The organism is Nocardiopsis sp. NPDC057823 (assembly GCF_042797335.1).
GTDB classification, from domain to species: Bacteria; Actinomycetota; Actinomycetes; order Streptosporangiales; family Streptosporangiaceae; genus Nocardiopsis; species Nocardiopsis changdeensis.
In genome coordinates this window covers 322,709-412,853 of the sequence record NZ_JBHVLR010000005.1, presented here as the reverse complement: position 1 = coordinate 412,853, position 90,145 = coordinate 322,709, and the positions used below count along the sequence as shown (strand labels likewise).

71 protein-coding genes, 1 tRNA gene and 2 pseudogenes are annotated in these 90,145 nt (G+C 72.4%); 23 read left to right on the top strand and 51 right to left on the bottom strand.

The features are described from left to right. Positions 1 to 74 precede the first annotated feature (74 nt). Positions 75 to 1,385 (bottom strand): Ig-like domain-containing protein, encoded by a 1,311-nt coding sequence (locus tag ACFVNO_RS12430; RefSeq protein WP_378891990.1) that lies wholly within the window; start codon positions 1,383 to 1,385, stop codon positions 75 to 77. 267 nt (positions 1,386 to 1,652) lie between these two features. On the opposite strand from ACFVNO_RS12430, the gene ACFVNO_RS12425 reads away from it, so the two are divergent. Both ACFVNO_RS12425 and ACFVNO_RS12420 read left to right on the top strand, forming a co-directional pair. After that, complete coding sequence (locus ACFVNO_RS12425) at positions 1,653 to 1,976, top strand: multidrug efflux SMR transporter (RefSeq protein ID WP_220563768.1); 324 nt, start codon at positions 1,653 to 1,655, stop codon at positions 1,974 to 1,976. Continuing rightward, a complete protein-coding gene (locus tag ACFVNO_RS12420) occupies positions 1,973 to 2,560 on the top strand; it encodes a TetR/AcrR family transcriptional regulator (protein ID WP_378891986.1) in 588 nt (195 codons plus the stop codon). Before ACFVNO_RS12425 ends, ACFVNO_RS12420 begins: the two co-directional genes overlap by 4 nt. Here ACFVNO_RS12420 and ACFVNO_RS12415 read toward each other — a convergent pair. Continuing rightward, positions 2,508 to 3,329: a helix-turn-helix transcriptional regulator gene (locus tag ACFVNO_RS12415; RefSeq protein WP_355267019.1), complete on the bottom strand. Its 822-nt coding sequence runs from the start codon at positions 3,327 to 3,329 to the stop codon at positions 2,508 to 2,510. The genes ACFVNO_RS12420 and ACFVNO_RS12415 overlap by 53 nt on opposite strands. Positions 3,330 to 3,443: 114 nt before the next feature. Here ACFVNO_RS12415 and ACFVNO_RS12410 point away from each other — a divergent pair, with 114 nt between their 5' ends. Beyond that, a complete protein-coding gene (locus tag ACFVNO_RS12410; RefSeq protein WP_355267016.1) occupies positions 3,444 to 3,995 on the top strand; it encodes a TIGR03086 family metal-binding protein in 552 nt (183 codons plus the stop codon). A gap of 295 nt (positions 3,996 to 4,290) precedes the next feature. Here ACFVNO_RS12410 and ACFVNO_RS12405 read toward each other — a convergent pair whose 3' ends face one another. The 6 genes from ACFVNO_RS12405 to ACFVNO_RS12380 all read right to left on the bottom strand — a co-directional run bounded on the left by ACFVNO_RS12405 (position 4,291) and on the right by ACFVNO_RS12380 (position 14,361). Then, positions 4,291 to 6,291: an AarF/UbiB family protein gene (locus tag ACFVNO_RS12405; protein WP_355263532.1), complete on the bottom strand. Its 2,001-nt coding sequence runs from the start codon at positions 6,289 to 6,291 to the stop codon at positions 4,291 to 4,293. Between the two features lie 217 nt (positions 6,292 to 6,508). Next, positions 6,509 to 8,104, bottom strand: a complete 1,596-nt coding sequence (dacB, locus tag ACFVNO_RS12400) for a D-alanyl-D-alanine carboxypeptidase/D-alanyl-D-alanine-endopeptidase (RefSeq protein ID WP_378891981.1) — start codon at positions 8,102 to 8,104, stop codon at positions 6,509 to 6,511. Between the two features lie 276 nt (positions 8,105 to 8,380). Further along, positions 8,381 to 10,558 (bottom strand): dipeptide ABC transporter ATP-binding protein, encoded by a 2,178-nt coding sequence (locus tag ACFVNO_RS12395; RefSeq protein ID WP_378891978.1) that lies wholly within the window; start codon positions 10,556 to 10,558, stop codon positions 8,381 to 8,383. Next, positions 10,555 to 11,463, bottom strand: coding sequence for an ABC transporter permease (locus tag ACFVNO_RS12390; protein ID WP_355263529.1), 909 nt, complete (start codon positions 11,461 to 11,463; stop codon positions 10,555 to 10,557). The genes ACFVNO_RS12395 and ACFVNO_RS12390 overlap by 4 nt, the downstream gene beginning before the upstream one ends. A 19-nt stretch (positions 11,464 to 11,482) precedes the next feature. Continuing rightward, positions 11,483 to 12,493 carry an ABC transporter permease gene (locus ACFVNO_RS12385; protein ID WP_220563772.1) on the bottom strand — a complete coding sequence of 337 codons (1,011 nt, stop codon included), beginning with the start codon at positions 12,491 to 12,493 and terminating at the stop codon, positions 11,483 to 11,485. Positions 12,494 to 12,669: 176 nt separating this feature from the next. Next, positions 12,670 to 14,361: an ABC transporter family substrate-binding protein gene (locus ACFVNO_RS12380; RefSeq protein WP_355263495.1), complete on the bottom strand. Its 1,692-nt coding sequence runs from the start codon at positions 14,359 to 14,361 to the stop codon at positions 12,670 to 12,672. Positions 14,362 to 15,065: 704 nt separating this feature from the next. Here ACFVNO_RS12380 and ACFVNO_RS12375 point away from each other — a divergent pair. Both ACFVNO_RS12375 and ACFVNO_RS12370 read left to right on the top strand, forming a co-directional pair. Next, on the top strand, positions 15,066 to 15,542 hold the full coding sequence (locus ACFVNO_RS12375; protein WP_355263492.1) for a hypothetical protein: 477 nt from the start codon (positions 15,066 to 15,068) through the stop codon (positions 15,540 to 15,542). Between the two features lie 226 nt (positions 15,543 to 15,768). Beyond that, positions 15,769 to 16,383 carry a rhomboid family intramembrane serine protease gene (locus tag ACFVNO_RS12370; RefSeq protein WP_220563775.1) on the top strand — a complete coding sequence of 205 codons (615 nt, stop codon included), beginning with the start codon at positions 15,769 to 15,771 and terminating at the stop codon, positions 16,381 to 16,383. A gap of 73 nt (positions 16,384 to 16,456) precedes the next feature. Here the strand turns inward: ACFVNO_RS12370 and ACFVNO_RS12365 are convergent, their stop codons facing one another. The 4 genes from ACFVNO_RS12365 to dcd all read right to left on the bottom strand — a co-directional run bounded on the left by ACFVNO_RS12365 (position 16,457) and on the right by dcd (position 20,717). Beyond that, positions 16,457 to 17,395, bottom strand: a complete 939-nt coding sequence (locus ACFVNO_RS12365; RefSeq protein ID WP_220563776.1) for a glycine betaine ABC transporter substrate-binding protein — start codon at positions 17,393 to 17,395, stop codon at positions 16,457 to 16,459. A 74-nt stretch (positions 17,396 to 17,469) separates the two neighbouring features. Next, a complete protein-coding gene (locus tag ACFVNO_RS12360) occupies positions 17,470 to 18,702 on the bottom strand; it encodes an ABC transporter permease subunit (RefSeq protein WP_355263483.1) in 1,233 nt (410 codons plus the stop codon). Further along, positions 18,699 to 19,694 carry a betaine/proline/choline family ABC transporter ATP-binding protein gene (locus ACFVNO_RS12355; RefSeq protein WP_355263526.1) on the bottom strand — a complete coding sequence of 332 codons (996 nt, stop codon included), beginning with the start codon at positions 19,692 to 19,694 and terminating at the stop codon, positions 18,699 to 18,701. Before ACFVNO_RS12355 ends, ACFVNO_RS12360 begins: the two co-directional genes overlap by 4 nt. Before the next feature lie 441 nt (positions 19,695 to 20,135). Then, positions 20,136 to 20,717 (bottom strand): dCTP deaminase, encoded by a 582-nt coding sequence (gene dcd, locus ACFVNO_RS12350; protein ID WP_220563778.1) that lies wholly within the window; start codon positions 20,715 to 20,717, stop codon positions 20,136 to 20,138. 150 nt (positions 20,718 to 20,867) lie between these two features. Here dcd and ACFVNO_RS12345 point away from each other — a divergent pair. Then, positions 20,868 to 20,941, top strand: a tRNA-Gly gene (locus ACFVNO_RS12345). Between the two features lie 269 nt (positions 20,942 to 21,210). On the opposite strand, the gene ACFVNO_RS12340 is transcribed toward ACFVNO_RS12345, so the two are convergent. From ACFVNO_RS12340 to ACFVNO_RS12330, 3 genes are all read right to left on the bottom strand, one after another. Further along, on the bottom strand, positions 21,211 to 22,494 hold the full coding sequence (locus tag ACFVNO_RS12340) for a PQQ-binding-like beta-propeller repeat protein (RefSeq protein ID WP_378892034.1): 1,284 nt from the start codon (positions 22,492 to 22,494) through the stop codon (positions 21,211 to 21,213). A gap of 73 nt (positions 22,495 to 22,567) precedes the next feature. Continuing rightward, positions 22,568 to 24,955, bottom strand: a complete 2,388-nt coding sequence (locus ACFVNO_RS12335; RefSeq protein ID WP_378891971.1) for a hypothetical protein — start codon at positions 24,953 to 24,955, stop codon at positions 22,568 to 22,570. Between the two features lie 34 nt (positions 24,956 to 24,989). Then, positions 24,990 to 25,313, bottom strand: a complete 324-nt coding sequence (locus ACFVNO_RS12330; RefSeq protein ID WP_378891968.1) for a hypothetical protein — start codon at positions 25,311 to 25,313, stop codon at positions 24,990 to 24,992. A gap of 663 nt (positions 25,314 to 25,976) precedes the next feature. Between ACFVNO_RS12330 and ACFVNO_RS12325 the strand changes: the two genes are divergently transcribed. Then, entirely contained in the window at positions 25,977 to 26,318 is a 342-nt protein-coding gene (locus ACFVNO_RS12325) for a hypothetical protein (RefSeq protein WP_378891965.1), read from the top strand. A 1,223-nt stretch (positions 26,319 to 27,541) separates the two neighbouring features. Here the strand turns inward: ACFVNO_RS12325 and ACFVNO_RS12320 are convergent. Next, complete coding sequence (locus ACFVNO_RS12320) at positions 27,542 to 29,296, bottom strand: tetratricopeptide repeat protein (RefSeq protein ID WP_378891962.1); 1,755 nt, start codon at positions 29,294 to 29,296, stop codon at positions 27,542 to 27,544. A 153-nt stretch (positions 29,297 to 29,449) separates the two neighbouring features. Beyond that, positions 29,450 to 30,112 (bottom strand): hypothetical protein, encoded by a 663-nt coding sequence (locus ACFVNO_RS12315; protein WP_378891959.1) that lies wholly within the window; start codon positions 30,110 to 30,112, stop codon positions 29,450 to 29,452. Positions 30,113 to 30,230: 118 nt separating this feature from the next. Between ACFVNO_RS12315 and ACFVNO_RS12310 the strand changes: the two genes are divergently transcribed. From ACFVNO_RS12310 to ACFVNO_RS12275, 8 genes are all read left to right on the top strand, one after another. Continuing rightward, a complete protein-coding gene (locus ACFVNO_RS12310; RefSeq protein WP_355263470.1) occupies positions 30,231 to 30,971 on the top strand; it encodes an SDR family oxidoreductase in 741 nt (246 codons plus the stop codon). A 73-nt stretch (positions 30,972 to 31,044) separates the two neighbouring features. Beyond that, entirely contained in the window at positions 31,045 to 31,602 is a 558-nt protein-coding gene (locus tag ACFVNO_RS12305) for a hypothetical protein (protein ID WP_378891956.1), read from the top strand. 98 nt (positions 31,603 to 31,700) lie between these two features. Further along, positions 31,701 to 32,030, top strand: coding sequence for a hypothetical protein (locus ACFVNO_RS12300; RefSeq protein WP_355263464.1), 330 nt, complete (start codon positions 31,701 to 31,703; stop codon positions 32,028 to 32,030). 363 nt (positions 32,031 to 32,393) lie between these two features. Continuing rightward, on the top strand, positions 32,394 to 32,996 hold the full coding sequence (locus ACFVNO_RS12295; RefSeq protein WP_355263461.1) for a hypothetical protein: 603 nt from the start codon (positions 32,394 to 32,396) through the stop codon (positions 32,994 to 32,996). Next, on the top strand, positions 32,993 to 33,445 hold the full coding sequence (locus tag ACFVNO_RS12290; protein WP_378891952.1) for a hypothetical protein: 453 nt from the start codon (positions 32,993 to 32,995) through the stop codon (positions 33,443 to 33,445). The genes ACFVNO_RS12295 and ACFVNO_RS12290 overlap by 4 nt, the downstream gene beginning before the upstream one ends. A 165-nt stretch (positions 33,446 to 33,610) precedes the next feature. Continuing rightward, a complete protein-coding gene (locus ACFVNO_RS12285) occupies positions 33,611 to 34,411 on the top strand; it encodes a hypothetical protein (protein ID WP_355263455.1) in 801 nt (266 codons plus the stop codon). 102 nt (positions 34,412 to 34,513) lie between these two features. Further along, positions 34,514 to 35,383 carry a hypothetical protein gene (locus ACFVNO_RS12280; RefSeq protein ID WP_378891949.1) on the top strand — a complete coding sequence of 290 codons (870 nt, stop codon included), beginning with the start codon at positions 34,514 to 34,516 and terminating at the stop codon, positions 35,381 to 35,383. Positions 35,384 to 35,676: 293 nt separating this feature from the next. Next, on the top strand, positions 35,677 to 38,262 hold the full coding sequence (locus ACFVNO_RS12275) for a glycoside hydrolase family 9 protein (protein WP_378891946.1): 2,586 nt from the start codon (positions 35,677 to 35,679) through the stop codon (positions 38,260 to 38,262). 91 nt (positions 38,263 to 38,353) lie between these two features. On the opposite strand, the gene ACFVNO_RS12270 is transcribed toward ACFVNO_RS12275, so the two are convergent. Both ACFVNO_RS12270 and ACFVNO_RS12265 read right to left on the bottom strand, forming a co-directional pair. Then, entirely contained in the window at positions 38,354 to 40,885 is a 2,532-nt protein-coding gene (locus tag ACFVNO_RS12270) for a hypothetical protein (RefSeq protein WP_378891943.1), read from the bottom strand. A 102-nt stretch (positions 40,886 to 40,987) separates the two neighbouring features. Then, entirely contained in the window at positions 40,988 to 42,115 is a 1,128-nt protein-coding gene (locus ACFVNO_RS12265; protein WP_378891940.1) for a PQQ-dependent sugar dehydrogenase, read from the bottom strand. Positions 42,116 to 42,289: 174 nt separating this feature from the next. On the opposite strand from ACFVNO_RS12265, the gene ACFVNO_RS12260 reads away from it, so the two are divergent. Further along, complete coding sequence (locus tag ACFVNO_RS12260) at positions 42,290 to 42,730, top strand: hypothetical protein (RefSeq protein WP_355263440.1); 441 nt, start codon at positions 42,290 to 42,292, stop codon at positions 42,728 to 42,730. Between the two features lie 41 nt (positions 42,731 to 42,771). On the opposite strand, the gene ACFVNO_RS12255 is transcribed toward ACFVNO_RS12260, so the two are convergent. Beyond that, complete coding sequence (locus ACFVNO_RS12255) at positions 42,772 to 43,308, bottom strand: DUF1360 domain-containing protein (protein ID WP_378891937.1); 537 nt, start codon at positions 43,306 to 43,308, stop codon at positions 42,772 to 42,774. Beyond that, complete coding sequence (locus tag ACFVNO_RS12250) at positions 43,298 to 45,178, bottom strand: glycoside hydrolase family 15 protein (protein WP_378891934.1); 1,881 nt, start codon at positions 45,176 to 45,178, stop codon at positions 43,298 to 43,300. Before ACFVNO_RS12250 ends, ACFVNO_RS12255 begins: the two co-directional genes overlap by 11 nt. A gap of 160 nt (positions 45,179 to 45,338) precedes the next feature. Here ACFVNO_RS12250 and ACFVNO_RS12245 point away from each other — a divergent pair, with 160 nt between their 5' ends. Then, positions 45,339 to 46,376, top strand: coding sequence for an SDR family oxidoreductase (locus ACFVNO_RS12245; protein ID WP_378891931.1), 1,038 nt, complete (start codon positions 45,339 to 45,341; stop codon positions 46,374 to 46,376). A 46-nt stretch (positions 46,377 to 46,422) separates the two neighbouring features. Beyond that, positions 46,423 to 46,791: a DUF3140 domain-containing protein gene (locus ACFVNO_RS12240; RefSeq protein WP_378891928.1), complete on the top strand. Its 369-nt coding sequence runs from the start codon at positions 46,423 to 46,425 to the stop codon at positions 46,789 to 46,791. A 44-nt stretch (positions 46,792 to 46,835) separates the two neighbouring features. Here the strand turns inward: ACFVNO_RS12240 and ACFVNO_RS12235 are convergent, their stop codons facing one another. The 11 genes from ACFVNO_RS12235 to ACFVNO_RS12185 form a co-directional block, all read right to left on the bottom strand. Further along, on the bottom strand, positions 46,836 to 47,819 hold the full coding sequence (locus ACFVNO_RS12235) for a hypothetical protein (RefSeq protein WP_355263425.1): 984 nt from the start codon (positions 47,817 to 47,819) through the stop codon (positions 46,836 to 46,838). 2 nt (positions 47,820 to 47,821) lie between these two features. Further along, entirely contained in the window at positions 47,822 to 49,354 is a 1,533-nt protein-coding gene (locus ACFVNO_RS12230; RefSeq protein ID WP_355263422.1) for a protein phosphatase 2C domain-containing protein, read from the bottom strand. A 26-nt stretch (positions 49,355 to 49,380) separates the two neighbouring features. Continuing rightward, positions 49,381 to 50,055 carry a VWA domain-containing protein gene (locus ACFVNO_RS12225; RefSeq protein WP_355263419.1) on the bottom strand — a complete coding sequence of 225 codons (675 nt, stop codon included), beginning with the start codon at positions 50,053 to 50,055 and terminating at the stop codon, positions 49,381 to 49,383. 35 nt (positions 50,056 to 50,090) lie between these two features. Continuing rightward, positions 50,091 to 50,588, bottom strand: coding sequence for a hypothetical protein (locus ACFVNO_RS12220; RefSeq protein WP_355263416.1), 498 nt, complete (start codon positions 50,586 to 50,588; stop codon positions 50,091 to 50,093). Then, entirely contained in the window at positions 50,585 to 51,901 is a 1,317-nt protein-coding gene (locus ACFVNO_RS12215) for a hypothetical protein (RefSeq protein ID WP_355263413.1), read from the bottom strand. The genes ACFVNO_RS12220 and ACFVNO_RS12215 overlap by 4 nt, the downstream gene beginning before the upstream one ends. 346 nt (positions 51,902 to 52,247) lie before the next feature. Continuing rightward, positions 52,248 to 53,984, bottom strand: coding sequence for an ABC-three component system protein (locus ACFVNO_RS12210; protein WP_378891922.1), 1,737 nt, complete (start codon positions 53,982 to 53,984; stop codon positions 52,248 to 52,250). Next, positions 53,974 to 54,234 (bottom strand): ABC-three component system middle component 6, encoded by a 261-nt coding sequence (locus ACFVNO_RS12205; protein WP_355263407.1) that lies wholly within the window; start codon positions 54,232 to 54,234, stop codon positions 53,974 to 53,976. The genes ACFVNO_RS12210 and ACFVNO_RS12205 overlap by 11 nt, the downstream gene beginning before the upstream one ends. Continuing rightward, positions 54,231 to 54,764, bottom strand: a complete 534-nt coding sequence (locus ACFVNO_RS12200; protein WP_378891919.1) for an ABC-three component system protein — start codon at positions 54,762 to 54,764, stop codon at positions 54,231 to 54,233. Before ACFVNO_RS12200 ends, ACFVNO_RS12205 begins: the two co-directional genes overlap by 4 nt. Beyond that, positions 54,698 to 55,168, bottom strand: coding sequence for a hypothetical protein (locus ACFVNO_RS12195; protein ID WP_378891916.1), 471 nt, complete (start codon positions 55,166 to 55,168; stop codon positions 54,698 to 54,700). The genes ACFVNO_RS12200 and ACFVNO_RS12195 overlap by 67 nt, the downstream gene beginning before the upstream one ends. Positions 55,169 to 55,458: 290 nt before the next feature. Beyond that, entirely contained in the window at positions 55,459 to 56,436 is a 978-nt protein-coding gene (locus tag ACFVNO_RS12190) for a hypothetical protein (RefSeq protein ID WP_378891913.1), read from the bottom strand. Positions 56,437 to 56,515: 79 nt separating this feature from the next. After that, positions 56,516 to 57,823 (bottom strand): hypothetical protein, encoded by a 1,308-nt coding sequence (locus tag ACFVNO_RS12185; RefSeq protein ID WP_378891910.1) that lies wholly within the window; start codon positions 57,821 to 57,823, stop codon positions 56,516 to 56,518. 101 nt (positions 57,824 to 57,924) lie between these two features. Between ACFVNO_RS12185 and ACFVNO_RS12180 the strand changes: the two genes are divergently transcribed. Beyond that, positions 57,925 to 58,425: a hypothetical protein gene (locus ACFVNO_RS12180; protein WP_355263395.1), complete on the top strand. Its 501-nt coding sequence runs from the start codon at positions 57,925 to 57,927 to the stop codon at positions 58,423 to 58,425. A 194-nt stretch (positions 58,426 to 58,619) separates the two neighbouring features. Here the strand turns inward: ACFVNO_RS12180 and ACFVNO_RS12175 are convergent, their stop codons facing one another. The 5 genes from ACFVNO_RS12175 to ACFVNO_RS12155 form a co-directional block, all read right to left on the bottom strand. Then, complete coding sequence (locus ACFVNO_RS12175) at positions 58,620 to 59,693, bottom strand: VWA domain-containing protein (RefSeq protein WP_378892031.1); 1,074 nt, start codon at positions 59,691 to 59,693, stop codon at positions 58,620 to 58,622. A 98-nt stretch (positions 59,694 to 59,791) separates the two neighbouring features. Then, complete coding sequence (locus tag ACFVNO_RS12170; protein WP_378891907.1) at positions 59,792 to 62,104, bottom strand: DUF5682 family protein; 2,313 nt, start codon at positions 62,102 to 62,104, stop codon at positions 59,792 to 59,794. Then, positions 62,104 to 63,222 carry an AAA family ATPase gene (locus ACFVNO_RS12165; RefSeq protein WP_220563801.1) on the bottom strand — a complete coding sequence of 373 codons (1,119 nt, stop codon included), beginning with the start codon at positions 63,220 to 63,222 and terminating at the stop codon, positions 62,104 to 62,106. The genes ACFVNO_RS12170 and ACFVNO_RS12165 overlap by 1 nt, the downstream gene beginning before the upstream one ends. After that, entirely contained in the window at positions 63,219 to 64,748 is a 1,530-nt protein-coding gene (locus tag ACFVNO_RS12160) for a DUF5691 domain-containing protein (protein ID WP_355263386.1), read from the bottom strand. Before ACFVNO_RS12160 ends, ACFVNO_RS12165 begins: the two co-directional genes overlap by 4 nt. Further along, positions 64,745 to 65,995: an SWIM zinc finger family protein gene (locus tag ACFVNO_RS12155; RefSeq protein WP_378892028.1), complete on the bottom strand. Its 1,251-nt coding sequence runs from the start codon at positions 65,993 to 65,995 to the stop codon at positions 64,745 to 64,747. The genes ACFVNO_RS12160 and ACFVNO_RS12155 overlap by 4 nt, the downstream gene beginning before the upstream one ends. A gap of 466 nt (positions 65,996 to 66,461) precedes the next feature. Here ACFVNO_RS12155 and ACFVNO_RS12150 point away from each other — a divergent pair, with 466 nt between their 5' ends. Together ACFVNO_RS12150 and ACFVNO_RS12145 are read left to right on the top strand one after the other, a co-directional pair. Beyond that, positions 66,462 to 67,829 carry a cytochrome P450 gene (locus ACFVNO_RS12150; RefSeq protein ID WP_378891903.1) on the top strand — a complete coding sequence of 456 codons (1,368 nt, stop codon included), beginning with the start codon at positions 66,462 to 66,464 and terminating at the stop codon, positions 67,827 to 67,829. Positions 67,830 to 68,200: 371 nt separating this feature from the next. Continuing rightward, on the top strand, positions 68,201 to 69,034 hold the full coding sequence (locus tag ACFVNO_RS12145; protein ID WP_355263520.1) for a dienelactone hydrolase family protein: 834 nt from the start codon (positions 68,201 to 68,203) through the stop codon (positions 69,032 to 69,034). Positions 69,035 to 69,258: 224 nt separating this feature from the next. Here ACFVNO_RS12145 and ACFVNO_RS12140 read toward each other — a convergent pair whose 3' ends face one another. The 6 genes from ACFVNO_RS12140 to ACFVNO_RS12115 all read right to left on the bottom strand — a co-directional run bounded on the left by ACFVNO_RS12140 (position 69,259) and on the right by ACFVNO_RS12115 (position 76,934). Next, the gene (locus ACFVNO_RS12140) at positions 69,259 to 70,578 is read right to left on the bottom strand and encodes an ABC transporter substrate-binding protein (protein WP_355263517.1); all 1,320 of its coding nucleotides are present in this window, start codon (positions 70,576 to 70,578) and stop codon (positions 69,259 to 69,261) included. Between the two features lie 59 nt (positions 70,579 to 70,637). Further along, positions 70,638 to 71,714 (bottom strand): branched-chain amino acid ABC transporter permease, encoded by a 1,077-nt coding sequence (locus ACFVNO_RS12135; RefSeq protein WP_355263380.1) that lies wholly within the window; start codon positions 71,712 to 71,714, stop codon positions 70,638 to 70,640. Between the two features lie 2 nt (positions 71,715 to 71,716). After that, positions 71,717 to 72,568 (bottom strand): branched-chain amino acid ABC transporter permease, encoded by an 852-nt coding sequence (locus ACFVNO_RS12130; RefSeq protein WP_355263377.1) that lies wholly within the window; start codon positions 72,566 to 72,568, stop codon positions 71,717 to 71,719. 25 nt (positions 72,569 to 72,593) lie between these two features. Beyond that, positions 72,594 to 73,310 carry an ABC transporter ATP-binding protein gene (locus ACFVNO_RS12125; RefSeq protein ID WP_378891898.1) on the bottom strand — a complete coding sequence of 239 codons (717 nt, stop codon included), beginning with the start codon at positions 73,308 to 73,310 and terminating at the stop codon, positions 72,594 to 72,596. Continuing rightward, entirely contained in the window at positions 73,307 to 74,101 is a 795-nt protein-coding gene (locus ACFVNO_RS12120; RefSeq protein WP_355263373.1) for an ABC transporter ATP-binding protein, read from the bottom strand. The genes ACFVNO_RS12125 and ACFVNO_RS12120 overlap by 4 nt, the downstream gene beginning before the upstream one ends. Before the next feature lie 100 nt (positions 74,102 to 74,201). Continuing rightward, entirely contained in the window at positions 74,202 to 76,934 is a 2,733-nt protein-coding gene (locus tag ACFVNO_RS12115; protein WP_355263370.1) for a LuxR C-terminal-related transcriptional regulator, read from the bottom strand. A gap of 396 nt (positions 76,935 to 77,330) precedes the next feature. Between ACFVNO_RS12115 and ACFVNO_RS12110 the strand changes: the two genes are divergently transcribed. Then, positions 77,331 to 78,467: a glutamate--cysteine ligase gene (locus tag ACFVNO_RS12110; protein ID WP_355263367.1), complete on the top strand. Its 1,137-nt coding sequence runs from the start codon at positions 77,331 to 77,333 to the stop codon at positions 78,465 to 78,467. Here the strand turns inward: ACFVNO_RS12110 and ACFVNO_RS12105 are convergent. The 7 genes and pseudogenes from ACFVNO_RS12105 to putP all read right to left on the bottom strand — a co-directional run bounded on the left by ACFVNO_RS12105 (position 78,462) and on the right by putP (position 86,449). Next, the gene (locus ACFVNO_RS12105; protein ID WP_355263514.1) at positions 78,462 to 79,385 is read right to left on the bottom strand and encodes a carbohydrate kinase; all 924 of its coding nucleotides are present in this window, start codon (positions 79,383 to 79,385) and stop codon (positions 78,462 to 78,464) included. The two genes, ACFVNO_RS12110 and ACFVNO_RS12105, sit on opposite strands and share 6 nt — an antisense overlap. 45 nt (positions 79,386 to 79,430) lie before the next feature. Next, positions 79,431 to 80,642, bottom strand: a pseudogene (locus ACFVNO_RS12100) (AGE family epimerase/isomerase); the annotation flags it as partial. A 105-nt stretch (positions 80,643 to 80,747) separates the two neighbouring features. Beyond that, positions 80,748 to 81,608 carry an alpha/beta hydrolase gene (locus ACFVNO_RS12095; protein ID WP_355263364.1) on the bottom strand — a complete coding sequence of 287 codons (861 nt, stop codon included), beginning with the start codon at positions 81,606 to 81,608 and terminating at the stop codon, positions 80,748 to 80,750. Between the two features lie 97 nt (positions 81,609 to 81,705). Further along, positions 81,706 to 83,031 carry an acyltransferase gene (locus ACFVNO_RS12090; RefSeq protein ID WP_220563812.1) on the bottom strand — a complete coding sequence of 442 codons (1,326 nt, stop codon included), beginning with the start codon at positions 83,029 to 83,031 and terminating at the stop codon, positions 81,706 to 81,708. Between the two features lie 289 nt (positions 83,032 to 83,320). Beyond that, positions 83,321 to 84,151, bottom strand: coding sequence for an ammonia-dependent NAD(+) synthetase (gene nadE, locus ACFVNO_RS12085; protein ID WP_220563813.1), 831 nt, complete (start codon positions 84,149 to 84,151; stop codon positions 83,321 to 83,323). Positions 84,152 to 84,190: 39 nt separating this feature from the next. Further along, complete coding sequence (locus ACFVNO_RS12080) at positions 84,191 to 84,829, bottom strand: putative glycolipid-binding domain-containing protein (RefSeq protein ID WP_378891892.1); 639 nt, start codon at positions 84,827 to 84,829, stop codon at positions 84,191 to 84,193. A 97-nt stretch (positions 84,830 to 84,926) separates the two neighbouring features. Continuing rightward, a pseudogene (gene putP, locus ACFVNO_RS12075) lies at positions 84,927 to 86,449 on the bottom strand (sodium/proline symporter PutP). A gap of 453 nt (positions 86,450 to 86,902) precedes the next feature. Between putP and fxsT the strand changes: the two are divergent. Further along, a complete protein-coding gene (fxsT, locus tag ACFVNO_RS12070; RefSeq protein WP_355263354.1) occupies positions 86,903 to 89,434 on the top strand; it encodes an FxSxx-COOH system tetratricopeptide repeat protein in 2,532 nt (843 codons plus the stop codon). A 22-nt stretch (positions 89,435 to 89,456) separates the two neighbouring features. Here fxsT and ACFVNO_RS12065 read toward each other — a convergent pair whose 3' ends face one another. Continuing rightward, the gene (locus tag ACFVNO_RS12065) at positions 89,457 to 89,660 is read right to left on the bottom strand and encodes a DUF397 domain-containing protein (RefSeq protein ID WP_220563817.1); all 204 of its coding nucleotides are present in this window, start codon (positions 89,658 to 89,660) and stop codon (positions 89,457 to 89,459) included. Between the last annotated feature and the right edge of the window lie 485 nt (positions 89,661 to 90,145).

Genomic DNA, 90,145 nt, shown 5'->3' with positions numbered 1-90,145 from the left:
ACACCGACGGGGGCGCCGGGGACCGTGCGGTCCCCGGCGCCCCCGGGCGTTCGAAGCGGTGGAGTCCGCGGGGCCTACTGCTCGCCGTGGACGGAACCCGGCGGGATGGAGCCGTCGGTGACGTACGGCTCGCCGGTGACGCTCTCGGACTGCCACTCCTCCCAGCTCAGCTGCCAGAAGCCCCAGCCGTTGTTCCACTCCTTGATGCGCTCGGTCCCGGTGGTCTCCACGACGTCGCCCATGAGGGTGTTGTCGAAGAACCACCTGGCGTCGTCCATCCGCATGTTCGTGCACCCGTTGGAGGTGTTCGCGCTGCCGATGTTGCCGTTGTAGGACGCCTCGTGGAAGAACTCGCCGCTGGTGGAGGTCCGCACCGCGTACTGGACGTCGACCTTGTAGGAGCCCGGGCTGCCCTCGGGGATGCCCACGGTGCTGGAGTCCATGGTCAGGTGCTCGTAGCGCTCCATGAGCACGTGGATGCCGCTGCTGGTGGTGTCGAAGTTGCGGCTGGCCTTGCCGTTGCTCACCGGGATGGTGCGCTCGTGCTCGCCGTCGACCGTCACGACGGCCTCGTGGTCGGGCACGTTCATGGTGACGATCAGCTCGCGGCCGATCTCGAAGTCGATCTTGGTGTTGCGGACGCCGTAGACGCCCTCGGAGGCCTCGACCCCGGCCAGGTGCGCCTCGACGGAGACCTGCTGGTACGGGTCCCAGTGCTCCTCGGGGCGGAAGGCGACCCGCTTGTCGTCGAGCCAGCGCCACGACCCGGCGACACCCTGCTCGGAGGTGATCCTGATGGAGTTCTCGACCTGGGCCTTGTTGGTGACCGGCAGGTCGAAGGCCAGGACGATCGGCATGCCGACGCCCACGGTCTGGCCGTTCGCCGGGTAGGTGCCGTAGGGGTCCAGCTCCAGGCGCTGACCGGGGACGGCCGCCTCGGTGGTGAACTCCTGGACCAGCTCGGTGCTCTCGCCGGCCTCGTTCTCGGCGGTGGCCGTGACCGTGACCGTGGCGCCCGGGCGCAGGTTCCAGTCGCTGATCCACTCGGTGCCGTCACCGTTGAGGGTGCCGGTCATCTCGTACAGGGAGGGGTCTTCCTCCTCCCCGCCCTCGGCGGCGGCCTCGTCCGGCACCACCTGGTCGACCTTGACCTCGGAGATCGTGCCGTTCTCGGCGGTCACCGTGATGGGGGTGTTGGGCGCGACCGTCTCGGCACCGTCCTCGGGGGCGATGGCGAGGGTCGCGGGCTCCGCGTCGGCGGCCGGGTCGGTGCTGTTGCTCTGCGTCTCGGCGCCACCGGAAGTACAGGCGGTCGCCGCGAGCGCGAGCACCGCCAGACCGATGCCGAATCGGCTGAACGCCGACGGGTGGGTCCTGCCCGTCACGTCTGGACCTCCATGTTTCACCTCGAACGCCATGTGTCTACGCCACCTAAGACGCGCATGTGCGGAAAAGGTTCTGAAATCCCACACATCGGTACGGGACGGTTATCCGACAGGGGGATGAGGGGCCGGAACCGACGACGATACACCCTGGGGGTACCGGACCGAAGCCGTCCGATACGAGATTAGGGCCACCCGTAAACCACCCTGTACACGCGGGGGTCCGCCGCCTAGAATCCTGAGCACTTGCTCAGGTTTTCAGGAGGCCCGATGCCGTGGCTGTGGTTGGCCGGAGCGATCGTCTCGGAGGTGATCGCGACCACGTCCCTCAAGCTCTCCGAGGGCTTCACCCGCCTTGTCCCCTCGATCGTGGTGGTGGTCGGCTACGTCGGGGCCTTCTACATGCTGAGCCGGGCGCTCAGCCGGGGCATGGACCTGGGCGTCGCCTACGGGGTCTGGGCCGCGGTGGGGATCGCCCTGGTGGCGGTCATCGGGGTCGTGCTCTTCTCCGAGTCGCTCACCTGGGTCCAGATCGGCGGCATCGCGCTCATCATCGGCGGGGTGATGGCCCTGGAGATGGGCGGCCGCCATTGAGCGGGGGCGCGGGCGCGGCCCCGCCCACCGACGGGCGCCGGCTCAAGGGCGAGCGGCGCAGGCGGCTGCTCGTCGACGCCGTGCTGAGGGTCGTCGGGCGCGAGGGCGTGGCCGCGGTCAGCCAGCGGCGGGTGGCGGCGGAGGCGGGCGTGCCGCCCAGCGCCGTCATGTACCACTACGCCTCGGTCGACGACCTGCTGCTGGCGGCCCTCACCCGGGTCAACGACTCCTACGTCGCCGCGCTGGAGGAGCTGGCGCGGGATCCGCGGACGGCCCCGCGCGGGCTGGCCGAGCTCGTCGCCGCACCGGACCGCGAGCACCTGCGGGCCGAGTGCGAGCTGTTCCTGATGGCGGCGCGCCGCCCCGTGCTGCGCCCGGAGGCCGAGCGCTGGAGCCGGGCCGTGGACGCGTTCCTCGCCCCCTACCTGGACGACCCGGTCGACCGGGCGGCCGCGGCCGCCGCCGTCGACGGGCTGTTCCTGCGCGGCTGCCTGGAGGACCCGCCGCCCGGGGTCGAGGAGGTGCACCGGATCATCGCGCGGCTCGTGTCGCCTCGGAGTAGCGGCCCGGCGGGACCCCGATGACCGAGGTGAACTCCCGGGTCAGGTGGGACTGGTCGCTGAACCCCAGATCCGCGGCCAGCCGCCCCCAGTCGGGCCGCTCCCCCAGCCGGGCGCGCTCGGCCGCCTCGTAGAAGCGGTACCGGCGGATCACCGTCTTGGGCGACAGGCCCAGGTGGTCGGAGAACCGGCGCTGCAGCCGCCGCACGCCCAGGCCCTCGCGCTCGGCCAGCTCCGCGACCGAGGTGACCGACGGGTCGGCGGCCACCCGCTCGGCGATGTCGCGGGTGTCCTCGGCCGGGTGCCGCCCGGCGGGTGCCAGGCCGGCCAGGAACTCCTCCACCAGGGCCGTCAGCGGGACCGCCGAGGCGGGGTCGGCGGGATCGAGGCGGCGGGCCTCCCGCTCCAGCTCCGCGGCCCCGGGCAGGATCTCCCCCGCCGGAAGGGAGAGGTCGACCAGGTCGCTCAGGGGCCGGTCGGTGAAGGGGCGAAAGCCCGCGGGGCGGAACATCACACCCAGCGCCCAGCCGCGGCCGTCGAGGTACCGCCGGCCGATCCGTGTGGTGGGCCCGTGCACGACCGCGGTGCCCGCGGTGAACACGAGGTTCACCACCGGGTGGGCCAGCACCCGCTGGGTGTACGGCTCCCGCAGCTCCCACGACGCGGTCCAGTGGCGGTCCACGAAGCGGGCCAGCCCGGGCGCGGGGGCCGCGCGGTCCAGCCGGAACCGGGTGAGCCCGCGGTCCGGGTCGATGATGCCGCGCGCGTCCTCTGCCACGGGTCGCACGTCCATGCCACCAGTGTGCCCGGGGGCGCGGACACTCCCCGGGCGCGGTGTCGCGTTCCTTCAAGACCGGGGTGGGGCCGGTGCGCCATGCTCGGAGGCGAACACGAGAAGGAGCACGCCGTGAACGAGATCGCCGCACGCTACAGCCGCCTGTCCGACGCCTTCGCCGACCTGGTGGCACAGGTCCCCGAGGAGCGCTGGGCGTCGCCCTCCCCCTGCGAGGGCTGGACGGCCCGGGACGTGGTGGGGCACGTCGTGGACACCCAGGGCATGTTCCTGGGCCTGGTCGGCCGTGAGTTGGGGGACATCCCCAAGGCCGCCGACGACCCGGCCGCCGCCTGGGACGCCGCCCGTGCCGTCGTCCTGGCCGACCTGACCGACCCCGAGCGGGCGGGGGCCGAGTTCGACGGGTTCTTCGGCCGCACGACGTTCGCCCAGGCCGTGGACCGGTTCATCGGCTTCGACCTGATCGTGCACCGCTGGGACCTGGCCCGCGCCACCGGCCTGGACGAGGCCATCGACCCCGACGACGTGCGCTGGGCCCGCCGGGCGACCGAGTTCTTCGGCGACTCCCTGCGCTCCGAGGGCGTCTGCGGCACCGAGCTCACCCCGCCGGCCGACGCCGACGAGCAGACCCGCCTCCTCGCCCACCTCGGCCGCCGCTCCTGGTAGCCCTGACCGTGTCCCCGGTCGGCCGTGTCCGGCGCCCGGGGGCACCGGCCGGCCGTAGGACGGCCCCGCCGCGGACGGCACCGGCCGGCCGTAGGACGGCCCCGCCGCGGGCGGCACCGGCCACCGCCTCCGGCACGGACACTCCCCGGGCCCGACGACGGCGCCCCGCCGAGTGGCACCTACCCCGGACGGGCATCCCGCGGAGTCATCGGCCACCGCCTCCGGCTCGGGTGCTCTCCACGCCCGGTCGGCGCCCCGCCGGGGCCGGACGCACCGTCCGGCCCCGGCGGGGCGGTCATGGCCGGTGGCGGGCGGCGTCGCGGGCGACGCCGACCAGGAGGCGCAGCACGATGAGGGCGGCGACGGCCAGGAGCAGCCAGGCCGCGCCGTTGAGCAGCTGGGCACGGACGGTCATGTCCGCCCACTCCACGTGGGGGCCGTCGGTGACGTTGAACAGCCCCACCGACATCATGCCCGTGGCCACGGCCAGGACGGTGAGGATCGCCTGGCGGGCGAGTCCGCTCAGCAGCCGCCGGTCCTCGGGGTGGGCGAAGGGCCGCACCTGGATCGTGAACCGGCCCTTGTGCAGCTGGTCGGTGATCCGGTCCAGCCTGCGCGGCAGCCGCCGCAGCGTGGGCAGCAGCGCGACGATCTCGTCCACCGCCAGATCGCGCAGCGCCTCTCCGCGCAGCTGCTCCGACATGCGCTCCCCGGCGAAGCGCTTGGCCTCGGCGACGGTGTCGAACCCCGGCGACAGGTGCACCAGGGTGCCCTCCAGGGTGGCCAGGGCGCGGAACACCGCGGCCAGCTCCGCCGGGAGGGTGAGGCCGAACCGCGTGACGATGAGCAGCAGCTCGGTGAACATCCGCATGCTCGCCGTCATCCCGCCCTGCAGGTGGCGGGCCATGAACTGCCCCAGCGCCCGGCGCAGCCGCTCCCCGTCCACCCCGTCCGGGTCGGTGACCACGTCCAGCAGGGTGTCGGTGAGCAGTACGGCGTCGCGCCGGTCCAGCGCCACCAGCATGAGCCGCAGCGCCTCCCGGGTCTGGCCGTCCAGCCGCCCCACCGACCCGTAGTCGAGCAGCCCCACCCCGCCGTCGTCGAGCAGCAGGATGTTGCCGGGGTGCGGGTCGGCGTGGAAGATGCCGCTGATCATCACCTGCTCCAGCAGGCAGTCCAGCAGGGCGCGGGCGATCCCCTCCCCGTCCACGTCGGCGGGGTCGACGGCGCCCACGGAGACGCCGTGCAGCCGCTCCATCACCAGGATCCGCGTGCCGGTGTAGTCGTCGTACACCCGCGGGATGCGGACCCGCGAGTCCGGCGCGGCCTCGGCGACGGCGGCGATGTTGGTCGCCTCCACCTCGAAGTCCAGCTCTTCCAGCAGCGCCTCGGCGAACCCCTCCGCCAGGTCCACCACCCCGATGGCCGGCCCCCAGTCGGTGTACTCGTCGAAGCGGGCGGCCAGCCGCCGGATGATGTCGAGGTCGCGCTGGACCACCGGGGCGATCCCCGGCCGCTGCACCTTGACCACCACCTCCTCGCCGTCGACGAGCCGTGCGGTGTGCGCCTGGGCGATGGACGCCGCGGCCAGCGGCTCGGCGGAGAACTCGGCGAACACCTCGTCCACGGGGCGGCCCAGCCCGCGCTCGACCACCTCCCGGATCCGCTCCGCCGGGATGGGGGCGACCTCGCTGTGCAGCCGCCCCAGTTCCTCGACGAACACCGGTGGCAGCAGGTCGCGCCGGGTGGCCAGCACCTGCCCGAGCTTGACGAACACCACCCCGGCTTCCTCCATGGAGCGGGCCAGCGACCGGGCCAGCCGCCGCTGGGTGGAGGTGTCCTCGCCGTCCTCGCGGCGGCCGGTGACGTAGCCCCACAGCCCGCGCCGGGCCAGGATCCACGTGATCTGCCGGTACCGGCGCACCCGCCCGAACCAGTGGGCCACCGCGAGGACCGTTTGCAGCGGGCGCGGCCGGGTGCCGCGCGGGATGGCGAGCTCCAGCCCGACGAAGGCGAGCATCGCCACGACGGCGGACATGGCCATGGTGACCATGACGTACTCCGGGCCGGGCGAGATGATGGGCGCCTCCGCCGACAGCCGCTCCAGGGAGCCGTAGTACAGCAGCGCCCCCACGGCCGACCCCAGGATCAGGCCGACCAGCCCGGCCAGCAGCAGCCGGGGCAGGCTGAAGGGCACCCCCATCATCCTGCTGGCCAGCAGGCCCACTCCGAGGAGCAGCAGGACGAAGAAGATCAGGGAGAAGATCTGGAGGATCCCCTCCCCCACGTAGACCATGGCGAGGTTCACGGACGGGGGCTCGCTTTCCGGCGGCGGTCGGTGGGAGGGCTGCGGCGCGAAGGCCCGTCACGGCTCCTTCGGCCCTTTCCCGATCTCAGGGTGCCAGGTCCGGGGCGCGGGCGACACCGGCGGTCCCGGACCTGTGGACAACGCCGGGCACGCGACGGGCCGGGGCTCCCCACGAACCCCGGCCCGTCCCGCTATCGGTGGCGGATCAGCAGGTCAGCTCCCAGGAGCACTCCAGCTCACCGGTCTCCGCGCCCGGCGCGTCCTCCGGGACCCGGGCGCCCTGCGTCCGCAGCGCCGGCCCGTGGCCCAGGTGCTCGGCCAGCCGGACCGCGATCGCGTCCTGCACGGCGACGGGCGCCGGCCCGGTGTGCCCGTTGTTGAGGATGGAGAAGACCAGGCCGTCGCCGCCGTCGGCGCCGGGCACGTACCCGGACAGGCCGCTGACCCCGCTCATGGTGCCGGTCTTGGCGCTCACCACGCCCTGGGCCGCGGTGCCCGCCATGCGGTTGCGCAGCGTGCCCCCGACGAAGGGGTCGGCGATCCCGGCGACCGGCAGCGACGCCTCCCACACGGGGTACCAGTCGGCCCCGCGCGCGGCGGTCAGCAGCTCCGTGACCGCGGTCGCGGTCAGCCGGTCGGTACGCGAGAGCCCGGAGCCGTCGTGGAACACGACGCCCTCGGTGTCCACGCCCAGACCGGCCACGGCCTCGGCGACACCGGCCCGGCCGGCCTCCCACGTGCCCTCGCCCGCGGTCTCGCGGCCGATGGCCTTGATCAGCATCTCGGCGTGGCCGTTGTTGCTGAACTTCATGAACGGCACCAGGATCTCGGACAGCTCAGCGGAGGTGTGGTCGGCGACCACGCGCGTGTCCAGGTCGGCGGGGACCTCGCCCTGCCCGACCCCGCCGCGCACCCTGACGCCGTGCTCCTCCAGCGCCTGCTCGAACAGGTGCCCGGCCAGCCCGGCGGGCTCGTCCACCGTGCGCAGCACGGCGACCGGGGAGCCGCCCTGCGGGATCGACCCGGTCACCACGATGGTGTTGGTGCCCACCGGCCGGTCCACGACCAGGGTGTTGCCGCTGCCGGGCGCGCCGGTGACGGCCCGGTTGTCCAGCTCCATGTAGCCCTCGGCGGCGCCCAGGTCCACCGCGGGCGCCTCGCCCTGGGCGGCGGCGGTGACGGTGACCTCGGTGACGCCGGTGTCGAACCGGTCCCCGTGGGCGACGGTGAGCGCGGAGATCTGCGCCGAGTAGGCGTAGGGCTCGTCCTCGGGCCACCAGTCGTCCACCAGGCGCTCGTCGTCGAACCAGGTGTCGTCGGCGACCACGTCCCCCTTGACGACCCTGACCCCGGAGGCGGCCACGTCGGCGGCCAGCGCGTCGATGTCGGCGGCCGACAGGGTGGGGTCGCCGCCGCCGACCAGGTACACGTCCTCGACCGTGCGCGGCCGGCCGTACCCGGCGGGGACGACGACCTCGGTGTCGAAGGTGCGGTCCGGCCCCAGGACCTCCAGGGCGGCGGCGGCCGTGAACAGCTTCATGTTGGAGGCGGGCACGTAGGGCGTGTCCGCGTCGCGGGAGTACAGCTCCTCGCCCGTCGCCGGGTCGAGGACGACCACTCCGGCGTCGGTGACGGAGGGGTCCGCCAGGATCTCGTCGAGGTCGGCTCGCAGGTCGGTCACGGTCTCCGCGACCGGCTCGGCGTGTGCGGGGGCGGCGAGGAGGCCGAGCGGCAGCAGGGCGGCCGCCGCGGCTGCGGCCCACCGGGGGCGGGGGCCGGCCAGGGGGGTCGGGGCTCTCATGGATCTCCAAAGGCTCGGACGGAAGACCACGAACCTAGCCGAATCTCACCGCGGGTCGCCACGCGCACACGCCGGGAGCACAATCCCCTTTTCCGTACCGCCGCAGGCCGGAGCGGACAACGCTCTCGATTACCCACCAGAGCGGTCCACATGTGGACAGAAGAGGAATACCTGCCCGAACGCGGCACGGCGGTGCCGGGGGTCGCCCCCGGCACCGCCGCGGACCCCGCCTCCGCCGTTCCCGGCCCGAACAGCCCCGGGAACGGTGGCGCGGGATCAGATCAGCTCCACCACCTGTGAGTAGTGGCAGGCGTCCCGGTGCCCGGTGCCCCGGTCCAGCAGGCCGGGCGGCTCCTCGACGCACAGGTTGCGCTGCTCGTCGGTCAGCTCGTTGGCGAACTTCGGGCAGCGCGTCCGGAACCGGCACCCCGAGGGCGGGTCGGCCGGGCTGGGCACGTCGCCCGTGACCACGATCCGCTCGCGGGTCCGCTCCTTGACCGGGTCCGGCAGCGGGATCGCCGAGATGAGCGCCTGGGTGTACGGGTGCGCCGGCGCGTCGAACAGCTGCTCCGTCGTCCCCGTCTCCACGATCTTGCCGAGGTACATCACGGCCACCCGGTCGGAGATGTGCCGGACCACCGACAGGTCGTGCGACACGAACAGGTACGACAGGCCCAGCTCGTCCTGGAGGTCCTCCAGCAGGTTGATCACCCCGGCCTGGATCGACACGTCCAGCGCCGACACGGGCTCGTCCAGGATGAGCACCTTCGGGTTGAGCGACAGCGCGCGGGCGATGCCGATGCGCTGCCGCTGGCCGCCGGAGAACTCGTGCGGGTAGCGGGAGCCGTGCTCGGGGTTGAGCCCGACCAGTTCCAGCAGCTCCCTGACCCGCTGCTTGGCGCCCTTGCCCCGGCCGTGGATCTGCATGGGCTCGGCGATGATGTCCGAGACCGTCATGCGCGGGTCCAGGGACGCGAACGGGTCCTGGAACACCAGCTGCAGGTCTCGCCGCAGCGGCCTCATCTGGGCTTCGCTGAGCGAGTGCAGGGGCTGCCCCATGTAGGTGACCTCGCCCGACGTCTGCCGGATGAGCTGGAGCAGCAGGCGCGCCGTGGTGGACTTGCCGCAGCCTGACTCGCCGACGAGCGCGAGGGTCTCGTGCTCGCGCAGTTCGAGGGAGATCCCCGAGACCGCCTGGACCTCGCCGATCCTGCGCCGCAGGATGCCCTTGGAGCGGATCGGGAAGTTCTTGACCAGGTCGACCGCGGACAGCAGCACCTCGGACGACACCGCCTCCGGCCGCTCCTCCGGTCCGGCGGTCCCGGCGGCTTCGGCGCCCTCGGCCTCGACGAGTTCCGCGGGGGCCTCCGCGTCCAGGGCGGTGGCCCGGAACAGGTCCTCGGGCCGGGCGTCCACCAGCTGTTCGCTGAAGTGGCAGGCGGCGGCGTGGCGGCGGAACGGGTCGGGGTCGTCCCCGTCCACGGCCGCCTCCAGGGCCGGCTCCTGCGCGTGGCAGATGTCCTGGGCCATCGGGCAGCGCGGGGCGAACCCGCAGCCCTGCGGCAGGTCGAGCAGCGAGGGCGGCGTCCCCAGGATGGGCGTGAGCTTCTCGCTGCGCGCCTCGTCCATCCGCGGCAGCGACCCCAGCAGCCCCAGCGCGTAGGGCATCCGGGGCCGGTAGAAGACGTCCTCGACGGTCCCGGTCTCCACCAGGCGGCCCGCGTACATCACGGCCACCCGGTCCACGTGCCCGGCGACCACGCCGAGGTCGTGGGTGATGAGCACCAGGGCCGCGCCGGTCTCCCTGCGCGCCGCCTCCAGGGCCTCCAGCACCTGTGCCTGGACCGTCACGTCCAGGGCGGTGGTGGGCTCGTCGGCGATGATCACGTCCGGGTCGTTGGCCATCGCGATGGCGATGACGACGCGCTGGCGCATACCGCCGGAGAGCTCGTGGGGGTACTGGTCGACGCGCCGCTCCGGGTGGGGGATGCCCACCTTGTCGAGCAGCTCGACCGCACGCTCCCTGGCCTGCTGCTTGGTGACCTTGCGATGGGTGAGCACCGCCTCGGCGATCTGGTACCCGATGGTGTACACCGGGTTCAGCGAGGTCAGCGGGTCCTGGAAGATCATGGCGATCTTCTCTCCGCGCACCTTGCTGATCTGGGCGTCGTTGAGGCCGATGACCTCCTGTCCGAGCACCCGGGCCGAGCCGGACACCTCGGCGGTCTTGGGCAGCAGGCCCATGATCGCCATGGAGGTCACCGACTTGCCCGAGCCGGACTCGCCGACGATGCCCAGGGCCTCGCCCCGGCGCACCCGGTAGGACACCCCGCGCACGGCCCGCAGGGGGCCGTCCTCGGAGGAGAAGGTGACGTTGAGGTCCTGGACGTCCAGGACGATGTCCGTGTCGACGGTCGCGGTGGCGCCGTCGTTGATGTTGTCCGTCGTGGTCATCGCCGCACCATCGTCTGTCGTGGGTCGAGGGCGTCCCGCAGCCCGTCACCGATGAAGTTGATCGTCAGGCAGATGAGGACGATCAGCACGCCGGGCGGGTAGAACAGCCAGGGCCGGGTGAAGGCGGCGGTGCGCGCGCCCTCCACCATCTTCCCGAGCGAGATGTCGGGCGGCTGGATGCCGAACCCGATGAAGGACAGGCCCGCCTCCGTCAGCACCGCGACCGCGATGAGCAGCGTGGCGGCGACGATGATCGGCCCCGCGGCGTTGGGCAGCAGGTGGCGGAAGATGATCCGGGAGGCCCGGGCCCCGGCCGCGCGCGCCGCCTCGATGAACTCCTGCTCGCGCAGGGAGAGCACCACGCCGCGGACCACGCGGGCGACGGTCGCCCACGAGAACAGGCACATGATGAGCGCCACCGCGTACCAGGTGGTGCCGCCGCGGACCGCGCCGTTGATGGAGGCGACCGCGACGATGAGCGGGATGATGAGGAAGATGTCGGCGATCCTCATCATGATCGCGTCGGTGCGTCCGCGGTAGTACCCCGCGACGGCGCCCCAGGTCGCGCCCACGACGGTGGAGACGACCGCGACGGTCAGGGCGACCTTGAGGGACTGCTGGGCCCCGCGCATGGTCTGCGCGAACACGTCGGTGCCCTGCTTGGTGGTGCCGAAGGGGTGCTCCAGGCTCGGCCCCGCGTTGCTGGGGATGTCCGGGTTCACGGTGTAGCCCCACGGCCAGACCAGGGGCCCGAGGAAGGCGAAGGCGACGATCAGCCCCAGGAGCACCAGGCTGATCATGGCGGCGCGGTGCCGCCGGAACCTCCGCCAGACGAGCTGGATCTGGGTGCGGTCCCCGCCCTTGGCCGGCGCCTTCGCCGGCGTGCCCGGACCGCCGTCGTTCATCGCGACGCTGCTCTGCATTTCACTCATAGCGGATCCTCGGGTCGAGAACGCCGTACAGGATGTCGGCGACGAGGTTGGCGACCACCACGAGCGTGCCGCTCAACATGAGCCAGGACATGACCGCGAACGCGTCCTGTGCCTTGACCGCCTCGATGAAGAAGTAGCCGAGTCCGCGCCACTGGAAGATCGTCTCGGTGATGACGACACCTTCGATGATGCCGACGATGCCGATGGTGGCCACGGTGACCAGGGGGATGAGCGCGGTGCGCAGGGCGTGGCGGCGCACCACCACACGGTTGGGCACACCCTTGGCCCGGGCCAGCCGGACGTAGTCGCTGTTGAGCACCTCCAGCATCGACGTGCGCTGGTAGCGGCTCCACGACGCGAAGCTGGTGAGCATCAGGGTGATGGTGGGGAGTACGAGGTGGCCCGCGGAGTCGAGGAAGTACTCCCAGTTGGTCATGTTGCTCACCCGGGCCGAGTTGGCCCCGATGGTGAAGAAGAAGCTGCTGCCGGTGGTCTGGTTGAACCACAGGCCGCCCTCCTTGATCAGCGCGCCCAGCCAGAAGGTCGGCATGGCCAGGGCGAGGAAGCCGATGAAGGTGAGGGTGTAGTCGAGCTTGGAGTACTGGCGCATGGCGCTGACCACGCCGGAGAGGATGGCCAGGCCCAGGGCCGCGATCACGGCGGCGGTCACGAGGCGCAGGGTGACGGCGATGCTCGCCGACAGCTCGGTGCCGATGTCGAACGCCACACCACGGACGGAGGGGCCGAACTGCCCCTGGAGCAGGCCGATGTCCCCGTTGCCGCCGATCCCCGTCATCCAGAGCCAGTACCGCTCCGGGATCGACCGGTCCAGGTAGTAGCGGGCCTCCGCGTCGGCGATGACCTGTTCCGAGGGGGGAGGTTGCTGCATGCGCAGATCCGCGAGCGGGTCGCCGCTCAGGTCCACCATGAGGAAGACCAGGACCGACGCCGCCAGGAGCACTGGGATCGCCACGGCGAGGCGACGCGCGGTGTATACGAGCATGGGAAGGTCCTTCGATGAACGCTCCCGGCCCGGGAAGGGGGCCCTTCCGGCCGGTTGCGCCGACCGGAAGGGCCCCTGCCCCGCCCCTGCGGCTCCGGGCGCGGGCCCGGGCCGCCGCGGGGGCGGGGTGCTCCTCCCGGAGCACTAGGCGGAGCGGAGTGATCCGTCAGAAAGCGTTACTCGACCGCGGTCCACTCGTGCTGGTTCCACATGGCCCGACGCGACTGGCTGTGGTTGTCGGTCACGTTCCCGAGGAACTGGGTGTCGTAGAAGAAGTAGGCCGGGGTGTCCACCAGCGGGAGCACGTAGGCCTCTTCGGCGACGATGGCGGCGGCCTCGTTGGCGAACCCGGCGGACTCCTCCGGGGTGGCGGAGTCCATCGCGTTCTCGACCAGCTCGTCGACCTCTTCGTTCTCGTACTTGCCGTAGTTGCTGCCGCTCTCGCTGAACCAGTACTGGTGCGGGGAGCTGTAGAACTCCGGCGTGGTGCTCCAGCCGTAGAGCATGAGGTCGAAGTCGCCCTCGGCGAGGGTGCCGCCCAGGTCGTCGGTGGTCTCGATCTCGGCGGTGACGCCGATCTCGGCGAGGTCGGCCTGGATCAGCTCGGCGATGACCTCACGGGCCACGTGGCCGGCGGTGTAGCGCAGACGCAGCGGGCGCACGGCCTCGCCGTCCTGCTCCAGCGTCTCGCCGTTCAGCTCGTAGCCGGCCTCCTCCAGGATCTCCAGCGCGGCCTCGGCGTCGCCGGCGCCCTGGCCGGTCGGGGTGATGACGTCCTCGTGGAACTCGCTGGAAGTGGAGAAGACGTGGTTGGTGCGCGGCTCGATGTCCGGGAACTTCTCGCCGTAGGTACGGGTGGCGATGTTCGCGACGTCGACCGCGGTGAAGATCGCCTGGCGCAGGGCCAGGTCGTCCAGGGGCTCGCTGGCGAGGTTGAGGTCGAGGTGCTCCCAGCTGCCGCCGGACGCGATCTCGAACTCGACGTTCTCAGCGCTCTCGAGCTGGGTGATGACGTCGTCGGACCAGGTGGCCGGGGAGCCGCCCTGGACCTCGCCGTTGGTCAGCGCCGGGACCCAGCTGCCCTCCTCGGTGTTGACCTCGAGGATGATCTCGTCGATCTCGGGGGTCTCGCCGTAGTACTCCTCGTTGACCACCTTGACGACGCGGCCGTCGAGCTCGGGGGTGCCCTCGAAGATGTACGGGCCGCCCGAGACGGTGACCGGGTTGGCGTTGAAGAAGTCCGACGACTCCCGCATGCCCTCGGGGGTGTCGAGGTCGAAGCCCTCGGCCTCGGCGATGTGCGCCGGGTAGAACCCGTCGCTGCCGAAGGTGAACCAACCGGGGTGCTGCGTCCCCTCCTTCATGGTCACCGTGACGGTCTTGCCGTCCTCGGAGCCCTCGACGCTCTCGATGAGGGAGGAGAGGGTGGAGCCGCGGGAGTTGCAGCCGTCGGCGCACAGCTCGTCGTCGCCGCTGTTCATCTTCCAGGTCCAGATGAAGTCGTCGGCGGTGATCGGCTCGCCGTCGCTCCAGACCGCGTCCGGGTTGATCTGGTACTCCCAGGAGAGCTGGTCGCCCTCGATCAGCTCGGGGGTGTTGACGATGAGGTCGGTGTTCCACTCCCACTCGCCCTCGGGGGTCCAGAGACCGGTGGGCGGGAGGATCCCGTGGACCATCTGGATCAGGTAGACCGAGCCGCCCTCGGGGGCGTTGTGGTTCCAGCCGCCCGCGGGCTGGTTGACGATCCAGGTGACCGAGTTCTCACCCGCGGCGCCGCCCTCCTCCTGAGGTGGGGAACAGGCGCTCACCGCGAGCACGGCCGAAACGCCGATGGCCGTGGCCCCCAGCATTTTCCTACGAATCTGCATCAGTCACACCCTTGATCACTAATACGAACCTTCAGTGGGGGATCGAGTGGTTCGCACAGTCCCCACCGAACTTAGGCGATTAGTCGTTCAGAAGACCATCGAGTGAAATGTCTGTATAGCCCCAATGCCGGATTCGTGATCCATCCGCAACCGGTTCGCGCCCATCGACCCCGGACGTCGACATCACACGACAACGCGCCCGTAACACAACGGCGGATCCCGCGTTCCCGCAGGCCAGGGGGACACCCAGAGCAGGTACTCAGTACCGGTGATTCGGTCGCACCAGAAATAGGAAGTGGCAAAACCATTGTAGTCAACAATGTTTACTTAAAAGTAAACGATGTTTGACTACCCAAAGCTCCTATTCGATTACCGAATTAAAAACGGACATACGAGCACAGACGATTCATCAAGGCGAAAAGATCCGCCCGACCATCGGCGTCGACGGAGGCCGAGCGGATCATATAAACATGGGATGACATGATGTTGGAAAGATCCGTTCGCGCGTCGGCGGCCGTGCCCCGCCGCCGCCCCGCCGTCCCGGGCGGCGCCCCCGCCCGTCCGGCCGCAGGTCGCGTGCGTCTCCCTGGAAAGCCCGTCGTTCCGGTGTCCGAAACCACCATGGGCACCCCCGCGGAGCCGATAAAGTCGACAGCGGCGGCGATCACCGCCCACCCCAGACCGCAGCGAGGAAGGCCCCTGCCGTGTCCGAAACAGTGCGCCTCGTCTGTCCCTCGGGCCGCAAGCACGCGGAGCTGTGGGGCGGCTACCTGCTGGCGGCCCTGGGCGTCGTGGCCATCGCGGTCGACCCCTCCCACTGGGCCAACATCACGCTCGGCGTCCTGCTGCTCCTCATCGGCGGCGGGCTCGCGGCCCACGGCCACCTCTTCGTCAAGGCCCCCGTACTGGAGGTCTCGGACGGGGAGTTCCGCTACCGGCGCGGCAAGTACGAGGTCAGCGTGCCCTTCGGGGACATCGGCTCCTACCACCTGCTGCCCGGCGGCGTGCGCTCCCTGGGCCTGTGCGACACCGCGGGCCGCCCCAAGCGGTTCCCCTCTCTGCAGAGCCGCCGCACCTCCCGCGCCTACCTGCCCCTGACCGGGATCACCAGTCCGGCCAAGGTCGAGGCGTTCATGGCGGTGGCGGGCATCCCGCCGCGCAAGCGCTCGCTGACCTCCTGACGACTCCGCCGCCGCTCCCCCGCCGGACCCGGCCGGGCCTGCGGGCAGGGTGCCGGCCCTTGCGGTCCGGGTCCCGGTCGACGTCCCGGCCGGACGAGTAACGGTCTGTCCGAAACCCGTGCACACAACGGTACGCAGTCGGACGTCTCAGGCCACATCAGTCCAATTCGCACCACACCCACCACGGACATACCGTTGCAAGCCCGGGTCATCTACCCTCGGTTCCGTGACGCAGTCCAGAATCACCGCCATCCTGACCGTAGCGGGGATGCTCGCGGCCATGTGGGTCTTCGAGATCCTCGACTTCTTCATGTTCGGAACCCTCGACTACCAGTTCGGCCTGCGCTCCTGGGACACCGGGGCTCCCTGGACCGTCCTCACGGCTCCGTTCATGCACGGCAACATCCAGCACCTCGTCGGCAACTCGCTGCCCTTCCTCGTGCTGGGCTCGCTCGTCGCCTTCAGCGGGCTGTCCCGGTTCCTGCTGACCACCCTGATCGTCACGGTCGTCAGCGGCGTGGGGATCTGGCTCTTCAGCGCCCCCACCACCATCACCGTCGGCGCCAGCGGACTGGTCTTCGGCTACTTCGGCTACACCGTCCTGCGCGGCATCATCGAGCGCAAGACCGTCGACATCGTCATCATGATCTGCGTCGTCCTCTTCTACGGCACGATGATCTGGGGCGTGCTCCCGCAGTACCCCGGGGTCTCGTGGCAGGCGCATCTGTTCGGCTTCCTCGGCGGCCTGATCGCCGCGTACGTCCTCCCCAAGCGGGAGAAGCGGCGCCAGATCGACCAGTGGCGCCAGCCCGGGGCCCAGGGCGGCTACTACGCCCCCTGACCCGGTCCCGCATGCCGAAGGGCCCCTCCCGCACGGGAGGGGCCCTTCCCTGTCACCGGGTGCGGCGCAGGCCCTAGAACTCCAGGCCCTCGGCCGCGTCGCCCAGGGTGCGCTCCAGGAACTCAGGGTTGTCCGCCAGCCAGGCGCGGGCGCCGGCCTGCGGGTCGTCCTTGTGCTCCTCCAGGGTCAGCACCTCCAGGGAGGCCAGCTCCTCGTCGGTCATCTCCCAGCCCTGCAGCCACTCGGCGAGCTCCGGGTAGTCCTCGGTGAAGCCGCTGCGGCCCACCGCGTGGATCTCCTCGGCGTCGCCCATCAGGCCCTCGGGGTCCTCGAGGTCCTTCAGGTCGTGCTTGGCGTAGGCCGGGTGCGGACGCCAGAGGGTGACGGCGATCGGCTCCTCCTCGGCGATCGCCGAGTCCAGCTCCGCCAGCATCGCGGCGGTGGAGGACTCGACCAGCTCGAAGTCGGCGTCCAGGCCGTAGCCCGGCATCGCCTCCTCCTTGGTGACCCGGGTCAGGCCGGCGCCCGACTCGATGCCGACGATGCGGCCCCCGAGCTCGTCGGCGTGGTCGGCCAGGTCCTCGATGCTGTTCACGTCCTCCATGTAGGCGGGGACGGTGATGGTCAGCTTGGCGTTGTCGTACCAGGTGCCGAGGTCCTCGAGGTCGTCGCCGTAGTCGTTCCAGTAGTCGGCGTGGGTGACCGGCAGCCAGGTGTCCAGGAACAGGTCCACGTCGCCGTTGGCGGCGCCCTGGTACATCGGGGCGACGTCCACGTCGGTGACCGTGACGTCGTAGCCCTTCTCCTCCAGGATGACCTGCCACATGGCGGTGGTGGCGATCGCCTCCTCCCAGGCGATCAGGGCGATGTTGACCTCCTGGGCGTCGCCGCCGCCCTCGCCCTCGCCGGGCCCGGTCAGGTCCTGTCCCCCGCTGTTGCCGCAGGCGGTGAGGAGCAGGGCCGCGCTCATGCCGGCGGCGGACAGCGCGGCGGTGCGCTTTCGGGTGTACATCGTGGGGTTCCTTCCCTAGGGGATCGGAGGAACCGGCGGGCCGTGTGCGACCGGCCCACCGGGTCGGGGTGCGCTCAGGCCGAGGAGACGGCGGCGCGCCCCTGCGGGCTCTTGCGGGTGACCGCCGCGGTGAGGCGGTCCAGGAAGATGGCGAGGACGACGACGGCGATACCGGCCTCGAAGCCGAGCGCGCCGTCGTTGCGGCTGATGCCCTGGTAGACCTGGCTGCCCAGGCCGCCGGCGCCGACCATGCCCGCGATGACGACCATGGACAGGCCCAGCATGATGACCTGGTTGACGCCGGCCATGATGGTCGGCAGGGCCAGGGGCAGCTGGATGCCGGTGAGGATCTTGCGGCCCGGGGCGCCGAACGCCTCGCCCGCCTCCACCAGCTCCCTGTCGATCTGGCGGATGCCCAGCTCCGTGAGGCGCACGCCCGGGGGCATCGCGAACACGATGGTCGCGACCACGCCGGGGACCGCGCCGATGGAGAAGAAGAAGATCGCCGGGATCAGGTACACGAACGCGGGCAGCGTCTGCATCAGGTCCAGGACCGGCTTGACGATCTTGCTGACCAGGTCGTTGTAGGCGGCCAGGACGCCGATCGGGATGGCGATGGCCACCGCGATGGCGCTGGCCACCAGGACCAGGCCCAGGGTGTCCATCGCGTTGTCCCACTGGCCGACCGAGGCCACCAGGGACAGCGCGACCAGCGCGAACACGCCCATCCTCCAGCCCGCCACCGAGTAGGCGAGCAGGCTCAGCAGGAGGATCATCAGCAGGGACTTGGGCTCGGTGACGAGCATGGGCAGCAGCAGCCAGCCCAGGAGGACCACGGCCAGCCAGCCGCCGGCCACGATCGCGGTCCGCTTGCGCGAGGCCGCGTTCAGCGCCCCCATCACCGTGACCGCCGCCAGGAACAGCAGCGAGACGATGAAGTAGGAGTCGACGTACTGGTCGAACAGGTTCATCGCCCACAGGAACAGGAAGGGCGGCAGGCTGTTGACGACCGTGTCCACCAGGCCGGTCCACGCCTGGAGGATGTAGAGCACCGAGACGGCGCCGACGGTCACCGCCAGCGGGCCGCGGTGCGAGCGCAGCAGCGGGACCGCGATGATCACCGCGGCGATGAACGTGATCTGGGCGGCCGCCGGGTCGGAGAAGAAGCCCGACAGGACGGACACGGCCCAGCGGATGAACTCGCCGATGGCGTCGAAGGCCGGGCCGAAGTGGGCCTTGAGCCAGTTGTTGAACGCCTCGAACCCCTCACCGATGGGCAGGGCGGGCGGGAAGTCGACGGGGGTCACGACCGCTCCCTCCCCGACGCGAGGGCGGCGAGCACGGACGTGCGTGAGGCGGTGCCCAGCACGCTGCCGTCCTCGTCGACCACGCGGACGAGTTCGGATTCGGCCATGTCGGTGTACAGGTCGGCGATCGGGGTGTCGGCCGCGACCGTCGGCGCGCCCGCGCCCGCGGTGGCCCCGGTGTCCAGGGCCGAGGCGGCGGTCAGCACGCGGGTGCGGTCGACGTCCTCGGTGAACCGCTCGACGTAGTCGTTGGCGGGCTCGTTGAGGATCTCCTGCGCGGTGCCGATCTGGGCGACCCGGCCGTCCCGGAGCACGCAGATGCGGTCGCCCAGGCGCATGGCCTCGTTGAGGTCGTGGGTGATGAAGATGATGGTCTTGCCCAGGGATTCCTGGAGTTCCAGGAGCTGGGTCTGCATGTCCCGCCGGATCAGCGGGTCGAGGGCGCTGAACGCCTCGTCCATCAGGATGATGTCGGTGTCCGCCGCCAGGGCGCGGGCCAGGCCCACGCGCTGCTGCATGCCGCCCGAGAGCTGGTGCGGGAACTTGTCCTCCCAGCCGGCCAGGCCGACCAGTTCCAGGGTCTCGGCGGCGCGGGCGGCCCGCTCGGCGCGGGGCTCGCCGCGCAGCTCCAGGCCGTAGGCGGCGTTCTCCAGCACCGTCCGGTGCGGCAGCAGGGCGAAGTGCTGGAAGACCATGCTGATCTTCTGGCCGCGCAGCTTCAGGAGCTCCTTCTTGCCCAGGGCCGTGATGTCGACGCCGTCGACCTCCACCGATCCCGAGGTGGGCTCCAGCAGGCCGTTGAGCATGCGGATGAGTGTGGACTTGCCCGAACCGGACAGGCCCATGACGACGAAGATCTCGCCCGGCTCGACGTCGAAGGAGACGTCGATGACCGCGGCGGTCACGTCGAGGTCGGCGATGGTGTCGCGGTGACTGCCGTCGGCGAGCCGCTCGACGGCGGCTCCGGCCTGTCTACCGAACACCTTGTACAAGTGGTCTGCGCGTACTGCTGGCACGGTCTCCTCTACGGGGCTGTCCCGCCGCGGAGCAGACCGGCTTCCCCGATCGCCGCCCGCGGACTCGACAGGCAGCCGGTCCGCGCAGGGCCCCCCGGTGCGCGCCCCTTGCGGGGTTCGGACCAGCACCTGGTTCACGTCGGGGGGCAACGTTACCGAGATGCGTAGCCACAGATCAGACGGTTGGTAACCAGCAGATAACATGTTTAAACGACATAAAAACGGTCCGCCGACCATGCCGGGGGTTTGCATCGTCGCAGGACAGCGATATGTGATCTATACCACGCACGTTCTTAAAGTGATGCCGGTCACATATACGTGACAGGAGCGCCATACGACGGTATGTGCCAGCTCCGCAACCTACCGTCACGACGCCGGACGCGCCAGACCCCGGCCCGCAAGAGCCGGGGTACCGGGTCAGGACTCGATGCGCGTACGGGTGAACTTCAGGTGCGAACGCGACGGCGTCGGGCCCCGCTGCCCCTGGTAGCGCGAGCCGTACTCCGCGGAGCCGTAGGGGCGCTCGGCCGGCGAGGTCAGCCGGAACATGCACAGCTGGCCGATCTTCATACCGGGGTACAGCTTGATCGGCAGCGTCGCGACGTTGGACAGCTCCAGGGTCACGTGCCCGGAGAAGCCCGGGTCGATGAACCCGGCTGTGGAGTGGGTCAGCAGCCCCAGCCGCCCGAGCGAGCTCTTGCCCTCCAGCCGGCTGGCGATGTCGTCGGGCAGCGTCACCACCTCGTAGGTGGACGCCAGCACGAACTCCCCGGGGTGGAGGATGAAGGCCTCGTCGGGGTCGGTCTCCACCAACCGGGTCAGGTCCGGCTGCTCGACGGAGGGGTCGATGTGCGGGTACCTGTGGTTCTCGAAGACCCGGAAGAACCGGTCCAGGCGCACGTCGATGCTGGACGGCTGGACCAGGCCGGGGTCGAAGGGGTCGATCCGGACCCGCCCGGAATCGATTTCGGACCTGATATCGCGATCGGAGAGCAACACGCTCCGAACCTACCGCCTGGCGGAAGCACCAGGGGGAACACCGGCCGAACAGGGGCGCCCGACACGGGATCCCGGCGCCGACTTGCCGTCGGACCCCGGGAATGGGCTAGGATGGCAACGGTTGACCGGCCGTTGAGGCGGCGGGCACACGCGGATGTAGTTCAATGGCAGAACTTCAGCTTCCCAAGCTGATAGCGCGGGTTCGATTCCCGTCATCCGCTCCAGAACAAGAACGGCCAGGTGGCTCGGTGAGAACCGAACACCTGGCCGTTCCGCTTTCCCCCGCGGGTCGAGGGGCCCGGTCGTTCTCTCGGTGAACCACGGAGGGCGAACAAGACGCAGGCTTCGACAACCCCAGTGAAGCCTCTCAAAGACACTTGAACCCCGGAGAGATGCCCCTCCAAGGTGACACCGCACGGTAAGGCTCTGGAACCAGCGTGAGAGCCGTGCACGGCCCCGCCCGAGGCGCCGTCTCCTACGGGCGGGGGTTGTCTCAATGCAGACCTATGACGGCACCCTGACCTGAATGGCTGATGTAGGAGACGGCCACGGCACCCGGGGCGAGAACGGCGTCATCGACCTCCAGGTTGGTCTCCCGGACCGAGGCGAACGTGATCGGGACGGTCCCGTCGAAACCTTGGAACACCGCGGCCTCCGCCTCGTTCTCACCACGTGGTACCAGATCTGCCAAGAAGAGCACTCCATCCTCAAGCGCTACGGGCGTGCCGTCCCCCTTCAGGGCATTGGCGAACGACTCGGCGATACCGACGTCATCAGCGCCCAGACGCCGCTGTTCTTCCCCGTTCAGCCCTTCGATCCGATAGGCGTGGGTGCGATCGGTCCACACTCCGCGCGAGGAACCGTCCTCCTCGATCCAGACGACGTCACCTTCGTCCACTGTCACCACTTCGCCCGTGGCCTGGTCGATGACGTGGCCGACTTGGTCATAAGGATGGTGGGCGGTGACCACACCGCTGGGATGAACGGTCAACGTCCGCTCGTGAGCGTCGGCAGGGAACATTCCCGCCGTTGCCTCGGTCCGCCAGAGTTCTTCTCCTGTGGCCGGATCGAACCCCGAGTACCCCGAAACGAACTCCTGCCCCTCGGTCATCTCTACTGAGGGCTCACCCTCTGGCTGCTCGTAACAGGTGAAGGCGACCACCAAGGCCCCATCCGTCACGACGGCCCGGTCCACGGAGCCGATTCCGCTGCAGGCTGCCACGTCCGGAACCGACCATGCCGTCTCATCCGTCCCGAGCCGATGAGCAACCAACTCCTGCTCGCCTTCGACAGTGATCCAGTATTCGTCGGTGACGTTGGCCAGCCATCCTCGGACGACGTGGTCGGAGGACTCCTCGTCTTCCAACCGGTAGTCGTGCACGGGTTCCCCCGTGGAGGCGTCGATCACCAGCATCCGCGGCCGGGCCTCATCATCTTCGGCGTCCATGAGTTGGAGTGTGAAGTACCGGTTCTCTCCCGACACCGCACCGAATGCCCGAGTGCCAGGGAAGCGGTGCTCCCACATCACCCCCCCGTTCTCCCCGGACAGCGCGACGACACCGTCGTCCACGACAGCGGCCACACCGCCGGGGACCGGGAACAAACCGCCTAGGGCTCCGACCCCTTCAGGAGCTTCCCAGGCCCACGCGGCCTCGCTGACGGATGGTGGACGTTCCAGGTCCTGGACCGCTTCGCGGGGCCCGGACCCGTCGGACGCCCCGGTCGAATCGGATGCCCCGCCTGGAGAGCAGGCCGCCAGTGCGACGGCACCCAGCATGACCGTGGCGATGACCCTTCTTCGCCTCATGAGGAGGTTCCTTCCAGAGATCCCGCCGGGGCTGAGCACAGATTCAGCGAATCGAGACATCTTCCCATTTCGAGCTGTTCGTACCGAACGTGTTCAGGAAGTTGTACACGGCATTCGCCGTGCTTCCTTCTCCATCCACCCAATCGAGTTCGTCGATGCGATCGAACTCGGTGGCTAGGACACCGGAGGATCTCCGGATATCCCAGTCCTGGTGCTCAACAGGCACATATAGGACCCCGTTCCCGTCTTCAACCGCTATACCGACCTCTGAAAGCCTGTCCATGATCTCAGGGTCGCCTTGGGCCAGCGCGGAAAGCGCAAAGCCCTGCATCCTCTCATTCGTAGCCCATGCCCCGGGGGTGGCGACATTCTGGCCCGCTTCATGCTGAGGTATCGCCAGTGCCTCCTTGGCGGCGAACTTCGCCATCTCAACGACGAAACCGGGGACCTGAAGGTCCGACGCAGCCCCACCGAGGAGGTCGACCGTCGCCCCGTTCACCGCATTCCGATAATCCGCAGCCTCACCGTGCTGGTCCCCACGAGTGATGCTCTCGTTGGCCAGGGCCTCCTCCACCAGTCCTTGAAGGCTGCCGGCCAGCGAGACGGGAACTTGGTCACGAGGTCCGTCGTTCGAAGCAAACTCCTCCATGGCATGCCCTGTGTTGAGGAGGACCGCCTCGTATATACGCGCAGCGGCATCGGGATCGCCGACGATGAGTTGAGTGAAGGCCAGGCGGCTTTCCGGTGAGAGTTCCACTGTTCCCAACTCCGGACTCCACCGGGTTTCGAACGCCTCCTCCTCCCCGACACCATCGGTTTCGGAGAACTCCTCCATGTAGGCGAGAAAAATGTCCCCGAATCCGTTGGCAAGCTCACCATTGAGGTGCCCCACGGAAACATCGAGCCATTCCCGTCCCTCATCATCCTTCACGGTCCGGTCCGTACCGAAGAGTTCGTCACGGAAATCCTCATCCTCCAACATCTCCATCAGGCTCACAAAGGCGTTGCCACGGATCTCCGGAGTTATCTCTCCAACCACTTCGTCCTTGTTCCTTGCGATCCAATCAGTGATCCCGCTGACCGCAGCCCCGTCGTCCTCCCATTCGTAGGAATAGAAGGTGGTGAGTACGTCCTCCGGCTTCAGATGGTCATGGTTGGAGTGGTGACGGTACTCGTTTCCATCGAAGTCTTCACCGGTGAGGATGATGTAGTTGGCCTCTTCATTCCGGGATGCGACCTCGATGATGTCCTGGTAAGCGGTTCCGGTGGGCTCACCGCCGTAGAACTCCGTGTAGTGGAGATTCGTGGCACTGGTCCCCAGAAGAGTCGTCGAGAACTCCGTTCCTCCCTGGACACCCGGACCGGAGTTCGAGAGGAATTCAGCCAGCGCGGAGAAGTCGCTCCCCCAAGACTGGTAGACATCCATGTACTCATCAATGGCCTCCTCCGAGTCAAGGCTGAGGATGGAGGGGAACTCAGGGCCATCGGCTGCTTCTTGGACGTCCTTCGGAAGCCTTCCGACCCCACCACCGATGCTCTCATCGGACAGCACCAGTAGGGAGTTGGCGAGATTCCGGCTGATGTCGTCCCGAAGCGAGTCGCTGATGTGCTCGCTGGAGTTCACCTGCCCCATGAAAGCCAGGAAACCCGGGTCATCCCCTCCGACGTTACTCAAATCTCCGAAAAGAGTCTCCAGGAACTCGATTTCACCGTCCATGATCCTGTCGCCGTTCTGCTGGGCGGTCAGGGCCCGAGAAACGACGTTGCCGATGAGGGCAAGGTACTCGGGATGGTCCTCCAGAGCCTCTATGCTCCCGTCGTAGCCGTGCAGAACAGCGTTTTGGATGTGGGTGGCGATCGTCTCCGCCTGGTCCTCATCGACATGGAAGTAGTCCAGATCACCAGTGGTGTAGTAGCCGATGAGTCCGTACTCGCCGAGATGGCCACCGTCAGCGAGCAGGCGGATGTTCTCCGGCGTAGGGCCTCCCTTGAGGATCTCCTGGGAATCGTCGCACCGGTCTTCCAGGTCCCGCCATGCCTGCGCTGCTTCCGCATTGTGAGAGTCGATGATCTGGTTGACAAGAGTCAGGTTGTCGGGTTCGGAGGCGTTGGCCAGGGCCGTGGAGAGCTTCCCCTTGATCTCCTCGATCTTGTCTTCGTACCATTTCACGTCTTCATTAATTTTGTCGAGTACCCCGTAGGCATGCGTGCACGCCATCATCGAACTACTCCACGCAAAACTATTGTCCTCGGCCGCCTTCCGCAGCCCCTCACCGATCAGATCGGAGAACTCGAACCCCACTGGTTGGGTGATGGTGTTATAGCTTTCCGATCTACCGCTGATCATGGCATGCAGTTCTTCAAAATCTGATCTAGCCGCCGCGACCCGACTGCGATCTATATCACATTCTGTATAGCTCAGCGCTGACACGGGATGCTCCAAAGGGATGAGGTTTCTAAAAGTGTCAGTAGATCTGCGGGCCATCGATGGAGATGGAGAAGTCTTCCGCAGCCTGCAAATCCGTCACAGCCGCCTCGTAAGATCCCGCCTGAATATTCTCAGCCAGGGTCTTCGCGTGCTCCTTGACGTCCACCATGTGCTGCATGTGATCATCACCGAACGAACCCCACCCCGTGATACCGGGGGCAGGACTCACAGCGTTCTTGGCGGCCGTGATCGCTTCGTCGAAGTCCGTGGGAAGGTCTCTCAACCGTGCGGCGGCCTCGGCCGACGCCGATCCGCCTGCATAAGCATCGTCCGTGTTCACACCGGCAACGTCACCGGACACGATCCCACCTGCTTTCCTGTGTTGAGGTGCGAGAACAACGCAACGAGCCAGGAGTAACCGCACCAATACGCTTGATTGTCGAAACAAAGATATCCAGTCCCCTGGAAGCACATCACCGTGGTAACGGCCACTTCCGGCCAGCCCCTGGATCCGCCGAGCGCCCGAGGAAGTGAGCGGGGCGGCCCCAGGACGCCGATGGTTTTCGGCAATCGGTGGCTCATCGTGCCCCAGTACCCACGATGATGTTGACCGGTGCAGCCGTGAGGGTGCACCAGGGTGGCGAAGGTGGTGCACCCGGAGGGTGGACGGGGGCTGGTGCAACGCGGGGGAACCAGGGGCAACCGGGTGACGGGCAGCGGCACGGCCTGCGGATTCTCGTATCTGTGCAGGTCGGCGAGCTGACACTGGGTGGTTCGATTCCCGTCATCCGCTCCGTTCGAAAGACGGCCCCTGGACAGCGAAGATCCTTCGCACCCCAGGGGCCGTCTTCGCGTTGGGGGTGCGCCGGAGACACACGGCCCGACGTCCGGTCCGGCTGACGCGCCCCGCTCCCGTCACTCACCCTCGAACGCGCGCCCCCTTCGGTGCACGGCATGGAAGATCTCCGGAGACCTTCAGCGGATTCGCTTTGATCCGGCCGCCACCCGAGCGACGGCCTGCACCATGGCGACCATCGACCAGCGCGAACTCGCAGGTGGCAGGACCCGTTACCGAGACGAATGGCCGCTCGGCGGCACCCACGCCGACGCCCACACCTTCGAACTCCACGTCGAGGCGACCCGGCTCCACTGGGCCGAGGGCTGGATCCCCGGCTGCGGCTGGGTGAAGACCACCCCGGAACCCGACACCGAACCCGCCCTGCTCGCGGCCTACGCCCGCTGGCACATCGACTCCCTCTCCGGGATCGAGGAGCGCACCCGGACCGACTACCACCGCGACCTGGAACTGCACCTGATCCCCTCTTCGGCACCGCGAACCTCCGCGAGAAGAGCGAACTGCCCCTGAGCACGTCCGCCGAATGGGCCGACCACCTCCAGGCCGAGGTCCCCGATCCGCGAACACCCATCAACCCGCACAACGGCGAGGGCTTCAAGAGCTCATCTCACTTGGTGAGTCCGGTAGCAGATCAGCGTGCAGGCGATCTCGACGAAGGCCGGGAAGCGGTCGGCCCGACGCTCATAACGGCAGTGCAGGCGGCGACGTCCGGCCGGACAGGCATGGTTCGCTCGACCGAGATCACACCTTCAGCTCGGGCTAGTTTATCTCGAAACCTTCGGGAACGGCATTCTTGAGAATGTAAGAGAAGATTTCAGAATCCTCTTGACTGAACCCGAGCTCCAAGTACATGGCAACGAGCTCTTCATAGGTGTAATTTTCCGGGTCCTTCACGGGAACGATCACAGCACCCCCACTCCCCAGATCGGCGTACGACCCTCCGGATGATTCGCCGCCATCGGTGTGGCCGATTCAGGCCATTTCCTGTTGTGCGCGGACGAGTATTGTCCCGAGAAGCAAAGGCGCCGAGCGAAACTTTCTGAAAGTCCTGTTCAGGCGCTTGTTCAGGGGGGCCTCTCCGTCCTTGAGCCATCCGCTCCGCTCTACTTGGGCGAGCCCCGGGAGCCCCTGGGCCCGGCATGCGGGGAACACGCCACTCGGCCCGGGACGGGCGACCCGAATGGTCACCTCCCCATCCCCGGAACCCCGTTCCACCAGGTCGGACTTCACCCGTTCACCTCTTCTGCGCACCTCGCATCGATAAGCGATTTCCATCGTGTCTTCGGGCGCATTATGCCGAACGGTGGGGACAGAGGGTGAGCCGGGATATGCGCACGGCAGTCCTCTCGTGACGCCATGGAGCCCGGCCACCTGTCCGGATCCCTGTGCCCTCCTGTCCGGTCGTGGCCCGGCCGACCGCCCGGAACCGGGGTCGTGCGCTCCCGGACGAGACGTGAGGACTTCGCCGCCCTGGCGCACCCGTGAGGGCGCACGGGGTGCGGTGCGACAGGGGAACCGGGGGCTACCGGGCAGCGGCGCGGCCTGGGGGTTCTCGGGTCGTCGCAGGTCGGCGGGCTGGCGGGGGGAGTGGTTCGATTCCCGTCATCCGCTCCATGGCGAGAACGGCCAGGCGGCTCGGTTCTCCCGAACACCTGGACGTTCCGCTTCTCTCGGACGTGCGCCGGGGTCCGTGCCGTGTACGTGCCGCAAGCCCGTCGGGGAGCCGCAGGTGCTCACCAGTCCAGTTCGGCGTTCAGTTCCCGGGTCTCGCGGATACGGCGCTCGAGTACGGACAGGCGCTGTCGTGCCTCCTCGATCTCCGGGGCCTGGGGTCCCAGCACCCAGAGCATGGTCTGCGCCACCGATCGCTGCTCCGCCTCCGCCTCCTCCAGCCGGTCGGCCCACAGCAACGCGAACGCCAGCTGGTGCCGGCTCCGCAGGGTCGCCGGATGGTGTTTTCCGCGCAGGCGCCGGTATCCCGCCGCGACTTCGCGGTACTCCGCCAGGGAGGCGTCCGGTTCGCCCATGGTCATCAGGGTCCGCGCCAGGCGGTGCCGGGTCTCCAGGGTGTCCGGATGGTCGGGGCCCCGCTCCGCCGCCCTCAGCCGGACCGACCTGCGCATGCCGGCCACCGCCGCCCCGTCCCGCCCGAATCGGAGCGCCTCCCACCCCAGCACCATGGCGTCCTCCGCCGAGACCCCCTCCAGGACCTCGTCGAACAGGGCGTCCGGAATCCGCTCGCCCGGCAGGGCCCGCTTCAGGGCCTCGTCCACCAGGTGGTCGAAGACCTCGACATGGTCCGCGCCGACCGGTGTGAGCAGCCGCGTCGTTCCCGCCCGCGGCGTCGTGGCCCATTCCCAGGCCCGGTCCGGTGTCTCCGGACGCCTGTCCCCGCTTCCCGCCTCTTCCGACAGCCGGACGTGGAGCCGTTCCACCAGCGCCCGCGGAATCGGCCCCACCGCTCCGCAGCGGCGGACCGTCACCGCGGCGGCCACCAGGAGCGCCCCCTGGGAGGCCGGGGAGAGGGCGTGTGCGGCGGTTTCCGCCTCCCCCGCCTCGGACGGATCCCCGGCGCCCTTCACTTCGGCGAGCAGCTCCGGAGCGCGGGCCAGGAGCGGCGCGAACCCGTGCACGCTGCGCCGGTCCAGCGCGTGCGCGATCCGCTCGTCCGAACGGAACCGCTCCGCCCGCTTCCGTTCGCCGTCCGTCAGCACCCGGTCCACACGGATCTCGACCGCGCGACGCAGGAGCAGCCGCCACCGCTCGGCATCGTCGCCGTCGAGCAGCCTCTTCTTCTCGGTGTCCCGCAGGGTCGCCACCACGACGCGGTGCGTGCCCCGCCCCTGCCCGCCGAGGAGGTTGCCGACGTTCTGCGCGGTCAGCTGCGGGTCGGAGGCCCACCGGTGCAGGTCGTCCAGCCACAGCACGCACCGGGGGTGGGCGGCCGCCGCCTGGAGTGCGGGGGCCACGCGCGCACCCGGGCGCGGGGCGATCAGGACGTGGTCGGTCAGGTGCCGGACCGCCTCGTGGGCGCTGCGGGTCTTGCCCACGGCCGAATCCCCCGTCAAGAGGACGAATTTCTGAGCCTGAACGGCGGCGCGGAGCCGCATGTCCGCGGCGCGCGGCACGTAGGGGGGCAGGGATGCCCCGTCCCGGGCGTCGGCCGCCGCGGGGGCCACGCCCCAGGTCAGCGGATCCGTCCGTCTCCCCACCGTCGGCAGGCGCCCGCCGGGCCCGGTGTCACAGGAGACATGGATCTCCTCCCGGGCGGGGAGCCGCCGGCGCCAGGCGTGCGACCGCCAGAGCAGCACCGTGCCCCGGGCCGCCAGGACCGCTCCCGCCGGAAGGGCGAACGCGGCCCACCAGTCGGGTGGCGCTAACCAGGCCGCCTCGACCGTACGCAGGAACACCGCCGCCCCCGACAGCAGCAGGAGCACCGCCGCCACCAGCCATGGGCCCGGTGCCGCCACCGGTTCTGCTCTCCCCACCCCGACGACCTCTCTCGTCTCGCGAGTACCACGTACCCACCCCTCTAGGACGGTCCGGGGCTTTCACCGGTGCGGTGAAGGCGGTGTGCCCGGGGGACGCGCAGAGCGCGGTGCCACTCGGGAGGAAGCGGTGCGGCGGCGACGTACGTGCGGTCAGGGCGTGTGGCGGAACGGGGGCAGGTCGCGGAAGGCCGGGTCGACCCGCAGGGACTGCGCGAGCACGCCGAGCAGGCGGCGGGCGCGGGAGAGCGGGTGGTCCGGGAAGCGGTCGTCCCACACCGGGTCCTCGGCCTGGTTGCGCGGGGTGCCGCCGGTGACGCCCTCGGCGTAGGGGTGCCGGGCCCAGGCGGCCATCGCCCCCTGCACGTCCCCCTGGTGGCGGTCGAGGAACGCGGGGAAGAGGGACGCCTCCCGGATGCCGGTCACCGGCCCCTCGAAGCACTGCACCCGGACCACCGTGCTGCACCGGTCCCGCGGGATCGTGTACGAGCCGATGTAGGCCATCCCCGTCTCCCGGCGGGGGTCCCTGCCCTTGACCACCTGGCGGATGGCGGGCATGCCGTCCAGGGTGACGGTGTCCAGTTCGACCAGGCCCATCCCCGCCCCCGCGACGTGGGCGCTGGTCCGGGCGCGCAGGTCGTCGAGATCCTCCAGGGAGGCGGGCAGGTCGGGGACCAGGCCGAAGAAGTCGAGGATGACCGCGTCGCCCGTGGCGTCGACCCAGGCGTTCTCCTGGACCTGGCGGTGGCCGGCGGTGTCGAAGGTGAGGGGGGTCCCGGCCAGGCCCGCGGGGCCCCGGGGGGTGTCGGAGTTCATGGCGGCACCCTAGTCGCCCCCTCCGTCGATCGTGCGTACCCGCTGGTGGGACCATGGATCCCGGTGGGGCGCCGGCTCCGGGCGAGGGGCCCGTCGCCCGCCCCGGGGAAGGGGACCCATGACGACGCGACCTCTCACCGTGGTCACCGGCGGCGGCCGGGGCATCGGTGCCGCGACCTGTGTGCGGCTGGCCGGCGACGGGCACGACATCGTGTTCGGCTACGCCTCGGACACCGGTGCCGCGGAGCGGACCGCCGAGCAGGTGCGCGCGGCCGGGGCCCGGTGCACGGCGGTGCGCATGGACACCTCCGTCGAGGCCGACGTCGACCGGCTGTTCGACACCGCGGAGGCGCTGGGGCCGGTGACCGGCCTGGTCAACAACGCCGCGGTGACCGGGCCGCTGGGCCGGTTCGCCGACGCCGACACCTCGGTCCTCAAGCGGGTGGTCGACGTCAACGTGCTCGGCTACCTGCTGTGCTGCCGCCGGGCGGCGCGGGACATGGGGAGTCGGGGGTCGGGGGCGATCGTCAACGTCTCCTCGGCCGCGGCCACCCTGGGCAGCCCGGACGAGTACGTCCACTACGCGGCGACCAAGGCGGCGGTGGACGCCATGACGGTCGGCCTCTCCAAAGAGTTGGGACCGTCCGGAATCCGGGTCAACGCGGTCGCCCCCGGGGTGATCGAGACCGACATGCACGCCGCCATGGGCGACCCCGGCCGCCCCGCCCGGGCGGCGGCGACGATCCCGCTGCGACGTGCGGGACGTCCCGGGGAGATCGCCGACGCGATCGCCTGGCTGCTGTCCTCCGAGGCCTCCTACGCGAGCGGAACGGTGCTGCGGGTGGCCGGCGGCAGGTGAGGCCGCCTCCGGTCGCGCGGGTTTCGCCGGGGGACCCCGGGGCAAGGGTTCTCTGCACAGGAGGTTGCCCCCCGTGGAGACGACACCCCTAGTCATCCTCGTCCTGGTGGTGATCGTGGCGGCCCTGGGCGCCGGGATCGCCCTCCGTTCCGCGATCCTCCCGGCGCGCCGCACGGCCCGGCTCAGACGGCGCTTCGGCGCGGAGTACGACCACGCCCTGCACCTGCACGGGAACACCGCGGACGCCGAACGCGACCTCTCCGAGCGGCTGTCGCGCCGTTCCTCCCTGAGACCGCGCGCCATCCCCGACGAGCTGCGCGACGACCACGCGCGCTCCTGGGTGGCGGTGCAGCAGGGGTTCGTCGACGACCCCGAGCGCTCGGTGCGGGACGCGCGGGCGGTCATCGCGGCGATCGCCCTCGACCTGGGGCACCCGCCCGGGGAGGAGTTCGAGCGCCTGCTGGGGACCCTGTCGGTGGACCATCCGGCGGAGGTCGCCGAGGTGCACCGGGTCCAGGGGGACGGCACCGAGGGTACCGAGCACCTGCGCGAGCTGCTGGTGGCCCACCGGCGGCTCGTGGAGGCCCTGCTGGGCGGGACCGGTGTACGCGGATCGGAGGCGCAGCGGTGAACCATTCCGAAGCGGAGGGCCGGGTGCGCTGGACCCTGCGCGCACACGAGGGGCGCGCGCGGACGGCGCGCGCCGCGGCACGACGGAAGGCGGACACGGTGGCTGAGGAGACCGGCAAGGCGGCACCGGCGCGCGGCGGCGGGCCCACCGCGGAGGACGGCTGGCGGCCCCGGCCGCGCGGGGTGGACCCGGGGTCGGCCCGGGACCGGATGGGCGGCGCGGTCACCGGGTTCGTGGACGACCCCCGCGGCGCGGTGGCCGAGGCGGACGCGCTGGCCTCGGAGGTGGCCGACGCCCTGGTCGCCGAGATCGAGTCCCGGCGGGCGGCGCTGCGCGCGGCGTGGGACGAGGGCGCCGACACCGAGACCCTCCGGCTAGCGCTGCGCTCCTACCGCTCCTTCGTCCAGAGCCTGATCACGGGCAGATAACATCTGCTCGCGAAAAAGCCCGCCCGAGCTGCGAAAAAGCGGCCTTGTCACGTTTTACGAACACCTCGACCGAGCCTCGGATAAACGGCCTCGGCGGGCACGGTGAATACCGCTTCGATCACACCTCCACCGGAGCGGATGCCCCTGCGGAGCACCCCCTCCCCCGGGTCGACGGCCCGTCACAGCCGGTCCGCGCCGCCGGTCCGGGAACGCCGAAAGCACGTGTCGGCGCTCCCGGGCCCGCGATATTTTTTTCCGGGCTTTCACTTGGGATAACGCATCTCCGTCCGCCCCGGAAACGCCTTCCCGCCGTTTCCCCGAAAAGGACACGGGCAGGGGATGAGGCATAGGAGGTGAACCCTCGTGGACACGACGACGTACATCATCATCGGCGCGGCGGTCCTGCTCGTCCTCGCCGTCGCCTTGGTCCTCTCCCTCGGGAGTGGCAGGGTTCCGATGGGCCACCGCACGCGGCTGCGCAAGCGGTTCGGCGGCGAGTACGACCACGTGCTCATGACCAGCGGCGACACGAGGTCCGCGGAGCGCGAGCTGTCCCGGCGGCTGGACCGGCGCAGGGAGGTCCGGGTCCGGCGTCCCACGGACGCGGAGAAGGACCGGTACCGGGAGGCGTGGCTCGCGGTCCAGCAGCGGTTCGTGGACGACCCGGCCGGCGCCCTGCGGGGCTCCCGGCGGCTCCTGACGGAGGTCTCCGTCGCGCTCGGCTACCCGGAGGAGCCCTCCGGGATCGACGACGACTCCTTCGAGTACCGCCTCGCCGACCTGTCGGCCGACCACGGAGACGAGGTCGCCGCCGTGCACCGGACCGTTCGCACCGACACGGACACGACCGACACCGAGCACCTGCGCGAGGTCCTGGTGGCCCACCGCGGCCTCCTGGAGTCCCTGCTGGGCGGGGCGGCCGTCCGGCCGGCCGCGCACGCTGTGACCCCGGAGGTGGCGCGATGAAGCGGACCGAGGAGAACACACCGGGCCGGCGCGCCCGCGCCGCGGGGGCGGCCGGGCCCGCGGGGGCCGGGGCGGAGGTCCACGACCGCCCCGAGGGGACCGGGGTGGAGGCCGTCGCCGTACCGGCGGCCAGGTCTCGGACGGCCCCTCCCGACCCCGGACACCGGGGGCACGGGGGCGGGGGGCCGTCCGGCCCGTCCAGGGGCGACGAGATCCGCGAGCGCATGGCCGCTGCGGTCAACGGCTTCGTGGACGACCCCGGCAAGGCCGTGGGCGAGGCCGACCTGGTGGCCGAGGAGGTGGTCCGGACGCTCATCGAGGGCGTCGAGGCCCGCCGGTCGGAGCTGCGGTCCGCCTGGGAGGACGGTGCCGACACCGAGAACCTCCGTGTGGCGCTGCGCGGCTACCGGGCGTTCGTGGAGGAGATCCTCGACGGCCGCCCCCGCTGACGGCCTCCGGAACCGTCCGTACCGCCCCGGGACCTTCGCTCCCGGGGCGGTACGCGCCGTGGGCGGGCTGTAGCATCGTGGCCGGATCTTCCCCTGTCCGCGCCCCCGCCGTGCCGGAGAAGGCCGTGGGACGGGGCTTTTCGGCACGAACGGGAGCGGATGTTCATGGATGTTGAAGAAACCCAGGTCATGAGCCGGACCGGTGAGTTCACCACCACCCTGAGCTGGCAGGAGTCCGTGCGCAGCCGGGTCGCCGCGGCCATGGACCGCTTCGCCGGGCCGATCGCCGACCTGGCGGACCGCGACGCCAACGAGGGGGACACGCGGCTCCTGGTCGCCGACTTCTTCAGCGTCGGCCTCAATTTCAGCAAGTACCACGACCTCACCACCGACTACCGGACGGGCGGGGAGTCCAACGACTACGCCATCGTGCTGGACGGGAAGCTGTTCGCTCCCGTGGAGGTGCGGGGGATCGGCCAAGACCTGGACCTGCGCAATATCCAGATGGCCCGCCGCCTGGCCTCCCAGGAGGGCGCGGAGTGGGTCTTCCTGACCAACGGCCGGGCCTGGCGGGTCTACCACCTGCGGCCGGAGGGCTCGGGGGTCCGCCCGGTCGTGGTGGTCGACGCGGACCTGGCCGACCCGGCCTCCTACCACCGCAACCTGGACCAGCTCTTCCACATCACCCGAGAGGCGGTCGTCCACGGGCGGCTGGACGCCCTGCGCCGTTGGCGTGAGGCGGTGGAGGCCGCGCCGCTCTCCGGTCTGGTGACCGAGGACTCCGTGGTCGCGGCGGTGCTGCGGGAGCTGAGCGAGCGCACCGGTCACCCCGGGCACGCCGGGGACGCCGAGGAGGTGCGCCGCATCCTCACCGAGCAGGTGGTGGCGCGCGGCCTGGCCCCCGCCGAGACCGATGGGGCGCCCGAGGCCGATGGGGCGGCCGGGGAGGCCGGGGAAGAGGAGTGACCGCGGCGTCCGGATCCGGACGGTCACCCGTCGGAACCGCGTGCGCACGAAGGGCGTCGTAGGGGCCGGTACACGCCCCGACCCCCAGAGGTGCTCCTTCGCATGCGGTTCCGAATCCTCGTCGTCCCCGCGGTCCTGGCCGCCGCCCTCACCGGCTGCTCGAACGTCGAACTGACGGCGACGCAGCGCATGAACGACCTGCTCCCGTTCCAGGAGGAACTGCCCGACGGCTACGTCCGCGAGTGGATCGACATGGACGGTTTCGACGGAAGGCTGTCCAGCGCCGAGCACATCTCCTCGGTGTTCCCCTCGTCCTGCGGGGACGCGCTGGCCGAACCGCCGGACGTCTTCCCCGAGGGGACCGGCGAGGGCGCCGCGCTGAGCCTGCGGCCGCCGTCCGACGCCTCCCCGCTGCCGGAGGAGCCCTCCGCCTCCCCCGGGGAGGACGACCCCGGGTCGGAGCCGCGGGAGCCGGCCGTCACCGGGGCCTTCAGCTACGTGGTGGCCTCCGGCGACTTCCCGCCGGTCGACCGGGACGGACGCCTGGAGCGGGTCCTCGGGGAGTGCGGGGACGGGTTCTCCCTGACGTTCGACGACGTCTCCGGCCTGAACGGCGTCGCCGAGCGCTTCCGCTCGGCCTCGCTGCCCGAGAACGGAGGCGGGCTGGTCCTGCGGATCGGCGACGGCTGGGCCACCCACCGGACCTCGCACATGGCGTGGGGGCAGGTCGGCGACGTCTTCTTCATGCTGGGGCGGGTGGACTGGCGGGTCCCGCCCGACCAGGGCCCGGTCGACCTGTACTCCCCCTCGGTGCGCGACTGCAGGCTGGAGGCGAGCTACGACAACGCCGAGTCCATGGCGTGCGCCGAGAGGAGGATGCGGGAGGAGGCCCGCGCCCTGGCCCGGGAGCAGGACGAGGCGTTCGAGGAGATGCTGGGGATCGTGATGGACCACCTGGAGGAGAACGTCTGAGCCGCCGGCCGGCCGGGTGCCCGCGGAGCCGGTCGGCCCGGCTCCGCGGGCACCCGCACGCCCTCGCCGGTCCGGAGAGCGCCGCCCCTGGCACCCCGGGCGCGGCGGTCCGGCGGGGCGCCCCCGCCTCCCGGGCCGGGCACCGCGCGGTTCCCGGCCCGGACGGAGATCCCTCCGACAACCCCCATTGACACGTGTGACGGGCAACACAACAATGGTCGTACCTTTTGTCTGGGAGCGCTCCCAGACCGTTCGCGGCCGGCTGCTCGGCCCGCCCGGAAGGACGACCCCCCTTGAGTCCACGAAGAACCCCCGCGGTCCTGGGCACCGCCGCCCTCCTGACCCTCCCCCTGACCTCCGCCCCGGCCCTGGCCGACGACGAACCCGTGGAACAGATCGTCAACGGCGACTTCTCCGACGGGACCTCCGGCTGGTGGGGCACGCCCCAGATCGAACTGACCGTCACCGAGGACGAGGTCCTGTGCGTCGAGGTGCCCGGCGGCACCTCCGACCCGTGGGAGGTCATCGTCGGCCAGAACGACGTACCGCTCGTCGCGGGCGAGTCCTACACCTTCTCCTTCACCGCCTCCGGCACCGCCGAACGCCCCGTCCGGGCCCTGGTCCAGGAGGCGGTCGACCCCTGGCGCACCGAACTCGACGAGCGCCCCGTCCTCACGCCGGAGATGGGCGGGTACGAGTACGTGTTCACGGCGGGGGCCGACCACGACGCCGCCCAGATCGCCTTCCAGGTCGGCGGAGCCGCCGACCCCTGGACCCTGTGCCTGGACGACGTCTCCCTGCTCGGCGGGGCCGAGCCCCCCGTGTACGTGCCCGACACCGGCCCCCGCGTGCGCGTCAACCAGGTCGGCTACCTGCCGCAGGGGCCCAAGAACGCCACCGTGGTCACCGACGCCGCCGACCCGCTGCCCTGGAGCCTGGCCGACGCCGACGGCACCGTCGTCGCCACGGGTGACACCGTCCCCCGCGGCCTGGACGACACCTCCGGGCAGAACGTGCACACCATCGGCTTCGGACACGTCACCACCCCCGGCGAGGGCTACACCCTGACCGCCGACGGGGAGACGAGCCACCCCTTCGGGATCGGCGCCGACCCCTACCGGTCCCTGGCGACGGACGCGCTGGAGTTCTACTACACCCAGCGCAGCGGGATCGAGATCCTCGACGAGATCGCCCCCGGCTACGCGCGGGAGGCCGGGCACGCCGGTGTCGCGCCCAACCGCGGCGACACCGAGGTCACCTGCCACCCGAGCACCCCCTGCGACTATTCGCTCGACGTCTCCGGCGGCTGGTACGACGCCGGGGACCACGGCAAGTACGTGGTCAACGGCGGCATCTCCGTGCATCAGCTGATGAGCGTCTACGAACGCGCGCACACGGCGCCCACCGGGGACCCCGAACGGGTCGGCGACTCCACCCTGGCCGTGCCCGAACGCGACAACGGGGTCCCCGACGTCCTCGACGAGGCGCGCTGGGAGATGGAGTTCCTGCTGTCCATGCAGGTGCCCGCGGGCGAGGAGCTCGCCGGGATGGCGCACCACAAGGTCCACGACGAGCGCTGGACCGGGCTGCCCCTGATGCCCGCCGCCGATCCCCAGCCCCGCTACCTGCACGCGCCCTCGACCGCGGCCACCCTCAACCTGGCCGCGACCGCCGCCCAGTGCTCGCGGGTGTTCGCCCCCTACGACGCCGAGTTCGCCGCCACCTGCCTGACGGCGGCCGAGGCCGCCTGGGACGCCGCCCGGGCCCACCCCGACCGCTACGCCGAGGTGGGCGGCGAGGGCGGCGGGCCCTACAACGACGACGAGGTCGCCGACGAGTTCTACTGGGCCGCCGCCGAGCTGTACCTGGCCACCGGCGCCGCGGAGTACGAGGAGGCGGTGACGTCGTCGGAGCTGCACACCGCCGACGTGTTCACGGCCGACGGCTTCGACTGGAGGTGGACCGCCCCCCTGGGCCGCCTCCAGCTGGCCACCGTGCCCAACGGCCTGCCCGACCGGGAGGCGGTGCGCGCCTCCGTGGTCGAGGGGGCCGAACAGTACGCGGACGCCGCGGCCGGCCACCCCTACGGCCTGGCGTACGCCCCGGCGAGCGGGGTGTTCGCCTGGGGCTCCAACGGCCTGGTCCTCAACAACCTGGTGGTGGTCGCCACCGCGTACGACATCGACGGCGACACCCGGTTCCGGGACGCCGTCCTGGAGGGCGTGGACTACATCCTGGGCCGCAACGCCCTCAACAGCTCCTACGTGACCGGGTACGGAACGGCGTACACGGAGAACCAGCACAGCCGCTGGTACGCGCACCAGCTGGACCCGTCCCTGCCCAACCCGCCGCCGGGCACCCTCTCCGGCGGACCCAACTCCGACACCGCGACCTGGGACCCGATCGCGCAGGCGAACCTGGACGGGTGCGCGCCGCAGTTCTGCCACATCGACGACATCGACTCGTGGGCGACCAACGAGCTGACGATCAACTGGAACTCGACCCTGGCCTGGGTGTCGGCGTTCGCGGCCGACCAGGGCGACGCCGCGCCGCCCGCGGAGTCCACCTGCGAGGTGGACTACCGGGTGCACGGCACCTGGGAGGGCGGGGCCACCACCCAGGTGGTCGTGCGCAACACCGGCGGTGAGGCGCTGGCCGACTGGACCCTGGCCTGGTTCTTCCCCGGTTCCCAGACGGTGCGCGAGCACTGGAGCACCGACCTGACGCAGTCCGGGCGCGCGGTGACCGCGCACGCCCTGGACTGGAACGCCGAGATCGGCGCGGGCGACGAGGTGACCTTCGGTTTCACCGGGTCGCGCGGACCCGGACCGAACGCCTCACCCGAGCGTTTCACGCTCAACGGGAGCGTCTGCCGCTGATCCTCCCCGGCGGTGCGCACTCCCGAGCGCACCGCCGGCCGGGAAGGGGCGGGGACCCGCAGGAGAGCGCGGGCCCCGCCCCGATCCCGGGCTACCCTTCGGTCCGCGGCCGCCTGCGCACCAGGAACAGGGAGATCACCCCGGCCGCGATGAGCAGTGCGGCTGCGGCGACGGCGCCGAGCACGGGCGTCCCGGTGACCGGCAGCCCGCCCCTGTCCGGGGGCCCGTCCGGGGCCTGGGGCCGCGGACCGGGTCCGCCCGGCTCGGGCGACGGGCTCGGCTCCTCACCGGGCGACGGGCTCGGACTCGGTGTCGGGCTCGGCGACGGACTCGGTGAAGGACTCGGGCCCGGGCCCGGTCCGGGCACGAAGGTGTTGAGCACCCGGCACGTGACGTGCTCCCCCGGGCCGACCTCCACCGTGCCACCCGTGGCGAGCTCCTCGTCCGAGCCCTCCGCCCGGCAGCTCCACGGGCCCGCGGTGTACCCCTCGGGGCCCGCCTCGCCCAGCTCGTAGTCGCCGGGGACGACCGCCGCCCCGGTCACCGCGGGGCCTCCCCCGGGACCGCTGACCGTCCCGCCGTCCCCGGCCGCCGTCAGCGTCCAGTCGCCGGGCCCGGCCGTGCCGCCGCCGGTGTTGTCCACCTCCTTGACCAGAGTCAGCCGGGTGTCGCAGGTGAACGCGTTGTACACGGTGTAGCGGTTGTGCTCCGCGGACAGGGCGAACCCGAAGTCCTCCCGGTACCCGTCCTCACGGGTGCCCTCCGCCCCGGGTCCGAGGCCGTCGAAGGGGCTCTCCTCCCCCGCGGGCCGGGCCTCGGCCAGCACCAGGGAGCACTGCTCCGGCGCCGTCATGACCTCCTGTCCCGCCACCGTTCCGCCGGCCGGGTACCCGCCCCGGGCCTCGCCCCAGGGCTGCGGGGTGAGGACCTCGCCGTCGGCCAGGCTCAGGGCGGACCCGAACCCGTCGGGCTGCTCCCCCTCCGGGTAGACGAGCCCGTCGATCCACCAGGACTTGTCAACGGTGAGGTCGGCCGGCGGGTCCGGCGCCTTCTGGTTGTAGACGGTGCAGTTCACCGGGGCCGCGGCGGGCACGGACACCGCGAAGGCGGGGTCGTCGCCCGGCCGGGACTCGACGTCGAGGGGCTCGCCCCCGCCCTCCCCGGTCAGCTCCACGCAGCGCGCGGTCTCGCCGTCCTGGGGCACCAGCCGGTACCCGTCCCGCTGCCGCTCGGTGATCTCGACGACCGCCGACTCCGCGCCGTGCGGGTAGGCCAGGGCGAAGTTGACCGTCCCGGTCCCGTCGTCCCCGGTGGTCGCCGAGGCCGGGTCGACGGCGGCCCCCTCCGTCCCGGTCCCGGCGTCGAAGGTCCAGCCCGGGCCGGCCGGCACCGCGCCGCTGAGATCGCCCTCCCCGTTCCCCTCGGGGACGATCATCTTGGTCACCGACAGGCTGCCGGAGCACATCTGCCCGACCATCTCGCGGATGGCCTCGCCGACGGCCCCGAAGTCGCCGGTGTGCAGGTAGTCGGCCTCCAGCATGCTCGACCCGTCGAACTCCACGGGCCCGGTGACCGCCCTCAGGTTCAGTTCGGTCTCCGTGTCGATACCGTCGCCGACCCCGGCGACGACCAGCCTGGAGCCCTTCTCCTTGAGCAGGTTCGCGGAGAAGACCGCCTCCTCCGTCTCCCGGAAGCGGGTGAAGTCCCCCGGCCCCTGCTCGTTCCGGTAGAAGGTGGGGGCGCCGTCGGTGATCATCAGCACGAGGTCGTAGTGCGCCCCGGCGCCCGCCACCGTGTCGAGGGCGACGTCCCAGTTCGTCCCGCCCTCGGCCGCCCAGTCCCGGTACAGGGCCTTGAAGGCGTCGGCCTGCTCGGGGGTGGTGACGGGCACCGGGCCGGGGTGGTTCTCCCCCCGCTCCGCCGGGGAGGAGCTGGAGAAGGAGAAGAGGGCCATCTGGGACGGGGTCCCCACGAGGGAGTCCGTGATGGTGTCGGCGGCCTGTTTCAGCTCGGGGAGCTCGTCCTCCACCGAGCCGGACGTGTCCAGCAGCAGCGCGACGTCCAGCCCGCACCGCTGCGGGAGGGGGACGTTGTCGCGCGAGACCTGCCAGTACCCGCCGGAGGCGGCCCGGTCCGCGCGGCCGCCCTGGGCCATGAACTCCGCGCCGGAGGTGTAGGTCCCGCCGGGTTCGAGGGGCGGTGTCCTGAACACGTAGGGGTCCGCCTGCGAGGCTTCGCCGGTGCCCTCCCCGGTGCGCAGCGCGGGGTTGGAGAACCACCCGTCGGGAACCCGGACCTCCTTGATCCAGAACCGGGTGGTGCCGTCGGTGCCGGGGACGGTGAAGGTGCAGGCGCCGCCGGTGGAGGTGCACTCGGCCACCGGCTCCGCGTCGTCGGCGTTCTCGAACAGCCCGAGGACCACGCCGTCCAGCGCGCCGGGCGTGTCCCCGGCGCGGACCCCGCCGACCTTCACCACGACCTCGGAGCCGGTCGGGCCGGGCTGGGCCCAGGCGCCTCCGGACGTGACCGCGACCATCGAGAAGGCGCCGATCAGCGCGATGGCCGCGGACAGCGGCCCGCGTCCCGGTCCGGACCGTCGCGCACCCCTGGGGAACACGGACATAGCTCACCCTCCGCAGTTAATTACTACTTAGAGTAATCAAGCGGGGGATGGACGACGGGATGATCCTCCTCGCGTGTCACCCGTGTCCCGGATACCGGGGGCTCACCCCAAAGGCACCAGGAACAGCCGATCGTCCTCTTCGGCCGGGTCGCCCCGGCCGTCCCGGTTGCTGGTGGACAGCCACAGGGCGTCGCCCTCGGAGGTGACCACGACCGTGCGCAGCCGCCCGTACTCCCCGGTGAAGTGCGCCGTCGGCTCCCCGACACCGCCGTCCCCGGTGAGCGGGACCTCCCACAGCCGGGCGCCGCGCAGCGAGGCCACCCACAGGGAGCCGCCCGCCACCGCGGCCCCGCTCGGCGAGGCCTCGTCGGTGGTCCAGGTGACCAACGGGTCGACGAACCCGTCGCCGCCGCCCTCGCCCTCCACCTCGGGCCAGCCGTAGTTGCCGCCCGGCTCGATGAGGTTGACCTCGTCCCACTCGTTCTGTCCGAACTCCGTGGCGTACAGCCGCCCCTCCTCGTCCCAGGCCAGGCCCTGCACGTTGCGGTGGCCGTAGCTGTAGGCCGCGTTGCCGAAGGGGTTGTCCCCGGCGGGCTCGCCCTCGGTGGTGATCCGCAGGATCTTGCCGCCCAGGGAGTCCCTGTCCTGGGACAGCGACGGGTCCCCGGCGTCGCCGGTGCCGGCGTACAGGAAGCCGTCGGGGCCGAACGCGATCCGGCCGCCGTTGTGGTTGCCCGCCGCGGGGATGCCGTCGAGCAGGGTCTCCTGACCGGTCAGGCCCTCCTGCGGGTCGTACTCCAGGCGTGCGATCCGGTTGTCGGAGGAGGAGGTGAAGTAGACGTACACGTAGGGCTCGTTGGGGAAGGCAGGGTCGACGGCCAGCCCCAGCAGCCCGCCCTCGCCGCCGGGGGACACGCCCTCCACCGAGCCCACCGTCGCGGCGGTGCCGTCCTCGGCCACCCGGACCACCTCGCCGGAGTCCCGCTCGGCGACCAGGACCGAGCCGTCCGGCAGCACGGCCGCCCCCCAGGGGACCTCCAGACCGGTGGCGTGGACCCGGGGCTCCCCCACGGCCGCCCCGGCCGTGCCCGGGGCGCCCCCGGTCCCCGGGCCCGCGCCGCCCGCCGTGTCACCGGACGTGCCGCCGGCCCCGCAGGCGGCCGTCAGGGCCGCCGCCGCGGCGGCGGCCGCGGCCCGCCCCGCCGCTCCTGTGCGCACTGTGGATCTCATGCCCGCCCCTTACCCGCCGACGCGCCCCCGACCCGCCCGGGCCCATGTGTGAACCCGGGGATTCGGGTCAGGGGAATGCACACGACCCGAGGGAGGGGCACGATGGGCAGGAGAGAGGGCTCCCCTCCGCGACACCCGTGGCTCAGGGGCGCGGTGCGCGGAGCGGTGGGATCCATGGCCATGACCGGGATGCGGCAGGCGACCGTGGGGCTGGGGTTCGTCGAGCGCACACCGCCCGACGAGATCCTGCGGCAGGGCGTTCCGCCGCTGCTGGAGGCCTTCCCCGAGAACAGGAGGACCGCGGTCATCGAGCTGGCCCACTGGACGTACGGGGCGACCGCGGGCACCGTGTTCGCGCTCCTCCCGAGGGGGCTGCGCGCATCGCGCCTCACCGGCCCCGTCTACGGCGTCCTCGCCTGGGGGCTCTTCGAGGTGCTCCTGGCCCCGGCGCTCGGCCTGGGGCACGCGCGGAGGGAACGCCCCGGGGAGCGGTGGGCACTGCTCGCCGACCACGTGTTCTTCGGCTTCGTCGTGGGGGCTCCCCCCGAGACCAGCGTGGCCGGCGGCCGGGAACCGGAGGAGGACGACCCCGAGGACGGTGGCGGGCGCGCCTGAGGCGTCGGCCGCCCCGGGCGCCGGATCGGCACCGGCCGGGGCTACCCCTCCTGGGCCTTCTGCAGCCGGACGTAGGCCAGCTGGAGCCAGTCGGAGACCGCCACGGCGCTGAACACCGCGCCCGCGCTCCGGGTGAGCCCCGGCGCCAGGACCAGCCCGAAGGCGTACCCCGTGGCGATCCACTGCGCGGTGCAGAACGGGCAGGTGATCAGCTCGCCGGCGGCCTTGCGCCCGCCCTCTCCCCGCACCTCCTCGGAGAGCTCCGCCGGCGCCGAGGCCCCGCGGAAGCGGGTGAAGAACGCCCGCAGCGGGCTGGTGACCGGGTCCTTGGCCAGCAGCCGGGAGACCTTGTGGGTGGTCAGCCCCATGAGCGCGAGGTCCCACGGCCCCACCCGGGCGTCGCCCCGGCGCCCCGCCAGCTTCACCGCCACCAGGCCCGCGCCCACGGAGGCCGCGTAGACCGCCATCGCCGCCGCGTAGCCGCCCAGGGGCTGGTCGCTGCCGTCCCGGTAGATCTCCGCCTCCCGGCGCACCGCCTCCTTGGCCCCCTGCACCGGGTCGGTGGCGTCACTGTTCATGGTCGGCACTCCTCTCCCCTTCGCCCTCCCCCGTGCCCGGCCCCCTGCGGTCGGCCCAGGCGTGCAGGGCGTCCGTGTTGTCCGCGTACTCCAGGTTCATGGCGGCCTCGATCAGGGCGAGGTGGGTGAAGCTCTGGGGGAAGTTGCCCAGCATGGAGCCGTCGGACGCCATCTCCTCGGCCTGGAGGCCGAGGGGGCCCGCCCGGCCGCACAGCTCCTCGAACCGCCGGCGCGCCTCCTCCTCCCGCCCGGCGAGCGCCAGGGCCGACACCATGTCGTAGGAGCACAGGAGGAAGGCCCCCTCCGGGGACTCCAGCCCGTCGTCGGTCTCGGCCGGGTCGTAGCGGTGGACGAGGAACCCCGCCTCCCCCAGCTCCTCGTCGACGCGCGCCAGCGTGCCCAGGACGCGGGGGTCGTCCCCCTCCAGGAAGCCCAGCAGCGGCAGCCGCAGCAGGGAGCCGTCCACACGGGAGGACCCGTAGTAGCGGATGAACGATCCGGTCTCCGGGTCGTACCCGCGCCGGAGGACCTCGGCCCGGATCGCGTCGCGCTCGGCGGCCCAGCGCTCCTCGGGGACCTCGTCCTCACGGCCGGTGAGCCGGGCCAGCCTGATCGCGCGGTCCAGGCAGACCCAGGCGTAGACCTTGGAGTTGGTCCAGTGCCGCCGCTCTCCGCGGACCTCCCAGATCCCCTCGTCCGGCTCCCGCCACACGTCGGCCGCCACGGTCGCCACGGACACCAGGCGGGCGAAGTCCTCCTCGCTCAGGCGCCCGGTGACCTGGTGGTAGTACAGGGCGGCGTCGAGGATGTGGCCGTAGACGTCGAGCTGGTGCTGGCCGTGGGCGTCGTTGCCCACCCGCACCGGGCGCGATCCCAGGTGGCCGGAGAGGTGGGTGAGCTCCTCCTCCTTCGGCGGCGGTGTACCCCGGACGGTCTGGACGGGCTGGATCCAGCCCCGGGGCTCACCGCACGCGCTCAGCAGGAAGCGCAGGTACTGCTCCGCCTCCTCGATGTGGCCCAGCCTCATGAAGGTCAGGACCACCAGGGGGGCGTCGCGGTGCCAGACGTAGCGGTAGTCCCAGTTGCGCTCCCCGCCCGGCCACTCGGGCAGGGAGGTGGTGGGCGCCGAGATCAGCGCCCCCGTCTCCTCGTGGAGCAGCCCCCGCAGCACGAGCAGGCTCCGGTCGACGTGCTCGGCCCCGACCCCCCGGTAGTCGCTGCGCCCGGCCCACGCCCGCCAGGCGGCGAGGGTCTCCTCCAGCAGGGCCCGACCCTCCTCCTCGCCCACCGCCCGTTCCCCGTGCAGGTAGTCCAGGCACATCAGGGCGTGCTCCCCGGCGGAGAGCTCGGCACGCCATTCGACGTCGCCGTCCTCGCCCACGCGCAGGGCGGGGCCGCCGGAGAGCAGCAGCCCCGACGACGTCTCCGCCAGGTGCTCCCCCCGCTGCTCCCACGCCGGGCTCCCGCGGCCGAAGTCCGGCCGGACGGACAGGCGCGAGCGCACCGCGGCGGCGCCCGAGCGACACTCCACCATGCGCAGCAGCAGCCCCTCCCGGAACAGGTCCGCCCCCTTCCCGTTCCGCCGCAGGGCGAGCAGGTCGAGGACGGCCACCTCCGTGTCCTCACCCCGCCAGACGCTCTCCAGTACGAGGCTGTCGTCCAGGTAGGAGCGCTCCGCCGGGCGCGCGTCCGCCACCTCCATGGTCCAGCGGCCGCCGCGCTCCGGGTCGAGGAGGCCGGCCAGGAACGCCGGCCCGTCGAAGGCCGGAGCGCACATCCACACCACCGCCCCGTCCGCTCCGACGAGGGCCGCGGTGTGGCAGTCGGAGAGGAAGGCGTGGTCACCGATGTCCGTGGTCATCCGGTTCATGGGCGTCTCCGCGACGGTCGATTGCGCCGTTCCGATCCGACTGCCCCGGAAGCCCGGAATGAAACCGCAGGTGGGGCCGGACGGGCGGGGACATGAAACGCGCGGCGCCGGGTAGTGGCCACCGGCGCGAACGACCGGGTGACTCGGAGGAGGGACCGGGGTGGAGAAGAGGACCGGGGTGGACAGGACACCGGGGGACCGAGGGGTGGCGGTGGTCAGCGGGGCCTCCGCGGGCGTGGGCCGGGCCACCGCCCGGGAGTTCGCCCTGCGGGGGTACTCCGTGGCCCTGCTGGCGCGGGGACGGGTCGGGCTGGAGGCCGCCCGGCGGGAGGCCGAGGCCCTGGGGGCGCCCGCCCTCGCCGTGGAGGTGGACGTGAGTGACCCCGCGGCCGTGGACGGCGCGGCGGCTCGGGCCGAGGAGGAGCTGGGGCCGGTCGACGTGTGGGTCAACTCGGCGTTCGCCTCGGTCATCGCCCCGTTCACCCGGACCGGGCCCGAGGAGTACGCGCGGGCCACGGACGTCTGCTACCACGGCTACGTGAACGGCACCCGGGCCGCCCTGGCCCGGATGCTCCCCCGGGACCGGGGGGTGATCGTGCAGGTGGGGTCGGCGCTGGCCTACCGCGGCATCCCCTACCAGGCGGCCTACTGCGGCGCCAAGCACGCGGTGCGCGGGTTCACCGACTCCGTGCGCGCCGAACTGCTCCGCGACGGTTCGCGGGTGCGGTTCACCGAGGTGCACCTGCCCGCGGTCAACACCCCCCAGTTCTCCTGGGTGCGTTCCCGCATGGGCGCCCGGACCCGCCCGGTGCCCCCGGTCTACCAGCCGGAGGTGGCGGCCCGGGCCATCGTATGGGCGGCCGAGCACCCCCGCAGGAGGCGGTACCTGGTGGCGCCCTCGACGGTGGCCACCGTGCTGGGGCAGCGGTTCGCGCCCCGGCTGCTGGACCTCTACCTGGCCCGCACCGGCTACGAGGGCCAGGTGCGCGACGCCGCCCCGCCGGAGCGGGACAACCTGTTCGCCCCCCTGGACGCCGAGCACGACCACGGGGCCCACGGGGAGTTCGACGACGAGGCCCGCGAGGTCAGCCTGCTCCAGGAGGCGAGCCAGCGCCGCGGCGCCCTGGCGGTCGCGGGCCTGGCGGGTTTCGCCGCGGGGGCGGGTGTCTACGGCCTCGTCCGGGCCGCCAGGTCCTGACCGGGGCCGACGGCACGGCCACAGGAGCCGAACACGAGGAGGGGACATGGCCGAGCACGACGAACGCGCCGACGCCGTCTGGGACGCGTTCCACGCGGCGGTGAACATGACCGGCGAGGAGCTGCGGGAGTGGCTGCTCACCGACGCCTCGGGCGAGGAGGCCTTCGAGCGGGCCGAACCCGACCTGGGGGTGTCGCCGAGGGGCGAGGAGGTGGTGGCCGTGCTCCTCAAGCGGCGCACGGACCTCACCGGCGCGGACATCGACCTCATGGAGCGGGTCACGGACCACGTGCGCCGGCTCCTGGCCGAGCCCCGCCGCGAGGACCCCGCCTGGCGGCGGTCCCTGATGTCGGTGGGGCACGACCCGCTGCGCCCGGACTCGGCCCGGCCCGACGAGGAGGACCTCACGGGCTGACCCGCCCGGGACGGGCGGATCCCGCGGAGCCGACGCGCCCGTCCTCAGGCCGTCGGACCCGCGCCGTCCCTCCTGAGGGGGACCCAGCGCCGGGCGCCCACGGAGGGTTGCAGTTTCGCCTTCGGCAGGTCGACCGGGGAGCGGGGCTTGAGCTTCTCCACCGGGATCTCCGCGCGGCCGCCCAGGGCCACCCCCCACTGGTGGGCGTCCGGCCGGAGCCCCCGCCCGCGCGCGGCCTCCGCGAAGCGGCGGAGGACCTGGTCGACCACGCTGGGCGGCAGGCCGGGCAGCGGTTCCAGCGGTTCCCCGGGGCGCACCCTGCTCTGACGGCTCAGGATGCGGCCCACCAGGAGCGCCAGCTTGTAGCGGTCCGTGTCCAGGTCGGCCCCGGTCGCGGGCTGCTCGGGATCGTTCCAGTCCGGGGTGTCCGCCTGGGGCAGGACGGGCCTGTGCCCGGCGCTGCGCGCACCGTCGCAGTCGATCATGAACACCTCGGCCGTCCCGCCGTCGGCGGCCCACAACAGGTTGCTCATGGACACGTCGCCGACCACGATCCGCCGCGAGTGCAGCAACTGGAACAGGGACACGAACCGGCGCGCCAACTCCCATCGGCCCTCGATCCCGGGCGGCCGGATGTCGCCCCACAGCGGCTTGGGCTCGAAGATCAGGTACTGGAGCTCGCGCGGCTGCGCTCGGCCGTTCGCGATCCGGCCGAAGAACCGTTGCGGGATCTCCTGCATGAGGAAACCGGTCAGGTACCCGCTGGAGACCACCCGGGCCAGCGGCCAGCCGGTCATGGCGTGCAGTCGGTCCCGCTCGGTGTCGGTGAGCAGGTAGGGCAGCCTGACCAGGCGTTCCAGAGCCACGGGGTCGGCACCGGAGAGTGTGTACTCCTTGTACACGGCCCCGGCGTACGGGCCGCCGTCCACCCGGTTCACCTTGCCCTGGCCGCCCTTGCCCAGTTCGTCCCCAAGGACGAGGGCCGCCTTGTCGACGTCCTTGCCGTCCAGCAGTGTCATGAACGACACGGTCACGTCCTCCAGACGCAGACCGCGGTGCGGTCGTCGTTGTACGACTTGGCCTGGAAGTCCAACTGCCAACCGAACTCCATCCGGCCCGGGATCCGGCCGGACCCCCACCAGTCAGCGAGCCTGCCCGCGACAGCGGGAGCGCTCATCGGTCCGGACAGTCCGTCGGTGCACAGCAGGAGCACGTCGCCGGGCTCCAGGGCGCCCTCGTCCATGGCCACCGCACCGACCCGGTCGGGCAGCGCGTCGGTCCGGGTGTCGAGGATGAGCCCGCCGTCATCCGGTTCCACGTTGAGCGGTCGCCATGCGCCGGCCTCCAGCCGGAACACGGGGCTGTCCCCCACCGACATCGTCAGGTACCGCGCCTTCCTCCCTTCCTCGGGAAGCCGGATCAGGACGGCGGTGAAAGTGGTGGAGAGCTCGTCCGGGGAGAAGTGCTCCTTCTCCGCCAAGTCGATCATGCCCCGGGCGACGACGCCGGCCATGCGATTGCCCCACGCCTGCACGTCCTCCCACTCACCTGTGATGGCCTCATCGATGTTCTGGGCCACCGCGGCGGGAAGCACACGGCAGACATAGGCGGCTCCCCGGTGCGACCGGCTCCGGGAGCCGACCCCGTCGGCCACGCAGGCAAAGACGAGTCTGTGCCCTGAGTGCTCGAACTCGTACAGCCCGAAGGCGTCCTGGCGGGTCTTGCCCTCGAAGCGGTGCTTGTCGCCGCGCAGGGAGGCGGCCCGCAGGTGCAGTCCCTCGTAGTCGGCCTCGTCGATGACGGTGTCCGGGGCCGCCCATTCCTGCCCCGGGAGTTCCCGGGCATGGTAGGAGGAGTGGACGGGCCTGGTCAGCACCGGCGGGGGCACGAAACCCGATGATCCGGGAACCGCCTCCGGCGCGGACTCGGGGGCCGCCCCGGGCACAGCCGTCGCCTCGGCCGCCTCCGGCTCAGGGGGATCGGCCTGCCGCTCCTGGCCGGGCACAGTGGCCGCTTTCTCCACCGGCTCCACCGGAACGTCCTCGACCGGCTCCCGCACGGGTTCTTTCGGGACCGGCTCCGGAGCGGGCGCGGCAGGTGCGGTGACCGTCTCCGCCGACGGTGTCTCCACTGCCGCTTCCGGGGAGAGTGCGGCAGCGAACACCTCTTTCTGCGTGGGTGTCGAGACGATCGGCTCCTTCTCGGCCGAAGCCGACTCCGTGGGCGGCCCGCCGTCCTCCTGCTCCCGGTCCACCGGGGCACGGGAAGAAGCGATCATCAGTTCCTGCTCCGCACGGCTCAGCGTCACCGTGGTCTCCGCATCCGACCCGGCCGAGGCCTCATAGGAGGCCTGCGTCACAGCCGACTCCTCCAGGGGCTCCGCAGAGCGACGGGAGGGCAGGAGCGACCCGTTCACCGGTATCACCGATCGCTCCCCGGCCCCCGGGACCCGAGCGGCCCGGCCGCGCTCCTCCTCTCCGTTGCTCCCTCCCCGGGCACCCCGCTGTTCCAGCCACTCCTGGATCCTGCTCTTCGCACGCGCCGCCTTGTCGACGCCGTCCATGAACCACTCCTCTCCACGCATCGGAATCAGATCTGGTCGGCCGGCAGGGTGGTGTAGCCGGGAACGTCGTCGGGGATGTCCAGGCTCATCGCGCCGTCCTGAGCCGCGGAGGAACGAGTGGCCGAGTTGACGATGGAGTTGGTCAGGGACCGAGCGAACTCCTGAAGGGCCTGCGACGGGCCGAGGGTACCGTCGGCCATGAACGCCCTGACCGTGGCCACCTGCTGGATCACCCGGTGGTCCGCCGCCCCGAAACCGAACGCCAGGATGTTGGGCCGCGGCCCCCAGCCCGGATCGGTGAGCTTCTTGTAGGCGATGTCCCAGTCACCGTCCCCCGGGTACCCGTCGGAGAGGAAGAAGACCGCCGGACGGTACACCCGGTGCCCTTCGGCCTTGAGGCGATCCACGTCCTGGGTGATGGTCTCCCGCAGCAGCGCGAACGCCTCGCCGTAGGAGGTGCCGCCGTTCGCCTCCAGTCGGGGCACGGACTCCAGGTCGCTCAGGTCGGACAGCGGCAGCAAGACCTGCGCCTCGTGGTTGAAGGCGACGATCGCGAAGTGGACCTTGTCCGACACCACGGGGTTGGCGCCGATCGTGGCGTGCAGGTCGGGCAGGGCGCTGTTGATGGCCTGGATCGGCTCGCCGTCCATGGACGTCGACTCGTCGCACACCAGGTAGAAGGGCAGGATCTGCTGGCTCACGGTGGGTTCTCCTCGGGTCCGGTTCGTGCGTGCGGTCAGTCGGTCGGCTCGGAGGCCGCGAACAGGTAGATCTCGATCCGCAGCCAGCCCGGGCTGCCCCCGAGACTGTGGAAGGTGCGGGTGACGGCGTCGTCGAAGACGCCCGGATGGACCTGTGGCAGAAGGTCGTTGACGTCGGAGGCGAACCGCTCCCCCTCCGCGGCGCCGCCGTTGGCGCCGAAGGTGAGGACCATGCCCGCTTCCCGGTCGACGACGTCGTGTTCGGCGAGCGCTTCGCGTAGTTCCTCCACGACCTCCTCGTCCCCGGCCGCGGCACCCGCCGGGGAGACCCCGTGGAGTTCGACCACGACGGGATCGAGGTCCAGGCCGTGGGGAACGGGTTCGGCCGTCTCCTCCGCAAGGGGTTCGGGCTCGGGTTCGACCGGAGGGCGGGAGTCCATGCCCAGTGTGATGATGAGGAAGGCCAGGAGCAGGTCGGCGAAGAGCCATCCGGCAATGGCGACGGCCGGGGTGGAGAGGTGGCCGTCCTTCACCGTGTCACCAGCTCACGGGAGTCGGCCTCCTCCTCGGGGTCGTCCCGATCCTCCGGTTCCTCACCGTCGTACGCCGGCTCCCCGTCTCGTTCCCCCGGTTCCTCGGCCCGGCTCTCCAGCACCTCGCACAGGGCGTCGATGCTCTCCCTGAGCAGCTCGACCTGCGCGGGCAACTCGCCGACGGTCTCGACGGCCTGGCCGGCGAGATCGCCGGCCGTCTCGTTACGGTGAGCGATACCCGCGGTGATCTCACGCCATTCGTCGAGGGAGGCGCGCAGGTCGGTCTCGCCCTCCGCCAGTGCCCGGCCGATCACCCCGGCGGAGTCGACGACCGAGGCGGTGAGGCGCTCCTGCCCGTCGGCGACCGCCCGATGGACCTGTCCGGTCAGCTCTCCGACCAGACCGGTCAGCTCCTCCCGGGTTCGGGTGCGTTCCTCCTCCGCGGTGCGCACCAGGGCCTCGGAAGCTCCTGCGACACGGTCGATCGCTTCGGCCACCTCGCCGAGCCTGCCGTACAGGTCACGGACCACGTCCAGCCCCTCCCGCACGGCGGAACCGACGCCGTTGCTGCCCTCGCGCAGTTCCGTGACGGTCTCCTGAGCAGCGCGCATGCTCTTGCGGGTCTCGGCCAGAGCGGCACGCACGTCCTCTTGGGCACGCTCGGCGATCTGGCCGACCTTGCGCAGTTTCGTGACGCTCGCGCCGAGTTCATCAGCGATCCGTGCGGGATGGCCGATCCGGACGGGGGCGAGGGCGAACCGGGCCGCCGCCAGCGCGGAGGTCAAACGCCGGGTGAGTTCGGCCCGCTCCTGCTCGTCCCTGGCCTCGGTGCGGCGGCGCTGCACGTTCTGAGCCAGGACGGCAGCGATGAGCACCACGATCCCGGTCAGCGTGTAGTAGGCGACCTGGTCGAAGGCGAGCCAGCCGGGTAGCGTCCCGTTGAAACCGTTCTGCCAACGCTCCAGGAAGGACAGCCCTTCCAGGGCCGGGTCCGCATGGGACCGGCCGTGGGCGCCGGCGGCCGCGGCGAGCCCCGCCCAGGTGATGAGCACCGGGAGGAAGACCAGGCCGCTGGGGAGTGCGTCGAGGACCTTGCGCGTGGTGTCCTCGGCCGGCGCCGGGGCGATCGACTCCGGGGGGAAGGAGGCGCCCAGGTCGACCTCGGACCAGATCTCCAGCCTGGACCGGGAGTCCAGGTCGTCGGCCAGGGCCGAGAGGTGGGCGGCCCGGCCGGAGAGTCTTTCTTCTGCGGCGAGGGAGCGCAGTTCCTCGACCAGCGCGGATTCGTCTCCGAATGCGATTTCGGTCTTCACCGGCGTCTACGCATCTCTTTCCGTGAACGGCCGGGCCAGGGCATGACGGAAGTCCCGGCGACCGACCGGAGGGGACAGGAAGGGGTCTCGGGGGCTTACCGCCCTGGATTCACGTGGATTCTAACGGCGAAAGCCTTGCGGCGAAGGGGACGTCGAGATTTTCTGAACCGAGTACCACTTTAAAGTGAATCAGGTGGCCTCAAGCTCGCATTCACCGACAGAAAATAACAACAAAAGGGAGATAACGAACTCCTTTGTGACCGAAAGAGGACAAGAGGTCAACCGATAAGCCATCGCAAGCCCCTGAGGAATGCAAGGATTCAATCGGTGACGCCGGGTCCCGCCCTCAGAAGCGGAAGCCGAAGAGCCCGCCGTGCTCGGAGTCGTTCAACCGGGGCTCGACCACATACGGATCAGCGTCGAATCCGAGCCGCTCCGCCTTGGCCAGGTCGTCGGAGTTCATCGTCACGATGTACTGCATGCCCTCCTCCCGGGTGACCTGTACGGCCAGCTCCAGGGCCCGGGCCACCTGCCGCTCGTCCACACCGTCGTAGAGCTTGCTGTCGTGCACCAGGAAGTCGGGACCGCGCCCGGCCCGGTGGGCGACCACCGCCCAGGTGAGGTCGAAGCAGAACACCTTCATGTTGGAGATACCGGTGCTGTCGTCGGCTTCGAGCTTGAGCTCGATGTCCAAGTGGCTCCGCTTCGCCTGGAAGGCCAGGTAGGGGGCACGGGCGTCGCCGTACAGGTACTCGGCGAACCGGTTGAACAGCAGGCTCGCCTGCTGTTCCTGTTCCCGCCGGTCGTCGATATCCCGCTGGACCTCCTCCTCCAGGGCGGCCTTCTCCTGGTCGATCTGCCTCCGGCTCTGCTCCAGGGTTCGCGCGGCGTCGAGCCTGCGCCGGAGGTACTCCCTCTGCGCCTCCTCCTTGGCGAGCGCCCCCTGCATGACGGTCAGCGTGTCCAGGGCCCCGCCCTCGTTGAGGGTCCGCAGCAGCGCTGCCTGCCGCTCGCCGAGCTCCCCGCGCTCGCGCTCGCTCGCCGCGAGCCTCTCCCGCAGGACGGCCGCCTCCTCGTCCAGGTACTGTCTGCGGTTCCGCACGACCGCGCGGTGGAACTCCTCCACCTGGTCGAACCGGGCCCGGACCTGGTCGCCGAGCAGTACACCCAACTCCTCGTAGGCCCGTTCCAGGTAGTCGTGGCCGGGTTCACCGGACTCGCCGATCGAGCGCTCGATGTCGGCGAGGTTGCGCCGGTCGACGACGTCGGCCTCGCTCAGCTCGCGGATCCTGGAGTTCACCCGCTCCGCCTCGCGGCGGATCTCCTCGTACTCGGGGACGACCTGGAAGTCGGCGATCTGCTCCCGCAGGTCGGAGATGCGCCGATCGACGACGGTGAGCTGCCCGCGCAGGTCACCGGACTTGCCGACGATGTCCTTCCAGACCGGATCGTCGGTGGCCTGGCCGAGCTTCTTGCGGATCTGCTCCCGGTCGGCCAGCTCTCCGTACCGCGCGGCCAGCGACCAGTCCATCCCGAACAGGTGGCAGAGGTTGGCGGTGGCCAGGTGCCGGGAGGTCGGGGTGTTGGGCTTGAGCGCCTCGGCGAAGCCGTTCTTCTCGGTCCTGCGGAGGTAGAAGCCGAGGAGGAGCCTCCCGCTGAGCGCTTTGTCGGGTTCCCGGATTCCGAACAGCTCCCGTTCGAGGGCGCTCCGCCATTCCTTGACGGTGATCGTGCCGCCCCGCTGGATGAGTGCGTCCGGTTCATGGCCGAGGATGTCGGGATCGACGTGGACCTTCGCGTGGTTCTTGCCGGAACGGTGCACGCTGAGGCGTCCTCCCGGAGCGGAGGGCCAGTCCATGACGAGCTCGAACGTCGTCTCCTTGTTCTCCCGGCGGGTGACCAGAGGTGTCTTCTCGGCGCCCAGCAGGAAGTGGATCAACTCCACGGCGCTGGTCTTGCCCACGGCGTTGCGGCTCTGGTCGTTGGTGGAGGCGGCCGTCCGGTCGGCGACCAGGAGGTTGAGGCCGGGACGGAAAATGACCGCGCGAAAGCGGGAATCGTCGGCCTTCAGCTCACGCAGCACCAGGAGCCTCCCGGAAGACGAGCAGATCGTCGCGCAGCTCCACGGTTCCCAGCGCGTAGAGGACGTCGAGGGCGAGCACGAACCACCAGAACGGCACGGGGGCGTGGTGGTCGTTGTCGGCACGCCACTGCTGGAGTCTGCGCCAGGCCTGGGTGACGGTGAGCGTCTGGCGCTTGCTGGACAGGAGGATCTGGGCGCCCACGGTCAACAGCGCCCGCTGCGGCGCGATGCCCTTGGTCGGTGCGATCACGCGGCACCTCCTTCCAGAAGCTCGTCGGCGGTCCGCCAGTCCTTCGGCGGAATCCTGAAGATCTCGCACTCACCGAAGAAGTACATGAGCACGACGTTGGCCTCGACCTGATCCTTCAGATCCCTGGCCTCGTTGCCAAGGATGTACCACTGGAGTCGCGTCACCACGGCATCGGGGTCGTCGTGCGTCTCGGCGAGCTCCAGGTACTCCTGACGGAAGGCCGCGGCCACCTCGTCGCGTTCGACGGGGTCGGCCAGGCCGTTGTAGTAGTCCTGGACCAGCGGCACATGGCGCAGGCTCAGGAGGAGGAAGTCCTGCATCTCGTCGCTGAAGCGGTTGTACTCCAGCTTGCGGCTCGGCGGGACGGGGATGCTCCCGGGGAGGGGGCTGCGCTTGCGGCGTGTGGACAGATGCTCCAACAGCCGGGCCAGCTCTGCCATCTGGACACCGGTGACCATCGCCTTCAGTGGGAAGGGGCCGATGAGGTCCTCGATGTCCTCGTCCTCCAGTCCGCGGAGGACACGGAACATCCGGTCGAGACCGAAGTGCTCGAAGCGCAGTGCCGGGTGGGCGTTCTGGCCGCCGACATCTCCCTGGTGACCTCGGGGCCCACTCCACGCAGGTTGTTGTGGACGAACACGAAGACGTCGAAGTCGCCCCCGCGGTTGGCGACGGCCTTGGCCAGGTCACCGCGGAACTTGCGGCGGACCTCGGCCTCGTTCGCCGTCTGCGGTCCGTAGCAGGCGTAGAGCTTTCGATCGCTGATGGTCAGACCGTCGGCCCCCAGATCACCCCGGACTGTGCGGACCGGGAAGAAGCCCGGGTCGCCGAGCTGCATGAGGCGGTGGAAGAAGTCCTCGAACGCCTCACCGTGCAGGTTCCTGATGGTGTCGCCGAGCATCGTGCGCGCGCAATGGCGTTGCCAGGGCTCCATGCGTGCAACTTTCGTTTTTTGCCGTCCGTTGTCCTGATACCGCGTTCCGTACTTATCACTCGGAAGCCTTGCCCCACAGGGCTTTGGCCGTTTGCGGCCGCACCGGCCCCGTTCCGATATGGCCTTTCGGGAGTGGCATGTACGGGTCAGCCGACCAATCCGACCAGGTGGCGCACGAAGGCTTCGACGATGGCGGCCGGGCGCCAGAAAGCGGTGGTCCGGCCGGGGCGGCAGCGAGATTCTCCGCAGCCGGGACGGGCGGGGTTTTCCACAGGCTGTGGACGGGCGGGTCACAGGCCCCAGAGGCAGACGGCGGTGCGGTCGTCGTCGTGGCCGTCCGCTCGGAAGTCCAGCTGCCAGGCGAACTCCATGCGTCCCGGGACCCGGCCCGAGCCCCACTGGGCGGCCAGCCGTTCGGCGGTCTCGGCGTCGGCCATCGGGCCGGACAGCCCGGAGCCGCACAGCAGGAGCGCCTCCCCCGGAGCGATGCGGTGGCCGTTGACGTGGATCCCGTCCGGGTCGGCGGGCAGGGTGGCCGGCAGCGGCTCCCACTCGCCGCCGCGCAGCAGGCGGGCGGACGCGACGTCGGTCCCGAACAGCAGGCAGTCGGTGGTCTCCCCCTCGGGCGACAGGCGCAGCAGTGCCGCCGTCAGGGCACCCGTGGGCCCGTACTCCAGTGCGCGGCCCAGGAGCCGCGCGCACAGCTTCCGGAAGTGCTCGGGGTCGCGCAGCGGCGCGGCGAGCCCGGCGATCTCGGCCGCCGCACCGCGCCACAGCAGCCGGCGGACCCGGTCGGCGTCCCTGACCGAAGGGAACGCGCAGACCGTGACGGCCAGGACGAACGGCTCCCCCGCGTGCTCCAGGGGGTACAGCCCGAAGGACTCCTGCCGGGGCAGGCCCCGCGCGCGGTTGCGGTCGCCGCGCAGGGACACCGCGCGCAGCGCCAGCCCGGGGTGGTCGGCCTCGTCGATGACCGTGTCCGGCACGGGGCGGGGCGGCAGCCCCACCGCCCGGCCGGGCAGGCCGGTGTCGCGCGCGGCGGCCTCGGCCTCCACGCCCAGCAGGTCGCCGCCGATCTCGCCCACCGTGGGCAGGCCCAGCTCGTCCCGGAGCAGGACGGTCGTCTTCGTCGCGTCCGGCGAACGCTCGGCCAGCAGCGATCGGCTGGCTCCGCTGACGGTGTCGCCGCCGTCGTCCAGGAGGTCGTTGACCTCCTCCGGCCCGTCGCCGTCCCCCGCCAACAGATCACCCGTGTGCGTTCCGTCCACCAGGTCCCTTCCCCCCTCGGTCGCGCCCACGTGTGGGACTCCCGGCGGCGGCCTGGGGTTCCCGGCCCCGGTGACCGGTTCAGGACGGAAGTCGGCGGGCCAGCAGCAGCACCAGGGCACCGGCCGCGGTGAGCAGGACCCCGCCGTGCACGAGGACGGCGGCGCGGGGGCCGGTGTCGGGCAGCCGGTCGGGCCTCCCGAACAGGCCGCCGCTCCGGCGGACGAGGGACGGGGACGCCCCGTCGGCGAGTGGGGACACCCTGCCGGCGAGTGAGGACGACTCCGCGGCGATGATCGCCGCGGCCGCCTCCTCGGAGCGGTCGACCAGGTCCTGCGGGGTGATCCCGAGCATGCCCGCCAGCTCGTCGACGGAGCGCCGGGACAGTCCGCGCACCCCGTCGACGCCCAGGTGCTCGGCGAGGTCGAACACGGAGACGCCCAACCGGTCGGCGAGGTCGACGAAGGCGAGCCGGGCCGCCTGCCCGGCCGCGGCCTCCAGGTCGGGCCACTGTGCCAGGGGCGCGCCCCGGCAGGGGCCGGTCCGCTCGACGGGGAAGCGCTGCCACTCCCGCGAACCCTGGTGTGCCCCGCCGTTCCCGAGGCACTCCGGTGACGGTGAGGCGGAGGGCGCCGGGTCGGCGGGGGCCTCTTCCCCGGCGGGCTCCCCGGGGGTCCCGGCGTGCCCCTCCCCGGGCGCCCCACCGTGTTCCCCGTGCGGCGACGCCTCGGGCGCACCGCCGTCCCCGGCGGTCCCCGGAGCCTCCGGTGCGCCGGGCGGGCCGACGGGCCCGGGGACGGCCGAGGGCTCTGACCGCCCGTCGGTCCCGGGCGACTCCGGAGTCTCAGCGGCACCGGACCGGTCGACCGGCTCGGGGACGGCCGAGGAGTCCGTCCCCCCGCCGGTCCCGGGTACCCCGGCGCCCCCGGTGGCCCCGGGCGTCCCCGCCGCGCCGGGCGGATCGGCGGACCGGCCGGGCTCGGGCGCGCCCTCGGGCCCCGCCCACTCGGCGGCCTCCGCCGCCCCGGACGGGCCGGCGGCCTCCCCGCCCCTCGCCTGCGCGGTGACGTCGCAGAAGACGGTCCCCTCCCCCGGGGCCAGGTGGAACACGCCGTCGTCGCCGGGGAACACCTCGACCGGCACGCCCTCCCCGGTGCGGCAGTCGGGGTCCCGGCCGGGGACCTCCAGCCACGGGCCGTCCGCCCGGAGCGCGGGCGCCGCCGGGCCTCCGGTCAGCACCAGCGCGCAGGAGCCGTCCTCGCGGACGTGCGCGCAGACCTCCTCCCCGGCCACCGCCGACGACGGTGCGGAAGAGGCCAGGACCGCCAGCACGGCGACCGCGGAGGCCCCGGCGGTGGCGCGCGCCAGGGACGAGAATCGTGAGGACACCGCACACCGCTTTCCGAGACACTTTGACCACTAAAAGTAATCAATCGGATTCGTTGTGCGACCGAGGCGGTGTCCGCGTGTCCCTGGGACATGATGGGGACATGCGCACTCCCCCGATCACCGTGCAGCGCGTCTCCGTGTGGTGGACCAAGGCGGGCCGCGACGCCCGGTCCGCGGACCTGCGGCGCGGGCTGCCCGACGCCTTCCCCCTGCCCGACCTCCCCGGGCCGGATCCGGAGCAGGTCCTCCTCCACAACGTGGAGATGTGGGAGCGGTGGGACTACGAGCCCCGGGAGGAGGCGCGGTACGTCCCCCGGTCCGGGATCCCCTGGTCCCTGCGCCTGCGCGAACACGGCGGCCTGCTGACCGTGTCCCGCGCGCCCGGGGGCACGGAGGCCTTCCCCCGGCGTTGGCCGCGCCCCCTGTTCACCCTGCGACCCGGGGAGGTCGGCCGCTACCGGGCGAACTTCCGCTTCACCGCCCTGTCCCACCAGTCGGACTGGACGTACGGCGACTGGACCCTGCGCATCGGGTACCGGGCCCCGCGCGCCTCCGCCCCGGCCGTGGACGTCGACGACCGCGTCCACCTCTACGGCGGCTGACCCCGGCACGGGAAGGGCGGGCGGAGACCGCCACAGCCCCGCCCGCCCGGATCGAGTATTCCTGGGTGCCCCACCGGTGAACAGCCCACGGCCCCACCTGGTGGCCCGGATTCCCGGCCGCATTCCTTCCCCGGGGCGCGGCGCCCCATCCGGGGCTTCGGTCCCTTGTCGCCCCGGGGCCGCCCGGGGCGCGGTCAGGCGTCCTTCTGCTTGTCCACCCACGCGGTGAGCGGCTGTCCCTGGATGGCGGCGGCCATCAGCTCCGGGAAGACGTCCGGGGTGCAGGCGAACGCCGGGACCCCCATCTCCGCCAGCGCGGCCGCGTTCTCGCGGTCGTAGAACGGCGCGCCCTCGTCGGACAGCGCCAGCAGGACCACCACCTGGACCCCCGCCGCCTGCATGGACGCGACCCGGCGCAGCATCTCCGCCCGGACACCGCCCTCGTACAGGTCGCTGATCAGCACGAAGATCGAGTCGTCGGGCCGGTCGATCAGCCCCTGGCAGTACGCGATCGCCTTGTTGATGTGCGTGCCGCCGCCCAGCTGGGTGCCGAACAGCACCTCCACCGGGTCCGTGAGCTGCTCGGTGAGGTCCACGACCGCCGTGTCGAACACGACCAGCGAGGTGCGCAGCGTCTTCATCGACGCCAGCACCGCGCCGAACACGCTCGCGTACACCACCGACGACGCCATGGACCCGCTCTGGTCGATGGCCAGGACCACGTCCTTCTGCACGCCCTGGCTGCGCCGCCCGTACCCGACGAGGGTCTGCGGCACGATCGTGCCGTGCTCGGGCAGGTAGTGGGCGAGGTTGCGGCGGATGGTCGCGTTCCAGTCGATGTCGGAGACGCGGCGCGGCCGGTGGGTGCGGGCGGAGCGGTCGATGGCGCCCTGCACCAGCGAGCGCGTCTTCTGCGCGACCCGGCGCTCCAGGTCCTCGACCACCCTGCGCACCAGGGCGCGGGCGGACTCGCGCGCCTTGTCGGGCATCACCCGGTTGAGGGACAGCAGGGTGCCGACGAGGTGGACGTCGGGCTCGACGGCCTCCATCATCTCGGGCTCCAGGAGCAGCTGTTGCAGGCCCAGCCGCTCCATGGCGTCCTTCTGCATGACCTGGACGACGGTGGAGGGGAAGTACTCCCGGATGTCGCCGAGCCAGCGGGCCACCCGGGGGGCGGAGCCGCCCAGGCCCGCGGAGCGCCGGTCGCCGCCGGCGCCGGAGCCCGCGCCGTCGCCCCGGTTGTAGAGGGCCTCCAGGGCGGAGTCCATGGCCTGGTCGGTGGTGCCCAGCCCGGAGGGGCAGCGCGCCTCCCGGCCCAGCACCAGCCGCCAGCGGCGTTCGCGCTCGTCGATGGCGTCCGTGGCGTTCACGATGCGCGCTTCCTTCCGTCGGTGAGGATGGCCAGGGCGGTGGCCAGGGCGGGGGCGGCCCGGTCGGCGTCCACGGCGGCCCGGGCGCGGACCTCGACCCGGCGGGCGCCGCCCAGCCGGGCCGCGGCCTCGCCGATCTCGCGGCGCTCGGTGCCGTCGAACGCCCCGAAGGTGCGGCGCAGCAGCGGCAGCACCGCGGTGAACCGCTCCTCGGGCAGGCCCAGCAGCCAGGCGTCGATGAGGCCGAGCATCCGGTCGTCGTGGACCAGCACGAGCCCGCTCCCCTGGAGGAACCCCTCCAGCCAGGCCGCGGCCGCCGCGGGCTCGGTGCCCTGGGACATGGCCAGCCCCAGGCGGCGGCGCAGCTCGTCGGCGTCGATGTGCCCGGCGTCGGACAGCATCCGGTTGAGGCGCCCGGAGATCCGGCCGGGCAGGGTCTCCCGGCGGGCCAGGGAGGCCAGGGTCGCCTCCCACTCGGCGAGCGCCTCGCCGCCCAGCAGTGTGGCGGCGGAGTGCGTGTGGTCGATCCGGGTGACGAACCGGGCCGCGGCCTCGTCGTCGAGGCCGTGCACGGCCGGGGGCAGCCCCACACAGACCCGGCGCAGGATCTGCTCGGCGACGGTGCGCAGGTGCGCGGCGTCGGTGCCGCGCACGTCGCCGTAGCGGGCGGAGCGGGCCAGCGGCGGCAGCGCCCCCATCAGGTGGGTGACGTCGCCGTCGGTGGCGGCCCGGTCGGTGAGCAGGGCCAGCACGCCGGGCAGGGCGTCGGCCAGGTCCGCCAGCAGGCACTGCTCGGTGAGGGCGGTCAGTTCGGGCAGGTCGGCGTCGGCGGCGCGCTCGGTTGCCCGGGCCGAGGCGGCCCCGGCGACGGTCGTGCCCCACCGGCTGGCCTCGATGAGCGCCACGTCCAGCTCGGGCTCCCAGCGGATGCGCCAGGCCTCCCGGAAGGTGCCCTTGCCGCCGGAGGTCTCCTGCGGGTCGCCCCAGCGGACGTCGAGCATGCGCAGCCGGTGCAGCAGGACACTGCGTTCGCGGTGCCCCTCCTTGCGCAGGTCGAGGTCGAGGTCGCGGTCGAACGGCTCGGCCTTGAGCCGCAGCCGCTTCTGGGCGGCGATGACGTCGCGTTGCAGCGGGACCATGGGCGTGGTGGGCGGCACCGAGCCCATGCGCTCGCCGATCGCCATGGCGCGGTGCACCAGGGCGGCGCGGACGGGTTCGCCCTCGCACAGGACGGCGGTGAGCGCCTCGGACACCTCGTCGAGCCCGGCCAGGGGGCGGCCGCGCAGGACGGCGAGGCTCTCGGCGAGCCGCACGCCCTCGATCACGTGCGAGGAGGAAACGTGGTGGCCCTCCTCGCGCAGCCGCCGGGCCGCCTCGGTGAGCCACCGGTGGACCGGCAGGTCGGGGGCGGTGTACAGGTGGTGGTACCAGCCGGGGGCGGTGACCCCGGCCCCGTAGCCGCTGGCGGAGGCCAGCCGGCCGTGGGTCCAGGGCACCCAGGTGGCGTTGACCTTGACCTTGGGCAGGCCCTTGAGCAGTGCGGTGTCGGCGCTGACGGGGAAGTCGGCGACGCCGCGCAGGGCGGGCGCGTGCCAGGCGCCGCAGACGACGGCGACCCGCTCGTGCCCCTGCTTGAGGGTGGCCCGCAGCACCTGGCGCATGTACGCCTCGCGGCGGGCGCCGCGGCCCTGCTCGGGGCCGCTCTCCTCCCGGACGGCCGCCATGGCGTCGGCGATGGCGGGGAACGGCGAGGGCTCGCCGTCGCCGCGCTGCTCGACGACGTCGTCCCACCAGCGTTCGGCGTCGTCGTACCCGGCGGCCTCGGCGAGCACGCCCAGGGGGTCCAGGCGCAGCCGGTCGCGGCCGACCGCCTCGGGGTCCTCGGTGACGCCCTCCTCGGTGGCGCCCTCCTCGGGCGCCGCCCCGTCCTCCTCCGGCGGCTCGGTCTCGGCGAGCCGCTCGGCCAGGGTGTGCGCGGCGGGCAGGTCGCAGAACCGCACCGGGACGTCGTTCTCGGCGGCGTAGCGCAGCGCCTCCCACTCCGGCGAGAACGCCGCGAACGGCCAGAACGCCCACCCGGCGGCCGACGCCGCGGCGTCCTTGGGCGGGTCCGCCAGGTGCACCAGCAGCGCCACCGGCGGCTCCAGCTCCCCCACCAGCGGGATCAGCGCGTCCGCCTCCGGCGGCCCCTCGATGAGGACCGCGTCCGGCTTGATCTCGGCCAGCGCCGCCCGGACCGCGCGGGCCGAGCCCGGCCCGTGGTGCCGCACGCCCAGGACGTGCAGACCGCTCGTGTCCAGTCGTGCCATCAGGCGCCCACCTCGCGGCAGGCGCGGTAGAACTCGCCCCAGCCCTCGCGGCCGCGGACCACGGTCTCCAGGTACTCGCGCCAGACCACGCCGTCGGACACCCGGTCCTGGACCACGGCGCCCTGGATCCCGGCGGCCACGTCGGCGGGGCGCAGCACCCCGTCGCCGAAGTGCGCGGCCAGCGCGATCCCGTTGGTGAGCACCGAGATCGCCTCGGCGGTGCTCAGCGTGCCGCTGGGCGACTTGACCTTGGTGCCGTTGTCCTCGGTCACCCCGGACCGCAGCTCGCGGAACACGGTGACCACCCGGCGGATCTCGTCGAGCCCGGCGGGCACGTCGGGCAGCTCCAGGGACCGGCCCAGCTGCTCCACCCGCTGGGTGACGATGCGGACCTCGTCCTCGGCGCTGTCGGGCACCGGCAGCACCACCGTGTTGAAGCGGCGGCGCAGGGCGCTGGACAGGTCGTTGACGCCGCGGTCGCGGTCGTTGGCGGTGGCGATGATGTTGAACCCGCGCTGGGCCTGTACCTCGATGCCCAGCTCGGGCACGGGCAGCGCCTTCTCCGAGAGCACGGTGATGAGGCCGTCCTGCACGTCGGAGGGCATGCGGGTGAGCTCCTCGATGCGGCCGATGGCGCCGCGCGCCATGGCGGTCATCACGGGGCTGGGCACCAGCGCCTCCCGGGAGGGGCCCTCGGCGAGCAGCCTGGCGTAGTTCCAGCCGTACCGGACGGCCTCCTCGGAGGTGCCCGCGGTGCCCTGCACCAGGAGCGTGGAGTCGCCGGAGATCGCAGCGGTCAGGTGTTCGGACAGCCAGGTCTTGGCGGTGCCGGGGACGCCGATGAGCAGCAGCGCGCGGTCGGTGGCCAGGGTGGCGACGGCGACCTCGACGACGCGGCGGGCGCCGATGTACTTGGGCGTGATCTCGGTGCCGTCCTCCAGGGTGGCGCCCAGGAGGTACTGCGTCACCGCCCAGGGGGAGAGCCGCCAGCCCGGGGGGCGCCGCCGGTCGTCCGCCTTGGCCAGCGCCTCCAGTTCGGCGGCGTAGGTCTGCTCCGCGTGCGGGCGCAGGGCCTGCGCCGCGTCGGTGGAGATGGAGGGGGCGGAGGAGGTGGTCACACGAGCTCCTTGTGCATGTCGAGGCGGAAGCGAAGGGTGTCGAGCAGGCTCTGGTAGGCGTGGTCGCTGGGGCCGCCGCCGACGGCGGCCAGGTTGGGGGTCTCCCTGGGCAGGTCGTCGACCAGTTCGGGCGGCGTGCGCTCGGCGACGAGCAGGCACACGGACCGGTAGCCGCCCTGGTCGCGGTCCCAGCCCTTGCCGCCGAGGCGGTCCACGACCTGGTGCACCAGCTTCGCGGTCCAGGGGCCGGGGACCGCGTTGAGCAGGGACCACACGTCGCGGGTGCCGGTGCCGGGGCCGAAGGAGCGCTCCACCAGGGCGCAGCGCTCCCCGACGGGCAGAACGCGCAGCAGCGGTTCGAGCTGGAGGGAGCGGCGACCGCGGGCGGCCTTGACCATCCGGTCGGTGACCCGGCCCTCCAGCAGGCCCAGGGCGGCGCGGGCCCACACCGCGTCCTCCTGGACGCCGATGGCGTTGAGGAGGGCGTCGTGCAGCTCGTCGTCGCCGGAGCGGGCGACCCGCTCCAGGACCCCGGCGGGATCGGTGCCGAGCAGGTCGGTCCACACGTCGAGCGGTGTGCGGGTGACCAGCGTCCACAGGTACTCGGAGCGTTCGCGCAGGCCGATCTCGCCGGTGGGCCGGGCCAGGGCGAGGTCGCGCAGCAGGCCGGCCTCGTCGGGTTCGACGGGGGTGACCACGACGGTGTCCTTGGGGCCGGGCCCGGCGTGGGCCCGCACGTGGTCGCGCAGCCGGTCGGCGTGGGCGCTGTGCGGCAGCCGGGTGAGCAGGGACAGGGCCAGGCCGCGGACGTTGGCGCCCTTGTCGTCGAGGGCGGTCTCCAGCAGGTCGGCGTCCTCGGGCCCCAGGCCGGTCTCCATCGCCTCCAGGAGGCGGCGGCGCAGTTCGGCCTTGCGCAGGTCGGGCCAGACGGCGGCGAGCAGTTCGCGGCCCCGCGCCGGGTCGGCGGCGCGCAGGGCGCCGAGCATGCGGCGGCGCTCGCCCTCGGTGCCGTGCAGCCAGGTGTCCTCGTCGAACACGTCGGCGGGGTCGGACTCGGTGAGCAGGTACGCCCAGTCGGGGTCGAACCGGGCCAGCCAGCGCCCGCGCGAGCCGCCGGCCGCGGCCACCGCGGAGCGCAGCGCGCTGTCGCGGGCGCCCCGGTCCAGCAGGGCGGGCAGGTGCTCGGCGGGGGCGCGCAGGCCCGCGGCGGCGACCAGTTCCAGCCACTCGGGCAGGAGCTCGGAGCGGTCGGCCAGGATCGCCTCCAGGCGCCGGACGGCCTGTTCCCCCACCTCGGGCAGGTCGGGGCCGGGGTCGGGGTCGATCGGGTCGACCCGGGCGGGCGTGTACCCGGCCAGGCGGCGCACGGTGGCCAGGGCGGCCCGGTCGAGGAGGGCGGCCGCGCCCTCGCTCTCGCCGGTGGCGGGCAGGTCGGGGGTCTCGGGGACCGCGCGGCGGGCGGTGCCCACGAGCGCGGCGGAGACCAGCAGGTCCCAGGAGTCGGGGGCCGGGGAGGGGGTGGTCACAGGGGGATCGCCTTTCCGGTCCGGTCCCAAACGGCGAGGGGGGTGAGTCCTTCGGCGGGCGACCACTCGGCGGCCACCGTGGCCGGGCGCCCGCCGGTGACCGCCAGCAGGCGCCGGGGGGCGCCGGTGGCCAGGGGCAGGGCGTCGCCGCCGGGGTCGGCCAGGTACCAGCGGTCGTCCCGGCCCGGGGCGGCGTCGGCCAGGACCACCGGCCAGGTCTCCCGCCAGGGGTCCTCGGCGAGGACGGCGGCGTGGGCGTCGAGCGCGCCGGCGACCGTGGTGCCCTGCGGAACGGGCCCGGGGAGCTCGGTGCCCGGGTCGGGGACGACCCGGTGGCCGTCGGGGTAGAAGGACAGGTCGGCCTCCACGGCGGTGCCGAGCCGGTAGGGGGTGGTGGGTGCCTGGTCGGCGCGGCCGAAGCTGAGGGCCAGGGCGGTGCGCCCGGTCCGGGCACCGCGCAGCCATACGCGCAGGCCGGTCATGTCGTCCTCGGCGCCGGGGACGGTGCGCCGGCCGAGCACCACCCAGGTGTCGCCGACGCTCTCGCCGCCGGCCCGCACCTCGTCGGCCTTGAGGGTGATGCCGACCCGGGAGCGGATCGCGCCGCGGGTGCGCTCGCCCAGGGCGTCGCCCGCCCCGTAGCCGTCGATGAGCAGGTGGAGCAGGCCCAGGTGCTCCAGGACCCGCTCGGGCCAGCTCTCCTGCCGGGCCACGGAGGGCAGCCGGGAGACCCAGCCCGAGGCGCCGCGCGCCTTGGCGTCGGTCAGCCGCTTGGCCATGCGGTCCCAGTGGTCGTAGCCATGTTTGGGGACCTCGGCGAGCCCGGCGTCGATCTGGTCGTGCAGCCACAGGCGCAGCTCGGCCAGTCCGGCGGCGACGGCCTCCTCGCGGGCGCGCAGGGTGGCGGCCGCCTTGGCCGGGTCGGCGGGGGCCGCCTTGGCGGGATCCGCGGCGCGTGCCTGCCGGGCGGCCCGCCCGTCGAGCCAGGAGCCGACCCAGGAGGGCTTGTCCTCCCGGTCGGCGACCTCGCCCTGCGCCCACAGGGCGAGCAGGCCCAGGACGTGCTTGCAGGGGATCTTGCGGCTGGGACAGCTGCACTTGTAGGCGGGGCCGGTGCCGCCGTCCAGGTGGACGGCGGCCAGGTAGGGCTTGGAGCCGCTGCCCTGGCACTCGCCCCACACGGCGGAGGTGCCGCCGGCGGACGCGGCGACCGCCCCCCGCTGCGGCCACGACGCCGCCTTGCCCACCTTGACGGCGGCTTTGCGGGACGCGGCGTCCGGGGCGACGGCCCATACGTCGTCGATACTCCATCGGTCGCTCACAACAAGAACACTACGGGTCGACCCCGACAAAACGAGCCCTGTGGGAAGGCCCCGGAGAGGCTTCACCGGATTGTCGCCCGGGCGTGCCATGCTGGCCCGGGCGCGCCCCCTCGGCGATATTTCGCGCCATTCATACGAAAGGTCTCTTTCGTCATATCGGGCGGCGTTCGACGCAGAAATCCATCAGTCGAATCCGACATTTCTCCGGAGCCATTGAAAAAGCCGTCGTCGGCTCCTAGAATGCACGCTCAGGCTGTCGGCCCCGCCCCTTCGCCATCGGACGCCCCGTTCCGCGCACACGCGCCGTTCGCGTCTCCCTGCCCCGTGCACGCACACCCCCGTTCCCGAAGGGAGGGAAGCGGCCCCTGCCACCGCGGGCACCGCGCACCCGATGACCACCCGTTCCTCCGACGGGGAGCCCGCCTGCCCCGTTCCCGCCGGCCTCCCCCGCCTCTACGGCCCCACCCCCGACACCGGGCGCGACTCCCTCTGGGACGAGCTGCGCGAACGCCACGGCCCGGTGGCCGCGGTGGAGCTGGAGCCGGGCGTCCGCGTCTGGCTGCTGCTGGGCTACCACGAGAACCTCACGGTGCTGCAGAGCCCGCACCTGTTCTCCCGCGACACCCGGAGGTGGCGCGAGGTCGTCGAGGGCCGCGTCGAGCCGTCCGCGACCCGGCCCGCCCTGTCCTGGCGGCCCAACGCCCTGTACGCCGACGACGCCGAGCACACCCGGCTGCGCGCTCCGATCGTGGCGGCCCTGTCCCGGGTGGACATGGCCGCCACCGCACGCGACGTGCGCCGGATCGCCGACGACCTCATCGACGCGTTCATCGCCGACGGCGAGGCCGATCTCATCGGCGGGTTCGCCGACCCCCTCCCGGTCCTGGTGCTCAACCGGCTGTACGGGCTGCCCGACGGCTACGGGCACATGCTCGGCGACCTCACCCGGGTCGTCTTCAGTGACGACGCCCGCAGGGCCGGGGAGGCCGTCGTCCGCACCCAGCAGTACTTCGCGGGGCTGGTCGCCCGCAAGCGCCGCTCCCCCGGGAACGACCTGGCGTCGTGGATGCTGGAACACGCCAACGGGCTGACCGACCACGAGGTGGCGCACCAGGCTGCGCTGATCAACAACGCGGGCCACCAGCCCACCACCCACCTCATCGGCAACACCATGCACACCCTGCTCACCGATGAGCGCATCCGCGCAGCGTACGCCGACGCCCGGCTCTCCGTGCGGGAACTGCTCGACCACGTCATGTGGACGGACACGCCGTTCCAGGTGCTGCCCGCCCGGTTCGCCCTCCAGGACGTGCGGATCGGCAACGCCGAGGTGCGGACGGGGGACGCGCTGCTCATCGGCTTCGACCCGGCGCACCGCGACCCGGCGGTGCGCCGCGGCCGCGAGGAGACCGGTGTGGTGAGCGGGGCGCGGGCGCACCTGATGTTCGGCGCCGGCCCGCACGCCTGTCCGGCCCGGGAGCTGGCCCGGATGATCGCCGCGACCGGGGTGAGCGCCCTGCACGAGCGCCTGGCGGGGCTGCGCCCGGCGATGGACCCGGTCCTGCTGCGCCGGGTGCCCTCCCCGTTCGTGCGCGGACTGGCCGCCCTGCCCGTGGAGTTCACCCCGGGCGAGCCCCGGCCGCGCCCGACCCCCGCCGCGGATCCGTTCCCCGCCGCGGACGCCGGGCAGGAGCCGCGGACCGGCTCGGACGACCCGCTGGGACGGCTGTTCGCCTGGTGGCGGTCGCTGCGCCGCTGAGGCCGCGGAGGGGCCGGAGCCCGCCCGAATCGCACCCCGATCACTACCTTTCGCACCGAACCACCGAATACACCGGCGTGACCCGGAGTACACGACCGGTGATTCAACGGATGCGCGTTCATCGGATGGACACGATAGTGAAAGCGGGAAATCGCCCGAATTGCAGGGTACATTCACACCCGATCGGGACGGGATCCCTTTTCTCGGCACGCCGGAAAGGCGTGTCCCCCCGACCCGGGCCGCTACGGCACGGGTTCCCGCAGAAAAGGATGAACGTGCACACGACAACCCTTTCCCCCGAATCCCCCGATATCACCCCCGCCCCGCGCCGGCTGCGGTCGTGGGCCGCCCGCACGGCGGCCGCCGTCCTGATGGCCGCCGCCGTGGCGGCCGGGACCGCCGCGCCCGCCCACGCCGACAATCCCTACGAACGCGGGCCCGCCCCCACCGAGCAGAGCGTCACCGCGCTGCGCGGCCCCTTCGACACCGACACCGTCTCCGTCTCCTCCCTGGTGAGCGGGTTCGGCGGCGGCACCATCTACTACCCGACCGACCGCAGCGAGGGCACCTTCGGCGGCGTGGTCATCGCCCCCGGCTACACCGCCAGCCAGTCGTCCATGTCCTGGTACGGGGAGCGGATCGCCTCCCAGGGCTTCGTGGTGTTCACCATCGACACCATCACCCGCTACGACCAGCCCGACAGCCGCGGCCGCCAGCTCGACGCCGCCCTGGACTACCTGGTCGAGGACAGCCGGGTCGCCGACCGGGTGGACGGCTCCCGGCTCGCCGTGATGGGGCACTCCATGGGCGGCGGCGGCACCCTCGCCATCGCCGAGGACCGGCCCGAGCTGCAGGCGGCGATCCCGCTGACCCCGTGGCACACCCAGAAGAACTGGTCGGACCTGGAGGTTCCCACCCTGGTCATCGGCGCCGAGAACGATTCCGTCGCCTCGGTCCGCACCCACTCCATCCCGTTCTACGAGAGCCTGCCCTCCTCGCTCGACCGCGCGTACCTGGAGCTGCGCGGCGCGAGCCACTTCGCCCCGAACGTCTCGAACACGACGATCGCCCGCTACTCGATCTCCTGGCTGAAGCGGTTCGTCGACGACGACACCCGCTATGAGCAGTTCCTGTGCCCGCCGCCGCGGACCGGGTTCGGTACGGACTTCTCCGACTACCGCGACTCCTGCCCGCACGGCTCCTGACCCGCACACGGGGGCGGGGCCCCCGCGGCGGGGAGCCCGCGGGGGCCCCCCCACACCGACTGGGGGGGCCGGCGCCCCCGCGCGGGGCCGCCCCCACCCCCGCCACCCCGCCCCCCCGGCCACCCCCCGCCCCCGGGGGGGCCGCCCCGCGGCCCCGGGCCCGGGGCCCCCCGCCCCTTCACCTTTCCGGGCCGCCGGAACCCCGTCGGCGGCCCGCCTCCCGCTCAGTCGTGGAAGACCAGCTCCTCCGGGGACAGCGGGGTGAAGTCGACCTCCTCGATGGGGCCGCCGTCGCGGTCGGTGACCCGGGTCTCCTGGAGCATCTCGATGTCCCCGCCCTCCTGGTACTGGACGATGTAGGCGCCCTGGTGGCCGCCGTGGTCCCCGCCGGAGGACGAGAACGGCACCGGTCCGGGGCCCTGCCACTCCTGCTCCTCCAGCGCGTCGATCAGCGCCTGGCGGGTCAGGTCGGGACCGGCGGACATCAGGACCTGGGCGAACATGACGGCCTGGGTCATACCGAAGATGTGCGTGTTGGTGAGGGGGTCGCCCTCGCCGTACTCCTCGTAGACGTCGATGAAGAACGCCGACCACTCGTCCTCCGTGTCCTCGACCCGGGGCATGTAGCTGGTGATGATCAGCCCGTCCAGGAAGGTGTCCGCCGGCACCCCCTCCGCGTCGGTGTCCTCGGTGAACGCCGCCAGCAGGCCCTGGAGGGTCGCGGTGTCACCGCCGATGCTGGAGACGACCCACTGGGGGTCGTAGTCGGTGCTCGCCGCCTCCAGCATGGCCAGGGCCACGAAGGCCGGGATGCAGGAGCAGACCACGACCTCGGCCCCGGAGCGCTTGAGCTCGGCGACCTGGGCGCTCAGGTCCGGGACCTCGGACTCGTAGTGCTGGCGGGTGACGACCTCGTCGGTGAGGTACTGGTCCAGCCCCTCCTGGGAGTCCTCGCCCACGTCGTCGTTCTGGAACAGGTAGCCGACGTCCTGGCCGGGGAAGTTCTCGACGATGTACTGCCCCTGGATCTTGGCCTCCTTGGTGTAGTCCACCTGCCAGCCGTAGGTCAGCGGGTGCTCCTCGGTGTTGTTCCAGGCCAGGGCCCCGGAGGCGGGGAACACGTCGGGGACGCCCTCCTCGTTGAGGTAGTCGACGACACCGCCGTGGGTGGGCGTGCCCAGCCCCCCGAACATCGCGAAGATCTCGTCCTCGATCACCAGCTGCCGGGTGACGTCGATGGTCCTGGCGGGGTCGTACCCGTCGTCCTCGACCCGGTAGTCGATCTCCCGGCCGTGGATGCCGCCCTGCTCGTTGACGTAGTCGAAGACGGCGGCGGCGCCGCGGGAGATCGACATGTAGCCCGCCGCGGCGGGGCCGGTGAGGGGCTGGTGGGTGCCGATGACGATGGCGTCGTCGGTGACGCCGGTGGACACGGACAGGTCCGGGCCCTCCGACTCGGTGACCTCGCCGGCCCCGGTGCAGGCGGTCGCGGTCAGGGCCAGGGCCAGGGAGGCGGCCAGGGCGCCTCGTCTCGCCGTGTTCATCGTGGTGCGCACGGTGTTCTCCTTCGGTGGGGGGTGCGGTGCGGGATGAGGGGTGCGGGTCAGCGGGACCGGCGCAGGAGCGCGCGCAGCCGCTGGAGGATGCCGTGCAGCCCGAGGGGCTGGAACCGCAGGACGAGGATGAGCAGCACGCCGAACAGCACGATCGGCAGGTTGTTCTCCACGTCCTTGCTGAGCTCGAACGCGCGGACGGCGTCCGAGAGCCAGATCTCCAGGTAGACCACGGCCAGGGCGGCCCACAGGGCGCCCCACATGCTGCCGATGCCGCCCAGGACCAGGGCCGCGAGCAGGGTCAGCGACAGCGCGAGCGTGAACATGCTCGGGGTGGCGGTGCCCAGGACGTACACCTGGAGCCCGCCCGCCAGGCCGCCCGCCGCGGAGGCGATGACGAACGCGGTGACCTTGGTGCCCCCGACGGGGACGCCCGACATGGCGGCGGCGGTCTCGTCGTCGCGGACCGTCCGCATCCGGCGGCCGAGCCGCCCCGTGGAGATCGTCGCCAGGACGGCCAGGCCCAGGACCACAGCCGTCCAGACCACCAGCGCCTTCCACTCGCTGTCGGTCACCAGGCCCTGGAGGAAGGGCGGGGCCCCGGCGGTGCGCACGGTGAGGCCGTTGCTGCCGCCGAACACCTCGTGGTACCGGTGCGTCAGGCCGGGCAGGCCGACGGCGAGGATGAGGGTCGCGCCGGCCAGGTAGGGGCCGTGCAGGCGGGCGGTGGCGGCGCCGACGGCGATGCCGGCGACCACCGCCACGGCCACCACGAGGACGAGGTTCACGGCCAGCGGGAGCATCGGCAGGTTCAGGACCAGCAGCGCCATCGTGTAGGCGCCGATCATCATGAACGCGCCGTGCCCCAGGGACACCTGGCCGCTGCCCCCGGTGAGGAGCTGGAGGCCGGCGACGGCCAGCATCGTGTACCCGACGGCGGCCATCCGCAGCGCGGTGAGGTCGCCGGTGACCAGGAGCAGCCCGGTGACGGCGGCCAGCGCCAGGGCGGCGAGCAGCAGGTGGCGCAGCGGGGAGGGCAGGTCGGCCCAGCCCCGGCGCGGGGCGCTCCCGCGGTCCGGGGCGCTCTCGGCGGAGCGGGGTTCGCGCTCGGTGGCGGACGTGGACATGGCTACACCTTTCGCGCGGTCGGGCGGGACAGGATGCCGTCCGGGCGCACGCTGAGCACGAGGACGACGAGGGCGAGGGCGGTGAGGGTGGCCAGCTCGGGGCCGGCGTAGCCGGACACGTAGGACATGCCGAGGCCGACCAGCAGGCCGCCGATGATCGCCCCGAACGGGTTGTCCAGGCCGCCGACCACGGCCGCGGTGATGCCGTAGACGAAGACGATGTCGAACACGTTGGGCGAGATGAACGGGGGTCCGGCGAGCATCCCCGCCAGGGCGGCGATGAGCGCGGAGATCGCCCACCCGGCGGTGAGCATCAGCCCCACCCTGACCCCGCTGAGCCGGGCCGCCTCGGGGCGGAACGCGGCGGCGCGCATGCGCAGCCCCAGCGGGGTGAAGCGGTACAGGCAGAACAGCAGCACGGCGACGACGGCCACCGAGGCCAGGGCGAACACGTCGGCCGGGGACGGCCGCCCCACGAAGTCGAAGGCGTAGGGGAAGCCGTGCTGCTCGTTGCCCCAGACCATGCCCACGCCCCCCTGGGCGACCAGGAGCAGGCCCAGGGTGACGATGATCCCGTTGAGCTGCGAGACCCGGGCGATGGGGCGGACGATGAACCGCTCCGCGAGTGCGCCCGCGGCCGCTCCCACGGTGAGGGCGGCGGCGAAGCCGATCCAGTAGGAGCCGGTGAGCGGGGCGACGGTGGCGGCGGTGTAGACCGCGATCAGCGCCATCGCGGGCTGGGCGAAGTTCACCAGGCGGGTGGCCTGGTAGATGATGACCAGGGACAGCGCCAGGGCGGCGTAGACCGCGCCGGACGCCAGTCCGCTCAGGGTCAGGTCGACGAAGTGGTCCATAGGGGGTGCTCCTCGGGGTCCGGGGTCAGAAGCCCAGGTAGGCGTGGCGCGTGCGGTCGTCGGAGAGCAGGTCCGCGGAGGGGCCCTCCACGGCCACCCGCCCCTGGTTGAGGACGACGCCGCTGTCGGTGGCGGCCAGCGCCCCGGCGGCGTTCTGCTCGACCAGGACGACCGTGAGCCCGGTGCGTTCGCGCAGGTCGCGTAGGAGGGCGAAGATCTGCTTGGTGACCAGGGGCGCCAGTCCCAGGGAGGGTTCGTCCAGCAGCAGCACCCGGGGGCGGGCCATGAGGGCGCGGCCGATGGCGAGCATCTGGCGCTCGCCGCCGGAGAGGGTGCCCGCGGACCGGCCCAGCCGTTGGACCAGCGGCGGGAACAGGTCCAGCACCTCGGCCTCGGTGGCGCGGTCGCGCCGCGGGGAGCGCCACAGCGCGCCCAGGCGCAGGTTCTCCTCCACGGTCAGCTCCGTGATGACGCCGCCGCCCTCGGGGACGTGGGCCAGACCCCGGGTGATGACGCGTTCGGCGGGCAGCCGGGTGATGTCCTCGCCGCCGAGCAGGACCCGGCCCGCGTCGGCGCAGTGCAGGCCGGTGAGGGTGCGCAGCAGGGTGGTTTTGCCCGCCCCGTTGGCGCCCAGGACGGCCCGGAACCCGCGCTCCGGGACGGTGAAGGAGACGGAGTCCAGGGCGCGGACCGCGCCGTAGGAGGCGCTCAGGTCCACGACCTCCAGCAGGTCGGTGCTCATCGGGCGTCCCCTTCGTCGTCGGCGGTGCCCAGGTAGGCGCGGGTGACCAGGGGGTCGTTGCGCACCTCGTCGGGGGTGCCGGTGGAGATGACCCGGCCGAAGTCGAGGACGACGATGTGGTCGCAGACCTCCATGACCAGGTCCATGTGGTGCTCGACCAGGACGACGGCCATGTCCTCGCCCAGCGCGCGGATCTGCGCGGCGAGCTCGTCCATCTGGCCGCCGGACAGCCCGCCCGCGGGTTCGTCGAGCAGCAGCAGCTCGGGGTCGCAGACGCAGGCGCGGGCGAGGGCGACCTGCTTCTGGACTCCGTAGGGGAGGGTGCCGGGCAGGCGGTGGGCGCTGTCGGCGACGCCGAAGCGGTCCAGGGCCGCCAGGGCGCGCTCGCGGAGCTCGCGCTCGTCGCGGTGGTGCCGGCCCAGACCTGTGACCAGGGAGAAGGGGCCGCCGCGGGCGAGCCGGTCGGCCCCGGCGACGACGTTCTCCAGGACCGTCATCAGCGGGAAGAGGTTGAGGCCCTGGAAGGTGCGGGCGATCCCGGCGCGGGCCAGGTGGTGGGGCCTGCGCCCGGGAGGGGGGCCGCCCTTCCAGGTCAGGGTGCCGGCGGTGGGGCGCAGGACCCCGGAGAGCACGTTGAACAGGGTGGTCTTGCCCGCTCCGTTGGGCCCGATGAGCCCGGTGACGCCGCCCGGGGGCACACGCAGCCCGACGTCGTCGAGGGCGGTCAGGCCGCCGAAGCGGACGGTGATCCCCTCCGCCGTCAGGAGGTGTTCGGTCGCTGTCGTCGTCATGGGATGCGTTCCACCCCGCCTTTCGTGTCGCGGAACCGGTCTATACCGACCGGTTGGTATGGTCAGGTGGCGCGAACTCGCCGTCCGCGGCCTCGGGACGTCAGTTGAAGAGGCGGGCCAGGTCCACCCGGGAGCGGATGCCGAGCTTGCGGAAGATGCCGCGCAGGTGGTGCTCCACCGTCCGCGGGCTGATGAACATGTGCGCGGCCACCTCGCGGTTGGTCGCGCCCTCCGCGACCAGCCGGGCGATCTGCTGCTGCTGCGCGGTCAGCTCGCCGGTGGACGGGGTCTCCGGGCCGCGCTCCCCCGTTCCGAGGGCGCGCAGCTCGGCGCGGGTCTGCCGGACCCACAGCCGGGCGCCGAAGCGCTCGAAGGACTCCTGCGCGTTGTGCAGGTGTTCCCGGGCCCGCCCCGGCAGCCGGGCCCGGCGCAGGTAGGCGCCGAAGAGCAGCTGGGTGCGGGCGTGTTCGACGTCGTCGTCGCCGCAGGAGCGGTGGAGGGCCAGGGCGCTCTCGAAGTGGTCGGCGGCCTCGTCCTGCGGGGCCAGCAGCCCGGCGCAGCGCTCGGCCAGGGCCAGGGCGGCGGGGGAGCCGATCGAGTCGGCCCAGCGCCGGTACCCGGCCAGGGAGGTGCGCGCCCACTCGGTCTCGCCGATGCGGGTGGCCGCCTCGACGAAGTGCGGCGCTGTGAGCAGCCGCATCGTCGGGTGCCCGTGCCCGGGGCCGGCGTGGACGAGCGAGCGCAGCCGGAAGAACGCCTCGGCGGCGTTGCCGCGCGACAGCTCCAGGACCGCCAGCGCCCACGAGGCCAGGGCCGCGGCCAGTCCGAGGCTGTTCTCGCCGGCCTGGGAGGCGACGGCGCGCGCCCGGATCCGGCAGGTGTCGATGTCGCCCTGGATCGCCGCGATCATCGCCAGCGACGCCAGGTGCTGGGTGGCCCAGATGGTCTGGCCGCTCTCCCGGGACACCCGCAGCCCGTGGAGCGCGGTCCCCGCGGCGGACGGGAACCGCCCGCTCCAGAACTCGGAGAACACCAGGAACCCCAGCGCGGCGGGGACGGTGGCCCGCTCTCCCGCCTGGCGGGCGAGTTCCACGGCCCGGGTGTTGGCGCGCCGCACGAACAGGCTGTCCGACAGGCGCAGCCCGGCCACGCCGCCCCAGATCAGCTCCGAGGGCCGGTCGACGGCCTCCGACAGCCGGACGGCCTCGCGCAGCAGCGGGGTGGAGCCGGGGTAGTCGCCCCGGAAGGAGATGGTGCACCCCTCCAGGAAGGAGGCGGCCATGCGCACCCGGTCGGGGTCCTGCGGCCGCACCAGGGGCAGCGCCAGCTCGGCCGCACGCGCGTGGCGGACGGGGTCGCCCGCCAGCGAGGCCGAGTCCGCCGAGCGGACCAGGGTGCGCAGGGCCAGGAGGCGGTCGTGCGGGATGAGGTCGCGGCCCACCCCGTAGAGCCGTTCCGCGACGTCGATCGCGTTGGAGGAGCGCATGGCGATCTGGGCGTCGACGAGGTCGATCAGGGCCCGGCGCCGGTCGGTGGCGGCCAGCGGCCTGGCCTTGGCGGTGAGCAGCGCCGCGTACTCGGAGCGGCCCGCCATGTACGACTCGTAGGCCGCGCTGTTCAGGCGGCAGGCGCGGACGTCGGGGTCGGGGGTGAGCAGGGCGGCCCTCTCGTGGGCGAGCGCGGCGGCCGTGCGCCCCGCGGCCTGCTTGGCCGTCCGGGCGACGGCCTCCACCGAGTCCGCGAGCGCGGCGTCGGGGCCGTCCGCGCCGGCCGCGGTGTGCCGGACGAAGCGCACCGGCTCGGTCCCGGGGTCGGACACGCCCGCCAGGGCCCGGTGCGCGGCGCGCCGGGCGGACGCCGGCGCGTCCTGCGCGAAGGCGCGCCCCACCAGCGGGTCGGTGAAGACGACGGCGTCGTCCTCCACCCGGACCGCCCCGGCCTCCTCGGCGGGCTCCAGGTCGTCCGCCGCCGACCCGCCCGTGCCGGCGGCCCGCGCCAGCAGGTGGAGGGGGACGTCCTCGTCCAGGGCCGCCAGCAGCAGCAGGGAGCGGGTGCGCTCGGGCAGGTCCCGGTAGGGGGCCAGCAGGTCGGCGCGCAGCCGCGCGGGCAGGAGCGGCTCCCCGGGGAACGGGTCCTCCGGCGCCGGGGGCCGGGACTGGAGGTGTCCCAGGAGGACGGCGGGGTTGCCGTGGGCGGCGCGCACCAGGGCGGTGCGCGCCGAGGCCGGGAGCCCGACCGGGGACCGGTCGGTCAGGATGTCGTGGAGTGCCCGCTCGCTCAGCGGGGGCAGGTGCTGCTCGGGCACGCCCGGCACCAGGTCGTGGGTGGATCCGGGCTTGACCCGTCCGTCGCGTGCGGCGAACACGATCGCCGTCGCGGTGCCGGTCAGCCGGCGGGCCGCGAAGGCGAGGGCGTCCAGGGAGGGGCTGTCCAGCCGTTCCGCGTCGTCGACGCACACCAGCAGGGGTCCGTCGCCGGTGAGCCGGTCCAGCAGGGCGGCCGACAGGGCCAGCCGGTCGCCGACCCGGCCCCGGGTCAGGGCCTCGCCCAGCGGGGCCGGGTGCGGGGCCAGCGGGCGCAGCAGGCGTTCGAGCCCGGCCAGGGGGAGGTCGGCCTCGTCTGCGACGCCCCCGCAGTGCAGCACGGTGAAATCACCGGCGTCGGCGCGCAGGTGGGCCAGCAGGGCGCTCTTGCCGCGGCCCGGGCCGCCGGTGAGGAGGAGGGACGCGCCGCGCCGGGCCCTCGCGTCGTCCAGTACTCCGGCGAGGACCCGCAGTTCCGTGTCACGGCCCCGGAGGCGGATCGCCCCGGGGTCGGTGTTACCGCCGATCACGGGCCCAGATTCGCACAGCGGGGCCCCGTCGCGGCAGGTGTCCGGGGTCACACTGGTCGTTTCACCGATCCCCGCACGGAGTCGCACGGGCGCGGGCGCGCGGCGGCCCCCGGCGCCGCGGCGAGAAGCCGGGGACGCCTGTTCCCCCCGTTTCACCTGGGGTTCTGCCCCTTCAAAAGGTGATGTGGATCACCCCTCGACTCGCCTTCGGGGGTTTCCCGTCCGCACACCGCGGTTATCAAGCCGTAACGCGGTGGGAACCCGGTCCCGCGATTCCGACAAAAAGGACACAGGTGCCGCGAGATAGTTTTTTGTCCTCTCCGGGACACTGTCGCGGCCGTCCCGCCCGGGATATCAGTGCGGGGACGTACCCGACGACAGGAGGGAACCACCTCGATGCGGAACCGCCCTCTGCTCGCACACGACCCGCGCCCCCGGGTCGTCCCGCCCACCTTCGGTGTCGAAGAGGAGTTCTTCGTCGTCGATCCGCGCACCCGCCGCATCCTGTCCCGCGCCCCCGACCTGCTGGCCCGCACCCGCCTGGCCGACCGCCTGTGCGGCGAGTTCAGCCGCGTCCAGGTGGAGGCCAACAGCCCGGTGTGCGGCGACGCCGCGGACGCGCGCCGGTTCCTGCGCGAGGCCCGCCGCGAGCTGGCCAGGGCCGCCGACGTCACGGGACTGGCCGTGGTCGCCTCGGGGACCGCCGTCCTGGGCGACCCCGCCGGGGCCGACGTGAGCGACGGCGCGCGCTACGCCGACATCGCCGCCCACTTCGGGTCGCTGCGCGAGTCGCACGTCGTGTGCGGGTGCCACGTGCACGTGGGGGTCCCCGACCGGGAGGACGCGGTGCTCGCCGCCGGGCACCTGCGCCGGTGGCTGCCGTTCCTGATCGCGATGTCGGCGAACTCCCCCTTCGAGAACGGCCGCGACACCGGGCACGCCAGCTGGCGCACCATCGCCTGGAACCGGCTGCCCTCGGCCGGGCCGCCGCCGCGGCTGGGCTCCCTGGCCGAACACGAGCGGGCGGTACGCGCCCTGGCCGACGCCGGGGCGATCCTGGACCGGCACATGGTCTACTGGGACGTCCGCCTCTCCGACCACCTGCCCACCCTGGAGATCCGGGTGGGCGACGTGGCCGCCACCGCCGAGGAGGCGCTGCTGTTCGCCGCGCTGACCCGGGGCCTGGTCACGCGGGTGCTGGCCGACGTGCGCCGCGGCGCCCCCGTCCCCGACATCTCCGACCCGGGCCTGCGGGCGGCCATGTGGCGGGCGGCCCGCGACGGCCTGGAGGGCGTGGTCCCCGACCCGCTCACCGGGGAGGCCCTGCCCGCGGCGGTCGCCATGGACCGGCTGCTGGCGGCCGCCCTGCCGGGACTGCTCGACAACGGCGACGCCGACCTGGCGTCCGACCTGCTGGACCGGCTGCGCCGCCGGGGCTCGGGGGCGGCCCGGCAGCGGGCGGCCCACGACCGCCGGGGACGCTTCACCGACGTCGTGGACCACCTCATCGACCACACGCTGGAAGGGCTATGACCCCCCGTGCCCCAGGTCGGCGGCGGTGGGCGGGTCCGCCCCCTCGCGGGTGACGGTGACGGCCGCGGCCCGGGCGGCGAAGGACAGCATCTCCTCCAGGTCCCGCTCCGTCAGCCCGGCCAGCCGGGCGCGCGGGTCCTCGCCCAGCCGGTCCCGTCCGTCCAGCCAGGCCAGCAGGGCGCCCATGAAGGTGTCGCCCGCACCGACCGTGTCCACCACCTCGACCCGGGGCGCGGCCACCTCGGCCCGCGCCCCGTGGGCGAGGGCGAGGGCGCCCCGCGCGCCGCGGGTGACCACGACCAGCGACGGGCCCAGGGCCGCCAGCGCGGCGGCCGCCTTCTCCACGTCCTGGTCGGGGTAGAGGAACGCCAGGTCCTCGTCGCTCGCCTTGACCAGGTGCGCCTGCGCCGCGTTCCGCAGCGCCAGCGCGCGGGCGGTGTCCGGGTCGCCGATCACGCCCGGCCGGATGTTGGGGTCGACGCTGACCGTCACCCGGCCCCGCCCGTGCTCACGCCGCAGCAGCGCCTCGACCGCGTCCGCGCCCGGCTCCCGGAACAGCGCCAGGGAGGCGGCGTGCAGGGCGCGCACCCCGGGTTCGAGCTCCTCCGGCAGCTCGCCGGAGCGCCACCGCCAGTCGGCGGCGTCGTCCATCCGGAAGTCGTACACCGCGGACCCGTCCGCGCCCAGCCGGGCCAGCGCCAGAGCCGACGGCTCCTCGGCGGCCAGCAGCCCGTCCGGGTCCAGGCCCTCCACGGCCAGCCGGTGCCGGATCGTCCGCCCGAACCCGTCCGAGCCGATCCGGGCCAGGAACCGGGTCGGCACCCCCAGCCGGCGGGCGGCGACGGCCGTGTTGGCCGGCCCCCCGCCCGGGGCGGCCCGCAGCAGCCCCGGCCCGCCCGGGACCGGCAACAGGTCCATGACGTTCTCGCCGACCACCACCAGGTGCGGCGCGGCGTGCTCGCGCACCGCCGCCGCCAGGGACACCGACAGCGGCAGCTGCGGCAGCAGGGTCGCCTGGTAGGCGTGGTACACGTCCGGCTTGCCCGCCCACACCGTGGCCGCGGGCCGGTTCCGCGGGTCCAGCTCGTGGTGCCAGCTGCCGTGCTCGAAGTCCAGGTGGTGCCGCTCGGCGTAGTCCCACCACTGCTCGTAGTACTCCAGCAGGGTCCGGTCGCCGGTGTGCAGGGCCAGCGCCCACGCGGCCATGGTCGCCTCGGCCGCCACCCAGTGCATGCGTTCGCGCACCACCGGGCGGTCGTCCCAGTCCAGGGTGTAGACGAAGCCCTCCGCGCCGTCGACGTTCCAGCCGCGTTCGACCGCGTGGGTGAACAGGGACCGCGCGTCCGCGCGCAGCCACGCGGGGACCGGCTCCCCCGCCCGCCCCAGGGCGATCTCCAGGTGCACCAGCAGGCGCGCCCACTCCAGCAGGTGGCCGGTGGTGCTCCCGAACGGCCGGAACGGGTGGTCGGGGTGGTCCCGGTTGTAGTCCGGCAGGGGCCGCCAGTCGGCGGTGAAGTGCTCGGGCAGCCGCCAGCCGTGGTCCGCCGCCACCCCGTGGATCAGGCGCTCGGCGATGGCCAGCGCCCGGCGGGTCCACACGGTGTCGCCGGTGGCGTCGGCGGCGGCCAGGAACGCCTCGACCGCGTGCATGTTGCTGTTGGCGCCGCGGTAGTCCTCGGTCTCGGTCCAGTCCGCGTCCCAGCTCTCCAGCAGGGCCCCCGCGGACTCGTCCCAGAACCGCTCCTCGATCACGGCCAGCGCCTCGTCCAGCAGCTCCCGCGCGCCCGGCCGGCCCGCGACGGCCGCCGAGGCCGCGGCCAGCGCGACGAAGGTGTGCGGGTAGGCGGACTTGCGGCCCTCGGAGCGCTCCCGCGGGACCTCGTCGAACCAGCCGCCCCGTTCGGCGTCGCGCAGCGGCCCCCGCGCCAGTGCCCGCACGCCGTGGTCGGCCTGCTCGGCGGCCTCCGCGTCGCCGCGCAGGTGGGCCAGGGAGAACACGTGCGTCATGCGCGCGCTGATCCAGGTCTCCACCGGCCGGTCCGGATCCACCCGGCCCCGTGCGTCCAGGGCTCCGAACCCGTCCGCCACCGTCGAGGCGGCGGCGAAGCCGCGCAGGCGCGCCTCCTCCTGCCTCAACCGACCGGGGTCGCCCGGGGGCCGCTGCGTCACAGTCACATTCCCTCGCCTCTTCCAGCGCCCGGACCCAGGGGACGGGCGGCCGACATGGACTCAGGACAACGTTGACACAGCCCCCGGGGGACGGTCACCCCGTCCCCCCGCTTAACGGTCCCCGGGCGGCGTCCCCTCCCCGGATCCGGCGGCCGAGCGCGCGTGCCGCCGCTGTCCCAGGTCCGCCGAGCGGCAGGTCCACCTGATGTGCTCGGCCACCGACACGGGGTCGTCCGCCATCGGGATGTGGCCGCTGCCGATCAGGGAGACCATGCGCGCGGTGGGCACCCGGCGGTGCGCGTGCTGGGCGCTGGACGGCAGCAGGGTGCGGTCGCGGTCGCCCCAGGCGATGGTGACGGGGCAGTCGATCGGTCGGGCCGCGAAGTCGTACTCGGCCACGCGCGGGATCATCCGGATGAACGGCGAGCCCTCCTGGAGCCCGCGGACGCTGAAGTGGGTGGCCTTGGCCTGCGGCGTGGACGGGTCCCCGCGCAGGACGACCCGGGCCAGGGCCCGGGCGGGGGCCGTGCTCGCCAGCCGCTCCTTGACCGGCATGGGCACGCGGGTGGCCAGGCGGGCGAAGGCGTCCACCGTGCGCAGCCCCCAGCGGCCCAGCCTGTCGGAGAACCCGGCTGGCGAGAACACCGTCACCGACCCGGCGACCCCCCGGACGCCGAGTTCGAGCGCGATGGACCCGCCCAGCGAGTTGCCCGCGACGTGGGGGCGCTCCAGTTCGTGGAACCGGCAGAACGCCTCCACGGCGTCGGTCATCGAGATGATGTCGTAGGGGTCGCCCATCGGCGGCGCCGGGGTCCGTCCGAACCCCGGCAGGTCGACGCAGAAGACGCGGTAGTCCCCCACCAGCCGTGGGAGGACCGCGCTCCAGCTCTGGCGGCGGTCGCCCAGACCGTGGAGGAGGACCAGCGGGCGGCCGGTGCCCCGTTGTTCGAAGGCGATGCGTGTCGGATCCATGAGGCTCTGTTTACCCCGGGGCGACGGGGCACCCCGGGGTACGTGGACGGATTCTGAACGGAATCTGTCGTTTTCACACCCGGATCTCACCTGGTGGCTACGCCCGGCGACGCTCCGGTGACCGGGTGAGAAAGACGCCGGCGAGCACCAGGAGCAGGCCGAGCAGCGGGCCCGCGCCCAGCCCCAGGCCGGTCACCGTCAGGGTGAGCAGGCCGCCGCCGGTCAGGGCCGCCGCCGCCAGCACCTGGACCAGGCCGGGCGAGCCGGACAGCACCTTGGGCGGGGTCTCGAACCGCACCGCCCAGTGGGCCAGCGGCAGGACCAGCGGCACCACGACCACCAGGCCCAGGACGCCCCACACGATCCACAGCCAGGTCATCGGCTCCGGGGTGTTGATCCCCAGGCCGAACACCACGACCCCGGCGACCACGCTCATCGGCAGCATGTGCCACAGGTAGACCGTCATCAGCTGCGGGCAGATCCGGTCCAGCAGGCGCGCGGGACCGGGCTTGTCGGCCCAGGCGCCGATCGCCTCGCGGGCCAGCAGGGCGACGCCGATCTGGAGCGCGCCCAGGGCCTCCAGCACCAGGGTCGGCGGGGCCACGTTGGAGGTCTCGGCGGCGAACACGCCCGTCATGTTCAGCGAGTACGGGCCGAACACCACCAGGGTGAGCGCGGTCAGCGCGCCCGCGCAGGCCAGCAGGGCGGCGTGGACCCGGCGGACGCGGCCGGTCACGTAGAGGAAGCCCACCTGGTGCACGGCCAGCCAGACGAACGCGACGTTGAGGTAGCCCAGCCACTCGACGCCGGCGCTGAACCGGGTCACGTCGACGGCCACCGAGCCGGCGGCCAGGGCCGCCAGGGTCCACCAGCCGAAGCGCTCCTGCGCCCGGACCAGGACCGGCGTGCAGACCACCACCAGCACGTACACCGCCAGGAACCACAGCACCATGCCCGCGGCCCCCGCGCCCACGAGCACCGGCTGCGCGGGGGCGCCGCCCAGCACCAGCACGTGGGAGACCACGATCCACAGCACCGCCAGGGGCACCACGGGCCAGGCGAGCCGGCGCAGCCGCTTGGCGTACCAGGTGGCGACGGGGACGCCCTTGCCCGAGGCGGCCCGCCAGCTGATGAGGTTCGCGGCGCCGCCGACGAAGAAGATCAGCGGCATCACCTGGGAGACCCAGGTGAGGGCGAAGCCGCCCTCGGTGGTCAGTACGCTCCCGGCGTCGAGCATGCCCTGGTTCTGCGCCAGGACGGGGAGCCACCAGTGCTGGGCGACGACCAGCACCATGACCAGCAGGCGGAGGACGTCGAGGAAGCGGTCCCGGCCGGCGGCCGGGGCGCTGTGCGACTCGACGCCCGTGAGGGTCCGGGCCGTCTGCGGGGTCGGCGGGCCCTCGGGGCCTGCGGTCACGGTCATCCGATCACTCCTTGGGTCTTCCTGCCGGCGGGCCCGGACACGCGGGTGTCCACGAAAGGGCCGCACCGGCCGGTTTCAGGGGGGAGGACGCGCACACCCGCGCCCCGTCGAAGGGATCGCGCCCGGGCGGGGGGATCGGCCACCGGACCGGGCGCTTCGTATTCCACGACCTTAGGTGTGATCTACCGGGGATCGCGATGGATCTGACGCCTCTTTACCAGGGGCGGTTCATCCGACCCCGAATGGTGGTGCGCGCACCACCACGGCCGGGGTCCCCGCCCCCGTGACATCAGGGGGCGGTGGGCAGGGCCCGCTTGTGCGCGGTGGCGCGGTAGCGGGCCACGAGGGCCTCCTCCACCTCCGCGGGGACGGGCAGGCCCTCCAGGAAGTCGTCGATCTGCTCGTAGGTGAGGCCCAGGGCCTCCTCGTCCGGCTTCTGCGGGGAGAGGGTCTCCAGGTCCGCCGTGGGGACCTTGGCCACGAGGTCGTCCGGGGCGCCCAGGGCGGCGGCCACGGCGCGCACCCGGCGCTTGGTGAGCCCGGTCAGCGGGACGAGGTCCGCGCCGCCGTCGCCGTACTTGGTGAAGAAGCCGGTGACGGCCTCGGCGGCGTGGTCGGTGCCGACCACCAGGCCGCGCAGGCCGCCCGCGACCGCGTACTGGGCGATCATGCGCTGGCGGGCCTTGACGTTGCCGATGGCGAAGTCCTCGGCCCCCGCGTCGGAGTAGGCCATCCCGGCCTCGCGCAGCGCCGCCGCCATGGCCTCGGTGGCCGGGCGGATGTCGACGGTGAGGAGCCGGTCGGGCCCAGTGAACGCGGTGGCGCGTGCGGCGTCGTCCTCGTCCTTCTGCTCGCCGTGGGGCAGGCGCATCGCGACGTACTCGGCGTCGCCGCCCGCGGCGCGGACCCGGTCGACCGCCAGCCGGCAGAGCCGCCCGGCGGTGAGGGAGTCGACTCCCCCGCTGATCCCCAGGACCAGCGCGGTGGCCCCGGTGGTGGTCAAGCGCTCGGCGAGGAAGGCGACGCGGCGCTCGATCTCGGCGCGCACGTCGAATTCCGCGGCGACCTCCAGGTCGCGGATGATCTCTCGGCGGTCCCGGCCGGGCTCCGTGTCGGTCACGTGGTGTCCCCCTGGGGATGCGGTACGGCTGTTGGCCGATTATCGCCTGTCCGCAACACCGGATGTGACATCGGCGACCTGTTCGTCCGATTTCGGTTCCCCGGACAGCCGGCGGGCGAACCGCTCGTAGTCCACGACCAGACCGTCCCCGTCGACCGTCAGCCGGTACTCGCCGTGCAGCGGGTCGCGGTAGGTGTACACCTCCAGGCCGTCCTCGGCCGGGTGGCGGGTGTAGCGCTGGCGCACCCGGCGCACCCGCAGGGACGGCACGTCGATCCAGGCCACCGCGATGTCGCGGTACTCCCCCGGGCGCAGGCCCAGGCGGCGGATCGGCAGGGTGTTGGTGAGCGGGGTGGCGGCGACGTCCGCGTCCAGGCAGCCCACCAGCTCCGGCAGGGGGCGCCCCCCGGCGTCGGACCAGTGGCCGTCCTGGGCGGTGAGGCGCACCGAGGTCGGCCCGCGCGCGGAGAGCACCTCCACCTCCACCTCGCGGGTGGTCCAGGCGAGGTCGGCGCGGACGCCGAAGCGCACGAAGTACCCGGCCCCGTCGTCGTTCACGACGGTCTCCCCGGCCTCCAGGCGGTACCCGTCGGGCGCGGGAAGGAGGGCGCCCAGTCCGAGCCCCTCCGGGACGTCGGTCCGGGCCCAGGCGGCCGGGTGTTCCTTCGGTAACGACATGTCACCGTTCTACCGTTCCGGGACCTCGGCCGCCAAGCCCGTCAGGGGCCCGTACCGCCTCGGCGGCACGGGCCCCGGGAGGAGTGCCGGGGTCCGGTCAGACCGAGGCGTCCTCGACGGCGGTCGGACCGCCGCCGGAGCGGATCTCGGCCTCGACCCGGTCGAAGTCGGCGGCCATCTGGTCGCTGACCCTGCCCAGGCCGTTGAACACGAAGATCGCGGCGAAGCTGAGGGCCGCGGCCGGGACCATCGCGTACAGGCCGGTGCCGAAGACGGCCGCGTCCAGGATGTCCCACAGGATGGCGGTGGCGCCGCCGGCGATCATGCCCGCCAGCGCACCGGCCCAGGTCATCCGCTTCCAGAACACCGACAGCAGCAGGATCGGCCCGAACCCGGCGCCGAACCCGGCCCAGGCGTAGCCCACCAGGTCCATGACCGACCGGTCGCCCCACAGGGCGATGGCCGCCGCGCCCAGGGCGACGGCGATCACCGCTCCCCGGCTGATCCACAGCAGGGTCTTGGGGCTCGCGTCGCGGTCGACGAACGCCTTGTAGCCGTCCTCGGTCAGCGCCGAGGAGGCCACCAGCAGCTGCGAGTCGGCGGTGCTCATGACCGCGGCCAGGATGGCGGCCAGCAGCAGTCCGGCGACCAGCGGGTGGGACAGGGACTCGATGAGGAGCGGGAACACCTGCTCGGGGGTGGACAGCGGGGTGTCGAAGTAGGCGATGCCGATGAACCCGACCAGGACGGCCAGGGCCATGGCGGTGACCGCCCAGGTGACGCTGATGGTGGCGGCGGCCGGGATGTCCTTGACCGAGCGGATGCCCATGTAGCGGGCCAGGATGTGGGGCTGGCCGAAGTAGCCCAGGCCCCAGGCCAGGCCGGAGATGATGACGACCGCGCCCAGGGTCTCGGTGGACACCCACGCCCCGGCCTCGCCGTCCAGGGAGGTGCCGCCCACGGCGGAGAGCAGGCCGTCGCTCTTGGCGGCGACACCCTCGGTCAGGCCCGCGAAGCCGCCCAGGGCGGTGATGGCCAGCACCGGGACGACGAGCAGGGCCAGCCACATCATGGCCGCCTGCACGACGTCGGTGTAGGAGACGGCGAGGAATCCGCCCAGGACGGTGTACAGCACCACGATGCCCACGCCGATGGCGATGGCCGGGGCCGGGTCCAGGCCGAAGACCTGGTCGAACAGGGCGGACATGGCCACCAGGCCGGAGGCGACGTAGAAGAAGTAGAAGACGATGATGAGCAGCGAGGACACCGCGCGCAGCAGGCGCGTGGGGTCGTTGAACCGGTTCTCCAGGAAGGAGGACAGGGTCAGCGAGTCCGAGTCCCCGCCCGTGCGGGCGTCGGTCACCCGCTGGGTGTAGACCCGCAGGCGCGGGGCCAGCAGGATCCAGCTGCCGGCGAAGCCGCAGGCCAGGCCGACGGCGATCCAGGCCTCGCCCAGGCCGGAGACGTAGATCGCGCCGGGCAGGCCCAGCAGCAGCCAGCCGCTGAAGTCGCTGGCGTTGGCGCTCAGCGCCGCCACCCAGGGGTTGAGCTGGCGGCCGCCCAGGACGAAGTCCGATTGGGACACGGTCTTCCGGTAGGCCCACAGGCCGATGGCGACATGACGGCGAGGTAGACGCCGAAGGTCCCCACAGCCCAGAGTGTGAACTCGTTCAAGTCCGTTCCTCTCGTCGAGAACGCGCCGGGGTTCCTTACGCGTTTCTTACGTGTACTGCCCCGGGATCATCACCATTTGTTCCGCGGGTCACAACACCCGGCCTCGGAAAAACACCACTTCGAGACCTCGCCGAGTCATGGAGCGGGAAGGATTGTCCGCCGCGCCATGCCCCCGGGTGAACTTTCGTCCGCTGGGACAAAAGAACCGAACGCGACTCGATCCCCGGTCCGCACCGCCCGCCCCGCACCGGTATCGACATCCCCGGAACCGCCGCCTAGCCTGGGATCAGGGCGGTGACCGGCCCTCCCCGCGCCCCCGCCCCGCGACGACCCCCGTTCCCGTCCGAGAGTCGAGGACGAACGGCCTTCCCGAGCCGCCGTACAGAAAGCGGGAGGACCATGACGAGCGGAACCGGCCGGACCGGCGGGCGCCGCCGCGGCGACCACCCACCGGTGATGGGCGGCGTACCCCCCGCCGACCCCGACTTCACCGGCCGCGAGGCGATCCTCGAACAGATCCACGACGCCCTGCACCGGAGCGGGGACGCCCGCTACCTCATCGAGGGCGGCAGCGGTGTGGGCAAGAGCCTCATCGCCGGCCAGTACGCGCACCGGTACGCCGACCACTACGACCTGATCTGGTGGGTGCCCGCCGCCACCGACATCGACGCCAACGGCTCCTACCTGCGCCTGGCCGAGCAGATCGGCCTGGACGCCTCCTACGACCACATCGCCCGCACCGTCCGGGACGTGCGCCGGGCCCTGGCCCACGACCCCGGGATCGGGTCCTGGCTGCTGGTGTTCGACGGCGCCGCCGACCTGGAGTCCCTGGCCGCCGACTACATGCCCGAGGGCGGCGGCCGCGTCCTCATCACCGGCCGGGACCGCCGCCGCCCGCACCGCGGCGTGCCGGGCCTCATCGACGGCCGCGTCGTCCCCCGGCTCGACACCGCCGAGAGCCTGTCCCTGCTGCGCAGGCTGTGCCCCGAGCGGCTGGAGCCGATCGGCGCCGGGGAGCGCCTGGCCGAGCAGCTGGAGCACCTGCCGCTGGCCCTGGCCCAGGTCGGCGCGTTCCTGCGGGAGTCGTCGCTGGGCACCGAGGAGTTCCTGGAGCGCTTCGAGGAGCGGTACACGGACAAGGTCACCCGAATGGGCGCCGACGACGAGCACACCGCCCCGCTGGCGGCGGCCTGGGAGATCCAGGCCGAGGAGCTGCTCGCCGGGGACGCGACCGGGCGGGCGGTGGTCGAGCTGGCGCGGCTGTGCGCCTTCCTCGCCCCGCTGCCGCTGTCCCGGTCGTTCTTCGCCCGCGCCCGGGACCTGGCCGCCACGCCGGAGCAGGAGGAGCTGTTCGGCGACGAGGCCCGGCTGGACCGGGTCCTGGAGTTCATGCGGCGGCGACGGCTCGCCTCCGTGCGGCCCGGCACCTTCCACCTGCACGAGCTGTTCCAGGAGGTCATCCGCGACTCGATGCCCCTGGTGGAGAAGGTGCGCTACCGCGACCTGGCGCGCCGGCTGCTGGCCCACAACGACCCCGGGGACCCCGCCGACCCCGCGTACCGCGACCACTACCTGCTGATGCACGCCCACGTGAAGGCCTCCCAGGCCTGGTCCGGGCGCGACCCCCGGGTGCGCGCCCTGGTCCTCAACGTGATCGGCTTCCTCACCGAGATCGGCGAGTACGCCAAGGCGGTCGGCGTCGCCGACCAGGCCGTCAACGCCTGGGGGGACGACCCCGTCCTGCTGCTGCACGCCCGGCTGCGGCGCAACATGATCCGCCGCCTGCACAGCGAGTACACCACCGCCCTGGCCGAGGCGCGCGACATCCACTCCGCCGAGGTGGCCCGCGGCGGTCCCGACTCCGACGAGGCGCTGGAGGCGCTGCGGGCGATCGCCATCGCCCTGAGCGGGCTGGCCAGGTTCGACGAGGCCGAGCGGCTGTTCCGGAGGATCCTCGACCACCGCCGCGACCGGGCGCCCGCCGAGCCGCCCACCCTGGAGGCGGCGCACGACTACTCCCAGGTGCTGCTGGAGCAGGGGAGGTTCACCGAGGCGCTGGAGGTGTCCGAGCGGAACCTGCGCGAGCGCGTCGCCCTGCTGGGGCAGGACCACGTGTCCACCCTGCGCACCGACCTCAACCTGGGGCTGACCCTGATGTTCCTGGGGCGCTGGGAGGAGGCGCGCGACCGGCTGGAGGGCTGCATGGCGCGGTTCGCCGCGCAGTCGGCCGCCGACACCCCGCACGCGCTCCAGGGGCTGCTGTTCCAGGCCGCCGTGTACCGCGCCCTGGGCGACACCGGGGCCGCGCTGGAGCACTCCGCCCGGGCGCTGGCCCTGTACCGGCGGCGCTACCCGGCGACGGTGCGCCAGGCGCTGTACGGCCGGGTGGTGCACATGGTGACCCTGGCCCTGGCCGGCCGCGGCGAGGAGGCGGCCGCCGAGGTGCGGCTGCTGCTCCCGGCGACCGACGAGCGCTTCCCGGCCGACCACCCGTTCCCGGCCTGGGCCCGGGTGGGCGCGGGCATCGCCCTGCGCTCCCGGCAGGCGTTCGCCGCCGCGGCCGACCTGGACCGCGCGGCCCTGGAGCGGCTGCGCGCGCTCTACGGGGCGGGCTCGTTCAACACCCTGGCCGCGGCTCTCAACCTGGCGACGGACCTGTACGGCCTGGAGCGGTACGAGGACGCGCGCGCCCTGGACTCCCTGACCGAGGCCGACTGCCGGGCCCTGCTGGACCCGGGCCACCCGGTCATGCTGACCGCGCGCCGCAACCACCTGGTGAGCCGCCAGGCGCTGGGCGACGACGTCAAGGAGGAGTGGACGGACCTGTACCGGCTGTTCCTGTCCCGGTACGGACCCGCCCACCCCGCCACGGCGTCGATGACCTCCTACACCCGCCAGGACTGCGACGTCCCGCCGGTCGTCGCGGTGTAGGAGGGGGAACGAGGGTGGGCCGTCAGATCTTGGCGGTCGCCAGGAAGGTGGTCCATTCGTCGTTCTTGAATCCGAGCCGGGTGAGGTCCGGGTTCACCGAGTCACGGAAGTGCGATTCACCGGACTCCAGGTTCAGCACCTCACAGCACGCGCCGACATCATAGGAATAGCGGGACTTCCGCCACTGCCCGAAGAATGCCGAACCGTTTTCCGAACGACTGACCATTATCCGTCCACTCTGACTGATATAGCCATGCTGGCCAATGAAAATTTATGCACCCAGCACCGAAAGCCAGACAAATGCAGATATAAGCCACTACAGAAATAGGCCACCCGAGACCCGGATGCCTCGTGTTCACACTGGAGCTTGCCGCACGATCCCGGTGCCGGGCGCAGCGAACAACTCTTTTTTCCACGCGGAACACACGGCGCACAAGCAACACAAGGAGAAGAGGAGATCGCTTTTGCGTAACGTTGCGCGCGACATACCGACCCCGGAAAGAAGCTCGAAAACCGAGGGCACTTCGTGCCCGGATGTCTTTTTATACATCCGCTGATTGACTTCTATGCATTCCCCGGGCCGGCTCCCGGCGCCGGGGACGGCGGCGGGGCGCGGGCGGCGGCGCGCGCCCCCCGGCCCGGCGCGGGGGGGCGGGCGCCGCCGGGCGAAACAGTCTCTCCCCCGCCGGCACGGGGGGGGCGGGCACGTCG

Coding starts and splice junctions, on each gene's coding strand:
- ACFVNO_RS12425 (WP_220563768.1), top strand. CDS start 1,653: ATGCCGTGGCTGTGGTTGGCCGGAGCGATCGTCTCGGAGGTGATCGCG.
- ACFVNO_RS12415 (WP_355267019.1), bottom strand. CDS start 3,329: ATGGACGTGCGACCCGTGGCAGAGGACGCGCGCGGCATCATCGACCCG.
- ACFVNO_RS12405 (WP_355263532.1), bottom strand. CDS start 6,291: ATGGTCTACGTGGGGGAGGGGATCCTCCAGATCTTCTCCCTGATCTTC.
- dacB (WP_378891981.1), bottom strand. CDS start 8,104: ATGAGAGCCCCGACCCCCCTGGCCGGCCCCCGCCCCCGGTGGGCCGCA.
- ACFVNO_RS12395 (WP_378891978.1), bottom strand. CDS start 10,558: ATGACCACGACGGACAACATCAACGACGGCGCCACCGCGACCGTCGAC.
- ACFVNO_RS12390 (WP_355263529.1), bottom strand. CDS start 11,463: ATGAACGACGGCGGTCCGGGCACGCCGGCGAAGGCGCCGGCCAAGGGC.
- ACFVNO_RS12385 (WP_220563772.1), bottom strand. CDS start 12,493: ATGCTCGTATACACCGCGCGTCGCCTCGCCGTGGCGATCCCAGTGCTC.
- ACFVNO_RS12380 (WP_355263495.1), bottom strand. CDS start 14,361: ATGCAGATTCGTAGGAAAATGCTGGGGGCCACGGCCATCGGCGTTTCG.
- ACFVNO_RS12365 (WP_220563776.1), bottom strand. CDS start 17,395: ATGTACACCCGAAAGCGCACCGCCGCGCTGTCCGCCGCCGGCATGAGC.
- ACFVNO_RS12340 (WP_378892034.1), bottom strand. CDS start 22,494: ATGCTGGGTGCCGTCGCACTGGCGGCCTGCTCTCCAGGCGGGGCATCC.
- ACFVNO_RS12325 (WP_378891965.1), top strand. CDS start 25,977: ATGGCGACCATCGACCAGCGCGAACTCGCAGGTGGCAGGACCCGTTAC.
- ACFVNO_RS12315 (WP_378891959.1), bottom strand. CDS start 30,112: ATGAACTCCGACACCCCCCGGGGCCCCGCGGGCCTGGCCGGGACCCCC.
- ACFVNO_RS12310 (WP_355263470.1), top strand. CDS start 30,231: ATGACGACGCGACCTCTCACCGTGGTCACCGGCGGCGGCCGGGGCATC.
- ACFVNO_RS12290 (WP_378891952.1), top strand. CDS start 32,993: ATGAAGCGGACCGAGGAGAACACACCGGGCCGGCGCGCCCGCGCCGCG.
- ACFVNO_RS12285 (WP_355263455.1), top strand. CDS start 33,611: ATGGATGTTGAAGAAACCCAGGTCATGAGCCGGACCGGTGAGTTCACC.
- ACFVNO_RS12280 (WP_378891949.1), top strand. CDS start 34,514: ATGCGGTTCCGAATCCTCGTCGTCCCCGCGGTCCTGGCCGCCGCCCTC.
- ACFVNO_RS12270 (WP_378891943.1), bottom strand. CDS start 40,885: ATGTCCGTGTTCCCCAGGGGTGCGCGACGGTCCGGACCGGGACGCGGG.
- ACFVNO_RS12265 (WP_378891940.1), bottom strand. CDS start 42,115: ATGAGATCCACAGTGCGCACAGGAGCGGCGGGGCGGGCCGCGGCCGCC.
- ACFVNO_RS12260 (WP_355263440.1), top strand. CDS start 42,290: ATGGCCATGACCGGGATGCGGCAGGCGACCGTGGGGCTGGGGTTCGTC.
- ACFVNO_RS12255 (WP_378891937.1), bottom strand. CDS start 43,308: ATGAACAGTGACGCCACCGACCCGGTGCAGGGGGCCAAGGAGGCGGTG.
- ACFVNO_RS12250 (WP_378891934.1), bottom strand. CDS start 45,178: ATGAACCGGATGACCACGGACATCGGTGACCACGCCTTCCTCTCCGAC.
- ACFVNO_RS12240 (WP_378891928.1), top strand. CDS start 46,423: ATGGCCGAGCACGACGAACGCGCCGACGCCGTCTGGGACGCGTTCCAC.
- ACFVNO_RS12230 (WP_355263422.1), bottom strand. CDS start 49,354: ATGGACGGCGTCGACAAGGCGGCGCGTGCGAAGAGCAGGATCCAGGAG.
- ACFVNO_RS12200 (WP_378891919.1), bottom strand. CDS start 54,764: ATGTTCCGTGTCCTCCGCGGACTGGAGGACGAGGACATCGAGGACCTC.
- ACFVNO_RS12195 (WP_378891916.1), bottom strand. CDS start 55,168: ATGGAGCCCTGGCAACGCCATTGCGCGCGCACGATGCTCGGCGACACC.
- ACFVNO_RS12180 (WP_355263395.1), top strand. CDS start 57,925: ATGCGCACTCCCCCGATCACCGTGCAGCGCGTCTCCGTGTGGTGGACC.
- ACFVNO_RS12175 (WP_378892031.1), bottom strand. CDS start 59,693: ATGGACTCCGCCCTGGAGGCCCTCTACAACCGGGGCGACGGCGCGGGC.
- ACFVNO_RS12170 (WP_378891907.1), bottom strand. CDS start 62,104: ATGGCACGACTGGACACGAGCGGTCTGCACGTCCTGGGCGTGCGGCAC.
- ACFVNO_RS12150 (WP_378891903.1), top strand. CDS start 66,462: ATGACCACCCGTTCCTCCGACGGGGAGCCCGCCTGCCCCGTTCCCGCC.
- ACFVNO_RS12145 (WP_355263520.1), top strand. CDS start 68,201: ATGGCCGCCGCCGTGGCGGCCGGGACCGCCGCGCCCGCCCACGCCGAC.
- ACFVNO_RS12140 (WP_355263517.1), bottom strand. CDS start 70,578: ATGAACACGGCGAGACGAGGCGCCCTGGCCGCCTCCCTGGCCCTGGCC.
- ACFVNO_RS12135 (WP_355263380.1), bottom strand. CDS start 71,714: ATGTCCACGTCCGCCACCGAGCGCGAACCCCGCTCCGCCGAGAGCGCC.
- ACFVNO_RS12130 (WP_355263377.1), bottom strand. CDS start 72,568: ATGGACCACTTCGTCGACCTGACCCTGAGCGGACTGGCGTCCGGCGCG.
- ACFVNO_RS12125 (WP_378891898.1), bottom strand. CDS start 73,310: ATGAGCACCGACCTGCTGGAGGTCGTGGACCTGAGCGCCTCCTACGGC.
- ACFVNO_RS12120 (WP_355263373.1), bottom strand. CDS start 74,101: ATGACGACGACAGCGACCGAACACCTCCTGACGGCGGAGGGGATCACC.
- ACFVNO_RS12110 (WP_355263367.1), top strand. CDS start 77,331: ATGCGGAACCGCCCTCTGCTCGCACACGACCCGCGCCCCCGGGTCGTC.
- ACFVNO_RS12105 (WP_355263514.1), bottom strand. CDS start 79,385: ATGGACCTGTTGCCGGTCCCGGGCGGGCCGGGGCTGCTGCGGGCCGCC.
- ACFVNO_RS12095 (WP_355263364.1), bottom strand. CDS start 81,608: ATGGATCCGACACGCATCGCCTTCGAACAACGGGGCACCGGCCGCCCG.
- ACFVNO_RS12090 (WP_220563812.1), bottom strand. CDS start 83,031: ATGACCGTGACCGCAGGCCCCGAGGGCCCGCCGACCCCGCAGACGGCC.
- ACFVNO_RS12080 (WP_378891892.1), bottom strand. CDS start 84,829: ATGTCGTTACCGAAGGAACACCCGGCCGCCTGGGCCCGGACCGACGTC.
- fxsT (WP_355263354.1), top strand. CDS start 86,903: ATGACGAGCGGAACCGGCCGGACCGGCGGGCGCCGCCGCGGCGACCAC.
- ACFVNO_RS12065 (WP_220563817.1), bottom strand. CDS start 89,660: ATGGTCAGTCGTTCGGAAAACGGTTCGGCATTCTTCGGGCAGTGGCGG.